A 111,187-nucleotide genomic window follows, 5' to 3' on the forward strand; every position below is an offset into this window, starting at 1 on the left:
GCGCTCTCGCCATCCGGTCGCGCTCCCCTCCTCATTCGCTCCGCGGCCCGCTCGTTCCTCGCGGGACACTCCACTCACTGCGTCGGCTCGCCGCTCTCGCCATCCGGTCGCGCTCCCCTCCTCATTCGCTCCGCGGCCCGCTCGTTCCTCGCGGGACACTCCACTCACTGCGTCGGCTCGCCGCTCCGTCATACCGAGACGCCCTCCTGCTCGCACAGCCAGCCGACGATGCCCTCGACCGCGTCGCGGCAGCCGCCGCAGCCGGTCGTGGCACGCGTGGCGGCGGCCACCGCCTCCACGTCCCGGGCGCCGGACTCCCAGCAGGCCCGGATCTGTCCCTTGGTCACGTTGTTGCACTGGCAGACCTTCGCCGCGTCCGGCATCCTGACCGGGCTCTCGGCGACCGTGCTGCCGGACAGGCCGGGGAACAGCAGCCCGGCCGGGTCCGCGGGGACCGGGGAGCCCCGGTCGAAGAGCTGGGTGACAGTGCCCACCGCGGCCGTCTCGCCGAGGAGGATCGCGCCGACCAGACGGCCGTCGCGGATGACGAGCTTGCGGTAGGTGCCCCGCGCCCGGTGACTGAAGCGCACCACCTCGGCTTCGTCCTCGGTCAACTGGGTCTCGCCCATCGCCGCCAGCTCCACGCTCTTGGCCTTCAACCGGGTCACCAGCCGCGACCCCCGGTACCGGGAGGTCTTGTCCGCCCCGGTGACCAGGTCGGCGACCACGGCGGCCTGCTCCCAGGCGGGAGCCACCAGGCCGTAGACCGTGCCGTCGTGCTCGGCGCACTCACCGATCGCGAAGATCGACGGGTCGTCGGTCCGCATCTCGTCGTCGACGACGATCCCGCGCCGCACCTCCAGCCCCGCGTCCCTGGCCAACCCCGTCACCGGCCGGACCCCACAGGCCAGCACCACCAGGTCCGCCTCGACCCGCTCGCCCGCGGCGAGCCGTACGCCGTCGTCGAGGATCTCCTCCACGACCACGCCGGTCCGCACCTCCACGCCCAGCTCCACGAGGGTCTCCCCCAGCAGCAGTCCCGCCTCGGCGTCGAGCTGCCGGTCCATCAGGTGCCCGGCCAGGTGGAGCAGCGTGACCGGCAGCCCGCGCCCGGCCAGGCCGCGGGCCGCCTCGATGCCGAGCAGACCGCCGCCGACCACCACGGCGCGCTGTGCCGCGCCGGCCGCGGCGAGGATCGCCCGGCAGTCGTCCATCGTCCGGAACGCCGTCGCCCGGTCCGCCCCGGGCACCGGCGGCACCACGGCGTCGCTACCGGTCGCCAGCACCAGCACGTCGTACGGCTCGCGCCTGCCGTCCGCGGTGAGCACGGCCTGGGTGTCCCGGTCGACCGCGGTCACCTCGACGCCGAGCAGGGCCGTCACCGAATGGTCGCCGTACCAGGCCGGGTCCAGCAGCCGCACCTGGTCCGGCAGCATCGTCCCGGCCACCACGTTCGACAGCAGCACCCGGTTGTAGGGCTGCCACGTCTCGGCGCCGAACACGGTCACCCTGACGTCCTTGTCCCGGGCGCGGACCTCGCTGACGAGGCGGGCCCCCGCCATCCCGTTCCCCACGATCACCAACCGGGTCATCCGACACGCTCCAGCTTCACGGCGCAGACCTTGAACTCCGGCATTCTCGACACAGGGTCGAGCGCGGGGTTGGTGAGCAGATTGGCCCCGGCCCAGTGGAAGGGCATGAACACGCTGTCCGGCCGGATCGCCGGGTTGACCCGGGCCACGCCCTCCGCCGTGCCCCGGCGGCCGACGACCCGCAGCCGCTCGCCCGGCGCCACCTCCAGATGCTCGGCGAGATCGGGGTGGAGCTCCACGAAGACCTCCGGGACCACCGCGTTCAGGGCGGGGATCCGCCGGGTCTGGGCGCCGCTCTGGTAGTGCGCGAGCACCCGGCCGGTCGTCAGGTAGAGGGGGTATTCGCGGTCGATGTCCTCCTCGGGCGGGCGGTGCTCGACGGGCACGAACCTGGCGCGGCCGTCGGGGGTGGCGAAACGGTCCAGGAAGGGCCGGGGGGTGCCGGGGTGGTCCTCGGCCGGGCAGGGCCAGAACACGCCGGTCTCGGCGGCGATCCGCTCGTAGGTGATGCCCGCGTAGTCGGCGACGCCCCCGGCGGAGGCCCGCCGCAGCTCGTCGAAGACCTCGCGCGGGTCGGTCGGGAACCCCTGCGCGCCGCGCAGCCGTACGGCCAGGCCCCGGAGGATCTCCAGGTCGCTGCGGACGCCCTCGGGCGGGTCGGTGGCCTGGCGGCGCAGCAGCACCCGGCCTTCGAGGTTGGTCATCGTGCCGCTCTCCTCGGCCCACTGGGTCGTGGGCAGCACGACGTCGGCCAGCGCGGCCGTCTCCGACATGACGAGGTCGGAGACCACGAGCAGGTCCAGCGAGCGCAGCCGCCCGGCGATGTGGCCGGCCCGGGGGGCGGAGACCACCGGGTTGGAGCCGAACAGCAGCAGCGCCCGCGGGCCGCCGCCGGCCCCGAGCGCGTCGAGCAGCTCGTAGGCGGAGCGGCCCGGCCCGGGCAGGTCCTCGGGCTCGATCCCCCACACGGCGGCCACGTGGGCGCGCGCGGCGGGGTCGTCGATCTTGCGGTATCCCGGGAGCTGGTCGGCCTTCTGGCCGTGCTCGCGGCCGCCCTGCCCGTTGCCCTGCCCGGTGACGCAGCCGTAGCCGGACCCCGCACGGCCCGGCAGCCCGAGGGCGAGCGCGAGGTTGATGAACGCGCTCACCGTGTCGGTGCCCTTGGCGTGCTGCTCGGCGCCGCGGCCGGTGAGGATCACCGCGCGGCCGGCGGCGGCGAGGATCTCCGCGGCCAGGCGCATCCGGGCGACCGGGACGCCGGTGATCCGCTCCACCCGCTCGGGCCACCAGGCGGCGACCGAGGTGCGGACCGCGTCGAACCCGCTGGTGCGGCCGGCCACGTAGTCCTCGTCCACGTGCCCCTCGGCGATCACGATGTGCAGCAGGCCCAGGGCGAGCGCCAGATCGGTGCCGGGGGTCGGCTGGAGGTGGAGGTCGGCCTGCCGCACGGTCGCGGTGGCCCTGGGGTCGATGACGATCAGCCGGCCGCCCCGGTCGCGCATCGCCTGCAGGTGGCGGACGAACGGCGGCATGGTCTCGGCCACGTTGCCGCCCGCGATCAGGATCGCGTCGGCCCCGGCGAGGTCGGTGATCGGGAAGGGCAGGCCGCGGTCCATGCCGAAGGCCCGGTTGGCGGCGGCGGCGGCCGAGGACATGCAGAACCGGCCGTTGTAGTCGATCTGGCTGGTCCGCAGCACCATCCGGGCGAACTTGCCGAGCTGGTAGGCCTTCTCGTTGGTGAGCCCGCCCCCTCCGAACACGGCCACGCCGTCGGGGCCGTGCTCTCCCTGGACGGCGCGGATCCGGGCGGCGACGAAGTCGAGCGCCTCGTCCCAGCCGACCGGCTCGCCGTACAGGAGCGGGGTGGTGAGCCGCTCGCCGCCGGTCAGCAGCTCACCGGCGGTCCAGCCCTTCTGGCACAGGCCGCCCGCGTTGGCGGGGATGTCCTCCCTCGGAGTGATCGTGACAGTCTCTCCGGCGGCCACGTTCATGCCGCACTGCAGGGCGCAGTAGGGGCAGTGGGTCGCCGCCCCCGCCTTCACAGGCGGCTGGGTGGGAAGTGAGATCGGCACATGTCCGATGGTGCTTTCGAGCGGTTTCACCGCTGGGTCCCCTCTGTTACCGGTGTGCTACAAGCCGCTAACGACGTTCACATTCGCGACGAGCCGGATGTGAGCCGTTCAGACGCGGGCGGCCGCCAGGCCCGGCACCGGGCCGGCGGTCCGCAGGTAGCAGACCCACGTCACCAGCGCGCACATCGCGTAGAAGCCGGCGAAGGCGGCCAGCGCGGCGCCCGCGCCCCCGGTGGCGGCGATGGAGCTGCCGAACCCCCGGTTGATGAAGAAGCCTCCGAACGCGCCGACGGCGGAGATGATCCCGACCGCGGCGGAGGCGTCGCGCTTGCCGGCGGCCAGGGCGCTGTCGTAGGCGGGCGTGCCGGGGGCGATCCCCGCGGTGGCCTTGGCCCGGAAGATGGCCGGGATCATCCGGTAGGTGGAGCCGTTGCCGACGCCGGTGGTGGCGATCAGGAGCATGTAGGCCCCGAAGAAGAGCCCGAAGCCGTGCTGGGCCACGCCCTGCCAGACCAGCGCCGCCGCGCCCGCCATGGCGGCGAAGTTGACGAGCGTCACCCGGGCCCCGCCGAGCTGGTCGGACAGCCAGCCTCCGACCGGGCGGATCAGCGAGCCGAGGAGCGGGCCGACGAAGGCCAGCCCGATCAGGGAGGTCTGCTCGGGGAACTGGCTCTTGATGAGCAGCGGGAAGGCGGTGGAGTAGCCGATGAAGGAGCCGAAGGTGCCGATGTAGAGGACCGACATGATCCAGGTCTGGGCCCGTCCGGCGATCTTCAGCTGGTCCCTCGGGCTGGCCTTGGCGGAGGTCAGGTTGTCCATGAAGAAGTAGGCGCCGGCCGCGGCGGCCACGATGAACGGGATCCAGAACAGCCCGGCGGCGGCCAGCCCGAAGGCGCCGATCACCAGTGGCATGACGAGCTGGACGGAGCTGACGCCGATGTTGCCGCCGGCCGCGTTGAGGCCGAGCGCCGCCCCCTGCCTGGACTGGGGGTAGAAGTAGGTGATGTTGGCCATGCTGGAGGCGAAGTTGCCGCCGCCCAGGCCGGCGGTGGCGGCGATCAGCAGGAACACCCAGTACGGCGTGCCCGGGTCGCTCACCGCCACGGCCAGCAGCACCGCGGGGACGAGCAGGAGCAGCGCGCTGATCACGGTGAAGTTCCGGCCGCCGAACCTGGCCGGGGCGAAGGTGTAGGGGATGCGCAGCGCCGAGCCGATCAGATTGGGCAGCGAGACGATCCAGAAGAGCTGGTCGGTGGAGAACTCGTAGGAGCCGAGCTGCACGGCCACGATGCTCCACACCGTCCAGAGGGTGAAGCCGAGATGCTCGGCGAAGACCGAGAAGATCAGGTTACGCCGGGCGATCTTCCGCCCTTCCCGGTCCCAGAATGCCGGGTCGTCGGGCCGCCACTCGCTGATCCAGCGCTTCGCCATCGTTCCTCCTGGGTCTTCAAAAAAGGAAGGTCTTCGAAAACCTAGAAGTGAGGCGTTACGCACATTCACGCTCTGTGATGGTGCACGGGTTACGTGTGACTAACCTCCGAAATATGCAATGCACAGGCCGCACATGCGTAACGTCCTGGAAACCTGCCGATCCCGCCGGTCACGGTTGAGGCAATGCGACAATGGGAATCGTGTGCGTGTCAGTCCGTCGCCTCGGGGAGTGCGTGTGGCCGTCCAGCCGATCCGACCCTTCGCAGATCCAGTGCTACGGACCGTAGCCGAACCCGTGACCGCCTTCGACCGCGAGCTGCGCGGCCTGGTCAAGTCCCTCCAGGCGACCATGCACGCCGGAGCCGGCCGCGCGGGGCTGGCCGCCCCGCAGATCGGCGTCCCGCTGCGCGTCCTCGTCTACGGGGTGGAGGGCAGGTCGGGCCATCTGATCAACCCGCGCCTGGAGCTCTCGGAGCGGACGGTCGTGGCCGACGAGGCCTGCCTGTCGGCGCCCGGCCTGTGGTGGCCGCTGGAACGCTCCTACATGGTCACCGCCCGCGGCCGCGACATGTTCGGCAGGCCCGTCACCATCCGCGCCCTGGGCATGCTCGCCCGGGTCCTCCAACATGAGGCCGACCACCTCGACGGAGTCCTGTTCGCCGACCGTCTCCCCGCCGACGAGCGCGAGCGATTCCTGCAGGCCGTCCCCTCCTGACCGGCGCCGCCGGCCCCGCGCGCCGACCCGCCGCCGAGACATTTGCCCATCATGCCGCTGACCTGTAGCCTTTGATAGTTGCAGTCGAAGTTCTCGATGGTGCCTGTCATCACAGGCGCTCACAGGAAGACCGCCGACAGCGGGCGTTACAGTTTCTCCGGATGGTTTCCGCGGATGCTTGGTAGGGTCCGCAACGCAGCCCCGGACCGTCGACCTGATGGTTCGGTGAGGCTCCCAATGAGGAGAAGTAGTTTTGTCTGAGGGCACTGTTAAGTGGTTCAACGCCGAAAAGGGCTTCGGGTTCATCGCGCCGGATGACGGCAGCGCCGATGTCTTCGTGCACTACTCGGCGATCAACTCCGGTGGTTACCGCACCCTGGAGGAGAACCAGCGTGTCAGTTTCACCACCACGCAGGGCCAGAAGGGCCCGCAGGCCGACCAGGTTCAGGTCATCTGACCTGTTCTAAAAGGCTTCCATCCGGGCCCGTACCGCTCCAGCGGTGCGGGCCCGGATTTTTTTACCGATCTTTTCCGCCCCGCCCCCGCCCTGGCCCGGGCAAGGCCGCCGGGCCGGGGGCTCCCGTCTCCGGGCGCCCTCCGTCGCCGGCGGGCGCCCGGCCGTCGCCGCGGGAGCGGCGTCAGAGCCTGACGCCGAGCAGCGCGTCCACGATGTCCGTCACGAGCGCGGGCGCCCCGGGCTCGGCGCCGCCCCCGGCCAGCGCCCGGTCGGCCCAGGCGTCGACGACCGCGAGCGCTCCGGGGGTGTCCAGGTCGTCGGTCATGCGGGCGCGGATCTCCGCGAGCACGGTCTCCGCCTCCGGGCCGGCCGGCAGGCCGGTGGCGGCGCGCCAGCGCGCCAGCCGTGCTTCGGCGGAGGCGAGCTGGTCGGCGGTCCACTCCCAGTCGCTGCGGTAGTGGTGCGCCAGCAGGGACAGCCGGATGGCCATCGGGTCGGTCTCCTGGCGGAGCCGGGAGACGAAGACCAGGTTGCCCTTGGACTTGGACATCTTCTCGCCGTCGAGGGCGACCATGCCCGCGTGCACGTAGGCCCTGGCGAAGGGCCACTCGTTGCAGGCGACGTGGCCCTCGTGGGCGCCGCACTCGTGGTGGGGGAAGATCAGGTCGGAGCCGCCGCCCGCGACGTCGAACCCGCTGCCCAGGTTGGCCAGCGCGATCGCGGTGCACTCGATGTGCCAGCCGGGCCTGCCCGGGCCGAACGGCGAGGGCCAGGACGGCTCACCGGGACGCTCGGCGCGCCAGAGCACCCAGTCGAGCGGGTGCTTCTTGCCGGGCCTGTCGGGGTCGCCGCCGCGCTGGCCGGCCAGGTCGATCATCCGCTCCTCGGAGTATCCCGAGACGGCGCCGAACTTCGGCGCCGCGGAGACGTCGAAGTAGACGTCTCCGTCGAGGACGTAGGTGGCCCCCTTCTCGCGCAGGAGCTCGATCAGCTCGGCGACCTGGTCGATCACCTCGGTGACGCCGACGTATTCGCGCGGGGGGAGGATCCGCAGCGCCTCCATGTCGGTGCGGAACAGCTCGATCTCCCGCTCGGCGAGATCCCGCCAGTCCTGCCCGGTCTGTTCGGCACGTTCCAGGAGCGGATCGTCCACGTCGGTGGTGTTCTGGGTGAAGTGGACGTCGTGACCGGCGTCCTGCCAGACCCGGTTGACCAGGTCGAAGGCGAGGTAGGTGTTGGCGTGCCCCAGATGGGTGGCGTCGTAGGGCGTGATGCCGCAGACGTACAGCCGCGCCGTGGGGCCGGGCTGGGTGGGGCCGACCTCTCCTGCGGCGGTGTCGAACAACCGCAGCGGAGCACCAACACCAGGGAGCCGAGGGACCTTCGGCGCAGACCACGATCTCATGTATTGAGCCTATCCAGCAGACGGACCGCCCCGATCAGCCCGGGGCGGTGGGGACACGGGGCACTCATGTCAACCGCCGGAGCTCGGCCCGTCATTCCGGCAGGACGCGACGGAAGGCCGCCGGATCGCGTGGATCATCGGTGAAGTCGTAGCGGACCCCGCCGGCGGCCAGCGCCAGCAGGGTGACCGACAGGGAGCCGTAGGCCCGCCCGTCGGGCAGCTCCTGATGAATGATCATGGTGCGGGGATCCTCGGGGGGCAGGCCCGCCCCGGTCGCGAGCTCCCGCCACTCCCCCCAGGGGGCGTCGAGGGCCGGGGGACGGCCGGCCTTGGCGAAGAGAGGGCGGAAGAACGCGACGCGCTCGTTGTCGTCGCCCTGCTCCCAGCCGCTGTTGACGATCATGTGGGTCCCGGCGGGGAGCTCGTCCATCCCCAGTGCCGTCCCGTTCCAGTGCCACACCCGGGCCCCACCGGGGTCGGCCAGGACCAGGTGGAAGGGGTCGTAGCGGGTCAGGTCCAGGTCCGGCAGGCGGCCTGCGGCCGCCGCCCGCAGCGGCAGCTCGCCCCGGGAACGGCGCGTGTCCTCCGGCGCGAGCAGGCCGCGGCCGTTGAGCAGCGCGCCCACCCGCCTGGCCGCGGGGTCGACGGCCAACCAGGTGCCTCCCGCCTGGAGGTCGCGCCCGCCGATCAGGCCCGGCCAGTGCTCGGCCGGAGGGAGCCAGGGCCGGGTGGTGAACTCATCGCGCACCCCGACGAGGATCAGGGGGATCTCGGCGCTCGGATCGATGCTGACGACAACCGTGCACATGCCCGGCAGGGTACGCCCCCGCCGGGGACCGCCTCAGATCGGGGGCCAGGGGATCGCGGGCCAGTCCTGGGAGGGCAGCGGGTGCAGGCCGGTGTCGAGCAGCCTGCGGACCCGGGACCAGGTGGCCTCGACCTCGGCCAGGGTGAGCAGCTCGCGGAGCCGGCGGCCCAGGCGCCCCTGCTCCAGGTCCCGCTCAAGGCGGGCCAGGACGTTCATGGCCTCCCGGGACAGGGGCTTGCCGCGCCACTGCCAGAGCACGGTGCGGAGCTTGTCGTCGGCGGAGAAGGAGACTCCGTGGTCGACTCCGTGGATGTGGCCGTCGACCAGCGGGAGCAGATGGCCGCCCTTGCGGTCGGCGTTGTTGACGACGGCGTCGAAGACGGCCATCCGGCGCAGCGCGGGCAGCCGGCTGCGGATGAGCGCCATCAGGTCGACCTCCGGGTCGGTGTCGATCCAGAGCTGGCACATGCCGGGGCCGAAGGGGCCGTCGCGGTAGACGGTCGGCGGGACGATCCGCCAGCCGGTCGCCGCCGAGACCTCGAAGGCGGCCACCTCCCGGGCGGCCAGGGTGCCGTCGGGGAAGTCCCAGAGCGGGCGCTCCCCGCGTACGGGTTTGTAGACGCAGGCCGCCACGTGCCCGCCGAGCCGTACGGAACAGTAGAGCGTCATGTTGCTCGCCTCGATCAGCCGGCCCTCGACCTCCAGCCGACCGTCGCGGAGCAGACGCAGAGCGGTCTCGTCGTCCAACCCCCTTGCGGGCGCCGCGCTCAGCGTGGGCTCGCTTTCGGCACTCATTCGCCTCCCTCAACCGATGAAGCGCTACTACCCCGGTAACCATTGAGACGCACGCAGATATGCCCGTCGGCATCGAGCGGCTGACCGCAGAGCGGACAGGGTGGACGGCCCGCCGCGACGAGGGCCATGGCGCGTTTGGTGAAGGCCCGGGCCGCGCCGGGACTGATGTGCACGCGCAGCACCGCGGGCTCGGCGGCCTCGGTGAGCCCGGCCAGCGAGGACTCCTCGAACTCCTCGTCCTCGGCGACGATCTCCTGGGCCTCGATCACCACCTGCGCGGTGTCGGCGTCCCAGGCCAGGGCCATCGTGCCGACTTTGAAGTCCTCGCTGATCGGCACGTCGAGCGGGCCGTTGTCGGTCAGCCCGGCCGGGGCGGCGGCCGGGACCTGGGCGGTCCCGCCGCTGCGCCGCAGGACCTCGTCGAGGAGCTCGTCCAGCCGGTCGGCCAGCGCGGCGACCTGGAACTTCTCCAGCCCCACGGTGGTCAACCGGCCCTGTCCCCGGGCCTGCAGGAAGAAGGCTCGTGATCCCGGTTGCCCAACGGCACCGGCCACAAACCTCTCGGGTGGGTCATAGTCGAAGACCGGCATAGCCCGACCTTACGTGGTCCCGGCTCCGCCGCCGACTGCGGCATCGCTCCCGGTGAGATTTTCTCCCCCGTCCCCATCCTCCGAACCCTCCGGGGGACGCAGTCCTGTCACATCTCCGCCGACGTCGTTGAGCCTGAGCACGAAGGGGCGCAAGGGGGTGTAGCGGATCGCGGTGAGCGAGGCGGGATCGGCCGCTATCCGCTGGAACTGGTCCAGATGGAGCCCCATCGCGTCGGCCACGATGGCCTTGATCACGTCTCCGTGGCTGCAGACGAGATAGACCGCCTCCGGGCCCAGGCGCTCGTTCCACTCCCTGACGGCGGTCACCGCCCGGTGCTGGACGGCGGGCAGGGATTCTCCCCCGGGGAAGGTCACGGCGCTCGGATGGGTCTGCACGACCTTCCAGAGGGGGTCCTTGGCGAGCTCGCCGAGCGGGCGGCCTGTCCACTCGCCGTAGCGGCACTCGCCGAACCGCTCGTCGGTCTGCACCCGCGCCGCCCGGCCGTCGGCGATCGCCTGGGCGGTCTCCTGGCAGCGCTCCAGCGGGCTGGAGACGATCGCGTCCAGCTCCAGCGTCGCCAGCCGCGCGGCCAGCGCCTCCGCCTGCGCCTGGCCCGCCGTGCTGAGATGGACATCCGGGGTCCAGCCGGCCAGCACCGGACCGGTCAGGTGGGTCAGGCCGTGTCTGGCCAGCAACAAGGTCGTCACGTGGCCAAGTCTTGCAGGCTTCACTCCACTACTTTTAACTGCCCGACCGGTAACCTGGCCGGATCATGGAGCAGCGCTATGTGGGCCGGAGCGGCCTGTCGGTATCCCGCCTCGGGCTGGGGACGATGACATGGGGACGTGACACCGGCGCCGAGGAGGCCGCGGCCCAGCTCCGCACGTTCGCCGAGGCCGGCGGCACCCTCATCGACACCGCGGACGTCTACACGGGCGGCGAGGCCGAGAGGCTGCTGGGCAGGCTGATCCGCGACGCGGTGCCGCGCTCGGAGCTGGTGCTGTCGACCAAGGCCGTGCTCACCCCCGCCGGGCGCCGGCCGCGCGACGCCTCCCGCAGGCACCTGATCGCCGCCATCGACGCCTCGCTGACCCGTCTCGGGGTCAACGAGGTGGAGCTGTGGCAGCTGCACGCCTTCGATCCGGACGTCCCCCTGGAGGAGACCCTGGCCGCGGTGGACGCCATCGTGTCCTCGGGCCGGGCGGCCTACGCCGGGGTGTGCGACTACACCGGCTGGCAGCTCGCGGCGGCCGCCGTCGGACAGCGGGCGGTCCCCGGCCGGGTGCCGATCGTCGCGGCCCAGGTCGAATACTCGCTGCTGGCCAGGGAGGCCGAGCGCGAGCTGGTCCCGGCCGCCGAGCACGTCGGCGCCGGGGTGCTCGCCTGGTCGCCGCTCGGCCGGGGGGTGCTGACCGGCAAATACCGTACGGGCATCCCCGCCGACTCGCGGGCCGCGACCCCGCACTTCGCCGACTTCGTCACGCCCTACCTGGACGAGAGGTGCCGGCGGGTCGTGGAGTCGGTGACGACCGCGGCCGAGGGGCTGGGCGTCTCACCTCTGTCGGTCGCCCTGTCCTGGGTCCGCGACCAGCCCGGGGTGACCTCGGCGATCGTCGGCGCCCGCACCCACGCCCAGCTCTCCGGCGTGCTCCAGGCCGAGGACCTCACCCTGCCGATGGAGATCAGGGAGGCGCTCGACGACGTCTCCGCGGACTGAGACCCGCGCGGACGTCCCGCGGTCGCGGCCCGCACAGGCGGAACGCGGCGGGAGACGGAGAGAATGAGAATCCGTCTCGCGTATCACTAGTCGATACCGAATCGCAACTTTACCTGGAAAACTCCGGCCTCCCCACAAAACTGTCAATGAGCGACGGGAGGGGGCGCCCGGATGTCGGCGAGATCCGATCGTTGATGGGCAAGGGGGGCAATTGCGAACTGCGATCTCTGCCGGTGCGCTGGCGCTGGCGCTGAGCGGCGGGATCTTCACGGCCGCGGCCGCGGCCGCGAGCGCCGCGCAACCGGACTGCGACAACGGCGGGCTGCTCGGCGGGGTGACGGGCGGTCTGTGCAAGGCCGTGGACACCGTCGGCGACGTCGTGGAGGGGGTGACGGACGCCGTGGCGCCCCCGGCCGCCAAGGCGGACGGCGCCGCCGAGCAGACGGAGGAGGCGTCCGTGAAGAACGCCGAGGCCCCGCCGCCCGCCTCCGCCCCGACCGCCTCCGCCTCCGCCCCCGGCACCCCGGCCGCGCCGGAGCGGCCCGCGGACGACAGCCTGCTGCCCAAGGCCCTCGACGACGTCTGCCTGCCGCTGGTGGCCTCTCCCGAGTGCACGAGCCCGTCGGCGATCTCCGCCCCGGAGAAGGCGGAGAAGACCGAGCAGCCGCCCGCGCGGCCGAGCCCCAGCCCCTCACCGAGCGGCAGGAGCGAGCCGGCCGAGCGGAAAGCGGTGCCGCTGCCGGTGGAGCCGCTGCGCCCGCCGCAGACCCGCACGCGTGTCCCCGACGTCGGCGACGTCGGCGAACCGGTGGTCCCCCGGCCCTCGCCCGTGGTCGACGCCGAGGCGCCCCGGGTCGAGCTGCTGTGGCCCCGCCCCGCCATGCAGGAGTTCCAGAGGCGCATGCAGGAGCTTCAGACGCGCAGGACCGACGGGCGGGCCCTGAGGCCCACCCGGTCGTCCGACACGCTGGGCACCGTGCTCACCACCGCCCTGCTGCTCGCGGCGATCCTCGCCGTCCGCCTGCTGTACGCCAGGCGGGCCGAGGAGGAGTCGATGCCGTTCGAGCCGCTCCGGATGGGCTGGCACCGGACGGCCTAGCCGTATCGGCCGGGCCGTCCGGGCACGTGCGCGTCCCTCAGGCGCCGATCGCGTGCACGCCGCCGTCGACGTGGACGATCTCACCGGTCGTGGCCGGGAACCAGTCGGACATCAGCGCGAGACAGGCCTTGGCCGCGGGCACGGTGTCGCCCAGGTCCCAGCCGAGCGGCGCCTTGTCCGGCCAGCTGTCCTCGAACTCCTTGAAGCCCGGGATGCTCTTGGCCGCCATCGTGCGCAGCGGCCCGGCCGCGACCAGGTTGACGCGGATGCCGTGCTTGCCCAGGTCGCGGGCCAGGTAGCGGGAGCACGACTCCAGGCCGGCCTTGGCCACGCCCATCCAGTCGTAGACGGGCCAGGCCTTGCTGGCGTCGAAGTCGAGGCCGACGACCGCGCCGCCCTCCTTCATCAGCGGCAGGCAGGCGACGGCCAGCGACTTGAACGAGTAGGTGGACACGTGCAGGGCGGTGGCCACGTCCTCCCACGAGGTGTTCAGGAAGTTTCCGCCCAGGCAGCTCTGCGGGGCGAAGCCGATGGAGTGCACCACGCCGTCGAGCCCGTCCAGGTGCTCGCCGACCCGGTCGGCCAGCGAGTCGAGGTGCTCGACGTTCTGCACGTCCAGCTCGATCACCGGCGGCGGCTCGGGGAGCCGCTTGGCGATGCGCTCGACCAGGCTGAGGCGGCCGAAACCGGTCAGCACGACCTGCGCGCCCTCCTCCTGGGCCAGCTTGGCGACGGAGAAGGCGATCGAGGCGTCGGTCAGGACGCCGGTGACCAGGATGCGCTTGCCTTCGAGGATTCCCATGTCAGTGCCCCATTCCCAGGCCGCCGTCCACGGGGATGACGGCCCCGGTGATGTAGGCGGCGTCCTCGCTCGCCAGGAACTTGACCACGCGCGCGACCTCGTCGGCGCTGGCGTAGCGGCCCAGCGGGATGTTCTTGCGGATCTGCTCCTGGTACGCCTCGTCGAGCGCGGCGGTCATGTCGGTCTCCACGAAGCCCGGGGAGACCACGTTGACCGTGATGCCGCGCGAGCCGAGCTCCCGGGCCACCGACCGGGCGAAGCCGATCATCCCGGCCTTGGAGGCGGCGTAGTTGCTCTGCCCGGCCGAGCCGAGCATCGCCACCACCGAGGAGACCAGCACGATCCGGCCGCGCTTGAGCCGCAGCATGCCGCGCGTGGCGCGCTTGGCCACCCGGTAGGCACCGGTCAGGTTGGCGTCGATGACGTCGGTGAAGGCGTCCTCCTTCATCATCGGCAGCAGCGTGTCCTTGGTGATGCCCGCGTTGGCGACGAGCACCTCGACCGGGCCGTGCTCGGCCTCGACCTTCTCGAACGCCGCGTCGACGTCGGCCGTGCTGGTCACATCGCACCGCACGCCGAACAGCCCCTCGGGGGGCTCTCCGGAGCGGTAGGTCACGGCGACGGCGTCACCGGCCTGGGCGAGCTGGCGGGCGATCGCGAGGCCGATGCCGCGGTTGCCGCCGGTTACGAGAACAGATCGAGCCATAGAGCTGACGCTATCGGCTACCCGGGGGTAAACCTCTTGTCCGTGGGGGACAAGATCACAGGGCTAGGATCGTTGACATGCGCCAGATCGATCCCGATTTCCTCGCTCTGCCCATGAGGCGGCTGGCGGACGCGGCCCTGCAACGCGCCCGCGACCTCGGCGCCGAGCACGCCGACTTCCGGCTCGAGCGCGTCCGCTCGGAGACCCTGCGCCTGTCCGACGCCTCGCTCGAAGGCTCCATCGACGCCGACGACCTCGGCTACGCCGTGCGGGTCGTCAAGAACGGCACCTGGGGGTTCGCCTCCGGCATCGAGCTCACCCCCGAGGCGGCCGTGCGGACCGCCGAGCAGGCGGTGGAGGTGGCGGTCATCTCCGCGGCGGTCAACCGCGAGCCCATCGAGCTGGCCCCCGAGCCGGTCCACTCCGACGTCACCTGGGTCTCGGCCTACGAGGTCGACCCGTTCGAGGTGCCGATGCGGGAGAAGGTCGCCCTGCTCGCCGGCTGGTCGGACGGCCTGCTGCGGGATCCGCGCGTGGACCACGTCCAGGCCTCGCTGAAGCAGGTCAAGGAGCAGAAGTTCTACGCCGACACCTCCGGCACCTCCACCACCCAGCAGCGGGTGCGGCTGCACCCGGAGCTGGAGGTGATGAAGGTCGACGGCGGGCGTTTCGAGTCGATGCGCACGCTGGCCCCGCCGGTCGGCCGGGGATACGAATACCTCACCGGCACCGCCTGGGACTTCCCCGACGAGCTCGCCCGCCTCCCCGAACTGCTGGAGGAGAAGCTGAAGGCGCCGTCGGTCGAGGCCGGACGCTACGACCTGGTCATCGACCCGTCCAACCTGTGGCTGACGATCCACGAGTCCATCGGGCACGCCACCGAGCTGGACCGGGCCCTCGGCTACGAGGCCGCCTACGCCGGCACCAGCTTCGCCACCTTCGACCAGCTCGGCAAGCTGGTCTACGGCTCGCAGGTGATGAACGTGGTGGGCGACCGCACCACCGAGCACGGCCTGTCCACGATCGGCTACGACGACGAGGGCGTGGCGGCCAAGCGCTTCGACATCGTCTCCGACGGCGTCCTGGTCGGCTACCAGCTCGACCGGCGGATGGCACGGCTGAAGGACCTCGGCGCCTCCAACGGCTGTGCCTTCGCCGACTCCCCCGGCAACATGCCGATCCAGCGCATGGCCAACGTCTCACTGCTGCCGGCGCCCGACGGCCCCTCCACCGAGGGGCTGATCTCCGGGGTGGACCGCGGCATCTACGTCGTGGGCGACAAGAGCTGGTCCATCGACATGCAGCGATACAATTTTCAATTCACCGGCCAGCGGTTCTACCGGATCGAGAACGGCAGGCTCGCCGGCCAGGTCCGCGACGTCGCCTACCAGGCCACCACCACCGACTTCTGGCGGTCGATGGCGGCCGTCGGCGGTCCGCAGACCTACGTGCTGGGCGGGGCGTTCAACTGCGGCAAGGGCCAGCCCGGCCAGGTCGCCCCGGTCAGCCACGGCTGCCCGTCGGCGCTCTTCCGCGACGTGCGCATCCTCAACACCCTGCAGGAGAGCGGCAAATGAGCGGGCGCGGCGAGCGGGCCGGCGTCCGCGGCGGGCTCCGGGCCCCGGGCGGGGAGATCGTATGAGCGAGCGGATCGAAGGAAACGACATCTCGGCGAGCGCCTCGGCCGGCCGCCGGGAAGGGAGCGGGATGAGCCCTCAGGAGATGATCGAAAAGGCCCTGGACCTCTCCACGGCCGACGACGTCGTCGTGATCGTGGAAGAGGGCTCCAGCGCCAACCTGCGGTTCGCGGGGAACACTCTCACCACCAACGGCGTGGGCCGTTCCTCGCAGCTCACCGTGATCTCGATCGTGGGCCGGGGGGTCGGCGTGGTGTCGCGGGCGGCGGTCCGCCCCGAGCAGCTCGCCGACGTCGTCGCCGCGGCCGATCACGCAGCGGAGGACGCGACGCCGTCGGAGGACGCCCGGCCGCTGGTCGAGGGCCCCCGCTCGGCGGACTGGGACCTGCCCGCCGAGCCCACCTCCATCGGGGTGTTCGGCGCCTTCGCCCCCGCCCTGGGCGAGGCCTTCGCCCGGGCCGAGGCGGGCGGGCGCAGGCTGTACGGCTTCGCCGAGCACATCGTCACCACCACCTTCGTGGGCACCTCGGCCGGGGCCCGGCTCCGGCACACCCAGCCCACCGGGCGCCTGGAGCTCAACGCCAAGTCGCCGGACATGAAGCGCTCGGCGTGGACGGGCGTGGCCACCCGCGACTTCTCCGACGTGGACGTGGCCGCGCTGGACGCCTCGCTGGCCCAGCGGCTGGAGTGGGCCAAGAACCGGATCGACCTGCCGGCCGGACGGTATGAGACGCTGCTGCCGCCGACGGCCGTGGCCGACCTGATGATCTACCTGTACTGGACGGCCGGCGCCCGGGACGCCCTGGAGGGCCGCACGGTCTTCTCCAGGCCCGGCGGCGGGACCCGCGTCGGGGAGGCCCTCTCCCCGCTGCCGATCCGCCTGTACAGCGATCCGGCCGCGCCGGGCATCGAGTGCGCGCCGGCTGTGGTCGCGCACGCCTCCAGCCGGCAGCAGTCGGTGTTCGACAACACCCTGCCGCTGACGCCCACCGACTGGATCGCCGACGGCGCCCTGGCGAGCCTGATCCAGACCCGGCACTCGGCCGAGCTGACCGGCCTGCCGGTGACCCCGGCGATCGACAACCTGATCCTGGAGGGGCCCGCGGGCGGCCGGTCGCTGGAGGAGATGATCGCCTCCACCGAGCGGGGCCTGCTGCTCACCTGCCTGTGGTACATCCGCGAGGTCGATCCGCAGAGCCTGCTGCTCACCGGGCTGACCCGGGACGGCGTCTATCTGGTGGAGAACGGCGAGGTCGTCGGCGAGGTGAACAACTTCCGCTTCAACGAGAGTCCGGTGGACCTGCTGGGCCGCCTCACCGAGGTCGGCGCCGCCGAGCAGACCCTGCCGCGCGAGTGGAACGACTACTTCACCCGCGCGGTCATGCCGCCGCTCCGGGTGCCCGACTTCAACATGTCGACGGTCAGCCAGGCCAGCTAGCGCTGGGTGAGCGCGATGGTGTGCACCCGCTCCCAGCGCTTGGCCGTCACCAGGCGGGCGGTGACCTCGGTGAGGTCGTAGACGACCGACCAGCGGGTGTGCCCCTGGGCCACCCGCTGGAGCAGGTCCATCCCGTCCTGCCAGGTCCTGGCCGCCGGGAGGCCGTCGGCGAGCTCGCCGTAGCGGGTGTCGGTCATGCGCCGCTCGCCGGTGGTGCCGGTCATGGTGAAGTTGGTCAGGATCCGGTCCTCGATGACGTTGAGCCTGCCGCCGGCGAACTCCACGACGGCCGACTTCCCGCCGGCGTCGGCGAGCAGGTAGTGGATCTGCGGGCTGCCGGTGAAGTCGATGTCGTAGCGGCGCATGATCGCCACCGCCTCGTCCACGGTCGCGGCCTTGTCCAGCATCAGCCGGATGATCCGCACGCTGCCGACGACCGGGCGGCCGGCGGTCCTGGGCGGCAGCTCACCGTCGGGCACCGCGGCCATGCCGATCGCCAGCCCCTTCTCGTTCACCCCGTCGAAGGGGGTGAGCACGGCGTGGGCGAGCCTGCGGCGGACCCCCGGGTCGGCCGTGTCCGGCGCGGCGGAGCTGCCGAGCACGTAGGACAGGTCCGCCGTGGACACCGAGGCGTAGCCGTCGGGCGGGTCGGCGTGCACGACCATCGCCGGGTTGGGGTCCCAGTCGAAGTTGCGGCCGAACAGCGGCCGCTCCCCCGCCAGGTGGAACAGGGAGCAGGCCCAGCCGTCGGCGCGCCCGGCGAGGTCCTCCTCGCTGACGGCGGCCTCCCGGTCGTACGAGCCGTGGAAGGTCATCTCGTACAGCGGCAGGTCGTCCAGCCGGCGCAGGCTGCCGAGCGTCCGCCGGACGTCGGCGGCGCTCTGGTCGAGCGCGCCGCCGCGCACGGGCCCGGCGGACGGGGATGCGGGTGGGGATGCGGCCGGAGGGGCCGCGGAGCCGCCCGCCGGGGCGGAGCATCCGGCGAGCAGCAGCGCCGCGGCCAGCGCGGCTCCCATGACGCGGTGGAGATCTCCCATCCTCGTAGTCTGCTCCGCCGGGGCCGCGCCGTACAAGATCAGGCGTCCGGGGTCAGGCGTCCTCCAGGCGGAATCCGACCTTCATGCCGACCTGGAAATGGCCGACCTCGCCGTCGACGATGTGCCCCCTGACCTCGGTCACCTCGAACCAGTCGAGGTGACGCAGGGTCTGCGAGGCACGGCGGACGCCGTTGCGAATGGCCGCCTCAAGACTCTCCTCCGAGGTGCCGACTATCTCGGTCACCCGATACGTGCGATCCGTCATGCCGTCATCCTTACCCGGCGGCCATGATCGCACGCCCTCCGGCGCCGTCCCGATCGGCGGTCCGGCCCGGCCCGAGGGCGGAGTTGGACCCGCCCCGTCCGAGGTCTAAATTGGAGTGGTGAAGGTATGGCACAAGCGCCGGGTGGTCCACCAGGTAACCGATGCCCGGCCGTCGCTGAGCGAGGACATCGGGAAACGGGAGAAGAACTATCTCATCAAGATGGGGATCCGGCTCGTCTGCCTCATTCTCGCCTTCACGGTGCCGGCTCCGCTGCCCGTCCGGCTCCTACTGTTCGCCGGGGCGATCTTTTTACCATACATTGCCGTCATCGGGGCCAACGCCCCGCAGCGCGGACCGATCAACACCCCTGACATGGCGGAAACCGGCCAGAACGAGATCCCGCTCCACCGACGCGAGATCGGGTCGTGACTAAGTCTTGACGCATCTCAGGGGTAGTAGGTGTACGCTTTAGCCAAGTGCCCTGGTCCCCCGTCGGGGCACTGGTGCCGGCGTTCCGGGCCCCCGTCGGAACGCCGATGAAGCGGCGCCGGGTGGTTTGCCCCCGTAACCACCCGGCGTCGCCCTTTTCCCAGGGCCTCCAGCTTCTCGCCAGGGCCTCCAGCTCCCCCGGATCGCCGGCCGCGCCTGTCCGCAGGACCCTAGCTGTCGCCCGCCGTCCGCTCCCACTCCCGTGCCAGCGCGGTCAGCCGCTCCACCGCGTCCGGTGGCGCCGTGCCCGCCCCCTGGGCCAGACCCAGCAGATAGGCCGTCAGCGGCGCGGCCGGGCGCGTCACCCCGTGAGCGACCTCCTTGGTCAGGTCCAGCAGCGCGTCACGGTCGACCTGCGCGGGGTCGACACCCAGCTCGCGGCAGACGATCGCGGTCCACTCCGTCAGCACGTTCAACTCTCACTCCTTGCAAGGGGGGCGCGCTCGCCCCGGGGACATCGCCGCTCCGGCGGCTCTCGCCGGGCGTTCAGACCTGTGCCGGCGGCTCCGGCTCGCCGCTCCGGGCCCGCCGCAGATCCGCCGGAGTGTCGCAATCGAACCACGGCTCCCCGGTGAGGTGAAGCGTCACCGGGGCCAGCGGGGCGAGGAGCCCGTGCAGCGACCGGCCCTCGTAGCGGGCCAGCGCCTCGCCGAGCTCCGCCGTACGCCAGACTCCGACGAGCCACTGTTCGCGCCCGCCGTCGTCGACGAGCACCGCCCCCGTCCGCGCCGCCGCCAGCAGCGCCGAGACGTGCCCGGCGGTCAGGAACGGCAGGTCGGCGGCGAGCAGTGCCACCCACGGCGCGCTCACCTCGGCCAGCCCGGCCCGTAGCGCCGGGACGGGCCCGGCGCCGGGCGGATCCTCCCGTACGAAGATCCCCCGCGCCAGTCCGGGGCGGTGCGGCCCGACGACGACGAGCCTGCCGGCGTCCGGCACGGCCGCCGCCACCGTTTCGATCAGCGGCCGTCCGGCGACGCGCAGACCCGGCTTGTCCTGCCCACCGAGCCTTCTCGCGTAGCCACCCGCCAGGATGCACGCGTCGTAGCGCGCGCTCATCCGCCGATGGCGGACATCGGGCGGGACGGCTGCAGGAAGGACGGGTCGTCGATGCCGTGCCCGGCCTTCTTGATCCGGACCGCGGCCAGCCAGCGCTCGGCTATCTCGTCGTCGCCGGCTCCCGAGCGCATGGCGGCGCGCAGGTCGGACTCGTCGGTGGCGAACAGGCAGTTGCGGATCTGGCCGTCGGCGGTGAGCCGTACGCGGTCGCAGCTGCCGCAGAACGGCCGGGTGACCGAGCCGATCACCCCGACCCTGGCCGGCCCGCCGTCGACGAGGAACAGCTCGGCCGGGGCGCTGCCGCGCTCCACCGAGTCGTCGTCGGTCAGGTCGTAGGACTCCTTCAGCCAGGCGAGGATCTCGTCGGCGGTGATCATGTTCTCCCGACGCCAGCCGTGCTGGGCGTCCAGCGGCATCTGCTCGATGAAGCGGAGCTCGTAGCCCCGTCCGAGGCAGTAGCCCAGCAGCCCGGCGGCCTCGTGGTCGTTGATCCCGCGCATCAGCACCGTGTTGACCTTGACCGGGCGGAGCCCGGCGGCGTCGGCCGCGGCCAGGCCGTCGAGCACGTCGGTCAGCCGGTCGCGGTGGGCGAGCTTGGCGAAGGTCTCCCTGTCGAGGGTGTCGAGGGAGACGTTGACCCGGTCCAGGCCGGCCTCGGCGAGCGGGGCGGCCAGCCGGGCGAGCCCGATGCCGTTGGTGGTCAGCGAGACCTGGGGCCGGGGCCGGAGGGCGGCGGTGCGGGCCACGATCTCCACCAGCTCGCGGCGGAGCAGGGGCTCGCCGCCGGTGTAGCGGACCTCGGTGATGCCCAGCCGCTCCACCCCGATGGTCACCAACCGAACGATCTCGTCGGCGGTCAGCAGGTCGGGCTTGGGCAGCCATTCGAGGCCCTCGGGGGGCATGCAGTAGGAACACCGCAGGTTGCAGCGGTCGGTGAGGGACACCCGCAGATCAGTCGCCACCCGGCCGAACGAGTCTCGCAGCATCGGGCGTCACCTCCTCACACTATTCATGCTCATCCAAGCAGGGGGCCAGCCTAAGGCCAGCCCCCTACTCACCCCAAAGCCAGGCCGTATCCGCGGCAACGTCACCGGCGGCCGGTTCATTCCTGGACGGCCTCCCGGCGGCGGCCGGATCCTCAGCCCTTGACGCAGATGAGCTGCCGGAGGTGGGCGACCACCTCGACGAGGTCGGTCTGCGCCGCCATGACCGACCGGATGTCCTTGTAGGCGCCGGGGATCTCGTCGATCACCCCGGTGTCCTTGCGGCACTCGACGCCGTCGGTCTGCGCCTTGAGGTCGGCCAGCGTGAAGGTCTTCCTCGCCTTCGTCCGGCTCATCCGGCGACCGGCACCATGTGAGGCCGAGTTGAACGCGGCGGCGTTCCCCAGGCCCTTCACGATGTAGGTGCCGGTCGCCATCGAGCCGGGGATGATGCCGAACTCGCCGGATCCCGCGCGGATCGCGCCCTTGCGGGTGACGAGCACGTCCACGCCGTCGTAACGCTCCTCCGCGACGTAGTTGTGGTGGCAGGAGATCGGCTCGTCGAAGGTGACGCCCTGGAGGTGGCGCCGGAGCACGTCGCAGACCAGGGCCATCATGACCGCCCGGTTGCGCCGCGCGTAGTCCTGCGCCCAGAACAGGTCGCGCCGGTAGGCGTCCATCTCCGGCGTGCCCCCGACGAACACCGCGAGGTCCCGGTCGGGCAGGTCCTGGTTGTGCGGCAGCTTCCGGGCCTGCCCGATGTGGAACTCGGCCAGCTCCTTGCCGATGTTGCGCGAACCCGAGTGCAGCACGATCCAGACCACGCCCTCGTCGTCGGCGCAGATCTCCAGGAAGTGGTTGCCGCCACCCAGGGTGCCCATCTGCACCTCGGCCCGCTCCCGCCGCGCGTGCACGGCCGGCGCCAGGGCGTCGAAGCCCTTCCAGAAGCCCGCCCAGTCGGCGGTCTTCAGGCCGTGCAGCCTCGTCGGATCGACCGGCCGCTTGTGGTGCCCGAACCCGACCGGGACCGCCTGCTCCAGCTTCGAACGCAGGTAGGCCAGGTTGTCGGGCAGGCCGGTGGCTTTGAAGGAGGTCCTCACCGCGGTCATCCCGCAGCCGATGTCCACTCCCACCGCCGCCGGGGAGACCGCGCCGCGCATCGCGACGACCGAGCCCACGGTCGCGCCCATCCCGTGGTGCACGTCGGGCATCACCGCGACCCCGTGCACCCACGGCAGGTCCGCCACGTTGCGCAGTTGCCGTATCACCTCGGGCTCGACCCCGGCCGGATCGGCCCACATGCGGATCGGCGCGCGGCCCCCCATCACCTCGTTGTACGTCATCCCCGCATCGCCTCCCTCCGGCCGATCAGTCGATGACGACAATGACGCCGGTGCCTCACCGTTCTGGCAACCGAATTAAAGGTTCATATCCTTGCTTACCAGCAAAAATGCTTTTAAAGCTTCAGGGTGGCGGGGCCGCCTTCAGCCAGGCGAGCGTGAACCGGGCGAAGACGATTCCGCCGGTGTCCCCGATCTCGGGGAGGACGCCGACCCGCCCGTCACCGAGCAAGGGGGCACGGGCCGATTCACTCCTTGGCCGGGGGATGGCCGGGCAGCCTGAACAGCCGCCCGAGGGCGGGTAACCGGTAGGTGTGACATCAGACGTCTTGTGATCGGACTTGCCCCCAGGATCCTGGTCCACTCCAGTCAATAGATCGTTCGGCGGCCCTCACGGAGGCGGCACGGGCCGTTCACGACCGCGGCGGACGGCACGGAGACCTCGTCCGGGGCTTTCACGCGTGGTCGGGTGTCTGGATCCTCCCCTGGCCGGCGGCCCCCCGCGAGCTCACCCGGACACGGCGATCCCGGTGCCCCGGGCGAGCAGGAGCACGACGGCGACCGCGGCGACGGCGACGGCCGCCGCGAAGGGAGCCTTCGGGGATCGCCCTCCGAGCAGCAGTCCGCCCAGGGCGAAGGCCCCGGCTCCGGCCAGCGCCGCCCAGCCCCCCGCGCCGGGAGGCCCCGGCGGGCCGAAGACCAGCAGGCCGGTGGCCAGCAGCAGCGGCACCGGGATCAGGGCGCGGACCCGGGCCGCGCCGAGCCGCTGCGGCCAGCCGCGGACTCCGGTGGCGAGATCGGCGGGGATGTCGGGCAGCACGTTGGCCAGGTGCGCGCCGCAGCCCAGGAGCGCCGCGGCGAGGACCGCCCACCACGCCGGCCACGGCCGGTCCGGCAGCCCGAGGGTCACGAACGGCGGCAGCGAGCCGAATCCCACCGCGTACGGCAGCCACGACAGCACGGTGGCCTTCAGCCTCAGGTCATAGGCCCAGGCGGCGGCGACACCGGCGAGGTGGACGGCCCCGGCCACCAGGCCGGAGGCCAGCGAGAGCGGCACGCACAGCGCCAGAGCGGCGGCCGCGGCGGTCCACACCGCCCGGACGCTCACCGTGCCGTCGGCGACCGGTTTGCCGGTACGGCCCGCCGCGACGTCCCGCCCGGCGTCCACCGCGTCGTTGCACCAGCCGATGGACAGCTGCCCGGCCAGCACTGCGGCGGCCACCAGCCCGCATCCCGCCGCGTCCCGCCCGGCCGCCGCGGCCAGCGCGGTGACCAGGACCGTGACCGCTGCGGTGGGCCCCGGATGGCAGGCCCGCGCCAGCCCCAGCACGGCCGCCAGGCCGGGCGGCCGCCCCGGGAGCCGGTCGCGGTCGCGGCGCGCATGCCCGCTCGTCGTCACGGACCGATCGTAGGCGGCTCCGGCGCCGCGCCGGCGTCTCGGGCGGCGAGGCATGCCGTACGCGCAGTTGGGCAAGATCCGGATGTCCGCTGTCGGCCGTCGGAAGGCATCCCATCAATGACGCGAATCGCGGCGGTGCGCGGCGCGCTCCCACCCAACCGCCACTCCCAGGCCGAGATCACCGACGCGTTCGCGCGGATGTGCCTGCCCGATGACGCCGACCGCCGGTTGCTGGAGCGCCTGCACGCCTCCGCACGGGTCGAGTTCCGCCATCTGGCGCTCCCCCTCGACCAGTATCCCAAGCTCGACGGCTTCGGGGCGGCCAACGACGTCTTCGTCGAGTCCGCCGTCGAGCTGGGGGTCGAGGCGGTCGGCGGCGCACTGGAGGAGGCCGGGTTCGCGCCGGAGGACGTGGACATGATCATGTTCACCTCGGTGACCGGCATCGCCGCGCCGTCCGTGGACGCCAGGCTGGCCGGCCGCCTCGGGCTGCGCCCCGACGTCAAGCGGGTCCCGGTGTTCGGGCTGGGCTGCGTGGCGGGGGCCGCCGGGATCTCCCGCCTCCACGACTACCTGCGCGGCTGGCCCGGCCACGTGGCCGTGCTGCTGTCGGTCGAGCTGTGCTCCCTGACCCTGCAACGCGGTGACGCCTCCCCCGCCAACCTGGTGGCCAGCGCGCTGTTCGGCGACGGGGCGACGGCGGTGGTGGCCTGCGGCGGCGAGCGGCGGCCCGAGCCCGGGGGGCCGGCGGTGCTGGCCACCCGGGGCCACCTGTATCCCGGCTCCGAGGGCGTGATGGGCTGGGACATCCGCGACACCGGCTTCCAGGTGGTGCTCGACGCGAGCGTCCCGGACGTGGTGCGGACCTACCTGGCCGACGACGTGCACGGCTTCCTCGCCGACCACGGCCTGACGGCGGGGGATGTGACGGCCTGGGTGTGCCACCCCGGCGGCCCGAAGGTCCTGGAGGCGGTCGCCGAGACGCTCGGGCTGCCGGACGGCGCGCTGGAGCTCACCTGGCGCTCGCTGGCCGAGGTGGGCAACCTGTCGTCCTCCTCGGTGCTGCACGTCCTGCGCGACACCCTCGCGCTGCGGCCACCGCCGGGCACGCCGGGACTGCTGCTCGCGATGGGGCCCGGCTTCTGTTCCGAACTCGTCCTGCTGCGCTGGTAGGGGCCGATGTCGGAGCATCTGTCGTCCTGGTACGTGCTGCTCGTGCTGCTCGTCGCGGCCGAGCGACTCGCCGAGCTGGTCGTCGCGCGCCGCAACACGCGCTGGAGCCTGGCCCGCGGCGGAGTGGTGTCCGGGCGCGGCCACTACCCGTGGATGGTCGCCCTGCACACCGGCCTGCTGGCCGGGTGCCTGCTGGAGGCGGGCCTGGCCGGCCGGCCCTCCGTTCCGGCGCTCGGCTGGCCCATGCTCGCCCTGGTGATCGCCGCGCAGGGGCTGCGCTGGTGGTGCATCGGCGCGCTGGGCCACCACTGGAACACCCAGGTGATCGTGGTGCCCGGCATGCCGCCGGTGACGCGCGGCCCCTACCGCCTGCGCTGGCTGCGCCACCCCAACTACGTGGCGGTGGCCGTGGAGGGCCTGGCGCTGCCGCTGGTGTACGGCGCCTGGGTCACCGCGGTGACGTTCACCGTGCTGAACGCCGCGCTGATGGTGGTGCGGATCCGGTGCGAGGAGACCGCCCTGGCCTCACTCGCCCCGGTGTCGCCGCCCGGACGGGCCACGGCGTGATCGACGTGCTGGTCGCCGGTGGCGGGCCGGCGGGCCTGGCCACCGCCGTCCACGCGGCGCTGGCCGGGATGGAGGCGGTCGTCGTCGAGCCCCGGCCCGCGCCGGTGGACAAGGCGTGCGGCGAGGGACTGATGCCCAGCGGGGCCGCCGCGCTGGGGGCGCTGGGCGTGGAGGTGGCCGGCCGGCCGCTGCGGGGGATCCGCTACCTGGACGGGCGCCACGGGGTGCAGGCCGAGTTCCGCGACGGCCACGGGCTGGGCGTGCGGCGCACCGCGCTGCACGCCGCGCTGTCGCGGCGGGCAGCCGAGCTGGGGGTGCGGACCGTCCCCGGCAAGGTGGCCGGGGTGCGGCAGGACGGCGACGGGGTGGAGGCGGCGGGGCTGAGGGCCCGCTGGCTGGTAGCCGCCGACGGCCTGCACTCCCCGCTGCGCGCCCTGCTCGGGCTGGAGCTGCCCGACCGCCGCCCGCGCCGCTACGGCCTACGGCGGCACTACAGGGTCGCGCCCTGGACGGACTTCGTCGAGGTCCACTGGGCCGCCGACGGCGAGGCGTACGTCACCCCGGTGGGCGACGATCTCGTCGGCGTGGCGGTGCTGAGCTCCCGGCGCCGCGGATACCGGGAGCACCTGGCGGATTTCCCGGACCTGCTGGCCCGGCTGGACGGGCCGGCCGCGACCCCGGTGCGCGGCGCCGGGCCGCTACGCCAGCGGGTGCGTGCCCGGGTCGCCGGGCGGGTGCTGCTGGTCGGCGACGCGGCGGGATACATCGACGCGCTCACCGGCGAGGGGGTGTCGCTGGCGCTGCTGTCGGCGCGTGCCCTGGTGCGCTGCCTGCGGGCCGGCGCCCCGCAGTCGTACGAGACGGCCTGGCTGAGGCTGTCACGGCGCCACCGGCTGCTCACCGGGGCCCTGCTGGAGACCCGCCGGCACCGGGCGTCCGCGCGGCTGATCGTCCCCGCGGCCCAGCGGCTGCCCGCCCTGTTCGGCGCGGCGGTGCACGCGCTGGCCTGAGCCCGAGGGCCCGGGGCCCGGAACCGGGGACCGGCCGCCGCGCGCCCAGCGGCGGATGGGGGGGCCGGGGCCCGCTCGTCCCAGCGGCGGATGGGGTCCGGCCGGGGCCGCTCGTCGTCGGCGGGATCATCCCGCGCCATGCCCGGTGCCTGCCCGGGCCGGACGGCGCCGGGTGGGAGGACCGGCGACCTAGCGATCCGGACCCCGCACCGACCTCAGGCCCTCGATCAGCGTGTCCAGAGCCTGCTCGAAGTCCGCCTCGGGATCCACGAGACCTTCGGTCGTCCAGGCCAGCAGCCTGCTGAAGTGCGGCAGGCGTGCCGGGTCGAGCCGGCGGATGTAGACCCCGATCTGTTCCTCGCCCGCGTGCACTCCGGGCGCGCCGGTGAATCCGCCCGTCGACAGCAGCAGCGCGCCGAACACCAGCCCGTTCACGGCCCCGAGCGCCCGCCAGGCGCCCAGTTCGTCGAACCCCGCCTCGAACAGCGCTCCCACCAGGCCGTCCATCGTCCTCATCGCATGAGGCGAGGTCGGATTGGACCGGTCGGTGGCCAGCGCCAGCGGCACCACCGGGTGGCGGCTGAAGACCCGGTACAGGGCCAGCGCCGACGTCCGCACCCGCTCCGGCCAGGGCAGCGCCGGGTCGGGGGGCTCGACCTGCTCGAACACGCGCTCCACGATGCCGTCGATGAGATCCGCCTTGTTGGAGACGTGGTTGTACAGCGACATCGCCTCGACGCCGAGCGTCTTCGCCAGGCGCCGCATGGACAGCCCCTCCAGGCCCTCCCTGTCGGCCAGCTCCAGGGCGGCGTCGAGAACCTTCTCCCTGTTCAACGGCTCACGCCGGGCCATCGAGTGATCCTTCCCCTCCGGATTGTCTGACGAAGCTTACGCTGTATGTGTTCTACTTACGGTGTAAGCATACGACGTAAGCAAGGAGAGTCGGATGACCGATGTGATCATCGTGGGCGGCGGGCCGGTCGGCCTGCTGCTGGCCTGCGAGCTGACCTTGGCCGGGGCCGACGCCCTGGTCCTGGAAGCGGCCTCGGGCGAGGACCGCAGGACCCGCAGCCTCGGCCTGCGCTCGCTCAACGCGCGCACCCTGCGGTCGCTGGCCCTGCGCGGCCTGACCAGGCCGCTGGCCGAGGCGCAGCAGGCGATGTTCGACGAGCTGAGCGGGTGCGGCGGATCGGGCGACGGCGTGGCGGGCGGCCCGTCCGCCCAGGCGGACATGGTCGCCCTCATGGTCGAGGTGGTCCAGAAGGGCATGATCAGGGGACACTTCGGCGGGCTGCCGCTGCTGGAGCCGGCCGGGGGCGCCGAATACCTCATGCTCAAGCAGCACCGGCTGGAAAGCGTGCTGGCCGCGCGAGCCGCCGAGCTCGGCGTCACGGTCCGTCAGGGCTGCGAGGTGACGGAAGTGACGCAGGACGGGACGGGCGTCGCCGCCACGCTCGCCGACGGGCGCGTGGTACGCGGGTCATACCTGGTCGGCTGCGACGGCGGGCGGAGCGTGGTGCGCAAGCGGTCCGAGTTCGCCTTCTCCGGCACGCCCGCGACCATGACCGGGCGGACCGCGGAGGCCGAGCTGGCCGACCCCGGCGCCATCACCTCGTCCTTGCGCGGCCCCGGCGGGCTGGTGAACCTGTCGCTGGTGCCGGGCGAGATCGCCACCATTGAGTTCGACGGCGGGCCGGATGATCGGGACACGCCGATGACGGCCCCGGAGCTGCAGGAGAGCCTGCGGCGCGTGACCGGCGTCGACGTGGTCGTCACCCGGCTGAAGACCGGCATCCGCTACAGCGACAACACCCGGCACGTCGACACCTACCGCAGGGGCAGGGTCCTGCTGGCCGGGGACGCGGCGCACGTCCACTCGCCCATCGGCGGGCAGGGGCTCAACCTCGGCCTGCAGGACGCACTCAACCTGGGCTGGAAACTCGCCCTGGTGGCACGCGGGCTGGCCCCCGACAGCCTCCTCGACACCTACACCGCCGAGCGGCACCCGGTGGCCGCCCGGGTGCTGCGCAACACCCGGGCGCAGGTGGCACTCATGCGGCCGGGAGCCCAGGTGGACGCGCTGCGGGAGGTGCTGGCCGAGGCGCTGGAGCTGCCCGACGCCCAGCGGCACTTCGCGGCGATGGTCGAGGGCACGGACGTGGACTACGCGCCCGGCGCCGCCGGGCCCCTGGTCGGCCGCTTCGTCCCGCCGTTGGGAGAGACGGCGCCGGTGGGACCGCCGGGCGGGCAGGCGCAGGACGCGGCCGTCCCGGCCGACGGGCTGCTGGCGGACGGCCGCGGGCTGCTCGTCGGGGCGCCCGGTGAGAGCTGGCCCGGCGAGGCCGTGGCGGGGCACCGGGACCGGGTGCGCGCGGCGGTCGCCCAGGCCGCGACGGGCACGGGCGCCCTGCTGGTGCGGCCCGACGGATACGTGGCCTGGGCGGGCGGGCGCGACAGCCTCGGCGAGACGCTGGCCGCCTGGTTCGGCCCCGCGAGGTGACCCGGCCCCCGGACACATCCCATTCGGAGGCAGACCACCCGCCGGCCGCGTCCCCAACCTCACGGGACGGTACGCCTAGCTCGGGGAGACTCCGTGGACGCGGCTCTGTCTGGCGGCGTAGTGTCCCGTCCCGGTGAACCTGGCCCGCCACTCGCCCTCGCGGTAGCCCGCCACGTTCTGGGCGAAGTGGCCCTGCAGGTCGGTCGTGGCCTCGGCCGTCCTGGTCCACCTCTCCTGCGGCGCCGCCCGGTGCAGGATCTCGACGCTCTGGCCGGGGAAGGGGGCGTAGTCCAGATATCCCTGCGGGTCGACCCGGTTCAGCACGCCCTTGACCTCCACCCGCGCCCCCTTCCTGACCGCCTGGACGGCGCTGAACTTCGTCTCGCGCCTCAACCGGAACTCGGCGTACTCGGTGACCGTCTCGCCGCCGGCTCCCTTGGCGGTCGCGGCGACGGTCCAGCGCCCGGCGGGATACCAGCGGCTCAGCCTCTTGTCCGGCCGGAACCGCCAGGTCTCCCACTCCGCCCCGGCCCGCCCGGCGGGCCCCGCCGCCGGCCCGGTCCGCCGTCCCCGGGCGGCGTGGCCCGGGACGACGCGACCGAGCACGACGGGCGCCGGTGCGGCCTCCTGCGGAGGGGGGAGGTACGGCGGGGTGTCCGGCACGGGGATCCGGACGGTCTGGGGTGCCGGACCGGTCTCGGCGTCGGCCGGGGCATCCGTCCCCGGCTCGGGCGGCGCGCCCGGTTCGACGCGGACCGTCACCCCGCCCGGGCCCGCGACCCCGCGGGCCACCACCTCGATCACCAGGCGCACCGTGCCGGACGGCCCGACCACGGGGGCCCCGGGGGTCAGGGTGATGGAGTGGATCGCCAGATCCCCGGCGGCGGGCGGCTCGGCCCACGCCGGCGGGGCGACGGCCCCCGACGGCACGGCGCCGGCCCCCGCCGCCAGGATTGGAAGAAGGACTCTCATGGTCATGGACAGGACGCTAGGAAAGGCCCGGTAATGACCGAGGGGACGACACACGGCTGATTGGGCAAAACGCCGTCCGCGCCGGGCGGGGGGCCCGCCCACCCGGCGGGCAGGGCGGGGGCGGACGCCCCCGCCGGCCGCGCCGCGGGGTCACTCCTCGTACATGTCGTCGATCACCTCGGCGTACTTGGCGTGGATGATCCGGCGCTTGAGTTTCAGGCTCGGGGTGAGCTCCTGGGTCTCGGCCGTCCACTCCACCGGCAACAGCCGCCAGCGCTTGACCTGCTGGACACGGGCGAGTTTCCCGTTGGCCGCGGCGACCGCGTCCTCGACGGTCTTGAGGACGTCGGGGTGCTCGGCGAGCTCGGCCAGGGTGCCGAACTCGATGCCGCGCCCCTGCGCCCAGCCGGGGGCGACCTCGCCGTCGAGGGTGAGGACCGCCACCGGGTACGGCCTGCCGTCGCCGTAGGCGAGGGCCTGCCCGATGAGGGGGTGCTCCTTGAGGTAGTTCTCGATGTTGGCCGGTGAGATGTTCTCGCCGCCGGAGGTGATGATGAGCTCCTTCTTCCGGTCGACGATGCGGACGAAGCCGTCCTCGTCGATCGAGCCCACGTCGCCGGTGTGCAGCCAGCCGTCCTCGTCCAGCAGCTCGGCGGTCGCCTCGGGCCTGTTCAGGTAGCCGTGGGCGTTGGCGGGGCTGCGGGTGACGATCTCCCCGTCCTCGGCGATGCGGACCTCGACGCCCGGGCCGGCCTGGCCGACCGTGCCGAGCTTGAAGCGGTCGGGGGCGTTGGCGGTGAAGGCGCCCGTCGTCTCGGTCATGCCGTACACGTCGATCACGCGCATGCCGAGGCCGGCGAAGAAGCGCTGGACCTCCAGCGGCATCGGCGCGGCGGCGCTGGCCAGCCAGGCCGCGTTGTCGAGGCCGATCATCGAGCGGATGATCGACAGCAGCGCGGCGTCGGCCTGTCCGTAGGCGGCCTGGACCTCGGGCGACGGCGTCCGCCCGTACTGGCTGGCCTCGACGTAGGCGAGACCGGCGGCCATGGCGGCGCGCACGCTCTCCTGCTGCTCCGGCGGCTGGGTGGCCAGCAGCGCCTGCAGGCGGGCCATCATCTTCTCCCACACGCGCGGCACCCCGAAGAACAGCACCGGCTTGACCTGTCCGAGGACGGCGCCGAGCTGGGTGATGTCGGTGCAGAAGTGGGTGTGGGAGATCTTGAACAGCGGCAGGTAGAGGCTGAGCACCCGCTCGGCGATGTGGGCGTAGGTGAGGTAGGAGATCTGGGTGCCCCTGTCGGGCAGCTCGACCATCCGGCTGGTGGCCACGACCTCGAAGAACACGTTGGCGTGGGTCAGCGGCACGCCCTTGGGGTTGCCGGTGGTGCCCGAGGTGTACAGGACCGTCAGGACGTCGTCGGCGGTCACGGCCTGCCAGCGGGCGTCGACCGAGGCGGGGTCCTCGGCGAGCCGCTCGCGCCCCAGGGAGAGGAAGTCGTCCCAGGCGAGGAAGCGGTCACCGGTCGGGGCGCCCTCCAGCATGATGACCTTGCCGATCTCGGGCAGCGCCTCCAGCACCGGCTCCCACCGGGCCAGCTCGGCCGGGCCGCCCAGCACCACGATCTTGGCGCCGACGTCTCCGGCGACGAAGGCCACCTGGTCGGGGGCGAAGGTGGAGTAGACCGAGCACGACATGCCGCCCGCGTGGACGGCGCCCAGGTCGGCCAGGACGTGCTCGCTGCGGTTGACCATCATCAGCGCGACCGCCTCACCCGGCCGCAGCCCGAGGGCGGCGAATCCGGCGGCGATCTCCAGGACCCGCTGCCGGGCCTCGGCGTAGGTCAGGGTGCTCCAGCCCTCACCGGCCGGATCGGAATAGGCCGGGGCATCGGGGTTGTGCTCCGCCGCCTCCCTCAACTGGGCACAGACGGTACGGCCCGCGATCTCCCGCTCGATCGCCGCACGCTCTTCAAGGACACCGGCCATGACGCGCCTCCTGAAAGTGCTCACTTGCATGAGTGGCATGCATCGCACCACACGGCGTTGCCCGGGACAAGACCCTGCCCGTGAGAAGAAAGACCGCAATGCACAACCTGCCTCACCGCCGCCGCGAGGGGCGTACGTAAAGTTAGAACCCGATCACATGTTGACACCGGGGGGTCGCATGACGTCGGGGACGCAGGCACGTGAGAAGACTTTCTTCGGGCAGCCGCGGGGCCTCGCCACGCTGTTCGGCACCGAGATGTGGGAGCGCTTCAGCTGGTACGGCCTACGGGCCATCCTGGCCACCTTCATGGCCGCCTCCCCCGCCGTGGGCGGTCTGGGCCTGACACAGCAGACCGCCACGGCGATCGTCGGCATCTACGGCGCCCTCATCTATCTCGTGGCGCTGCCCGGCGGCTGGGTGGCCGACCGCGTGCTGGGCGCCCGCAGGGCGGTGCTGTGGGGCGGCTTCATCATCATGTGCGGCCACATCAGCATGGCCGTCCCCGTCAGGACGGGCGTCTTCGTCGCGCTCGGCCTGCTGCTCATCATCATCGGCACCGGGCTGCTGAAGCCGAACATCTCGGCGATGGTCGGCAAGCTCTATCCGGAGGACGACGACGCGCGCAGGGACGCGGGTTTCTCCATCTTCTATCTCGGCATCAACCTCGGCGCCTTCATCGCCCCCGTCGTCGTCGGCTGGCTCGCCGCCGACGGCCGGTGGCACCTGGGCTTCGGCGCCGCGGCGGTCGGCATGGCGCTGGGCCTGGTCCAGTACGTGATGGGCCGCCCCCATCTCAGGGGCGTGGGCGAGGAGCCCGGCCACCGGCTGACCCCGCAGGAGCACCGGCACTTCGTCCTGGCCTCCCTGGCCGCCGCCGTCGTGGTCGCCGGCGCCCTGGCCGCCTGGGTGGCGACGGGCACCTTCGACCTCGACACCTTCGCACTCGTGATGACGGTGATCATCGTCGTGGTCCCGGTGGTCTACTTCGCCTACGTGCTGTTCGGCAGCCACAGCCTGACCGAGGACGAGCGGATCCGGCTGAAGGCCTACATCTGGCTGTTCATCGCCGCCGCCGTCTTCTGGATGATCTACGACCTGGCCCCGACCGTGCTGCTGTTCTTCGCCCAGGACAAGACCGACCTGTCGCTGTTCGGCATCCGGATCACGGCCGCGACCACGCAGTCGTTCAACCCGCTGTTCATCATGATCTTCGTGCCGGTCTTCGCCGCGCTCTGGATCAAGCTGGGCAACCGGGTGACCGCTCCGCAGAAGTTCGCCTTCGCGCTGTTCATGGTCGGCCTGAGCTTCGTGGTCATGGCCCTGGCCGCCAGATTCGCCGCGGGCGGGAGGATCTCGGTGTGGTGGCTGGTGCTGGTCTACCTCATCCAGGTCTTCGGCGAGCTGTCGCTGAGCCCGGTCGGGCTCTCGGTCACCGCCAAGCTCGCCCCCCAGGCGTTCAAGGGGCAGATGCTCGGGGTGTGGTTCATCGCCGTCTCGGTGGGCGACGCCGTGGGCGGGCAGACCGCCCGGCTGAAGAACTACCTGTCGGATCCCGCGTACTTCCTGACGCTCGCGGCGATCGCCGTCGTGGCGGGCCTGGCGCTGCTGGCGTCCGTCGGCAGGCTCCGCGTCATGATGCGCGAGCACCACGACGCCGCGGGGGCCGGCCCCCCGTCGCACTGAAGGTCAATCACATAGAGCCGGTCATGGGATGATTTACTCGTGAACCAGGTGCTCGACCTCGTCGGAATCTTCGTCTTCGCCCTCTCCGGCGCCCTCGTGGGCGTCCGCAAGCGGCTGGACGTGGTGGGCATGGCGGTGCTCGCCGAGATGACGGCGCTGGGCGGCGGGATCCTGCGCGACCTGATCCTCAACGTACGGCCGGCCGCCTTCTTCAGCACCGGCTACGTGCTCGTGCCGGTCGCCGCCACGGTGATCGTTTTCTTCTGGCATCCGCACGTGCAGCGGGTGATGCCCGCGGTGGACGTGCTCGACGCGGCGGGTCTGGGCCTGTTCTGCGCGGTCGGCACCGAGAAGGCGATGAACGTCGGGCTCAGCCCGCTGCACGGGGCCCTGCTCGGGGTCACCACGGCGGTCGGCGGCGGCGTCCTGCGCGACGTCCTCGCCGGCCAGATCCCGAGCCTGCTCTACGACCGCCAGCTCTACGCGGTGCCCGCCATGCTGGGCTCGGCGGTCATGGCCACGCTCTACACCCTCGACCTGCACGGCTGGCCCGCGACGCTGGCCGCCGCCGTGCTCGCCTTCGGGCTGCGCATCGCGGCCATGCGGCTGCGGCTGCGCGCCCCGCTGGCCAGAGGCGTCACCTCCGAGTAGACCTCACAGCGCGGGGGTGAGCGGCCGGGCGGGACGGGCGCCGAAGGGGCCTGTGACCCTGGCCTCGGCGATGCGGCTCACCGCTTCGGTGAGGATCTGCGGGGGCTGGGTGAAGGGCAGGCGGAGCCGGCTCTCCAGCGCGCCGTCCACGCCGAACCAGGTGCCGGGGGCGAGCCGTACCCCGTGACAGGCCGCCGCGTCGGCCAGCGAGGTGGCCGAGGGGCTCTCCAGCCGCACCCAGAGCGAGCCTCCGCCCTTGGGCACCGCGAAGCTCCACTCGGGCAGCTGCTCCGTCACCGCGGCCACCAGGGCCTCCCTGGAGGCGCGCAGGGCCCGGCGGCGCTCGGCCCGGGTCTCCTCGATGTCCTCGAACAGCCTCGTCACGACCAGCTGCTCGAAGATCGGGCTGGCGATGTCCACGCCCGCGCGGAGCACGGCCAGGCTGCGGACCATGGCGGCGGTGGCGCGGATCCAGCCGATGCGCAGCCCGCCCCACCACAGCTTGGAGGCCGACCCGATGGTGATCACCCGCCCGTCGGTGTCGAAGGCGGCCAGCGGCGGCGCCGCGGGCCCGTCGTCGATCGCCAGCTCGTGCCAGGTCTCGTCCACGATGAGCGTGGCGCCGTACTTCCTGGCCGCGCCGGCCAGACCGGCCCGCGTGGCGTCGTCCATCAGGTGGCCGGTCGGGTTCTGGAAGTCGGGGATCACGTAGGCGAGACGGGCGGCCGACTGGCGCATCGCGCAGGTCAGCAGGTCCAGGTGCCAGCCGTCGTCGGGGACGCCGACCGGGACGATCCGGGCGCCGCGCGCCCTGGCCACGTCCATCGCGTGCGGGTAGGTGGGCGACTCCATCAGGAACGCGTCACCGGCCGGCAGCAGCATCTCGGCCACCAGGTGGAGCGCGTGCTGGGCGCCCGAGGTGACCAGGATCTGCTCGGGCCGGGTGGCCAGCCCCCGCTCGGTGTAGCGGGCCGCGATGGCCTGGCGCAGCGGCGCGATCCCGAGCGGGCCGTAGCCGATGCCGAGCGCGTGGCTCCGGTAGTGCTCGGCGGCGAAGGCGATCGCCGCGGGGAGCGCCGCGGGCGCGAGCGGGGCGGCGGCGTGCAGCGGCAGCAGCCCGTCGTCGTTGGCGGCGATCCACGGGTTCTCCGCGCCCATCGAGCCCGGGTCGGGCAGCGCGGTCCAGCTCCCCGCCCCCTGTCTGCTCTCCAGATATCCCTGCTCGCGCAGCCGGTCGTAGGCCGCCGTCACGGTCGTGCGGCTGACGCCCAGGGCCTCGGCGAGGTGCCGCTCGGCCGGCATGCGCATCCGCACCGGCAGCCGCCCGTCGAGGATCAGCGACCGCACGGCCTGGGCCAGCGCGCTGTAGTAGGGCCTGGTGTCGGGGGCGATCGCCACCAGGCGGGCGAGCTGGGGTCCGCTCAGATACCGGTCCATGCCAACCACTATAAGACCACTTTTCATGATTGGCTCTTTTTCCGGCGGCCAATGGCCTGGACGATTAAGGCCATCATGAGCGAAATTTCCCTTCCCACCCTCGGCTCCATCCCCAACCGGCTCACGCGCCTGTACGCGGGCCTGGCGCTCTACGGCGTCGGAATCGGCCTGCAGATCGAGTCGCACCTCGGCGGCAGCCCCTGGGACGTCTTCCACCAGGGACTGTCCATCCACATGGGCCTGTCCATCGGCACCTGGATCATCCTGGTGGGAGCCATGGTCATGCTGCTGTGGATCCCGCTCAAGCAGAAGCCGGGGATCGGCACCATCAGCAACGTCGTCTTCCTCGGCCTGTTCGCCGACGCCGCCATGTGGCTGGCCCCGACCCCGGAGCCGCTGGCCCTGCGCTGGGCCTACCTGCTGCTCGGCGTCGTCGCCACCGCCGCCGCGACCGGCCTCTACATCGGCGCGGGCCTCGGCCCGGGCCCGCGCGACGGCCTGATGACCGGCCTCAACCGCCTCGGCCTGTCCATCCGCGCGGCCCGTACGCTCATCGAGGTCACGACGCTGGCCGTCGGCTGGCTGCTCGGCGGCACCGTGGGCGTCGGCACGGTGGTCTTCGCCCTCGCGATCGGGCCGCTGACCCAGTTCTTCATGCCCCGGATGCGGCCCAAAGGCTGATCGGCGGCCGGCGGAGGCATTGAGGTATTAGCGTCGAGCACATGCGGATCGAGGATTACGCTCTCATCGGAGACATGCAGTCAGCCGCCCTGATCGGACGCGACGGCGCGATCGACTGGCTCTGCCTGCCCCGTTTCGACTCGCCGGCGTGCTTCGCGGCGCTGCTCGGCGACAAGCAGAACGGGCAGTGGTGGCTCGGCCCGGCCGACGCCGGGCGGCCCGCCGCCACCCGGCGGCGCTACAGGGGCGAGTCCCTGGTGCTGGAGAGCGAATGGGACACCCCGGACGGCACCGTCCGGGTGACCGACTTCATGCCCGCGCGGCAGACCAACCCCGACCTGGTCAGGATCGTGGAAGGCGTGTCGGGCACGGTGGAGATGGCCACCGAGATCCGCATCCGCTTCGACTACGGCCGGATCGTGCCCTGGGTGCGCCGCAGCGACGGCCTGCTGCAGGCCATCGGCGGGCCCGACTCGGCGTGGCTGCGCTCCCCCGTCCCCCTGCAGGGCGGCGACTACGCGCACAGGGCGAGGTTCCGGGTCTCGGCCGGCGAGCGCCTGGCGTTCGTGTTCACCTGGCACCCCTCGCACGAGCCCAGGCCGGTCGAGATCGACCCCCTGGAGCAGCTGACCGAGACCGAGTCGCTGTGGGCCGAGTGGGTGGCGGAGTGCACCTACCAGGGCCCGTGGCGCGAGGCCGTGGTCCGCTCCCTCATCACGCTCAAGGCGCTCACCTACGAGCCCACCGGCGGCATCGTCGCCGCCCCCACCACCTCCGTGCCCGAGGACCTCGGCGGAGTGCGCAACTGGGACTACCGCTTCTGCTGGCTGCGCGACGCCACCATGACGCTTGAGGCCCTCATCGGCGGCGGGTTCCTGGGCGAGGCCCGCGCCTGGCGGGCGTGGCTGCTGCGGGCGATCGCGGGCCGCGCGCAGGACCTGCAGATCATGTACAGCGTGTCGGGTGAGCGCCGGCTGACGGAGCTGGAGCTCGACTGGCTGCCCGGCTACGAGGGCTCCAGGCCGGTCCGGATCGGCAACGGCGCGGTCAACCAGCTGCAGCTGGACGTCTACGGGGAGGTGATGAACGCCCTGTACCTGTCGCGCGTGTCGGGCATGGAGCCGGACGAGCGGGCCTGGACCATCCAGCGCGAGCTCGTCGGATACGTGGAAGAGCACTGGGACGAGCCCGACGAGGGACTGTGGGAGGTCCGCGGCCCGCGCCGCCACTTCACCCACTCCAAGGTGATGTGCTGGGTGGCCCTGGACCGGGCGGTCAAGCAGGTGGAGAGCTTCGACCGCACCGGCCCGGTGGAGCGCTGGAGGGAGCTGCGCGACCGGATCCACACCGAGGTCTGCGACAAGGGCTTCGACGGGGCGCGCAACACCTTCACCCAGTCGTACGGCTCGCCGGAGCTGGACGCCTCCCTGCTGCTGATCCCGATCGTCGGCTTCCTGCCGCCGGACGACCCGCGCGTGGTCGGCACGGTGGAGGCGGTCCAGCGCGAGCTGATGGTCGACGGCTTCCTGCTGCGCTACCCGGTGGCCGCCGACAACGACGTGGACGGCCTGCCCGGCGGTGAGGGCGCCTTCCTGGCGTGCAGCTTCTGGCTGGCCGAGGCGCTGGCGATGATCGGCCGCAAGGACGAGGCCGTGAAGCTGTTCGAGCGCCTGCTGGCCCTGCGCAACGACGTCGGCCTGCTCGCCGAGGAGTACGACCCCCGCTACGGCCGCATGGTCGGCAACTTCCCGCAGGCCTTCAGCCACGTGCCGCTGATCCACACCGCCCGCGCGCTGAGCTGAGGCGGCGCCGCGGGACCCGCCGGGCGCGGGCCCGGCGGGAAATCTCCGGTCCCGGTGTAACAATCCGTCGCGGCCGCCACTCTCCGCTGACGAACACCACTCGAAAGGATCGGACAATGAGCGATTTCGACGTGACCTCCACGGACCTGGTCGACTACGACGGCGACGGCGGCACCGACACCCAGCTGATCGACTACGACGGCGACGGCTACGCCGACGAGGAGCGTCACGACGTCGACGGTGACGGCGTGACCGACATCGTCTACCTCGACAACGACGGCGACGGATACGTCGACGAGGCCCGGGTCGACATCAACGGCGACGGGGTCTCCGACTACACCCAGACCCAGGGCCCCTTCCCGACCGCCTGATCACACGTACCGGCAGGGCCCGTGTGATCTCACCAGGAGGGGAACCCGGACTCGGGTCACACGGGCCGCCGACGAGGAAGGCGACCGATGACAGACCGACGCGCGCTCCTGCCCCTGCTGCTCCTGGCCTGCCTGACGGTGACAGGCTGCGGCCAGGTGGCGGGGTCCGGCGGGCAGCCGGCCGGCGCCGTGGCGCCGCCGCCGGCCCGGGACGGCGCGGACGGAGACGGTGGCCGGCTTCCGCGGACCGGAGATCAGCGGGTCGGCCCCGGCACAGCGGGGACCACAGGCGGCCTGGGCCCCGGCGGGGCATGGACGGTGGGCGGGCTCGGCCCGCTGCCGCTGGGGCTGGCGGCGGCGGGAGTCCTCGCCGCGACCGGCGCGGGACTCCTCCTGTGGCGGCGGAGCAGACGCCCCGGCCCCGCTCAGGGGCCGTGGCAGGGCGGGTCCGGCCTCCCGGAGCCTCCCGGCTCGGCGTTCCCGCCCGCCGTTGGCACTCCGCCGGCGCCCCGGGCACCCGTCATGCCGCCCGCCGTACCGCCGCCGCCCGCGGCCGCGCAGGCACCGGTCATGCCGCCCGCGGCACCGCAGGCACCCGCGCAGGCGCCGCCCGCCGTACCGTCGCCGCCCGTGGCGGCGCAGGCACCGGCCGCCGGAGCGCACCCGCCGCCCGGGTGGCCGGGGGCCTCCGGCGGGCCGCCGCGGGCCGCCCGGGCGCAGAGCGCCTCCGGCCCGCTGGCGGACGCGCTGGCCGAGGTCGCCGGGAGCGGGATCAGCCAGGCGCTCACCCAGCAGGTGGAGCGCCTGTCCGCCGGGGGCCCTCCGGGGCGTGCGGCCCTGGTGGAGGCGTGCATCGACTGCCGGGACCAGATCGCCGAGCGACATCCCCGGCTGGCCGGCACGCTGCTGGACGGGCTGAACCGGGCCGGCGTCCGGGAGATCGTCGCGGACGGGCAGCGCTTCGACCCGCGTGTCCACGAGGCGTTCGGCACCGAGCCGACCGAGCGGCCGGAGCTGCACGGCGTCGTCGCGGAGACCGTCAAGCGCGGGTACGCCGACGGCGACCGGGTGATCCGCGTGCCGCAGGTCGCCGTCTACCGTCACGGGCCGCCCAGTGCGGGGACGGCGCCGTGAGTGGCTCAGCCGGCGGCCAGCCCCGTCTGGAGCCGCCGCCTGGCCCGCAGGATCCAGACTCTCACCGTGTTGAGCGGCACCTCCATCGAGGCCGCCACCTGTTCGTAGGTGAGCCCGCCCGCCCACAGCAGCAGCGCCTCCCGGTGGGGGGCCGGCAGCGTGGCCAGCGCCCGGCGCAGGTCGGCCAGCTGGGCGACGACGTCCTCGAAGGGGGCGGCGACCAACGACTCCTCGGTCACCTCGGCGAAGAGCACCCCGGCGGGAGAGCGGCGCCGGACCACCGCGTGGGCGGCGTTGCGCGCGATGACGATGACCCAGGCCCGGAAGGACGCCCTGCCCTCGAAGGCGGCCAGCCCCCGCCACGCGGCGAGCTGTGTCTCCTGCAACGCGTCGAGCGCGTCGGCCCGGTTTCCGGTCAGGTGGTAACAGACGCCGAAGGCCTGGCGCCGCGCACTCGACCACAGCTCGGCGAAGGCGGGCTCGTCACCCGCCCGCGCCGCGGCGACGAGAAGATTTTCGTCCTCGACGGTACTGCTCAGCGACGCGCTCGTCATCGGTCACACATCCTCCCGGGGTGGAAATCAGCCAATGACACCACGTCGCACGATCACCCGGTATGAGGTAAGTCGTCATGATATTGGACCGTGACAATTCGGGGTCCGGGTCGCTCGGGGAGGAGTCAGACGACCTGACTGAGCTGCGTCGACTCCTCTTCGAGGCGGTCCCCGGCCCGACGGAGGAGGAACACCGGAACATGCTCGAACAGACGTTCTCGTCGGACAGGGCGGACCTCTCCCTGCTGCCCGGCCCGGGCGCCCTCGCCCACGGCGGATCCGGCCCGGACGGCGTGGACACGCCGCAGGACGCCCCGGATGGTCCGGCCGGCGCGTCCCGGCCGCAGGGCGGCCCGGCCGGCTCAGCCGGCCCGGTGGACGGCGCCGAGGACGGCCGGACCCCGCGCTCCGGCGGTGACGCGTGACGGCCGGCCCGGTGGAGCTGCTGCGCCGCCTGTGCGAGACCACCTCGGCCAGGCTGGCCGGGGCGGAGCTGCGCGGACGGGTCGAGCAGGTGCGCGCCGGCCTCGACGCGCCGCTGCGGGTGGCGGTGGCCGGCGCGGTGAGCGGCGGGAAGTCCACTCTGGTGAACGCGCTGCTGGGGCTGCCCGTCGCCCCGGTGGACGCCGGCGAGTGCACCTTCGTGGTCACCCAGTACGAGTACGGCGAGGACGACGGCCGCGTCACCGCCGAGCTCACCGACGGCGGGGTGGCCCACTCACGGCTGCTGCCCGGCCACCGGCTCCCCGCCGATCTCGGCGTGGAGGTGGCCCGGATCCGGCGCCTGCGCGTCACCCTGGACCTGCCGTCGCTGCGCACGGTCACCATCATCGACACCCCCGGCATGAACACGGTGACGGCCGCCAACGAGCAGGCCGCCCGGAGCATGCTGTTCGGCTCCGGCGAGGAGGACGACCGCGCGCAGGCGATGATCTACGTGCTGCGCTATGTCCAGAAATTTGATGACACCACCCTCTCGGAGTTCCGTGGCCTCACCGACGCGTGCGGCATGAGCTGCGTCAACACCCTCGCCGTACTGGGCCAGGTCGACCGGCGCGGCGACGAGGACGACCCCTGGCCGACCGCCCGGCGGCTGGCCGCGAAGGGGTACCAGGACCTGCGTACCTCCGTCTTCGACGTGGTCCCGGTGATCGGCCTGCTGGCCGAGACCGCACGCGCGTGCCCGCTGGAGGCCGACGAGTTCAAGGCGCTGTCGCAACTGGCCGAACTCGACGAGGACGACCTGGAGGACTACCTCCTCGACCTGAACGACTTCCGCTCGGCGCCCGACCTGCCGATCCCGGCCGGAGTACGGCACCGTCTGGTGGAGCGGCTGCACCGCTACGGCATCGCCACGGCGGTCGGCGCGCTGCGGCGGGGCGAGGCCGCCGACCCCGCGGCGCTCTCGGCCCACCTGCTGGAACGTTCGGGATACTCCGCGGCGGGACGGGCCGCGACCGGCTCCGTGGCGGCGGGCATCGCCCATTTCGCCCGCCGCGCCGACCAGCTGAAGGCGCTCGACGCCCTGACCCGGCTCCGCCGGATCGCCCGCTCGCCCGTGCTGGGCTCCGACCGCTCGGCCCTGGACGCGCTGGCGGCCCAGCTCGACGAGGACCGGCCGGTCGCGACCGCCCTCGGCGGCCTGCGGATCTTCAGCGCGGCGGAGGCCCTCGGCCGGGGGACGCTGGTGCTGGACGAGGAGATGACCGCCGAGCTCCTCCGCCTGGCCCGCCACGACGACCCCGCCGGGCAGCTCGGCCTGCCCGCCGGAGCCTCCGGGGAGGAGATCGCCGCCGCGGCCACGGCGGCGGCGATGCGCTGGCGCAGGCTCGCCATGATGAGCGAGGGGCGCACCGCCGGGCATCGGGCCAGGGACGTGCTGACCGTCCTGGAGGACCTCGTCTCGGCCGCCCTGGACGCGGCCCCGGACGGGGAGCGGGGCCCGGCCGGCGCGGCCGGCGACGGCCCGCTCCCCCCGGTCCACGTGGACCCCGCCGTGGTCGAGGTGTTGTGCTCCTCCCCGATGGTCCCGGCCGGCGACCGGCGGGCCATGGAGCTCCTGCTCACCGGCGCCGAGCTGGCGACCCAGCTCGGCGCGCCCCCGGGCACCCCGGGCGCCGAGATCGCCGGCTACGCCGCCGCCCTGGGCGCCCGGTTCCGCGTCCTCACCCACCGGCCGCTCTCCCTGCGGCAGCGCCGGGCGGCGGAGGCCCTCTGCGACGCCTGCGAGGCCGTCTGGGCGCACCACCACCGGGACGGCCCCTGACAGACACCTCACCGGCCCCTTCCCTCACTCATTCACCCCTTCGACCGGAGAGACGGCACATATCATGACGACCCCCGACCCGGACGGCCCGGTGGCCCGGCTGCTCCGCTACGCCAACGAGGTTCACGCGCTGGCCGGCCGGTGCGGCAGGCAGGACCTGGCGGAGGTGCTGGCCGCGTGCGCGGGCCGCTGGAAGGACGAGTGCACCGACATCGTGGTCGCCGGGGCGCAGAAGCGGGGCAAGAGCCGCCTGCTGAACACGCTGGTGGGCCACCCCGACCTGCTGCCCGTCGACGCCGACGTCGCCACCAACTGCTTCCTGTCCCTGCGCCGCGGCCCGGCGCTGACCGCCGTCGTGCACCGCAGCACCGACAAGGGGCCGGTCCAGCTCCCGATCACCGTCGAGTCGATCCCCGACTACGCCTCGATGCGCGGCGACGCCGGCAAACGCCGTGACGTCGTCAGCGTGGACATCACCCTCGACAACCCGCTCCTGGACGGCCTGCGGCTGCTCGACACCCCCGGGGTGGACAGCCTGACCGTGGGGCACCGGCAGGTCACCGTCGCCATGCTCCAGCGGGCCGACGCCCTGCTCTTCACGCTCAGCGCGCAGGACCAGCCGGTGCTCCGGCACGAGCTGGAGTTCCTCGCCGAGGCCGCCGAGCGGGTCCAGGCGATCGCGTTCGTGCTGACCAAGGTCGAGGACTCGGCCAACTGGCAGAGCCTGCAGGAGGAGAACAAGGCCCGGCTGAGGGCCTTCGTGACCCAGGCCGTGGCGGACGACCCGGCCCGGGCGGCGACGCTGGGCCCGCTGCTCTCGGCGCCCTGGATCCCGGTGAGCGCCAAACTCGCCGAGGCCGCCGCCGCCAAGCGGCGGGAGGGCCGGCCGGAGCGCGCGGACTCGCTGCGGGCGCGTAGCGGCATGGACGCGCTGGAACGGCACCTGCGGGGCTTCGCCGAGGGCAGGGAGTCGGCGCGGGGCGCCACCGTGGTCGCCGCCGCCCTGTCGGTGCTGGGCGCGCTGACCGCCGGGGCCAAGGACGACCTCGCCGCGGGATCGGACGACGAGGGCGACGTCGCCGCCCGGCTCGCCGGGGTGGACGCCGAGCTGACCGAGCTCGCCGAGCTGACCGGCCGCCGCAGGGCGGGCGCGGTGGCCAACACCTTCCTCGGACGCGAGGTGGCCGGGATCGTGGCGGCGCGGGTGGCCGAGATCCGCCAGCCGTACGAGAACGCGATCGCCACCCTGAAGACCCAGGCCCAGCTGGAGAAATACATGGCGGAGCTGCCCGAGAGCGTCCAGCGCTCGCTGGAGGCCGTCTGGTCGCAGATCGTCTACGACGTGGAGAACCTGGCGAAGGGCACGCTGAACGCCTTCGCCCGCGATCTCGGCCTCGACCCGGTGGAGCTCGCCGCCGACGGCCGGTCGATGCCCAGCCTGACGCAGGTCCAGGTCAAGGGGGACCAGGCGGCCGACGATCCGGGCCACGTGGACCTGGTGCGGGACGTGCTGCCGTCGGCGTCGATGGGACTGTCCTTCGGCGGCCTCGCCGCCGCCCTGCTCGGCCCCGTGGGCTTCATCCTCGTCGCCCCGGCCATCGGGGCGGCCATCTTCATGGGACGGCGCTCCCTGGAGAGGGTCCAGCGCAGCCAGGCGGCGATCCGGGGGGCGCTCCGCGACCAGTTCGCGGTGGTCTCGCGGGAGATGACACTCGACCTGGAGCGGATGGTGGCCGCCTGGCGGGTGAGCGTCGAGCAGACCGCGGACGAGAGCCTTCTGCGGCGGCGCAAGGAGCTGGAGGGCAGGCGCGCCGACCTGAAGGCCGCGTCCGCGCGCTCGGCGGCCGAGCGCCGCAAGTCCCGGCAGTCCGGCGAGGACCGGATGGCCGCGATCGGCTCCCTCACCGCGCGCGGCCACGAGCTGCGCGCGGAGCTCGCGGCCGCGGTGGCGGCCCTGGGGGCCGGTACGGCGACGCCCCCGGACGGGAGCTGACCGGTCCGCGGTTCACCCGCCGGGCGGGTGGGCTGACCGGGCCGTGGGTTCAGCCGCCGGGCGGTGAGCCGGCCGGGCCGCCCTCCGGCCCGCCAGGCGGTGGGCGGGGGCGAGCAGGTCAGGCAGGCGCAGCGCCCGCGCGCCCGCTTCCCGGAGCTCCTGCCCGCGGCCTGGCACAGGTCAGCACGGGGCATGCCTGACCTGTGCCCCTCCGGGGCCGGCCGACGGTCACGCCCGCGACGGGTCGGAGCGCGGACGTCGGCGGTCAGAGGGGCAGGTGCACCAGGGTGGCGGGCTGGTCGCGGGCGGTCCCGGTCGCGTCCGCGGGGCGGTGCAGGCAGAGCAGGCCCGTGGGGACCCGGACGACCGGCTCGAACATCCCCGGCGTGCGGTGCACCTCCCGCGCCCCGCCCGGGGTGACGTGCAGGAGCCTGCTGCGGCCGGCGTCCTGCATGGTCATCCACATCGAGTCGCCGTCGGCGACCAGCCGCGGGCGCTCCCACCGGTGCCGGGAGGTGAGATGACCGGCCAGGGTCGCCGACTGCTTGCCCATCAGGAACTCCAGCGTGTGGGAGCGCTGGTCGAAGATGCTCACCGACCAGCCCCGGGCGGGGCTCACCTGGTCGGTGCCGACGGCGTAGATCTGACTTCCCGCCGGGAACCAGCGCAGGGCGCCGGCCACGGGACGCGGCCTGACGAGTTTGGTCCGGCCGTCGGCGGTGTCCGCCTCAAGCCCCGCCGAGCTGGAGGTGAACCATCTGCCCCGGTGCAGGACCACCTGGTGGAGCCAGCCGCGTCCCGGCTCCCGCACCGTCGGGCGCACCACGCCGCCGGGATCGACCAGGCACAGCACCTGCCACGGCCGGAAATCCTGGTGCCGGCTCTGGAACAGCGGCTTGTTGCTGCTGAACTGGCCGAGCACCACCGTGCAGCCCGGCGCGCCCACGGAGGGCGACGGCTCGGTGCCGCTGGGCCCCTCCTGGTCGAGCAGGCGGCGGAGCCTGTTGTCCTCGTTCACGAACCATTGGGCGTACGGGCCCAGGTCGCGGGTCGGCGGGGCCTGGAAGACGAACCCCCCGCCCAGGTCGAGCTCGACCATCGCCAGGTGCCCGGTCTCCCCCCAGGGCAGGCCCACTGAGGTGTCGACCGGGACGGCCTGCCGGGGCTGGAAGAAGACCCACGCCGTACGGCCGTGCGCGATCACCGTCGGGTTGCCCCACATCTGCAGCGGGTGGGTGGCGCGGATGGCCAGGTCGGAGCTGAGCGTGCGGACCAGCACCTGCGCCGGTCCGACCTGCTCCACCGCCACGGCGCCCGCACCCGACACGGCCCACTCCACCAGCCTGCCGAAGCCGAGCTCGCGGTCGTGGCGCCCCTCGATCCCGTCGAGCCTGCGCAGCAGGTGGCCGCTGTCGAACGCCTGGTGCACGAAGACCCGGCCGGCCTCGGCGCGCGCCTCCAGCACCCCGTCCAGCACCTTCTCGATCCCCTTGACCGTGGGCCCCTCCGTGCCGGGGGCGCCCCTCCCGCCGGGGACGGCCGCGTGGCCTCCGGTGCGCGCGCCCGCCGGCCCCCCGGCGTTGACCGGGCCCGGGGCGTTGACCGGGCCCGGAGCGTTGACCGGGCCTGGGGCGTTCCCGGCGCCCCCGGGCCCGGTGGTCCCCGCCGGTCCCACGGCGGCACCGGGCCCCGTGAGGACCTGCTGCCCGCCGGCGGCACCCGCCGGCCCCGTGGAAGCCCGGTGGCCGCCGGTCGAGCCCGTCGGCTGACCCGAGACGCCCTGCTGCCCGACAGCGACCCCGGGCCCCGTGAATGCCTGCTGCCCGCCGGTCGGGCCCGTCCGGTGGCCGGACAGGCCCTGATGTCCCCCCGTCGGGCCCGTCCGGTGGTCCGGGAGGTCCTGGTGCCCTCCGGCCGGGCCCGCGTGGTGGAGCAGGGCGGCCTGCCCCGTCGCGGCCGGGACGCCCGGCCCCGGGACGCCCGGCCCCGGGACGGGGTCGCGGTGCTCGACCTTGAGCTTCCAGGCGAGCTGCGCGGCACCGTAGGCGACGACGATCTTCGGGTCGTCGTAGGTCCGCACCCGGTCCCCGAGCCGCTCGCGCACGACCTGCTGCACCAGCGGCATCCGGCTGGCCCCGCCGGTCATGAACACCGCGCCCAGGTCGTCTTCCCGGATCCCGGCTCCGCGGATCGTCTCGTCCAGGATGTCGACCGTCTTGACGATCTCCCCTCCGATGAGGTCCTCCAGGTCGGCCCTGCTGATGTGCACGTCCTCGTTGATGCCGACCACGTAGTGGGAGGAGGTGTCGAACTTCGACAGGGCCTCCTTGGCCTCCCGGGCCATCTTGAGCAGGTCGGCGCCGTAGCTGACGTAGCGCCGCTCCGGGTTGGTGGTCACCTGCTGCCACCACTCGGGGTCGAGGCGCTCGATCTGCGCGCCGAGGAAGGCGAACACCCGCTCGTCGAACCCCTCCCCGCCGATCTCGTCGCTACCGCCGGGCTCACCGAGGACCTTGAAGTCGCTGCCCTCCACCGTGAGCACGGCGGCGTCGAAGGTGCCGCCGCCGAGGTCGTAGACGGCCAGGTGCGACCCGCCGGCCGCCCGGCCGGCCGAGGCGAAGTAGCGCGCCGAGGCGACGGGCTCGTCGATGAGCACGATCCGCACGCCGCGCACGACCTGCCTGGCCGCCGCCAGGAGGACGGCCTTGCGCTCGGCGCCCCAGGCCACCGGGTGGGTCAGCGCGACGCAGTCGGGCGCCGCCCCGTCGAAGCGCCGCCGCCCCTCGCTGACGAACAGCTCCAGCAGCGCCGCCATGGCGTCGGTCACGTCCACCGGGACCCCGCCGAGCAGCATCCGGCCGCGGCCGACGTAGCGCTTGGGGTTGCGCTCGACACGCTCGGGACTGATCGCGATCCCCCGCTGGGCGATCCGGCCGGCCACCAGCGTCCCGCGCTCGTCGAGCATGACGGCGGAGGGAATGCGCCGCTCCCCTTCGACCTCCAGGATGTCGAAGCGCCCTTCGGCGGCTATCACCCCGGCGGAGAAGCTCGTCCCGAGATCGACACCGAGGCACCACTGTGCCATTTCCACTTCCTCTCAGATGCGGACCCGATCATCCCGCATCCACGGGCCGTCCCGGGCGCGGGCCGGCACACCGGGAACGGTCCAGGGACCGTACAGGAGGATCATCGGGGCGGATGCGGGGCGGGAGACCGCGCTCCCGCGGACCGCGGGGACCGCGTGATCTCTCCGTCGGCCGGCGGCCCGGCCGTCAGGTGTCGCCGGTCCCGCTGTCGGGGCGGACGGCCAGGGCGGCGAGGACGCGGGCGAACTCCGGCGGCGGGGCCACCACCAGCCGGGTCTGGCCGTCCTGGCTGACCAGGTCGGCCCGGATCAGGCTGAGCCGGCCGTCGTGCCACCAGTAGACCTGCGGGCTGAGCGCGCCCTCGCCCCGGTCGTACTCGCGCTGGGCGAACAGCCGCAGCCGTTCGATCGCGCGGACCACGCCGATGCCCTCGACCGCGTGGACGACCAGCGCGGACGGCTCGGGCAGCGCGACGAGCACGCCGTCGGCGGGGACGGGCAGGTAGTCGTCCAGGCGGCGCAGGTGGGCGGCGGCGTCCGTGACGGGACCGCTCAGCCGCCGGATCGCCACGCCGCCGAGGTCGGCCTCGGTGAGCGACAGCGGCTCGTCGCCGTAGACGTTGTCGGCCGCCAGGTCCAGCGCCTGGGCGGCGGTGATCGGCCAGCAGCCGACCTCCTCGGGACGGAGCGGACGGCCGGCGGCGCCGTGGCCGACGGTGAGCACCTCGACCAGGTCGGTGCTGATGTGACGGCCGACCACCCGGGCCGCGCCCAGATCGTCGTCGAGCCGGACGCGGGTGCGCAGCAGCGGGCGGACCTGGGCCAGGTCGCAGGCGTCGAACGGCTCGTCCACCGTGGCCAGGGCGTGGGACAGGTGCTCGGAGACGAGCATCGGCCAGTCCTCCCGCGAGCGCCGGCGCGCCTCCGCGTGCAAACCGGCCAGGCGCACCACGATCCGGCGGGGGCCCGACATCGTCAGCGCGCCGCCGTCGGGGGCGAAGGAGCAGGTGTAGCCGAGGGTGTCGGCGACCAGCGCGAGCAGGGAGTCGAGGTCCACCTCTTCGACCGGGCGCGGCGGCCTGTCCGCCTGCCGGTCACGGTGCCGGTTGGCCTGCCGGTCACGATGCCGCCGGAACAGCCTCACGCGTGCATCCCCTCTGCCGGTTTCCTCCTAGGTCCGCACCTAGACTGCCCTCACGGGCTCGATGGATGAGCCGGTCAGAGAGCACGATTGTGCATCAATAGCACCAAGTGCCCCTAGCAGCACACTGAGCTGTGGTGACCCGTGTCCTACCGGGAGCCCCGCTATCACCGGCACGCCGAGCGGCGCGAGCCGCTCCTCCAACGTCGGATAGGGGTCGCCGCAGCCTTCCCAGGAACCCAGGACGAACCCGGCGGCCCCGTCCAGTGAACCCGACTGGAGGAGCTGGGTGAGCATCCGGTCGATCCGGTAGGGCTGCTCGGCGACATCCTCCAACAGTACGATCTGCCCGCGTGCCCGCAGCTCGTAGGGGGTGCCGCAGAGCGCGGCCAGCAGGCTGAGGTTGCCGCCGGTGACCGGGGCGACGGCCCTGCCGGAGACGATCACCCGGTCGCCGGTGATCGGCCCCGGGGTGCCGAACAGGGCGTCGGTGAAGTGGGTGAAGCCGCTGGGCTCGGGGCCGGCGGGGTCGCTGATCGTGGCGCAGGCCGGCATGGGCCCGAACCAGGAGGCCACACCCAGCTCGACGGCGAACGCCCGGTGCAGCGCGGTGACGTCGCTGGAGCCGACCAGCGTCTTGGGGCCGGCCGCCCGCAGCGCGTCCCAGTCGAGCAGGCCGAGGATCCGGGTGGCGCCGTAGCCGCCCCGGGCGCAGACCACCGCGCTCACGGCCGGGTCGCACCAGGCCTCCTGCAGGTCGGCGGCCCGGGCGGCGTCGGACCCGGCCAGGTAGCGGTCGCGGTCGAGCACGTGGGCGCCGGTGACGACCTTCAGGCCGAGGTCTTCGAGAACGCGCACGCCGCGCGCCAGCCGTACCGGGTCGGGGGGGCCGCACGGAGTGACCACCGCCACCGTGTCGCCGGGGCGGAGCCGGGGCGGGACGACCATGCCCGCTGGCCGGACCGGGATCGAGGCGGCCGGTTCGTTCACTCCTCAAACGGTGCCACACTGGGCTCACATATGCGACCTCCGACCCACATCCTCGTGGTCAACGGGATCAAGGTCCGCCAGCCGGTGTTCGTGCTCGCCGCTCCTCACTCCGGCGCGGATCTGCTGGCCCGTGCCCTGAAGCGTTCTCCCGGCTTCCACGTCACGATGGGGCGCCCCTCGGTGGCCCACGTCGTGTACGCCTTCGCCCGGCGCCCGTCCATCGCCGGCCGGGGCATGGGCGCCACCCGCGTGCTCCGCGACGCCATGGCCGAGGCCTGGCAGATCGTCCCGGGCGCGTGCCGTGACTGCCCGGCGTCGTGCCGGGAGGCGGGCGGGGTGACCGGGGAGGGCCCGTGCGCGGCCCCCGGCGCGGTCGCCCGGTTCGGCGACGCCAGCCCCGACCTGATCTACAGCGCCTCGGTGCTGCTGCAGGCCTTCCCCGACGCCCGGTTCATCCAGCTCATCAGGGACGGCCGCGACGTGGCCGCCGACATGCTGGCCGACCCGGCGGCCCTGTCGTGGTTCAAGCCGGTCATGCTGAGCGACGAGACGGAGTTCCCCAACCCCTTCCTCGGTGTCAACTCCGCCGAGCACCGCGACCGCTGGAAGGCGATGCCCACGGCCGGCAAGTGCGCGCTGCGCTGGCGCAGCGCGGTCCGGCTGTCGGCCACGCTCCACCGGGAGCTCCCCCGTGGGCAGCTGCTGACCCTGCGCTACGAGGACCTGGTCTCCTCGCCGGCCGAGACGGTGGAGGGGCTCTCGGGCTTCCTGGAGACACGGGTCTCCAACGTCGCCCTGTACGGCAGGGGCGCGCCGAAGGTGGGCGCCTGGCGCACCCGGCTCCGGGGCGAGGACGCCGGGCTGGTGGAGAAGGTCGCCCGCGAGGAGCTCGGCCGCCTGGGCTACCGATGAGCCGCCCGGCTCACTCCGAGCTGAACTGCGTGCGGTAGAGCTCGGCGTAGACCGCGCCTCTGGCCAGCAGCTCGTCGTGGCGGCCCCGCTCCACGATGCGGCCGTCGTGGACCACCAGGATCTGGTCCGCCTCCCGGATCGTGGACAGCCGGTGCGCGATCACCAGCGAGGTCCGCCCGGCCAGCGCGGTCTTCAGCGCCTGCTGCACCGCGGCCTCGGACTCGGAGTCCAGGTGCGCGGTGGCCTCGTCGAGCACCACCACCCTGGGCGCCTTGAGCAGCAGCCTGGCCAGGGCCAGGCGCTGCTTCTCCCCGCCGGACAGCCGGTAGCCCCGGTCGCCCACCACGGTCTGGAGCCCCTCGGGCAGCCCCTCGACCAGGTCGGCGATCTGCGCGGCGCGCAGCGCCTCCCAGATCTCCTCGTCGGTGGCCCCGGGCCTGGCGTAGGCGAGGTTGGCGCCGATGGTGTCGTGGAACATGTGGGCGTCCTGCATGACCACGCCCACGGTGTCGCGCAGGGACTCGAGGGTGGCCTCGCGCACGTCCAGGCCGTTGATGCGGACCGCGCCCTCGTCGACGTCGTAGAGGCGGGAGACCAGGCTCGTGATGGTCGTCTTGCCCGCGCCGGAGTGGCCGACCAGCGCGACCATCTCGCCCGGGCGGGCGGTGAAGGTGATCCCGCGCAGCACCTCCTGGCCGGGCCCGGTGTCGGGCCGGGCCACCGCCTCCAGGGAGGCCAGCGACACCTCCGAGGCCGCAGGGTATCCGAACCGGACGTCGTCGAACTCGACGGAGGCCGCCCCGGACGGGACGGCGCGGGCGCCGGGCCGCTCGGCGACCATGGGCCGCAGGTCGAGCACCTCGAAGACCCGGTCGAAGCTGACCAGCGCGGTCATCACGTCGACGTGCACGTTGGACAGGCTCGTCAGCGGGCCGTACAGGCGCATCAGGAGGGCGGCGAGCGCGACGAGGGTGCCGAGCTCGAAGACGCCGTCGACGGCCAGCAGGCCGCCCGCGCCGTACACCAGGGCGGTGGCCAGCGCCGCGACCAGGCCGAGCGCGACCCGGAAGACCGTCCCGTACATGCCGACGGTGACGCCGACGTCGCGCACCCGCCCGGCCCGGCGGCCGAAGGCGGCGGCCTCCTCGTCCGGCCGGCCGTACAGCTTGGCGACCATCGCGCCGGCGACGTTGAAGCGCTCGGTCATCATGGAGCTCATCTCGGCGTCGAGCTCCATCTGCTCACGGGTGAGCCCGGACATCTTCCTGCCGACCCATTTGGCGGGGAAGATGAAGATCGGCAACAGCACCAGGGCGACGGCCGTGATCTGCCACGACAGCACCAGCATGGCGCCCAGCACCAGCACCAGCATGACCACGTTGGACACGACCGAGGACAGCGTGCTGGTCAGCGCCCGTTGCGCGCCGATCACGTCGGTGTTCAGCCGGGAGACCAGGGCGCCGGTCTGGGTCCGCATGAAGAAGGCCACGGGCATGCGCTGCACGTGGTCGAAGACCTCGGTGCGCAGGTTGTAGATCAGGCCCTCGCCGATCCGGGCCGAGAACCAGCGCTGGGCCAGGGTGAGCGCCGCGTCGGCCACCGCCAGGAGCGCGATGACCACCGCGAGGGCGACCACGACCCCGGGCCGCGCCGGGGTGATGCCGTTGTCGATGATCGCCTTCATCAGCAGCGGGTTGGCGATCACGATGCCCGAGCCGATCACGACCAGCGTCAGGAAGGCCGTGATGTGCCGGGAGAAGGGCCGCGCGTATCGCGCGATGCGCCTGACCGTGCCCGGCGCGAGGCGCTCCTTGGTCACCGAGCTGTCGCGCCGTAGCGAGCGCATCGCCTGCGGGCCGAACCCGCCACCCATCATCGCCATCTGGCCTCCTCTCCCGGTGCGAGCACCGGGAGAGGCACCTCCATTCCCCCGTCAGCTTCCGGCGAACAGCTCCTTGATCCGCACGACCTGCTCCTGCCGTTCGGCGGCGCACTGCTCCTCCAGTGTGCGCCCGGAGGCTCCCTGGAGCAGCCGCTTGGTGGCCGTCGCCGCGTCGCGGCCGGTGGCCAGCAGCGCGGCGGTCAGATCGCCTACGGCGCCCGCCAGGTCCTCCGGTGCGACCACCAGCTCCGCCAGCCCGATCCTGGCCGCCTCCTGTGCTCCCACGGTCCGGGCCGTGAGGCAGATCTCGACGGCACGGGACAGGCCCACGAGGTCGACCAACGGCTTGGTGCCGGTCAGGTCGGGGACCAGCCCGAGCGCGGGCTCTTTCATGCACAGTTTGGCATCGTCGGCCAGAACACGCAGGTCGCAGGCGAGAGCGAGCTGGAACCCGGCACCGATCGCGTGACCCTGGACGGCCGCGACGGAGACGATGTCGGGACGTCGCAGCCACAGGAAGCCCTGCTGCGCCTGCGCTATCCGCTGCTCGAAGGCCGAGCTGTCGAGTTTCGCGGAGGACGCGAACGAGCCCTGACCGGGAACCCCCTCGGGGGTGAACATCCGCAGGTCGATGCCTGCCGAGAAGGACGGCCCCTCACCTCTGACCACGACGACCCTGACCTGCTGCGGCAGGTTGTCACCGATCTGAGCCAGCGCCGACCAGGTCGCGAACGTCTGAGCGTTCCTCTTGTCCGGCCGGTCCAGCGTGATCGTCGCGATCTCACCGTCCACCTCGTAGCGCAGACCGACCTCCTCGAGGGAGATCTTCTCCGCACTCCCCCCGAACGCCACTTCCGCCATCGCTCGCTCTCCCACCTGTCGTCTTCCGTCTCGCCCGAGCCTATCGATTCTCTAGAATGAGGTTCTACAGGCCCGGGCGGGACGTCTCAGCGTAGGGACGAGCGGCTGCGGACGCGCGTTCCGAGGCGGGGTCAGCGCTTTGACTTACCTCGGGTGGCGCCGCCGCGCCCGCGCAGAGTCACACCGGACTCGCTCAGGATGCGGTGGATGAAGCCGTACGACCGGCCGGTCGAAGCGGCCAGCGCCCGGATGCTCTCACCGGCGCTGTAGCGCTTCTTTAGATCGGCGGCCAGTTTGTCGCGATCGGCCCCGGTGACCCGGGTGCCTTTCTTAAGAGTCTCGGCCACGAGTACCTCCTGTAGTGCCAGACTTCCGCAGCGTTACTCACGCCATGATCAGTCATTTCAGCGAGATCGGCTACCTACTCCATGGGAAAAGATCCGTACCCGCTCAAATTAAGATCAGGCAAGTGCCACAAGATCGGAAAATTCGTCGCTCCAAGCGTCTTCAACTCCGTCAGGCAGCAAGATCACCCTATCGGGTTGTAGAGCCTCGACAGCACCCTCATCGTGCGTGACGAGCACAATTGCCCCAGAATAGGACCTTAGCGCCGAAAGGACCTGCTCTCGACTGGCCGGATCGAGGTTGTTGGTGGGCTCGTCGAGGAGCAGGACGTTGGCCGCCGACAGCACCAGGGTGGCCAGGGCCAGCCGGGTCTTCTCGCCTCCGGACAGCACTCCGGCGGGCTTGTCGACGTCGTCGCCGGTGAACAGGAACGAGCCCAGGACCTTGCGGAGCTCCACGTCGGCGAGCATCCCCCCGGCCGAGCGCATGTTCTCCAGGACCGTCCGGTCCGGGTCGATCGTCTCGTGCTCCTGGGCGTAGTAGCCCAGCTTGAGCCCGTGGCCGGGCCGGACGGCGCCGGTGTCGGGCTCCTCGATGCCGCCCAGGATGCGCAGCAGGGTGGTCTTGCCCGCGCCGTTGAGGCCCAGGATGACGACCCTGGTCCCCTTGTCCACGGCCGCGTCCACGTCGGTGAAGACCTCCAGCGAGCCGTAGGACTTCGACAGGCCCTGGGCGGCGATGGGGGTCCGCCCGCAGGGCGCGGGCTCGGGGAAGCGCAGCTTGGCGACCCTGTCGCCGCGCCGCTCGACCTCCAGGCCCGACAGCAGCCGCTCGGCGCGGCGCTGCATGTCCTGGGCCGCCTTGGCCTTGGTGGCCTTGGCCCGCATCTTGTCGGCCTGCGACATCAGCGCCGAGGCCTGCTTCTCGGCGTTGGCGCGCTCGCGCTTGCGGCGCTTCTCGTCGGTCTCCCGCTGGGCCAGGTAGGTCTTCCAGCCGACGTTGTAGGTGTCGACCGTCGCACGGTTGGCGTCCAGGTGCAGAACCCTGTTTACCGTCGCTTCAAGAAGCCCGACATCATGGCTAATAATGATCAAGCCGCCCTGATGCGATCGTAAAAAATCACGAAGCCACCCGATTGAGTCTGCATCGAGGTGGTTTGTCGGCTCGTCAAGGAGGAGAGTCTCCGCCCCGCTGAAGAGGATCCGCGCCAGCTCCACCCGCCTGCGCTGCCCTCCCGACAGGGTCTCCAGCGGCTGGCCGAGCACCCGGTCGGGCAGTCCGAGACTGGAGGCGATGGAGGCCGCCTCCGACTCGGCGGCGTATCCCCCCAGGACGTGCAGCCGATCCTCCAGGCGCCCGTAGGCACGCACCGCGCGGTCCCGCCTGCGCTCGTCGGCGGAGGCCATGCCGAGCTCGGCCTCCCGCAGCTCGCGGAGCACCTCATCCAGCCCGCGCGCGGACAGGATGCGGTCGCGGGCGAGCACCTGCAGGTCGCCGGTGCGCGGGTCCTGCGGGAGATAGCCGACGGCCCCGCTGGTGGAGACCGTGCCCGCCGCGGGCACCCCCTCACCCGCGAGCACCCTGGTCAGGGTGGTCTTGCCGGCGCCGTTACGGCCGACGAGACCGATCTTGTCACCGGGGTTCACCCGGAACGACGCGCCCTCGATGAGCAGCCGGGCCCCGGCGCGCAATTCGATGTCAGAAGCTACGATCATGGTTGGAGAACACTCCCAGACTGGAAATCAACCGGCTCACCTCGCTGTGGCCGAACCGCCGCGCCCTGTCTCCCCCGGCTCCCGGTTCGGCTCTCTCGCCCCGTCAGGGCGGCGTCAATCGGAAGTGCGCATACCGATCAGTGTACGGCGCACACATGGCCGCTCACTCCTTGATTAACCGGGGTCGATCACCTTGATGCGGACGGCTCGGAACTGACCGGGGGTCTCACGCAGCACGGCCAGCCGGGGGTCGGGGACCGTCAGGAACGGCCCGGCCTCCAGTTCGAAGATCGGGGCGAGCCTGCGGTCGGGCCGCAACGCGTCGACCGCACGCCGGTCACCGCCCAGGATCACCGCCTCCAGCTCCGCCAGATGCGGACCGAGAACGCGCAGCGCCACCTCGGCCGCCGCGTCGTGCGCCCGGCCGGCCTGATTCTCCCGGCGCCGGGCGAAGCGCTGCTGCGACCAGCCCCCCGCCGCGCTGCGGCCGTGCACCGGCCGCGACCCCACCTTGGAGGAGACGAGTATGTCACCCTGGAATATTCCCGCCGCGTGACCGCCGAGCCGCACCAGCAGCACGCCGACCCGGCGCTCGCGGCGCGCATGGGTGATGAGACGTGCCAGCGGCCCCCCGCCGGAGGGGGTCAGCGGCGGGAACGGCACCTGGCACTCGGCCACCGCCCCGTCGGCGCCCAGCAGCCGCACGACCTCGCCGCCGGCCGTCACGCTCGGCGGCCCGTGCCGCTCGACGAAGCCGTCCACCCAGCGGCCGAGGCGCTCAGGACCGACCGAGACCCAGCGCCCCCCGCCCTTGGCGGGTCGTGACGTCATGGAAGGCGACACTACCGGGTGGCCGCCCCACGGCACGGATCCGCCGGCGGCCGGCTCCAACGAACAGCGAAATATCGGTGAACATCACCGAACGTGGCTTATGTGATTGCTGAGCGTGCCGCATTCTCGGTACGTGGCGAGTCGAACGCACCTCCTCACGGCCTCCGCAGCGGCCGCCGTGGACATCACCCCGATCGTCGACCTCGACACAGGGGGCGTCATCGCCCTCCAGGCGGTCGGCGACCATCACGGGAGCGTCGCATCCCTCGCTGGAACGCTCCTGGGCGCCGCCAGGAGCGAGCTCCTGCTCCCCCTGGTCCTCGGCCTGCCCGCCGAAGCGGTGATCGGCGGCTCGGCCGCGCTGGCGCCGCTCCACGAGGCGCTGCGCGTGTCCGGCCGGCGCCCCCGCGAAGTGATCCTCATGCTCCGGGGCGGCTTCTCCGAGACCGAGCGCCGGGCCCTGATCACCGGGCTGGACGGCCTCCGCGCCATCGGCTACCTGATCGCGGTGGGCGACCTGGGAGCCGGTCACATCCCGATGGACCTGCTCACCGACGCCGCGCCGTACCTGGTGGCGCTCTCCCCCGAGCTCATCGCGCGCGTCCCCGCCGATCCGCGCCGCACGGCGCTGGCCGAGGCCCTGGCCGGGCTCGCCCGGCAGGTGGGCGCCCACGTGCTGGCCCCGGGCGTGACCGAGGAGGCGCAGCTCGCCGCCGTCCGTGGCTGGGGCGTACGGCTGGCGCAGGGCCCGCTGCTGGTCCCGGGCCCCTCCGGCCGGATCCACGTGCCGCTGCCGGTCCCCACCCGGGAACCGGAACGGGCCCTGCTCGGCCCCCGGGTCCAGGAGTTCCTCCTGCCCGCGGTGACCCTCCCCCACGAGGCCACCGCCGAGGAGGTGGTCCGGGCCTTCGGCGGCGAGCCCTCCATCACCAGCGTGATCCTGGTCGACGAGTACCAGCGCCCGAAGGGCAGCCTCGACCGCAGCCGCTTCCTGCTGTCCATCGCCAGCCGCTTCGGCCACGCCCTGCACGGCAAGAAGCCCGCCGGGCGCCTGGCGGACTCCGTCCGCGCGGTCCCCAAGACCACCCCCGCCGTCGCCGCCATGCAGGTCGCCGGGCGCGACGCCGAGCGCGTCTACGACGACCTGGTCGTCGTGGACGAGGTCGGCCGGTGCATGGGGATCGTCCGGGTGGCCGACCTGATCCGCCAGATGGCCGTGGAGCGGTAGGGGATCCGCAGGTCCCGCGCGCCAGCCGGTCGTGCGGGACCTCCGGCTACGGCCTTTACGTTGTAGATTTCTCCGCGATCACCCGTCCAGCGCCGCCCTGGCGGCGAGCACCGCCAGGCGGCCCGCCGAGGCGGGCGGGGTACGGCCGGCGATCAGGTGCCTCCTGACGGCCGCGTACGGCACGTCCACCAGCGCGAAGGTGATCCGCTCCAGGTTCTCCGGGGTCTCCGCGCCGAAATAGCGTGCGCTCAGCGCCGAGAGCGCGGCGGCGAGGTCGGCGTTCAGGACGGCCAGGTCCCCCGCCAGCTCCGCGGGCCAGGCGGCCAGCAGGTCCTCGTGCCGGTGGAGCAGGAGCAGCCGCGCCTCCCGGAGGTTGTCCGCCGACCAGCCGACCACGTACGCGACGGCCGACTCCGCCGCCGCGTGCGGGTCGGCCCGCCCCGCCGCACGCAGGTAGCCCTCCTGGAAGCGGCGGGCGGCGCGCATCCACAGGTGCGCCACCAGCAGGTCCCGGGAGGCGTAGCGGTGGTAGATCGACCCGCTGGGCGCGCCCAGCCTCGCGGCGATCGCCGAGATCGTCACGGCCCCCTGCCCGCCCTCGGCCACGAGCTCCGCCGCGGCGTCGAGTATCTGGTCGTTGCTGAACTTCGCTGGTCGTCCCACCCGAGGCACGGTAGCGCCTGGCCGGGCGGCGCCGCCCCGCGAGCGCACCGGCGGGCGGCAGCGATCATCGGGCCCACCAGGAGAGATGCCTCCCCGAATGCCCGTATGCTACGACTTAGGGTTACCTAAGGTGAGTTGATCGGGAGTGGCATATGGCAGATGACAGGCCCGCGCGCAAGACGACTCGCGGCGAGGTGAAGCGGGTGGAGTGGCTCACCCCGCACATGATCCGGGTGGTCCTGGGCGGCGACGGGCTCGCGGGATTCGGCGCGGGCGAGTTCACCGACCACTACGTGAAACTGCTGTTCGCCCCGCACGGGGTGACCTACCCGACGCCGTTCGACCTGGCGGCCGTCCAGCGCGACCTGCCCCGCGAGCAGTGGCCGACCACCCGGACCTACACCGTCCGCGCCTGGGACCCGGAGGCGGTCGAGCTGACGCTCGACTTCGTCTACCACGGCGACAGCGGCCTCGCCGGCCCCTGGGCGGCCCGGACGCGGCCCGGCGACGAGATCCACTTCTTCGGTCCCGGCGGCGCCTACGCGCCCGACCCGGAGGCCGGCTGGCACCTGATGGCGGGCGACGAGAGCGCGCTGCCCGCCATCGCCGCCGCCCTGGAGCGCCTGCCCGCCGGAGCCCTGGCCCATGTGTTCCTGGAGGTGGCCGGGCCCGAGGAGGAGCAGCCGCTGGCCACCCCCGGCGACGCGAAGATCACCTGGCTGCACCGGGGCGGCGCGCCGGCCGGCGAGTCGCTGATCGCCGCCGTGCGCGGGCTCGACTTCCCCCCGGGCGCCCTGCACGCCTTCGTCCACGGGGAGGCCGGCTCCGTCCGGGAGCTCCGCCGCCACCTGCGGACCGAGCGCGGCATCCCGCTGTCGCAGCTGTCCATCTCCGGCTACTGGCGGCTCGGCCGCGACGACGAGGCCTGGCGCTCCGCCAAGAAGGAGTGGAACCGGCAGATCGAGGAGGAGGAGGCCGCGGCGCTGTCGGCCTGAGGCGCGGCGCCGCCGTCCCGGCCCGCGCCGCCGTGCCCCGACGGCCCCGCGGAGCCGGTCCGGGTCAGAGCCAGCCCTGGGCCTGGGCGTGCTGGACGGCCTCCATGCGGTTGCGGGCGCGGGTCTTCCGGATGGCCGAGGACAGGTAGTTGCGGACCGTCCCCTCCGACAGGTGCAGACGCGCGGCGATGTCGCCGATGGTGGAGCCGCCGGCCGAGGCGGCCAGGACGTCGCGCTCGCGGGGGGACAGCGGGTTGGGCCCCGCGCTGAGCGCCATGGCGGCCAGTCCGGGGTCGACGACCCGCTCCCCGGCGCGGACCCGGCGGACGGCGGCGGCGAGCTCGCGCGCGGGACTGTCCTTGACCAGGAAGGCCGCCGCGCCCGCCTCCATCGCCCGGCGCAGGTAGCCCGGCCGGCCGAAGGTGGTCAGGATAACGATGTGGCAGCCGGGCAGGGCCTCGCGGATCCGCGCCCCGGCGGTGATGCCGTCGCCCCCGGGCATCTCGATGTCGAGCAGCGCGACGTCCGGCCTGGTGCGGAGCGCCACGGTGAGCGCCTCCGGCCCGGAGGCGGCCTCTCCGACCACCTCGATGTCGGGCTCCAGGCCCAGCAGCGAGGCGAGCGCCCCGCGGACCATCGCCTGGTCCTCGGCCAGCAGGACCCGGATCACGTCCCCGCCTCCCCGGCCGCCGGGACGGCGACCCTGAGCGCGAAGCCGTTCTTCCGCGGCCCGGCCGACACCGTCCCGCCCACCGCCTCCACCCGCTCGGTCAGCCCGTTCAGCCCGCTGCCCGGGCCGTACGGCGCCGCCCCGCGTCCGTTGTCCACGATCTCCAAGGTAGTGGCCCGCCCGTCATGGGTGATCTCGATCTCGCAGTGGGTCGCCCGCGCGTGCCGCATGACGTTGGTGGTCCCCTCGCGCACCGCCCAGCCGAGCAGCCCGTCCAGGGCTCCAGGTGGCGGCGTCCCGGCCAGCCGGACCGTCACCTGCGTCCCCGCCGCCTCCAGCGCGGCGCGCGCCCCGTCCAGCTCCGCCGAGAGGTCCCGTTGCCGGTAGCCGCTGACGGCCTCGCGCACCTCGACCAGCGCCTGCCTGGCCACCGTCTCGATGTCGCGGATCTCCGTCACGGCGCGTCCGGAGCCGTTCTCGGCCAGCCGCCCGGCCAGCTCGCTCTTCAGCACGATCAGCGACAGGCTGTGGCCGAGCAGGTCGTGCAGGTCCCGGGCGATCCGCAGCCGTTCCTCGCCCGCGGCCAGCCGCGCCACCTCCTGCTGCGCCCGGCGGAGCCGGACCACCAGTATCCGGGTGCTGCGCACGCTCATGAACAGGACGCCGAGGGTGACGACCTGGAAGACGAGCACCAGGGTGCTGGCCGGGTCGTGCTCGTACAGCAGGCCGGCCAGCACGACGACGACGCCCATCGCAAGCATGGCGAGCGTCGCCGGCAGGGGAGCCAGCGCCATGCTGTAGACGACGGTCGTGTAGACCGGCAGGCTCAGCCAGCTCCCGCCGAACAGGAAGGGCAGGCAGACGGCCAGGACCGTGGTGGCGCCCATGAAGCCGTAGGTCAGCGGGGACAGCGCGCCGTACTCCCGCGGGGACAGCGCGGTGGTGAGGAAGCAGGCGACGTAGGCGACCAGCCCGAGGGCGCCCCAGAACGCCTCCGCTCCGGTCAGCTCGCCGCTGACGATGTCCAGCACCGGGAAGCACAGATACACCAGGCCGACGGACATCCCCGCCAGCCGCCGCCGGCGGGACGGGCGCTCGTCCATCCCCGTCCCGCCGAACGTGAAGACCGGGTCGATCCTCATCCCCGTACGGTGGCCCGGCGGTAGGCGACCAGCGCCACGGCGCCCAGCGCGACCGCCCAGGCGCCGACGGTCAGGGCGTCGGACAGCGGCACCCCGTGCCCGGCGATGACGCTCTGCCCCATGTCGGCGTAGCCGAAGGACGGCATCACGTGCGCGACGGCCCGCATCGTCGAGGGCAGGGTGTCCACCTGGAACCAGAGCCCGCCCAGGGCCGCCAGCCCGAACGTCCCGATTATCGCCACGGGCTGCCCGGTGTCGGGCGGCAGCAGCGATCCGATGGTCAGCCCCAGGGCGGCGAACGGGACGGCTCCCGCCCACATCACCAGGATCAGCGCGGCCCACCGCCCCGGCGGGAGCGAGACGCCCTGGGTGAGCACGGCGGCGGCGCAGACGAGCAGCATGGAGGGGAGCACCAGCAGCAGCGCGGTGACCAGCTTGGTCATGATGATCGTCCGGTTGGCGAGCGGGGTGACCTGCAGCTGGCGGAGCCAGCCGCTCCGCCGTTCCTGCGCCCACGGTACGGCGGTGCTCATCATCGAGGCGGCCAGCGCGCCGTAGGCGCTCATCGAGACCATGAGGGCGGCGCTCGCCCCCGCTCCCCCGGCTCCGTCCCCGCCGCCGTAGAGGCCGGCGGACATCAGGTAGAAGGCGACGGGGAAGGCCACCACGAAGATGACGTAGCGCTTGTTGCGCAGCATCCGCAGCGCCTCGATCTTGATGTAGCCGGGCATCACACCTCCTGGGTGAGCGTGAGGAAGGCGTCCTCGAGGTCGGCACCGGTGATCCGCAGGTCGCGGATGTCCAGCGAGGTGCCCCTGTAGAGGGCGGTCACGGTGGCGTCGGGGTCGGCGGTGCGCAGCGTGGCCAGACCCGCGTCGAGCTCCACGGCGGTGACCCCGGGCAGCGCGTCCAGCCCGGCGGCGGCCTGCCCGCCCAGGGCGAAGCGGACCGTCTGCCCGCCGGCCCCCGCCTTGATCTGCGCGGCGGTGCCGTCGGCCACGACCCGGCCCCGGGCGATCACGATGACCCGGTCGGAGTGCTCGTCGGCCTCCTCCAGGTAGTGGGTGGCGAACAGCACGGTCCGGCCCCCGGCCGCGTAGGCGCGCATGCCCTCCCAGAACCGCAGCCGCGACTCCACGTCCATGGCCGCGGTGGGCTCGTCCAGCACCAGCAGCCGGGGGGCTCCGGCGATGGACAGGGCGAACCTGACCCGCTGGGCCTGGCCGCCGGACAGCCTGTCGGCGCGCCGCCGCGCCAGGTCGGTGAGGTCGGCCGTCCGAAGGATCTCCTCGAGGCCGAGCGGCCGGGGGTAGAGCCGCCGGACGAAGTCCACCAGCTCGCGGACGGTGAGCTCGGGGATGAGCTCACCGCTCTGCAGCATGGCGCCGACCTCGCCCCGGGCCGCCGCCTCGTCCGGCGGGCTCCCGAGCACCTCGACCCGTCCCCGGGTCGGGCGGAGCAGGCCGAGCAGCATGCCGATCGAGGTGGACTTTCCGGCCCCGTTGGGGCCGAGCAGGGCGACGGTCCGGCCGGCCTCGACGGTGAGGTCGAGGCCGTCGACGGCGAGCACGTCCCCGTATCTCTTGCTCACGTCGGTGAAGGCGATGGCGTTCATGCGCTCAACGCTAGAAGCGCTCGGCTGCCGCCGTCAGTGTCTGTGATCCGGGTTCGGCGGTGACATTTGTCAGATCGGAGACGGGGCGCCGCTCAGAGGCGGCAGGCGAAGATCGCGGTGACCAGGATGGCCTTGGCGCCGATCTCCCAGAGCTGGTCCATCACCTGCTGGTGCCCCTTGCGCGGCACCATGGCGCGGACGGCGACCCAGCCCTCCCGGTGCAGGGGGGAGACCGTGGGGCCCTCCATGCCGGGGGTGAGGGCGATGGCCTCCTCGATCCGCTCGACCCTGATGTCGTAGTCCATCATCACGTAGTCGCGCGCCACCAGCACGCCCTGCAGGCGGCGGACGAGCTGCTGCAGCCCCGGGCTCTGCGGGCCGTCGACCTGCCTGATCAGCACGGCCTCGGAGCGGGCGATCGGCTCGCCGAACACCTCCAGGCCCATGTTGCGCAGCGTGGTGCCGGTCTCCACGACGTCGGCCACGGCGTCGGCCACGCCCAGCCGGACCGCGGTCTCGACCGCGCCGTCCAGCTTGATCACCCGGGCCTCGATGTCCTGCTCGACGAGGTAGGACTCCAGCAGGCCGGCGTAGGCGGTGGCGATGCGCTTGCCCTTGAGGTCGGCGACGGAGGAGAACCCGCCCGGGTCGGCGGCGAAGCGGAAGGTCGACTTGCCGAAGCCGAGCGGCAGGATCTCCTCGACCTGCGCGCCGGAGTCGCGGAGCATGTCACGGCCGGTGATCCCGGCGTCCAGGGTGCCCTCGCCGACGTAGACGGCGATGTCCTTGGGGCGCAGGAAGAACAGCTCGCAGGAGTTGTCGGGGTCGACGACCACGAGCTCCTTGGTGTCCTTGCGCGCGCGGTATCCGGCTTCTTTGAGTATCGTCTGGGCGGCCTCGGTGAGGGCGCCCTTGTTGGGGACGGCGAGACGCAGCATGGCGTGGAGATTCCTTACGTGGATGTTGGTTCCTACGAGGCTGGAGCCGGGCGCACCGGTTCACAGATGCTTGTAGACCTCGTCCAGCCCGATCCCTTTCGCAATCATGAGAACCTGCACGTGGTAGAGGAGCTGGGAGATCTCCTCGGCGGCCCGCTCGTTCGACTCGTGCTCGGCCGCCATCCAGCTCTCGGCGGCCTCCTCCACGACCTTCTTGCCGATGGCATGGACCCCGGCGTCCAGCGCGGCCACGGTCCCCGATCCCTCGGGACGGGTGCGCGCCTTGTCGGACAGCTCGGCGTACAGCTCTTCGAAGGTCTTCATGATCTCTCTCGGCATCGTCGGATGTGCCCTCCCAGACTAATGGGCCGCCGGGCCCGCGTGGATGCGCGTCCACGCTCTGGACATGGATTGGTGATCTACGGGTCATCCGTTGACGCAGTGGAGCACCGGGCCGGCGGCCCGCCGCACGAGCTCCGGCTTGCCCGTCCACGGCTCCGTGCTGTCGCTGACGACGGCCACGGCGCCGTCCTGGACCGTGAGCAGCCGGTCGGCGTAGGCGCGGCGCAGCGCGTACCTCAGCGGCTCGTGGCGGCCGTCGCCGGCGGGGGCGGCGAAGGGCTTGCCGTCGGCCCGGGTGACGCCCTTGCGGAGCTTGAGCTCGTAGGTCTTGTCGCCCGTCCAGGCGCCGCTCTCGGCCGGCCAGGGCGTGAACTTGTCCGTCTGGGGGTCGTACAGGAACAGCGTCTCGTATCCGCCCAAGAACCGGTACTACTACAAGCACAAGAACCACTGGGACTGCGTCGGCGAGCATCTCACCTGCTCCAAGGAGCAGCGCGGGGCCTACGGCTACTCGATGAACCACGCCCCGCACAGCCGCAAGCTCAGGTGCGTCTTCTGGACGGACGCCTACCGCTGGAAGCCGGTCCGGACGGGCTAGGCGGCCCGTCTGCCATCTCACGGAGAGCCGCATCGGTCTCCGGCGCTCACATGCCGACGCGCCGGCGGGGGTCACGGGGCGGGCGGGTGGCCCTCCCGGGGTGCGCTGTTCCAGACCGGGAGGGCGAGCGCCGCGTCCATGCGCCGCAGCTCGTCGCGGTGCAGCGCGCTCAGGCGCGCCAGGACCCGCTCCCCCTCCGCCGTCAGCAGCACCCGCACCGCCCTGCCGTCGCTCGGGTGCGCCTGCCGCGCCACGAGTCCCTGGCCCTGCGCCCGATCGACCAGCTCGACCACGCTGTGGTGGCGCAGCTGGAGCCGGTCGGCGAGCTCCCGCACGGTCGCCCACTCCCGGTCGGGAAACCCCTTCAGGACCAGCATCAGCTGATACTGCTGCGGAGTGAGGCCGTTCCTGCGCACCATCTCCTCGCCGAGACGCAGATAGCGGCGGATCCCGGAGCGGAAACGGGCCAGCGCCTCGAAATCCTGCTTCGTCAGGGGCTCGAACGCCGCACTCTCGCCCTCAACCGCCTCCGCGACATGCCGAGGCTGCCCGGGCTCTCGATTCACCACGGCACAAGCGTATCGTGACACGACATATCGGCGGCGCGGCGACGCCCCCGCCCACCCCTCCGGGACGCACTCCGCGACGTCGGCCCCATTCCATAAAATGGACATATCGGATATTTATATCGGGCTACGATAGAAAAGTCCGGATGGGCGGAGACGAGGAGACCCCGCCCGGCGGACGGACATCTCCGGGAGGTGTGTCGTTCATCGGCCCACGGCGCCTCCGGCCGCCGGGAGCGCCGGATCAGTGGGATCGGTGGCAGACATGGGAGGATGAAATGACCACTTTCGTCATCTCCACGCTGGCGGCGATCCTCGCGCTGGGCGCGGTAGGGCTCAGGGCGAGCGTACGGATCGTCAAGCAGTTCGAGCGGGGCGTCGTCTTCCGGTTCGGGCAGGTCCGCCCCGAGACCCGCGGCCCCGGGCTCGCCCTGATCGCGCCGATCGCCGACCGTCTGCACAAGGTCAACATGCAGATCGTCACCATGCCGGTGCCCGCACAGGACGGCATAACCCGTGACAACGTGACGGTTCACGTGGATGCCGTCATCTACTTCCGGGTCATCGACCCGATGCGTGTGACCGTCGACGTCCAGGACTACGAAGCCGCCATCCGTCAGGTCGCGATGGCCTCGCTCCGTTCGATCATCGGCAAGAGCGACCTGGACGACCTGCTGTCCAACCGGGAGCGGCTCAACCAGGGCCTGGAGCTGATGATCGACAGCCCGGCCGTGGGCTGGGGAGTGCACATCGACCGTGTCGAGATCAAGGACGTGGCGCTGCCCGACTCGATGAAGCGGTCCATGTCGCGGCAGGCCGAAGCGGAACGTGAACGGCGCTCCCGCATCATCACCGCCGAGGGCGAGCTGCAGGCCTCGGAGAAGCTGGCCCAGGCCGCCGAGACGATGGCCGCGCACCCCGCCGCGCTGCAACTGCGCCTGCTCCAGACCGTCGTCGAAGTCGCCGCCGAGAAGAACTCCACCCTCGTGCTGCCCTTCCCCGTCGAGCTGCTCCGCTTCCTGGAACGGGCGACACCCGCGGAGACCGGCCAGGCCGCCCCGGAGGTCGCTCCCGACTCCGCTGCGGACTCCGTCCCGGACCCCGCTCCGGCGCTGCCGGCCGGTCTGTCGGCACCGGCCGACCAGCAGTTCCTCGACCGGACCGCGCATGACGGCGTAGGAGCCGAGCGGTAGGTTCCGCCACGCCCTCGCCATCCGGACGCCGCCCGGGGCGCGGGTCCCCGGGCATGACGGAGGGGCCGGTACGGCTACTGCCGTACCGGCCCCTCCGTCGGTCAACCGGTGGATCGGCCGCCGTGGCGGCCCGCAGACGTGATCAGCGGCCGTGACCGCCCGTGCTGTGCCCACCCTGGCGCCCACCGCGGAAGCCGCCGCCGCGCGCGGCGCCGCGGCCGTCACCGCGGCCCTCGGAACGGCCCTCGGCGCGGAACGGCTCGCCGCTGCGGTAGCCGCCGCCCTGGCGCTCACCTGAGCGGTAACCGCCGGAACGGTCGCCGCGGAACGGCTCGCGGTCGCCCGCGGGACGGTCGGAGCGGTAACCGCCGCCGGAGCGGTCACCGCGGTAGCCGCCGCCGGAGCGGTACTGGCCGCGCAGGTCGCTCACGTTGCCGCTGCCACCGCGCTCGCCGCCGCGGCCCTCGTCGCCGTAGGAGCGCTCGCGGGGCTGGTGGCCCTCGCCGCCGTGGCCGGGACGGTCACGGAAGCGGCGCGGACCCCGGCCGCCGCCGTTGCCGCCGAACCCACGGCGCTCGCGCTGCTTGGCGGCCGGAGCCGAGGGCTCCCAGACCGGGATCGGCTCGCCACTGGGCTGGCGGGCGCCGGCGACCTCCTCCAGACGCGGGTGGCCCGGGGTGGCCTTGAGGCGGAAGGGCTTGATGCCCGCGCGGCGGGTCATCGCGTCGGTGGAGCGGCGCTCGTTGGGGAGCACCAGCGTCATGACGGTGCCCTTCTCCCCGGCGCGGGCGGTACGGCCGCCGCGGTGCAGGTAGCTCTTGTGGTCCTGCGGCGGGTCGACGTGCAGCACCAGGCTGATGTTGTCGACGTGGATGCCGCGGGCCGCGACGTCGGTGCAGACCAGGACGTTGATCGCACCTTCCTTGAACTCGGCCAGGATGCGGGTGCGCTGGTTCTGGCGCTTGCCGCCGTGCAGGCCGCCGGCCTTGATGCCGACCTGGGCCAGCTGCTTGCACAGGCGGTCCACTCCGTGCTGGGTGCGCACGAAGATGATGGTCCGGCCCTCACGGTTGGCGATCTCGGCGGTCACCGGGAACTTGTCGTCGCGGTGCACCTCCAGCACGTGGTGCTCCATGGTGTCGACCGAGGAGGCGGCCGGGGCCATGGAGTGGGTCACCGGGTCGGTGAGGAAGCGGCGGACGAGCTTGTCCACGTCACCGTCGAGGGTGGCGGAGAACAGCAGGCGCTGGCTGTCGGCCGGGGTCTGCTGCAGGATCGCGCTGACGACGGGGAAGAAGCCCAGGTCGCACATGTGGTCGGCCTCGTCCAGGATGGTCACCTGGACCTCGTCCAGCGTGCACTCGCCCTGCTGGATCAGGTCGGTCAGCCGGCCCGGAGTGGCCACGACGACCTCGACGCCGCGGCGCAGCGCCTCGATCTGCCGGCCCATGGACATGCCGCCGACGACGGTCTTCATCCGCAGGGACAGGCCGCGGCCGAGCGGCTCCAGCGCGTCGGTCACCTGCATGGCCAGCTCACGGGTGGGCACCAGGACGACGGCGAGGGGGCGGCCCGGACGGGCCTTGCCGCCGGCGATGCGGGCCATCATGGGCAGGCCGAAGGCCAGCGTCTTGCCCGAGCCGGTCTGGCCGCGGCCCAGGACGTCGCTGCCGGCGAGGATGTCGGGGATCGTCGCGCGCTGGATGGGGAAGGGGCTGTCGATGCCCTGGCGGGAGAGCCCGGTCACCAGCGGCTTCGGCAGGCCGAGGAGGGTGAACTCGGACGGCCCGGCGGGAACCTCGGGGATGTCGGTGATTTCGGGCAGGGCAGCGTCAAGCATGGTCACGAAGGTTCGTGCCTTTCGATAGAAGAACGGGGGCACGTCACTTCTGCGAAAGGACGAGCCTGGAACGCGCGGCCTGAGGCCGCGCTCGATCAACGCCCGATTTGGGGGCGGTGGTGCGGTGCAAGTCGAGGCGCACCGCACGGGGCGGGTCTAGCTTACCCGCACGCAGTCAAACCACGATCAAGCATACCCGGCCTTCGCAGCGCCAGGTGATCCGGGGCGTCCGACATGACGTGGACGCTTGTCCGTTGATGGAGGCAACACTCCGGGCCGGGCTTTTCTTCCCGGCTCCGGGCATCCTCTCACACAATTCAGCACGGCCCGCACCAGTCAGGTGCGAGCCGTACCGGAAAAAGGGGGTCAGACGTTGAAGCCGAGCATGCGCAGCTGCTCGCGCCCGTCGTCAGTGATCTTGTCCGGGCCCCACGGCGGGAGCCAGACCCAGTTGATCTTGACGTCGGAGACCATGCCGTCCAGGGCGGAGTGCGCCTGGTCCTCGATGACGTCGGTCAGCGGGCAGGCCGCGCTGGTCAGCGTCATGTCGATGGTGGCGATCGGCGGGGCGCCGGCCTCGGCGGCGTCGAGGTTGACCCCGTAGATCAGCCCGAGGTCGACGACGTTGATGCCGAGCTCGGGGTCGACCACGTCCTTGAGGGCCTCCATGACCTCGTCAAGGGTCGTCTCCCCGTCATACGCCGCGGTCGGCGTCTCAACAGGCTTGCTCATGTAGAACTCCTCACAACCGCGTCCTTGTAGGCCATCCAGGCCAGCAGCGCGCACTTGACCCGGGCCGGGAACTTGGCGACCCCAGCGAACGCCACCGCGTCCCCGAGGACCTCCTCGTCCGCCTCGATCTGGCCCCTGCTCTGCATGAGCCGGGTGAACTCCTCCACCACGGCGAGCGTCTCGTCCACGGTCGAGCCGGCGGTCAGCTCGTGCAGCACCGAAGCCGCGGCCTGGCTGATGGAGCAGCCCTGGCCGTCGTAGGAGACGTCCTCGACCTTGCCGCCGTCACCCAGCTTCACGCGCATGGTGATCTCGTCACCGCACGTCGGGTTCACGTGGTGGACCTCGGCGTCGTACGGGTCGCGCAGGCCCCGCCCCTGGGGGTGCTTGTAGTGCTCCAGGATCAACTCCTGGTACATGGACTCGGCGATCATCTCAACTGCTCCGGCATGGCTAGGCGAACACCTTCTGCACGTGGTGGAGGCCGCGGACCAGGGCGTCGATCTCGGCCGGGGTGTTGTAGAGATAGAAGGACGCCCGCGTGGTCGCGGGAATCCCGAACCTCAGGTGCAGCGGGCGGGCGCAGTGATGCCCCACGCGCACCGCCACGCCGAAGTTGTCATCCAGGATCTGCCCAACGTCGTGCGGGTGAATCCCCTCGAGAGTGAACGACACCGTGCCACCGCGCCGCTCCAGGCTCTCCGGGCCGATCACCTTCAGGCCGGGGATCTCACCCAGCGCGCCGAGCGCGTAACCGGTGAGCTCCCGCTCGTGCTGGACGACGGCGTCCATGCCGATCGCCGACAGGTAGTCCACCGCGGCGCCGAGCCCGATGGCCTCGACGATCGGCGGAGTGCCCGCCTCGAACTTGTGCGGCGCGGGGGCGTAGGTCGAGTGGTCCATCCAGACCGCCTCGATCATCTCCCCGCCGCCCATGAAGGGGGGCATGGCCTCGAGCAGCTCCCCGCGGCCCCACAGCACGCCGACCCCGGAGGGACCGACGACCTTGTGCCCGGTGAAGGCCAGGAAGTCCACGCCGAGCGCGGCGACGTCCACCTGCTGGTGGGGCACCGACTGCGAGGCGTCCAGCATCATCAGCGCCCCGACCTGGCGGGCCCTGGCGAGCACCTGGTCGACCGGGTTGACCGTGCCGAGCACGTTGGACTGGTGCACGATCGAAACGATCTTCGTGCGCTCGGTGACCAGCTCTTCGAGGTTCGACAGGTCCAGGCGGCCCTCGTCGGTGACCGAGAACCACTTCAGCGTGGCGCCGGTGCGCTGCGCGAGCAGCTGCCACGGCACGATGTTGGAGTGGTGCTCCATCTCCGAGATCACGATCTCGTCGCCGGGCCCCATGCGGAACCTGGGATCGTCGTTGCCGGGGTTGCCGAAGCCGTAGGCCACCAGGTTGAGCGCCTCGGAGGCGTTCTTGGTGAAGACGATCTCGTCGCGGCTCGGCGCGCCGATGAAGGCGGCGACCTTGTCGCGGGCGTTCTCGTACGCCTCGGTGGACTCGGCGCCCAGCGCGTGCATGGCACGGCCGACGTTGCTGTAGTGCATGGCCAGGTGCTCGCGCATGACCTCGATCACCTGGGTGGGCTTCTGCGCGGAGTTGCCCGAGTCGAGATAGACCAGCGGCCGTCCGCCGGGCAGCTCGCGGGAGAGGACCGGGAAGTCCTTCCTGATCCTCTCCACGTCAAAGCCGGTGTTCATCACACGGATGCCTTCGTGTATGCCTCGTAGCCCTCGGCCTCGAGCTTGTCGGCGAGCTCGTGCCCACCCTGCTCCACGATCCGGCCGCCCGCGAAGACGTGGACGAAGTCCGGCTTCACGTAGCGCAGGATGCGGGTGTAGTGGGTGATGAGCAGGACGCCGGTCTCGCCGGCGGCGCGGAAGCGGTTGATGCCCTCGGAGACCACGCGCAGCGCGTCGACGTCCAGACCGGAGTCGGTCTCGTCGAGCACGGCGATCTTCGGCTTGAGCAGCTCCAGCTGGAGGATCTCGTGGCGCTTCTTCTCACCGCCGGAGAAGCCCTCGTTCAGGTTGCGCTGGGCGAAGGCGGCGTCGATGGACAGGGCGTCCATGCCGGCCTTCAGGTCCTTGGCGAACTCGCGGAGCTTGGGGGCCTCGCCGCGCACGGAGGTGACCGCCGAGCGCAGGAAGTTGGAGACGCTGACGCCGGGGACCTCGACGGGGTACTGCATGGCGAGGAACAGGCCGGCGCGGGCGCGCTCGTCGACCGACAGCTCCAGCAGGTCGACGCCGTCCAGCAGGACCTGGCCGCCGGTGACGGTGTATTTCGGGTGACCGGCGATCGCGTAGGCGAGCGTGGACTTGCCCGAACCGTTGGGGCCCATGATGGCGTGGGTCTCGCCGGCCCTGACGGTCAGGTTGACGCCGCGCAGGATCTCCTTGTCCTCGACGGCGACGTGCAGGTCACGGATCTCAAGGGTGGATCCCGAGCGGACTCGGCTCGAATCAGACACTGTTATGACTCCTTCGAGAGCGAGACGAGGACGTCATCGCCGTCGATCTTGACGTGGTAGACGGGGACGGGCTTGGTGGCGGGCGGGCCGGTGGGCTTGCCGGAGCGCAGGTCGAAGCACGAGCCGTGCAGCCAGCACTCCAGGGTCTCGTCGTAGACCTCGCCCTCGCTGAGCCTCACCTCGGCGTGGGAGCAGACGTCGTGCAGGGCGAAGACCTCTGCGCCCCGGCGGACCAGGGCGACCGGGGTCTCCCCCACCTCGAGTCCGATCACGCCGTCATCGGGGATGTCGGTGACCTTGCAGACCTTCTCGAACGTCACTTCTCCAACTCCGCCTCAACCTTGCCGAGCACCCGCTCACGCAGCTCGGGAAGCTCGATCTTCTCCAGCAACTGCGCGAAGAAGCCGCGGATGACCAGGCGGCGCGCCTCCTCGAACGGGATGCCGCGGGCCTGGAGGTAGAAGATGTGCTCGTCGTCCAGGCGGCCCGAGGCGCTGGCGTGCCCGGCCCCGGCGACCTCACCGGTGAGGATCTCCAGGTTCGGCACCGAGTCGGCGCGGGCGCCGTCGGTGAGCAGGAGGTTGCGGTTGAGCTCGTAGGTGTCGGTGCCCTCGGCCTCGACCCGGATGATGACGTCGCCGATCCAGACGGCGTGCGCGGCGTCGCCCTGCAGCGCGCCCTTGTAGACGACGTTGCTCTTGCAGTGGGGCTGGGAGTGGTCCACCAGCAGGCGGTGCTCCATGTGCTGGCCGGCGTCCACGAAGTAGAGGCCGGTCAGGTCGGCGTCGCCGCCGGGGCCGCTGTAGGAGACCGACGGCGACAGCCGCACCAGGTCGCCGCCGAGGGTGACCACGAAGCTGCGGAAGGTCGCGTCCTTGCCGAGCAGGGCGTGGTGGTGGGAGACGTGCACGGCGTCGTCGGCCCAGTCCTGCAGGCTGATGACCTTGAGCGTGGCGCCCTCGCCCACGACGAACTCGACGTTGTCGGCGTAGACCGCGCTGCCCTGGTGGTCCAGGACGAAGACGGCCTCGGCCATCGGCTCCAGCCTGACCAGGATGTGCCCGTAGGCGGCGCCCTCGCCGGAGCCGGTGAGGGTGATCACGGTCGGCTTGGAGGTGACGGCCTCGCGGGGGACCGTGATGACGGTCGCCTTCTCGAAGGCGGCGAAAGCCTGGGCGCTGACCCGGTCGGCGGGCACGTAGGCCTTGCCGATCCGCTGGTCGTCGCGGCCCACGGTCTCCACGGTGACCTCCGGGGCCGCCTCGACGTGGACCAGCACGGAGCCGCCGGCGGCGGCGCCGGTGTGCAGGCCCTTCAGGCGCGACAGCGGCGTGAAACGCCACTCCTCCTCCCGGCCGGTGGGGACCGGGAAGTCCGCCACGTCGTAGGAGGCCTTCTCGTGGAGGGTCGACAGGGGCTTGGTTTCGAGACCCATCAGCCGACGGCCCCTTCCATCTGCAGCTCGATCAGGCGGTTCAGTTCGAGGGCGTACTCCATCGGGAGCTCGCGCGCGATCGGCTCGACGAAGCCTCGCACGATCATCGCCATCGCCTCGTCCTCGTTCAGACCACGGCTCATCAGGTAGAAGAGCTGGTCGTCGGAGACCTTGGAGACGGTGGCCTCGTGTCCCATGGAGACGTCGTCCTCGCGCACGTCCACGTAGGGGTAGGTGTCGGAGCGGCTGATCTGGTCCACCAGCAGCGCGTCGCACTTGACGGTGCTGGCGCTGCCGTGCGCGCCCTCCTCGATCTGGACCAGCCCGCGGTAGGAGGTGCGGCCGCCGCCCCGGGCGACGGACTTGGAGATCACGGTGGAGCTGGTGTTGGGCGCGAGGTGCACCATCTTGGCGCCGGCGTCCTGGTGCTGGCCCTCGCCGGCGAAGGCGACGCTCAGCGTCTCGCCCTTGGCGTGCTCGCCCATCAGGTAGACGGCCGGGTATTTCATGGTGACCTTGGAGCCGATGTTGCCGTCGATCCACTCCATGGTCGCGCCCTCGTAGGCCACGGCGCGCTTGGTGACCAGGTTGTAGACGTTGTTCGACCAGTTCTGGATGGTCGTGTAACGGCAGCGGGCGCCCTTCTTCACGACGATCTCCACGACCGCGCTGTGCAGCGAGTCGGAGGAGTAGATCGGCGCGGTGCAGCCCTCGACGTAGTGGACGTAGGAGTTCTCGTCCACGATGATCAGGGTCCGCTCGAACTGGCCCATGTTCTCGGTGTTGATCCGGAAGTAGGCCTGCAGCGGGATCTCGACGTTGACGTTCGGCGGCACGTAGATGAAGCTGCCGCCGCTCCACGTGGCCGTGTTCAGCGCGGCGAACTTGTTGTCGCCGACCGGGATCACCGTGCCGAAGTATTCCTTGAAGAGCTCCTCGTGCTCCTTGAGCGCGGTGTCGGTGTCGACGAAGACGACACCCTTCTCCTCGAGGTCCTCACGGATCTTGTGGTAGACGACCTCGGATTCGTACTGGGCGGCCACGCCGGCGATCAGGCGCTGCTTCTCCGCCTCGGGGATGCCGAGCTTGTCGTAGGTGGCCTTGATGTCCTCGGGCAGCTCGTCCCAGGAGGCGGCCTGCTTCTCGGTGGAGCGCACGAAGTACTTGATGTTGTCGAAGTCGATCCCGCTGAGGTCGGAACCCCAGTTCGGCATGGGCTTCTTGCCGAAAAGGCGCAGGCCCTTCAGGCGAAGGTCCAGCATCCACTCCGGCTCGTTCTTGAGCGCGGAGATATTACGGACGACTTCCTCGGACAGGCCGCGGCGGGCCGCCGATCCGGCAGCGTCCGAGTCGGCCCAGCCGAACTTGTAATTCCCGAGGCCTTCCAGCTCCGGGCGGTCGGTGACAGTCACCTTCCGGTCTCCTTGCTCGATGCGTCATCGATTGTTTCTTGGCGTATGGATGGTCGCGCTCGCTCGGGTGCCCGCGGGTCCGTGGCCCGCTCTCGCGCACCCGGCTCGGCCGCTCTGCGCGGACTCACATGAGTGGTGCACACCCCGTCGCCGTGGGCGATGGTCGCCAGCCGCTGCACCGGAGTGCCGAGGATCTGCGCGAAGGCCTCCGTCTCGGCCTCGCAGAGCTGCGGGAACTCCGCCGCCACGTGCGCCACCGGACAGTGGTGCTGGCACAGCTGCTCGCCACCGAGGCTGGCCTTGCTCGCCGAGGCGGCGTAGCCGTCGGCCGACAGGGCCTCGGCCAGGACGCGGACCCGCTGGTCGGCGGGGACCTCGCGCATCTCCGGCTGCAGCCGCCCGACGAGACCGGAGACCTGCGACCGGGCGAACTCGGCCACCGCGTCCTGGCCCATGCGCTCGGCGAGGAAACGCAGCGCGTTTCCGGCCAGGCCGTCATAGGCGTGCTCGAAGGCGCTGCGCCCGGCGTCGGTTATGGCGAACAACTTCGCCGGCCGCCCTCTTCCCCGCTGACCGCGGGGCCGGGCCGTACGGGGCTCGATCATCCCGTCGGCCAGCAACGCGTCCAGGTGGCGGCGGACGGCGGCCGGGGTGAGCCCGAGCCGTTCGCCGAGGGCCGCGGCGGTGATGGGGCCGTGTTCCAGGATGAGCCGGGCGACACGCGCGCGTGTGCTCCGCTCGGCGGACACGCCGGAGAGCCGCGCGACGGCGGTCTCCTCGGTGCCCGGCATCTGGTTCACGTATTTCACAACATCAGTGTGGCGTAATTCCTTCCCCGCATACAAACCGATGTCGGGTCCACCGAGATGTCATTTATCACGCAGGTAAGCCTTACCTAACCTGCGGAAACACCGCTCCGGGACTTCCGCAGGCCGGCGAAGACGGCGAAGGAGGCGAGGGTGAGCCCGGCCAGGACGACGGCCATCGGCAGCGCCGTGCCCTCGCCGCCCAGCCCGACCAGGGGGGCCGCGACCGCGCCGATGGCGAACTGCAGCACGCCGGTCAGCGCCGAGGCGCTCCCGGCCACCTGCTGGGGCTGGCCGGCCAGCGCGAGCGCGCCGGTGCCCGGCAGGACGAACCCGGCCCCGCACATCATCACGAACAGCGCGGTGACCAGTACCGCCAGGGGCAGGCCGAGGAGCACGGCGGCCAGCAGCAGCCCCGCCCCGGCCAGGGAGACGGCCAGGCCGATGAGGATCAGCCGCGCGGGGGCCACCGTGCGCCCGGCGAGGCGGCCGCCGATCTGCGCGGTGACGGTCAGGCCGATCGCGTTCAGCGCGAACACCAGCGAGAAGGTCTGCGGCGAGGCGCCGTACACCTGCTGGAGCACGAACGGCGAGCCGGAGATGTAGGCGAACATGCCGCCGAAGCCGAAGCCGCCGGCCAGCGCGCTGGCCATGAAGGAGCGGTCGCGGAGCAGGTGTCCGAAGGTGACGAGGGTGCGGCCGAGGCCGCCGCTCTCGCGCCGGTCGCGGGGGAGCGTCTCGCGCACCCCGAACAGCGCGGCGGCCAGCAGGAGGAGCCCGGCGACGCTCAGCGAGACGAACACACCGCGCCAGGAGGTGTGGGCGAGCAGCTGCGCGCCCGCGATCGGGGCCAGGATCGGCGCGAGGCCGCTGACGAGCATGAGCGTGGCGAAGATGCGGGCGATGGCCGCGCCCTCGTACAGGTCCCGGACGACCGCGCGGACGATCACCAGCGCGGCGCCGCCCGCGACGCCCTGGAGCAGGCGGAGACCGATCAGGCCGTAGACCGAGGGAGAGAACGCGCACAGCAGCGAGGCGGCGGCGTAGGCGGCGATGCCGATCAGCAGCGGCGTCCGCCGGCCGCGCACGTCGCTGAGCGGGCCGGCGACGACCTGCCCGACGGAGACGCCGATGAGACAGGCGGTCAGGGTGAGCTGCACCTGCGACTGGCCGGTGCCCATCTCCGCGGCGATGGCGGGGAAGGCGGGCAGGTACATGTCGATCGAGAGCGGTCCGATCGCTGACAGCGCGCCCAGGATGAGCAGCAGCAGTCCTCTGCGCCGCGCGACCGGCGCGACCTCCGGCTCGACGACCGCCGTGGTCATATCAGCTCCCCCTCACAGGCCACAATGGGCCCGTGCGGGCCAGGGGTTCCCAACCGCGATCAGGTCACTCAAATTCCCATATTTGGGGAGTCACATAAAAAAGATTTACCCCCGCCCGGGAGGGACGACGGCCGCGGATCGGACCGGTGGACCGGCGCCCCGGCCGGCCCGCCGCCGCACCCGGTCCCACACCGACGGACCCTCTGGCCGCCGCCGTACCCGGTCCCACACCGACGGACCGTCCGGCCGGTGGTGCGCCCGGTCCCACACCGACGGACCCGCTGGCCGGTGGTGCGCCGGACCCCACTCCGGCGGCTGCCCGGCCCGGCGGCCACAGGCCCGCCGGATCTCAGACCGGCGGGCCGCCCCGCCCGACGACCGCGAAGACGGCGGACTGCGGGTCGGCCAGCACGGCCGCTGCTCCCCCGGGGGCCGGCGCCAGGGGCACGAGCACGGTGGCGCCGAGTTCTTCGGCCCTCGCCACGGTGGCCTCTACGTCGGCGGTCGCGAAGCAGGCCAGCCGGCGCGACGGCGCGCCCGGCGGCGGCCATGGGCCCGCCTGCGCCGTCCCGGCGACGGAGTGACCGTCCGCCTGCCACTCGGTGTGGCGCCCGTCCACCGCCTGCCACTCGGCACGGTGCCCGCCTGCCACCTGCCACTCGGTGTGGCGCGCGCCCGCGGCGCCGCCGTCCCTGACCTCCCAGCCGAAGACGGCCGGGTGGAAGGACGCGCACGCGGCGGTGTCCTGGGTGAGCGGCCCGTCCCAGGCGAGGGCGCCGGGCTCGGTGGCGGGGTGGGTGCTCCAGGCCGAGAGCGCGCCGTCGCCGCGGCTCGGCCCGATCCCCGCGACGGCCTTCCCTCCCAGCGTGAACCGCCCGCGTCCGCCGGACTCCGGGCGGGGGTCGAACACCGCCTCCCAGCCGAAGATCTCCCGGTAGAACCTGACCGACAGGGTGACGTCTCCACTCGACAGTTCGGCCCAGCACGGGACGCCGGATCCGTAGCCGCTCCGTTCGGACACGCCGAACCTCCTCAAGTCGTGATTCGGTATGGACTCAGCGTTACATGGGCGGCATGAGGCACCTGGCGGCCGATCAGCGACCTTGGCGGGATCCGCCCGAAGCCTTTTACCGGGCATGGGGGGCTCCCAGGGGCCGGTCCGGGGACCTGACCGGCCGGTACAGTCCCTAAACTCGTGGCCATGGAATCCCCAGCCGTCGAGATCATCGATCTGGTCAAGAGATACGGCCGAACGACGGCGATCGACGGCCTCAGCCTCAGCGCGGCCCGTGGCGCGGTCACCGCGATCCTCGGGCCCAACGGCGCGGGCAAGACCTCGACCATCGAGATCTGCGAGGGGTTCCGCCGGGCCGACGACGGCACCGTGAACGTGCTCGGCCTGGCCCCCACCCACCCGGAGCTGCGGGCCAGGGTCGGGGTGATGCTCCAGGCCGGGGGCGTGCCCCCGGCGATGCGCTGCGGGGAGTGGCTGCGCCTGATGGCCCGCTTCCACGCCAACGCGCTGGACCCGGCGGCGCTGCTGGAGCGGCTCGGGCTGACCGAGCACGCCCGCACGCCCTACCGCAGGCTCTCCGGCGGCCAGCAGCAACGGGTGTCGCTGGCCGCGGCCGTCATCGGCCGGCCCGAGCTGGTCTTCCTCGACGAACCGACCGCGGGGCTGGACCCCCAGGCCCGGCACGCGTGCTGGGAGCTGGTCGGCGACCTGCGCGCCTGCGGGGTCGCGGTGGTGCTCACCACCCACCACATGGACGAGGCGGAGAAGCTCTCCGACCAGGTCGTGATCATCGACCACGGCAAGGTGGTGGCCGAGGGCACCCCGTCCTCCCTCACCGGCGCCGAGCGGCAGCTGCGCTTCCGCGCCCGGCCGGGGCTCACCCTCGACGAGCTGCTCACCGCCCTGCCCGCCGGCAGCGCGGCCAAGGAGTCGCCGTCCGGGCACTACATCATCGAGGGGCAGGTCGGCCCCGAGCTGCTGGCGACCGTGACGGCCTGGTGCGCCGCCGAGGGCGTCACCGCCGACGACCTCAGCATCGAGCGCCGCACTCTGGAGGACGTCTTCCTGGAGCTGACCGGCCGGGAGCTCCGATGACCCTTCGCCGAGCACGGCTCGCACCAGACCGCAGGAGAGCACAGTGACGACCCTGGACCTGACCCCCGCCCCGGGGGCCGCGCCGCTGCCCCGGATGGTGCTGGCGCAGACGGGGGCGGAGATCCGGGCGATGCTCCGCAACGGCGAGCAGCTCCTGCTCACGATGATCATCCCGGTGCTGCTGCTCGTGGGGTTCTCGGCCGCGCCGCTGGTGGACGTCGGCGGCGGCTCCCGAATCGACTTCGTCACCCCCGGCGTGCTCGCGCTGGCCGTGATGTCCACGGCCTTCACCGGACAGGCCATCGCGACCGGTTTCGAGCGCCGCTACGGCGTGCTGAAGCGGCTGGGCGCGACCCCGCTGTCGCGGACCGGGCTGATGCTGGCCAAGACACTCGCGGTGGTCGCCGTGGAGGTCATCCAGGTGGCCGTCATCAGCGGGGTGGCGCTCGCCCTGGGCTGGAGCCCCGCGGGTTCTCCCCTGGCCGCGCTCCTGCTGGTCCTGCTGGGCACCGCCGCCTTCAGCGGGCTCGGCCTGCTGATGGCGGGCACGCTCCGCGCCGAGGCGACCCTCGCCGGGGCCAACCTGGTCTTCCTGGTCCTGCTCGGCTGCGGCGGTGTGATCTTCCCCCTGTCGAAGTTCCCCGGCTCGGTGCAGCCGGTGCTCGAACTGCTGCCGATCTCCGCCCTGGCCGGCGGGCTCCGCTCGGTCCTGACCGGGGGCTCCGGTCTGCCGGTGGCCGCGGCGGCGATCCTGGCGGGGTGGGCCGCGATCTCGCTCCTCGTCACGTCGCGGACGTTCCGCTGGGAATGATCCGGGAACCTTTGGCATCTTCTGCGCAATCATTACCCGGACATCCCACCTGAAATGATCAATAGCCTCTAGCATCCTCCTAGTGATCATCACCGGAGTGCGGTCCTCGCGCGTGCCGGCGACACGACAGCGGGGGCGGATCTGGCCGGGCCTGGCCATGGGGCTCGCCGCGACGGTCGTCGCCGTCGCCGGCTCGTCGGCGGCCTCCCAGTCCTCCGACGAGCTGGCCACCCTCAGCGCGGCCCGGCGGAGCGCGGCGGGGCTGTGGGAGCTGGCCCAGCACATCGACGGGCACTTCCTGCCTTACTACGCCTTCATGCACCTGTGGCTGGAGTTCGGCCAGGCCGAGTGGTGGCTGCGGCTGCCCTCGGCGGCCGCGACGGGGGTGGCCGCGGCGCTCGTCACCGACCTGGGGCGGCGCCTGCACTCCCTGCCCGCCGGGGTGACGGCCGCCGCCGTCTACGGGTTGCTGCCGTCGGTCTCCTATCACGGGCAGAACATCCGCCCCTACGCCTTCGCGGCCGCCGCCGCGGTGCTGGCCGCCTGGGCGCTGCACCGCGCGGCCGGGGAGCCGGGGCGGCGCGGCGGCTGGCCGGGATACGCCGCGGCCGTCGCGCTGCTCGGCTGCACGCAGGTGCTCGCCCTCCTCGTGCTCGCCGCCCACCTGCTCGCCGTGGCGCTGTACGGCCGGGCCGTCCTGGCCAGGATGCTGGCCTGCACGGCCCTGGGATGCGTGCCGGGGGCCGTCTGGGTCGCGGTCGGCTTCGGTCAGCGGCACGCGATCAGCTGGATCGAACCACCCGGGCCGGCGGTCCTGCTGACCCTGCCCAGGGCGGCCGGGGGCACCGCGCTCGCGGGCCACGTCCTGCTGGCGCTGGCCTCGGCCGCGCTGCTCCTGCCACGCCGGCACCGCGTCCCCCGGCTCTGGGTCACGCTACTGGCCGGTTGGGCCCTGCTGCCGCCCGTCCTGCTGTTCGGCCTGTCCCACCTGCTCTCCCCCGTCTACGTCGAGCGCTACCTGTTCGCCACGGTGCCCGCCTACGCGCTGCTGGCCGGCCTCGCGCTCGCCTCGGCACCCCGCCCGCTCGCCGCGCTCGCCCTGGCGGGCGCCCTGGTCGCGGGGCTGCCGGGGCAGCTGAGGCTCCGCCAGGAGAACGGCCACCAGGAGAACTTCCCCCGGGCCGCGCGGATCGTCTCGGACAACGCCCGGCCCGGCGACGCGATCGTGTACGCGGGGTCATGGCTACGGGCGGGGATGCTCCGCTACGGTGGACGGGGCCTGCCCGACGACGTGCTGCTCGCGGGCGCCGCCCCCCTGCCGGAGTCCTTCAACTACCCCGAGCACGCCGACGTCACCGCCGCCCTCGGCGGGCGGGAGCGGGTCTGGGCGCTCTGGCGGGGCGCCGGCGCGGCGGTGGGCGCGGGCGGCGACAGGCTCGGCGCGCTGGCCCGGGAGGGGTTCACCCGGGGCCGGGCATGGCATGTGGGGCGGGTGCCCGGCATGACCGTGGCGCTCTACACCCGCCGGCCGATCTCGCATCGCGGACACCACTCGGAGAGACGACCTCCGACTAGGTAAGGTGTGAAAGACTATTTGGCACCTGTCGCGAGGGAGTCTCATGACCGCCGAAGCCCTGCACGGGCCGGCCGAGCCGTACAAGCCGGGCCTGCCCAGGCCGGGAGCGCTGCTGAGGGCCGCCTCCGACGCCATCCCGCCGTCCGGGCTGGTGCTGCTGGCCATCCTGTCAGTCCAGGTGGGTGCGGGATTCGCCAAGGACCTGTTCTCCCAGCTGCCGCCGAGCGCGGTGGTGTTCCTGCGGATCGCGATGGGCGCGCTCATCATGGGGGTGGTCGCCCGGCCCCGGCTGAAGGGGCTGACCCGCGTCGACATCGGGCTGGGAGTGGCGTTCGGCGTGACGCTGGGCGTGATGAACCTGTCGTTCTACGAGGCGCTGGCCCGGCTGCCCATGGGCATCGCGGTGGCGATCGAGTTCCTCGGCCCGCTCGGGGTGGCGGTGGCCGCCTCGCGCCGCCGGCTGGACCTGCTCTGGGTCGCGCTGGCCGGGTCGGGTGTGGTGCTGCTGGCCCCCTGGGGGACCGCGGCGTCGCGGATCAGCTGGGCCGGGATCGCCTTCGCACTGGTCGCGGCGGTCTGCTGGGCGGGCTACATCCTGCTGTCGGCCGCCGTCGGCCAGCGCTTCCCCGGCACGACCGGGCTCTCCTTCGCGATGATCGTGTCGTTCCTGCTGATCGCCCCCGTGGGGATCGGCACCGGCGGCGCCGACCTGCTCCGGCCCGAGCTGCTGCTGATCGGTCTGGGGGTGGGCCTGTTGTCCTCGGTCATCCCCTACTCGATCGAGCTGGAGGCCCTGCGCAGGATGCCCAAGCAGGTGTTCGGCATCCTGATGAGCCTGGAGCCGGCGGTGGCCGCGCTGGTCGGCCTGCTCGTCCTGGGCGAGGTGCTCCAGGTGCGCGAGTGGGCCGCCATCGGCTGCGTGGTCATCGCCAGCGTGGGCGCCACCCGCGGTTCCCGCTGAGGCGGCCCCGCTGAAGCAGGCCGGGCCCGCCGGAGCGCGGGCCGGCCGCCTGCGGGGACGGCGGGCGCCGGAGCGCGGGCGGACCTCCCGCGGAGACCGGCACGCGCCGAGACACGGGCGGCCCCGACGGGGACGGCGGGCACCGGAGCGGACGCCGGGAGCGGTCTACTCCGCCTTGCTGGCCCAGATCCCCCGCACGTGCTGGATGTGGCTGCGCATCAGCCGCTCGGAGCCGCCGGTGTCGCCCGCGGCGAGCAGGGCGAGCAGGTCGAGGTGCTCGCGGGCGGAGTCGACCAGGACGCCGCGCGCGTAGAGGGCCGACAGGCCGTACAGGCGGGCCCGGTTGCGCAGGTCGCGCACCACGTCCACCAGGTGGGCGTTGCCCGCCAGCGCCAGCAGCTCCACGTGGAAGCGGATGTCGGCGTCGACGTAGGCGAGCAGGTCGCCGCGCTCGGCCGCGTCGACGATCTGCTCGGCCAGCGGGCGGAGCGGCTCGAAGCTCTCGGCGCGGGCCCGGTCGGCCAGCCGCGCCACCGTGGGCACCTCGATGAGCTGGCGGATCTCGGTGAGCTCGTCCAGGTCGCGGTCGGACAGCTCGGTGACCCGGAAGCCCTTGTTGCGCACCGCCTCGACCAGGCCCTCCTTGGCCAGGTCGAGCATCGCCTCGCGCACCGGCGTCGCGGAGACCCCGAACTGGGCGGCCAGCACCGGCGCCGAGTAGACCACTCCCGGCCGCATCTCACCGGTGATCAGGGCGGCCCGCAGCGCGTGGGCCACCTGCTCCCGCAGGCTCTGCCGCTCGCCCACGACCGGCAGGTCGAGCCGGTCCTCCGCCGAAGGGACCATTCCCTCGCCTCTCATCTCACTCGCATCCACGCCTCGTAGGCGGCGGCCGCCACCACCAGGTCCTCCCACGCCATGCCGACGCTCTTGAACACCCGGGGCCCCGGGCCGCGGGGCACGTTGCCGGCGACGAGCTCCCCGAGGTTGCCGGCGAGGTGACCAATGGTGATCGTACCGTTCCGCAAGGGGATGATCAGGTCTCCCGCCTCGGCGAGGGCGGCGCTGCGGGCTTCGACGACCACTGTGGCACGCGCGACGAGATCATCGTCGATCTCCCGGGCGTCCGGCTCGTGGGAACCGACGGCGACCACGGTCGCGTCTTCCCGAATGAGCCTACCGTCGAAAAGGGGGGTCCTGGCGGTCGTACAGCAGGCGATCAGGTCGGCCTGGCCGGGATCGGCCACCGTGTCTGCCCGCAGGCCCTCGGCGGCGCACCGGGCGGCCAGGGCGCGCGCCTTCGCGGCGTCCCTGGCGATCACGCTCACCCGCCGCACCGGCCGGACCGCGCGGAAGGCCGCCACGTGCCCCCACGCCTGCGGCCCCGCGCCGAAGACCGTCATCTCCGAGGCGTCCGGCTCGGCCAGATGCCGTACGGCCAGCGCGGAGACCGCGGGGGTGCGCAGCGAGGTGAGCGCGACGCCGTCCAGCACGGCCAGCGGGGCCAGGCTCTCCCCGTCCATGAGCAGGTAGGTGCCCTGGATCCGCGGCAGCCCGCGCGAGGGGTTGTCGGGCACGACCCCGGCGATCTTGATCCCCGCGTAGCGGCCCCACGCCGCGGGCATCAGCAGCAACTGCCCGGCGGGGACCTCCACGACGGGCCGCCGCGGGGTCTCCTCGGGGTCGAGCCCGGCGCTCAGCGCGTCCTGGAGCACCTGCACGGCCCGCGCCATCGGCACCAGTCCGCGCAGGGTCTCCCCGTCCAGGTAGGGCGGCGCGCTCATCGGAGGGTGAACCCGGTGCCGACGGGGTCGCGCGGGTCCAGGCTGAAACTGTGCTCCCCGGTGCGGTAGGCCATGCCCTCCACCTCGGGGACGATCCCCTCCTCGGTCACCTCGGCCACCCAGGCTCGGAAGGAGGTCCCCACGATGCTGTCGTGGGTCAGGGTGCCGGTGAAGCCGTCGGCGTGCAGCAGGGCCAGCCGGGCGGCCGTGCCCGAGCCGCAGGGCGAGCGGTCCACCTCACCGTCGGCGAAGACCGTGACGTTGCGCTGGTGGCCGGGGCCCAGGTCGTCGTAGAAGATGACGCCGTAGATCCCGGAGAGCCGCTCGTCGGCGGGGTGCCGGGAGGAGGGGTGACCGGCCAGGGCGGCCTTCACCGCCCGGCCGAGCGCGATCAGCTCGGTGAGGTGCTCGGGCGCCACGCTCAGCCCGAACGCCGCGGCCGGGACCGAGGCGTAGATGGCTCCGCCGTAGGAGATGTCGGCCCTGACCCCGGCGAGCCGCTCCGGGCCGGTCCCGGCGTGCGGAGCGGGACCGGCGCCCTCGGAGGAGGGGCCGCTACGGCCCGGCGCGTCCGGGCCGGTGGCCGCCGGGGCCGGGCCGGTCCCGGACGGCGGGCCCAGCTCGACGTCCCGCGCGAGCACGTAGGACGGCACGTTCCGGAAGGTGACGGCCTCGATCCTGCCCGCCGCGCAGCGGACCCGGGCCGTCACCCGGCCGGAGGGGACGTCGACGACGACGTCGGTCTCCCCCTCCGGATCGGCCTTGACCAGGCCGCTGTCGACGGCGTAGACCCCGAGTGCGATGGTGCCGTGGCCGCAGGCGGTGGAGTAGCCGTCCTTGTGCCAGAACAGCACACCGAGGTCGGCCCCGGCGTCGTCCGGCGGGACGAGGAAGCAGCCGTACATGTCGGCGTGCCCGCGCGGCTCGTGGCAGAGCAGCCGCCGCACGCCGTCGATGTCCGGGGCGCCCGCCGCCTGGCGGCGCTCCAGTACCGTGCCTCCGGGGATGTCGGGCACCCCGGCGGTGACGATCCGGAACGGCTCGCCGCCGGTGTGGTAGTCGATCGTGTGAATCATCTCATCCGTCCTGTCAGACCCCGCCGAGATAGGCCTCGACCACCCGGGCGTCCTCGCGCAGTTCGGCCGCGGGGCCGTCCAGCACGCACTCGCCGTTCTCGATCACGTAGCCCCGGTGGGCGATCTTGAGCGCGGCGGTGGCGTTCTGCTCGACCAGCAGCACCGAGGTGCCCTCGGCGTTGATGTCGGCGATCAGCTCCATCACCGAGGCGACCACCAGCGGGGCCAGGCCCATGGAGGGCTCGTCCAGCAGCAGCAGCCTGGGCCCGGTGACCAGCGCCCGGCCGATGGCGAGCATCTGCTGCTCGCCGCCGGACAGCGTGCCGCCCTGCTGGGCGCGCCGCTCGGCCAGCCGGGGCAGCAGCCCGTAGACGCGCTCGATCCGCTTGCGGATCTCCGCCTGGTCGCGGACCAGGTAGCCGCCGAGCTGCAGGTTCTCGTGCACGGTGAGGGTGCTGAAGACCCTGCGGCCCTCGGGGACGTGCACCAGACCACTCGCGGCGATCTTGTGGGGCTTCTCCCGGGTGACGTCACGCCCGTCGAAGACGACCTTTCCGGCGGTGGGACGCACCAGGCCGGAGACCGCCGACAGCGTGGTGGTCTTGCCCGCGCCGTTGTTGCCCAGCAGGGCGACGATCTCTCCCGGCGAGATGGTCAGGGACAGGCCGCGCAGGGCGTGCACCCCGCCGTAGTGGACGTCCAGTCCGTTGATCTCAAGCATGGGCGTCACTCCCGAGATAGGCCTCGATGACGGCCGGGTCCCGGCGGACGTCCTCGGGGCGGCCGTCGGCGATCTCCTTGCCGAAGTTGAGCACGACCACGCGTTCGGAGACCTCCATGACCAGGCCCATGTCGTGTTCGATGAGCACGATGGCCACGCCCAGCGCCTGGATCCGGCGGATCAGGTCGAGCATCTCGGCCTTCTCGCCGTGGTTGAGCCCGGCGGCGGGCTCGTCCAGCAGGAGCAGGTCGGGGCGGCGGGCCAGGGCCCTGGCGATCTCCGCCAGCCGCTGCTCGCCGTAGGGCAGGTTGCGGGCCTCGCTGTAGCGGTCGCCGCGCAGGCCGACGAAGTCCAGCCAGTGGTGGGCCTGCTCGGTGCACTCGCGTTCGGAGCGACGGTAGCGGGGGGTGTGCAGCAGGGCGTCGAAGACGCTCTGCTTGAGCCACAGGTGGGATCCGGCGCGCACGTTGTCCAGGACCGACAGCTCGCCGAACAGTCGCAGGTTCTGGAACGTCCGCGCGATGCCGAGCCCCGCGATCGCCGACGGCTTCAGCCCTCGCAGGCTCTTGTCCCGCAGGGTGATCCGGCCCGAGGTGGGACGGTAGAAGCCGGTGACGCAGTTGAAGGCCGATGTCTTGCCCGCGCCGTTGGGCCCGATGACGGAGACGATCTCCGCCTCGCCCACCGAGAACGTGAGCCCGTCGATGGCCACCAGCCCGCCGAAGGACAGGCGCAGATCCTCCACGGTCAGCAGGCTCACGAGACCTCCTTGGAACGGGCGGGCCACAACCCCTGCGGGCGCAGGAGCATGACGATGATGAGGAGGACGCCGAACAGGAAGAACCGGTAGTCGGCGAGGTCGCGGAGGACTTCCGGCAGCAGGCTGATCACGATGGCGCCGATGACGACGCCGGGGATCGAGCCCATGCCGCCGAGGACGACGGCCATCAGGACCAGCGCGGAGGAAAGGAAGGTGAAGCTGTTGGGAGAGATCGCTGACAGCTGGGCGGCGGACAGGACCCCCGCCAGACCGCCCCAGACGGCTCCCGCGATGTAGGCGGCGAGCTTGACGCGGTAGGTGTTGACGCCCATGGCCTCGGCGGCGTCCTCGTCCTCGCGGACGAAGCGCCAGGCCCTGCCGATGCGGGAGCGGCCCAGCCGGGCCGCGCCGAGGACGGCCAGGGAGACGATCACCACGGTCACGTAGTAGAACGCCACCGGGCTGTCGGTCAGGGACGGGATGCCGTAGATGCCCGAGGGGCCGCCGGTGACGTCCAGGTTGTTGGCGGTGATCCGGATGATCTCACCGAAGCCGAGGGTCACGATGGCGAGGTAGTCACTGCGCAGCCGCAGGGTCGGCGCGCCGATGATGATCCCGGCGATGACCGTGACCACGATGACGGCGGGCACGGTGACCAGCAGCGGCAGGTCCAGGCGGGTGGACAGCACCCCGCTGGTGTAGGCGCCGACCGCGAAGAAGGCCACGTAGCCGAGGTCGAGCAGGCCGCAGTAGCCCACCACGATGTTGAGCCCGGAGGCGAGCATCACGAAGATGGCCGCGGTGGTCATGACCGACAGCGCGTACGGCGTGGCGTCGACGAACGGCGCGAGCAGCGCGATCAGCAGCCCGCCGAGCCCGGCCCACCGGTTCTGCAGCAGCTTCGACGCCCGGGTCGGGGGCTTGTCGGTGCCCAGCCGGCGGGTCTTCGTCGTCGTGCCGGTCATACGCGCTCCGTCACACGTTCGCCGAGCAGGCCGGTGGGCCGCACGGTCAGGAACAGGATCAGCACGCCGAAGGTGAACACGTCGCGCCACTCGCCGCCCAGCCAGAACGTGCCGAACGACTCCAGCAGCCCGAGCAGCAGGCCGCCGAGCATGGTGCCGGGGATGTTGCCGATCCCGCCGATGACCGCGGCGGTGAACGCCTTGAGCCCGATCAGGAAGCCCATCAGGAAGTCGATCTTCCCGTAGTAGGCGCCCGCCATCACCCCGGCGGCCCCGGCCAGGGCCGAGCCGAGGAAGAAGGTCCGGGAGATCACCGCGTTGACGTCGATGCCCATCAGCGAGCTGGTGCGCGGGTCGAGCGCGATGGCCCGCATGGCCCGGCCCTCGCGGGTCCGGGTGATCAGCAGGTTGAGCCCGATCATGAGGATCACGGCCACGCCGATCAGCACGAGCTGCTGGAGGGTCAGCCGGGCGCCCAGCACCTCGATCGAGGTGCCGCCCAGGCGGACCGGGTAGACCCGCGGGTCGGCTCCGGCTGCGGCACGCATGCCGTACTCCAGGGCGAAGGACGCGCCGACCGCGGTGATGAGCAGCGACAGCCGGGGCGCGCGGCGCAGCGGCCGGTAGGCGATCCGCTCGAGCGCCACCCCGGCCAGGCCGGTGAAGACCATGGTGGCCAGGAGCACCGCCAGCAGCAGGGGCAGCGCCATCGAGGAGGACACGCCACCGACCGCGCCGAGGACGGCGAAGCCGATGAACGCGCCGAGCATGTACAGGTCGCCGTGGGCGAAGTTGAGCAGTTTGATGATCCCGTAGACCATGCTGTAGCCCAGCGCGACCAGAGCGTAGAACGACCCGACGAACAGGCCGTTCCAGACGAGCTGTGTCATTTGAGGGAGTCCTGCAAGGCGAACTTGTCACCCTTGACGACGAGGACCTGGAAGCCGCCGCTGGACAGGGTGTGCTCGGGGGTGAACTTCAGCGGCCCGGAGAACATCGAGAACCCGTCCATCCCCTCCAGGGCGGCGATGACCTTGGCGCCGTCGGTGCCGCCCGCCTTGGTGACCGCCTCGGCGGCCAGCCGCACCGCGTCGTAGGCCTGGTTGGAGTAGGGGCCCGGGTCGGCGTTGTACTTCTTCTTGTAGGCCGAGATCCAGCCCTCGGCGCCTTCCAGCGTGTCGGGGGTCTGGGTCATCGTGGCGTAGACGCCCTCGGCGGCCTCGGCGCCGGCGATCTCGATCAGCTTGGGCGAGACCGAGCCGTCGCCGACCATGATGGAGCCCTTGTAGCCGGCCTGGCGGAGCTGGCGGGCGATCAGGCCGCCCTCCTGGAAGTAGCCGGTCCAGTAGACGAAGTCGGGCTTCTTGGCCAGCACGTTGGTGACGTTGGCGCTGTAGTCGCTCTCCTTGGGCGTCACCGTCTCCACGAGCACGGACTCGGCGCCGCCGGGGGCGTCGAGCAGCGACTTGGTGCGCAGCGCGATGTCCTTGGAGTAGCTGGTGTTGTCGTGCATCAGCACGACGCTCTTGGCGCCCTGCTTGGCGATCCACTTGTCGGCCGCACCGGCCTGCTGGGAACCGGTGCCGTTGATCAGGAAGACGTGCTTGAGCTTCTGGTCGACCAGTTCCTGGGAGTTGGCCGCCGGAATGATCATCGGGATGTTAGCCTTGCCGAAGATGGGCAGGGTAGGCAGGGTCGCGCCGGAGCAGTATCCTCCGACCGAGATGTCCACGCCCTCGGTGACCAGCTTGTTGGCTCCGGCCGCTGCGGACTGGGCGTCGCAGGCGTCGTCGGCGGTCTTCAGCTCCAGCTTGCGCCCGAGGACCCCGCCCTTGGCGTTGATCTCGTCGAGTGCGAGCTGGGCGGCGTTGCTCATATAGGGACCGATCGCGGCCTCGCTGCCCGACTGGGGGATCAGCATGCCGAGGACGATCGGGTCGTCTGCCTTGGCGGCCGTGTCGCCACCGTCACCGCCGCCGAGCAGTCCCTGGCCACATCCGGTGACCAGGAGGCCGACAACGGCCAGCGAAGTGAAGGACTTCAGGGGGATGGCACGCATCTGCGGCTCCTCACAGCTAATGATATGTGACATTGCATTAGGTGGTTAATGTCCACGTCAAGGGCCGAAATAAGACCGTTAACCTTCACACACCTTTTCTTTGCCTAAGGTGCGGATACGTCAAGGGGCACCCCCGGGCCGGGGGTGCCCCTTGACGTACGGCGGGCCTCAGCCCGCCGGGCTGATGGTGATCGTATGGGTCGAGGTGTAGAACTCCTGAGCCGCCTTGCCCTGCTCACGGCCGCCGTAGCTGGAGTCCTTCTCCCCGCCGAACGGCAGGTAGAAGTCCACGCCGCTGGTCGGGGCGTTCACCTTGACCAGGCCGGTGTCCAGCCGGGCGCTGAGGTCCAGGGCCCGGTCCAGGTCGCTGGTGTAGACGGCCGAGGCCAGGCCGTAGCGGACGCCGTTGGCCAGCGCCACCGCCTCGTCCACCGAGGCCGCGTCCTGGACCACGCAGATCGGCCCGAAGACCTCCTCGCAGGCGAGCCGGTGGTCGGCGGGCAGGCCGTCCACGACCGTCGGCTCCACGTACCAGCCGCCGAGCCCGCCCTCCTGGAGGCTGTGCACGGCCCGGCCACCGGTGAGGACACGGCCGCCGGCGGCGACCGCGTCCGCCGCCGCGTCCACGACCCGGTCGCGGGCCGCCTCGTCGATCAGCGGGCCGACGGCGGTGCCGGGGTCGGACGGGTCGCCGAACCCGAGCTTGGCCACGGCCGCGAGCACGGCCTCGCGGACCTCCTCGCCGTTGCCGACCGTGATGATCCGCTTGGTGGCCGTGCACTTCTGCCCGGCGAAGCCCATCGCCGCCGCCGCGATCTGGGCGGCCGCGGCCTCCAGGTTGGCGTCCGGCAGCACGATGCTGGCGTTCTGCCCGCCCATCTCGGCCTGGACCGGCACGCCGCGCCGTACGGCCGCCTGGCGGACCAGGGCGCCCACGGAGGCCGATCCGGTGAAGGAGACCACGTCGGCGGTCTCCACCAGCGCGGCGCCCTCCGCCGCGTCGCCGGGCACGACCTGGAACTCGTTGAGGTCCAGCAGCTCGGCCAGGCGCAGCGCGCACGCCAGCGCCTGCGGGGCGGGCTTGAGCACGACCGTGTTTCCGAACGCCAGCGCGGGCGCGGCCTTCCACAGCGGGATGGCCAGCGGGAAGTTCCACGGCGTGATCAGCCCGGCGACGCCGAGCGGTCGCCGCCGGGTGAACAGCAGCCCGGCGCCCGACGGCTCGTGGAGCGCGCCGACGGGGTCGAACACCTGCTGGGAGTAGTAGCGCAGGATCGACACCGAGCGGGCGACCTCGCCGCGCGCCTCGGTGATCGGCTTGCCGACCTCGCGGACCACCAGGGCGGCCAGCTCGTCGGCCGCCCCCTCCACCGCGTCGGCGGCCCTGGCCAGCGCCGCGGCCCGCGCGGCGGCGTTCCGGGAGGCCCAGTCGTGCTGTACGGCCTGCGCCAGCCGCACGGCGGCCTGGACGCCCGCCTCCCCCGCCGCGGGGAAGGACGCGACGATGTCGGCCGGGGTGTGCGGGGAACGGCTCTCGATCAGACTGATCACGTTTGTCACAGCAGGAAACCTTCGGGGAACGGGTCACGGGGGTCGAGGAAGTACTGAGCGGTGCCGGTGACCCATGCCCGCCCGGTGATGGTCGGAACCACCGCGGGCAGATCGGCGACCTCCGTCTCCTGGACGAGCCGCCCGACGAACCGGGTGCCGATGAACGACTCGTTCACGAAGTCGGCGCCGAGGGGCAGCTCGCCCCGGGCGTGGAGCTGGGCCATCCGGGCACTGGTGCCGGTGCCGCAGGGCGAGCGGTCGAACCAGCCGGGGTGGATGGCCATCGCGTGCCGCGAGTGCCGGGCGTCGGACCCGGGGGCGGTGAACTGCACGTGGTGGCAGCCCCGGATGCCCGCGTTCAGCGGGTGGACGGGCTCGTCCTGCTCGTTGATCGCGTCCATGACGGCCAGGCCCGCGTCGAGGATCTCCTGCTTGCGCGAGCGCTCGAAGGGCAGGCCGACCGCCTCGATCGGCAGGATCGCGTAGTAGTTGCCGCCGTAGGCAAGATCGTAGGTGACCTGGCCGATGCCGGGCACCTTGACCGTGCGGTCCAGGCCGACGCTGAAGGAGGGGACGTTGGTGATGGTCACCGCGGTGGCGGCGCCGTCCTCGACCCGCACCTCGGCGACGACCAGCCCGGCCGGGGTGTCCAGCCGGATGGTGGTGACCGGCTCGACGACCTCGACCATCCCGGTCTCCACCAGGACGGTGGCCACGCCGATGGTGCCGTGACCGCACATCGGCAGGCAGCCGGAGACCTCGATGTAGAGCACGCCGTAGTCGGCGTCGGGCCGGGTGGGCGGCTGCAGGATGGCCCCGCTCATCGCCGAGTGGCCGCGCGGCTCGTACATGAGCAGGGTCCGGATGTGGTCCATCTCGGCCAGGAAGTGTTCGCGGCGCTCGGCCATGGTCGAGCCGGGGATGACCCCGACCCCTCCGGTGATCACCCGGGTGGGCATGCCCTCGGTGTGGGAGTCCACCGCATGGAAGACCCGTTTAGTCCTCATTGATACTCCTTACGGGGAGTGCACTACCTTTCGAACCCGTGGCGGGGCGCACCCGATGGTGCGCCCCCTGCGGGATGAAGACGGCCGGCCGCCGGGCGCCTACCGCAGGCCCTCGGCCAGGACCTTCTCGGTGGCGGCGCGGACCGCGGCCTCCTCCTCCGGCACCAGCGGCAGCCGCGGCGGGCGGCACGGGCCGCCCCGGCGCCCGGCCAGGTCCATGGAGAGCTTGATGGCCTGCACGAACACGGTCTTGGAGTCCCAGCGCAGCAGCGGGTGCAGCGCGCGGTAGAGCGGGAGCGCGGTGGTCAGGTCCCCGGCCAGGGCCGCCCGGTACAGGGCCACGCACGACTCGGGCAGCGCGTTGGGGTAGCCGGCCACCCAGCCGACCGCGCCGGCCAGGGCCAGCTCCAGCAGCACGTCGTCGGAGCCGATCAGCAGGTCCAGGCCCGGGGCCAGCTCGGCGATCTCGTAGGCCCGGCGGACGTCGCCGGTGAACTCCTTGACCGCCACGATGAGGCCCTCGGCGTGCAGCCGGGCCAGCAGCTCGGGGGTGAGGTCGACCTTGGTGTCATAGGGGTTGTTGTAGGCCACCACCGGCACGCCCGCCTTGGCCACCTCGCGGTAGTGCTCCACCACGGTCCGTTCGTCGGCCCGGTAGGCATTCGGCGGGAGCAGCATCACCGCCTGGCATCCGGCGTCGCGGGCCTGCTCGGCCCAGCGGCGGGCCTCGGCCGCCCCGTAGGCGGCGATCCCCGGCATGACCCGGTCGCCGCCGACCGCGGCGACCGCGGTCTCCACGACCTTGGCCCGCTCCTCGGCCGTCAGCGTCTGGTACTCGCCCAGCGAGCCGTTGGGCACCACGCCGTCGCAGCCACTGGCGACCAGCCACCGGCAGTGCTCGGCGTAGCCGTCGAAGTCGGCCGAGAGGTCCTCGCCGAGGGGCAGCGCGGTGGCCACCATCACGCCGTGCCAGGGTTTCACGCGGGTCGTCATCACAGATCATCCTTCCAAGGGGGTTCGGGTCGGCGCGGCGAGGTCGCCGAGCCGGACGGGCTGGGCGATCGGGCGCCGGGGGGCCGTGGGCGCCTCGCCGGTGAGGCATGCCACGGCATAGCCGCACATGCGGCCCTGGCACCAGCCCATACCGGGGCGGGCCAGCAGTTTGACGGAGCGCGCGTCGGTGGCGCCCAGGTCCTGGGCCTGGCGCACGGCCGACAGGGGCACCTCCTCGCAGCGGCAGACCAGCGTGTCGTCGCGTAGCCACCCCTGCCAGCCGGGCCGTACCGGATACGCCTCCAGCAGTGCCCGCGCGAAGGCGGCCAGGCGGTCCCTGCGCCGGGACAGGCGAGGCTGGGGCGGGAGGCGGCGGCCCAGGTCCGCGGCGGCGCTGCGGCCCGCGATGCGCCCCTCGACCTCGGCCAGCACGGCGCCGCCGACACCGGTGGACTCCCCCGCCGCGTAGACGCCGGGCACGCTGGTGCGCAGGCCCCCGTCCACGGTCACGACGGGGCTGCCGTCCACGTCGGCGCGGGTCGCGCAGCCGAGCTGGACCGCCAGTTCGAGCTGGGGGACGAAGCCGTAGCCGTAGGCGAGGGTGTCGCACTCGACGGTCCTCGTCGAGACCGGCCGCCAGCCGGAGTCCAGTTTCGCCACGGTGACGTGGGTCAGCGCGTCCTCGCCGTGCGCCGCGATCACCGCCTGGCGGCCGTGGTAGGGCACCAGGTGGCGGGCCAGGCTGACGCCGTACCCGAGGGCCTCGCCGACCTTGCCCGCGGCCAGCAGCGGGTGCCGGGCCGGCCCGAGCCGGCCGTTGGCCTCGTAGACGCCGCGCACGTCCGCGCCGGCCTCGGCCAGACCGGCCGCGACCGGGAGCAGGAAGGGGCCGGTCCCGGCGACGACGACCTTCCGGCCCGCGACGACGAGGTTGCCCTTGAGCAGGGCCTGCGCCCCGCCCGCGGTCAGCACGCCGGGCAGGTCCCAGCCGGGGAAGGGCAGGGGCCGGTCGTGGGCGCCGGTGGCGATCAGCAGCCTGCGCGCGGTGACCGTGCGGGGCCGCTCCTCGCGGTCGCCCTCCAGGCACCGTACGGTGACCGTCGCGTCGGCGCGCTCCAGCGCCCAGACCCGGTGGCCGAGCAGCGTCTCGGCGCGTCCGCGGAGCGTCTCCCACTGCCGGGTGAACCTGTCCAGGCCGTGGTGGAGGGCCCCGGGCGCCCCGGCGTTGAAACCCTCCGGCAGGTGCCGGAAGTACTGGCCGCCCGGCCTGGGCGCCGCGTCGATCAGCACGACGTCCAGCCCGGCGAGGGAGGCGGTGAGCGCGCCGGCCACCCCGGCCGGGCCCGCGCCGATGACGGCGAGGTCGTGGACGTGGCTCACCGCTCCTCCACCGTCCCCGCGCCGTCGCCGGGACGCTCGCCCGGACCGGCGTCCGGACGGGTGCTCACCAGGTCTCCGGGCCGGGCCTCGGTCAGGCAGGCCCGCAGGGACGGGACGCCGTTGACCGTGACCAGGCAGTCGAAGCAGACGCCGATGCCGCAGAACAGCCCGCGGGGGCGGCCGCCGATCCTGGTGGTGCGCCAGGCCCGGATGCCGGCGCCGTGCAGGGCGGCGCCGATGGTCTGGCCGGGGACCACCGGGACGGGGGCGCCGTCCACGCTGATCTCGAACTCCGGCTCGGGCCGCGCCCGCACGAGACCGTACGGCTGCTTCATGCGCGTTCCTCCTTGAAGCGGTCCGGGCGGAAGGGGGTGAGGTCCAGGTCGGGGCGGAGGCCGGTCAGCGTCTGGGCGATCAGGTGGCCGGTGGCGGGGGCCAGGCCGATGCCCGCGCCCTCGTGGCCGCAGGCGTGGTGGAGCCCCGGGGCCCGGGGGTCCTCGCCGATCACCGGCAGGTGGTCGGGGCAGTAGGGCCGGAAGCCGCAGTAGGCCCGTATCGCCCTGCGCTCGGCCAGCGCCGGGAACAGCTCGACGGCCTGGCGGGCCAGGCGCTCCAGGACGGGCACGGAGACCGTGCGGTCGAAGCCGACCCGCTCGCGGCTGGCGCCGATGAGCACCGGCCCCGACGGAGTCCCCTCCACGACGGCGGAGGTCTCCAGGCCCTCGGAGTCGCTGGCCACGTTGGTGACGTAGGCGGCGGTGTAGACCTTGTGCCTGACCAGCGGCTTCTCGAGCGGCTCGGTGACCAGGATGAAGCCGCGCCGGGGCAGGACCGGGACGTGCACCCCGGCCAGCGCGGCCACCTCGCCGCCCCAGGTCCCGGCGGCGTTGACGACGGCCCCGGCGAGGATGTCGCCGTGGTCGGTCGTGACGCCGGTGATCCGGTCGCCCGCGCGCAGGAAGCCGGTGACCGTGACACCGGTGCGCAGCATCAGGGTGCCGCCGCCGAACAGCTCGGCACCCCGCCGGATCAGCCTGGCCGCCGCCAGCATGGGCTGGACCTGGGCGTCCTGCGGGTAGAAGACCCCTCCGGCGAAGCCCTCCGCCAGATGGGGCTCGTAGTCGTTGAGCGCCTCGGGGGCGACCACCGCGTGCTCGACCGCCTGCTTGGCCGCCAGGCCGGTCAGCGCCTCCAGCACCGCATCGGTCTCGGCGACCACCAGCCCGCCCTTGGGCTCGAACTCGAACCCGCCGGGCTCGGCCAGCTCGCGCCAGAGGCCGTTGGAGAGCAGGGCGAGGTCCAGCTCGGGGCCCGGCTCCTTGTCGGAGACCAGGACGTTGCCCTCCCCCGCGCCGGTCGTGCCGCCCGCCACCGGCCCGCGGTCGACGACGACCACGTCCAGCCCGGCCCGGGCCGCGTAGTACGCGCACGCGGCTCCGACGACTCCGGCGCCGATCACCACCACATCCGGCATGACTCACCTCGCTCCCCGCGACTTGATCCAGCAGTACTATGTCACATACTGTTAATCAGATCAATCGGACACCGCCCTCGTCCTTCCAGTTCAGCCCTCCCATACCCGGCGGCCTATGGGGCAAAGCCGGGCGTACGCTGACAGATCATCATGGGTCGGGCGGATGGGCCCGCGACGGGACCGCCGCCACCGCCGCCTAACATGTGAGCCGTGAAGCACCTCCTTGACCAGGCCCGTCGGCACGCCGTGAACCTGTCGCAGTCCGTGTGGTCCCCGACGCCCGCCACCCTGCGGCGCTGGGCGTGGGCCGCGGTGGCCGCCAACGCGGGCATCACCGTGACCGGCGCGGCGGTCCGGGTCTCCAAGTCGGGGCTGGGCTGCCCGACCTGGCCCAGGTGCACCCCCGACAGCCTGCTCCCGACCGCCCACGGCGAGATCTCGCCGATCAACATGGCCGTCGAGTTCGGCAACCGGCTGCTGACCTTCCTGGTCCTGGCCATCGGCCTGGCCTGCCTGGTCGCCGCGCTGAGGCTGCTGCCGCGCCGCCGTGACCTGGTCCGCCTGGCCTGGCTGCAGCCGATCGGCGTGGCCGCGCAGGCGCTCTGGGGCGGCCTGGTCGTGCGCACCATGCTCAACCCGGTCACCGTGAGCGTGCACTTCCTGATCTCCATCGGCCTGATCGCCGCCTCCTTCGCCCTCTACGCCCGCGCCAAGGAGGGTGACGCCGCGCCGGAGCGGGTGGTCCACCGCGACATCCGCACGCTCGGCTACGCGCTCATCGCCGCGGTGGCCGTGCTGCTCGTCGTGGGCGTGGTGGTGACCGGCACCGGACCGCACTCCGGGGACGAGATGGCCTCCCGCTTCCCCTTCGACATCGAGACCGTGGCCAGGATCCACGCCGACGTCGTCTACGTCGTGGTCGGGCTCACCTTCGCCCTGCTGTTCGCGCTGCACGTGACCGACGCGCCCGGCGCCGCGCGGCGGGCGGCGCTGACGCTGCTGGGCGTGGAACTGGCCCAGGGGGTCATCGGCTACGTCCAGTACTTCCTGGCCGTGCCCGCCTTCCTGGTCGGCCTGCACGTGTTCGGCGCGACCCTGGTGTGGATCGGCGCGCTGCGGGCGGTGTACGCCCTGCGGTCGCGGGGCCCGCTGGGCGCCCCGGCCGGCCGCCGGGACATCCGCGACTCCGTCGCCGCCTAGCCGTACCCCGCCCGCGCGGCCGGACGGGCTCGACCGCGCCCCGCGCAGCCGGGACAATGGCCCGATGCCGCTGTCACGTAGGGTCCTCCGGCGCTCCTACCAGGGAGCCGTGCTGCTGAGCGTGCTCGCGATCACCCCGCTGACGTGGGTCTGGCTGGCCAGTTCCGGGCACCGGGCGGTCGCCGACTCCTCCCCCGGCTGGGTGCGCGAGGTCCCCCCGGCACCGGTGGCGCTGGTCCTGGGGGCCGGGGCCTGGCAGAACACCCCCTCCCCCATGCTGGCCCGGCGGCTGGACATCGCCGCCGAGCTGTACCGGGCGGGCCGGGTGAAGGCGATCCTGCTGTCGGGTGACAACAGCCGGGCCGACTACGACGAGCCCACCGTGATGCGCGACTACCTGCTCGCCCGCCGCATCCCCGCCGGCGCGCTCGTCCTGGACTACGCCGGCTTCGACACCTGGGACTCGTGCGTACGGGCCCGCGACGTGTTCGGGGCCACCCGGCTGACCGTGGTCACCCAGGTCTTCCACCTGCCCAGGGCCGTCACGCTGTGCCGTACGGCGGGTCTGGACGCCTTCGGCGTCGGCGACGACTCGGCCAGGCGGTGGGCCTCCACCTACCTCTACGCCTCCCGTGAGTTCCTCACCTCGGTGAAGGGCCTCCTCGACTCGGTGGTCCTCGACTCCGCCCCCGTCTTCCCCGGACCACGCGAGACCACCCTCGACACCGCGCTCCGGCAGGGATGAGCCCCCGCGCGCTCCGGCGGGGATGAGCCACCGCCGCGCGGCGGACAGGTGAACGCCGCGGCGGCCCCGCCGACGCGCTACCGGTGGGGCGGGTAGGGGCCGGCGCCCGGCGGCGGCTGGGGGACGTGGCCGGGCGGGGCGTGGCCCCCGGCGGCCGGGGGCGCCTGCGGGGCCGGGACGGGGAAGTGGGCGCGGGCGGCCGCCATGCACTCCAGCAGCGCCTGCTGCTCCTCGTCGAACGTGCGCTCACCGATCATGCGGCGCCTGGCCCGCTCGTGGAGCAGGCCGAGCTCGGTGGCCGCGAGCTGGTAGTCGTTCATCGCCCGCAGCCCGGTCCGGCCGCCCTCCGTCCTGGCCCACTGCCTGGCCCCGCGGCGGCCCGGCAGCGAGGAGAGCATGGCCACGTCGTGGGGGCCCACCAGGCCGGTCGCCTGGTAGGCGGGCAGGTAGGTCTGGATGAGCCCGATGATGCGCTTGCGGTCCCGGAAGACGATCGCGATCAGGACGAACAGCACGGCCATCAGCAGCACGTAGGCGATGGCCAGGCCGCCGATGCCGACGTAGGAGGCGAAGCCGTTCCAGATGCCGTGCAGCAGCATCGCGCCGATCCAGCCCGCGGCGATCACGAAGATCCGCACCGGCCCCTGGCGCTGCGCGGCGTAGGCCACCGCGACACCGATCATCGAGGTGAACAGCGGATGCGCGAACGGCGACAGGATGCCCCGCAGCACGACGGTCACCGCCAGGCCCTGCGCGCCCATGTCGTCGAGCGCGGCCACGTAGTAGCTGACGTTCTCGCTCATCGCGAAGCCGAGCCCGACCATGCTGGCGTAGATGATGCCGTCGGTGGGCCCGTCGAGCTCGGCCCGCTTGAACCTGAGCAGGCCCAGCAGGACCAGCCCCTTCATCGTCTCCTCCACGACGGGCGCGCCGAAGGTCGCGGCGATGTTGCGGGAGCTGTCATAGCCCAGCCGGACGGTGTTCTCGATGTAGATCAGGTTGAAGGAGTTGATCAGGCCCGCGACCAGGACCGCCACGCCCGCCCCCCAGGCGAACGCGAAGATCAGATTGCTCCGCGGCTCCGGCTCCATGCGGTCCAGTGCGAGCACCGCGGCCAGCAGCACCGGGACCGGCGCCAGGGCCAGCGCGAGCGCGATGAAGAAGTAGACCGGATCGCCGTTCAGCACGTCGAAGGAGAACGACGCCAGCGCGCACAGCCCGGCCACGACAAGCCCGGCGATCAGCGCGACAGACGGGCGGTCCTTGAACACCCACCGGGGATCACGGCTTGCCATGTGGCAACCGTAACCGCTGAGGTCCTCGCCGTGCACGACGGCGGGGGATTCCCGGGATCACAGCACCCGCGCGCGGCCCGGCCGGGCGGCTCAGACGAGCATCGAGTCGACGGCGACGGCGAGGAACAGCAGCGCCAGGTAGGCGTTGGACCAGTGGAAGAAGCGCATCGGGCGCAGGTCCACACCGGTCTTGCCCGCGTTGACGCGGCCGAGGAGGCGGTAGACCTCCCACAGGCAGGCGGCGCCGAGGACGGCGGCCACGGCGGGGTAGAGCAGCGTGGTGTCGGCGATCGGCCACAGCAGCAGCGAGCACAGCACCGTCGCCCAGGTGTAGGCGATGCTCTCCAGCACCACGCGGCGCTCGGTGGCGACCACCGGGAGCATGGGGACCTTCGCGGCGGCGTAGTCCTCCTTGTAGCGCATGGCGAGGGTCCAGGTGTGCGGCGGGGTCCAGAAGAAGACCACTCCGAACAGCACCACCGGGGCCCAGTCGAGGCTGCCGGTGATGCCGGCCCAGCCGATCAGCACCGGCATGCACCCCGCCAGGCCCCCCCACACCACGTTCTGGGAGGTCCGCCGCTTCAGGATCATCGAGTAGACGAGGACGTAGAACAGGTTGGCCGCCAGCGACAGGCCGGCCGCGAGCCAATTAACCGTCAAGCCGAGGCCAAGAGTGGACAGCACGCCGAGGACGACCCCGAAAATCAGCGCGTTGCCCGGCGGGACCTGGTCGCGGGCCAGCGGCCGGCGCCGGGTGCGGCGCATCGCGGCGTCGATGTCACGGTCGATGTAGCAGTTCAGCGCGTTCGCGCTGCCCGCCGACAGGGTGCCGAACACCAGGGTGGACACGGCGATCCACAGCGGCGGCAGGCCACGGGCGGCCAGGAACATCACCGGCAGCGTCGTGATCAGCAGCAGCTCGATGATCCGCGGCTTGGTGAGGGCGACGTAGGCCTTCACGACGTCGCCGAGCGAACGCGACGCGACGGCGTCCGTCGCGCCCGTCGCCGACGGGGCCGTCGATTGCTTGTCGGTCAGCACCATCTAAGGCGCTTCCAGCACGTGCGGGGTCAACGCGTAACCTCTGATTAGAGCGAATCCGTGAATGCGGGCACCAGCCAGCCTTGAAGTCTCAACTGTAGTTGTTGGGGTGGCCGGTTCCGGCATGGGGTGCGGGGGCGGCACGACGGGATGCCCCGTGGGCGTTCCGTCCGCGCAGCTCACCACTCCTGTGGGCTCGCCCCGGTTCGGCCTACGCAACGGTAGCGAGGCCGAACCGTTAGGGTCCGGTGTGGGCGGGAAAAGCCAAACCGGCGCCACCATCACACGACAAGATCCGGAGATCGAGCACTTGAGCAGCGAACTCGTGCCAGCCCTTGAATGGAGCGACCTGGACCGTCAGGCGGTCGACGTCGTCCGGGCCCTGGCAATGGACGCGGTAGAGAAGGCGGGTTCGGGCCACCCGGGCACCGCGATGAGCCTCGCGCCCGCCGCGTACCTGCTTTTCCAGCAGACGTTGCGGCACGACCCTTCCGACCCCACCTGGGTGGGCCGGGACCGTTTTGTTCTTTCCGCTGGACACACCAGTCTGACGCTTTACATCCAGCTCTTCCTTTCGGGGTACGGCCTCTCCCTGGACGACCTGAAGGGGCTGCGCCAGTGGGGCAGCCTGACCCCGGGCCACCCGGAGCACGGGCACACCGTCGGCGTGGAGACCACCACCGGCCCGCTGGGCCAGGGGCTGGGCAACGCGGTGGGCATGGCCATGGCCGCCCGCCGCGAGCGCGGCCTCTTCGACCCCGACGCGGCCCCGGGCGCCAGCCCGTTCGACCACATGATCTGGTGCATCGCCTCCGAGGGTGACATCGAGGAGGGCGTCAGCCACGAGGTCAGCGCCATCGCCGGCCACCAGAAGCTGGGCAACCTGGTCGTCGTCTTCGACAGCAACCACATCTCGATCGAGGACGACACCCAGATCGCGCTGAGCGAGGACATCGCCAAGCGCTACGAGGCGTACGGCTGGCACGTCCAGACGGTCGACTGGACCAACGACGGCGAATACACCGAGGACGTCGAGGCGCTGCACCAGGCCCTGGAGGCCGCGCGCGCCGAGACCGACCGGCCGTCGTTCATCCGCCTGCGCACCGTCATCGGCTGGCCCGCTCCGAACAAGCAGAACACCGGCAAGGCCCACGGCTCGGCCCTGGGCGCCGAGGAGATCGCCGCCACCAAGACGGTCATGGGCCAGGACCCGGCCAAGAGCTTCGACGTCCCGGCCGAGGTGCTGGAGCACGCCCGCAAGGTCGTCGAGCGCGGCCGCGCGGCCCGCGCCGAGTGGGAGAAGGCCTACCAGAGCTGGCGTTCGGCCAACCCCGAGCGGGCGGCCGAGTTCGACCGGATCAGCGCGCGGCAGCTGCCGGCGGGCTGGGCCGAGGCGCTGCCGTCCTTCGAGCCCGGCGCCGCCGTCGCCACCCGCAAGGCCTCCGGCGAGGTGCTCAACAGCCTCGCGCCCGTGCTGCCCGAGCTGTGGGGTGGTTCGGCCGACCTGGCCGAGTCCAACAACACCACGATGAAGGGCGAGCCGTCCTTCATCCCGGAGGAATACCAGACCAAGGAGTTCCCGGGCAACCGCTACGGGCGCACCCTGCACTTCGGCATCCGCGAGCACGGCATGGGGTCGATCCTCAACGGCATCGCGCTGCACAACGGCACCCGCCCCTACGGCGGCACGTTCCTGGTCTTCAGCGACTACATGCGCCCCGCCGTACGGCTGGCGGCGCTGATGAAGCTGCCGGTCACCTACGTGTGGACGCACGACTCCATCGGCCTGGGCGAGGACGGCCCGACCCACCAGCCGGTCGAGCACCTGTGGGCGCTGCGCGCCATCCCCGGCCTGGACGTCGTCCGCCCGGCCGACGCCAACGAGACCGCCGCCGCCTGGCGGGTCGTGCTGGAGCACGGCGACCGTCCGGCCGCGCTGGCGCTGACCCGCCAGAACCTCCCGGTCTACGAGGGCACCGCCGACGCCGCGAAGGTCGCCCGCGGCGCCTACGTCCTGGAGGACGCCTCCAACGGCCAGCCCGAGGTGATCCTGATCGGCACCGGCTCGGAGGTCCAGCTCGCCGTGGAGGCCCGCGCGATGCTGGAGGCCGAGGGCATCCCGGCCCGGGTCGTGTCGATGCCCTGCGTCGAGTGGTTCCAGGCCCAGGACGCGGCCTACCAGCAGACGGTGCTGCCCTCGGCGGTCCGCGCGCGCGTCGCCGTCGAGGCGGGAATCGCGCTGGGCTGGCGGCAGTTCGTGGGAGATGAAGGGGAAGTGGTCAGCCTGGAGCACTTCGGTGCCTCGGCTCCCTACAAGACCCTTTTCGAGCAGTTCGGCCTGACCGCCGAGCGCGTGGCCGCCGCCGCCAAGGGGAGCCTCGCACGGACCGGGGCCGACAAGGGCGAGACGACGGGAAACTGATCATGAGTGAGATCCTTAAGAAGCTCTCCGAGCAGGGTGTCTCCATCTGGCTGGACGACATCAGCCGTGAGCGCCTGCGCACCGGCAACCTGGAGTCGCTGATCCGCGACAAGCACGTGGTCGGTGTCACCTCCAACCCGACGATCTTCGCCTCGGCGCTGAGCAAGGGTGACGCCTACGACAGCCAGCTCCACGACCTGTCGGTGCGCGGGGTGGACGTCGAGGAGGCGGTGCGCGCCATCACCACCTACGACATCCGCTGGGCCGCCGACGTGCTCAGGCCGGTCTACGACGCCACCGGCGGCGTGGACGGCCGGGTCTCCATCGAGGTGGACCCCCGCCTGGCCAGGGAGACCGACAGGACCGTCGCCGAGGCGCGCGCGCTGTGGTGGATGGTCGACCGTCCCAACCTGTTCATCAAGATCCCGGCCACGGTCGAGGGTCTGCCCGCGATCACCCAGGCGATCTCCGAGGGCATCAGCGTCAACGTCACGCTGATCTTCTCCCTGGAGCGCTACCGCGCCGTGATGGACGCCTGGCTGACGGGCCTGGAGCGCGCGCAGGCCAACGGCCTGGACCTGGCCGGCATCGAGTCGGTGGCCTCGTTCTTCGTCAGCCGCGTGGACAGCGAGATCGACAAGCGCCTGGAGAAGACCGGCACGCCCGAGGCCAAGGCGCTCAAGGGCAAGGCGGCCATCGCCAACGCCCGCCTCGCCTTCGCCGCCTTCGAGGATGTCGTCAACTCTCCGCGCTGGCAGGCGCTGGCCGCCGCCGGAGCCCGTGCGCAGCGCCCGCTGTGGGCCTCCACCGGCACCAAGGACCCGAGCTACCCCGACACCCTCTACGTCGACGAGCTCGTCACCTCGGGCACGGTCAACACGATGCCGGAGAAGACCCTCGACGCCGTGGCCGGCCACGGCCGGATCGACGGCGACACCATCCGCCCCTTCTACGAGGACGCCTGGAACACCATGGCCGCTCTCAAGGAGGTGGGCATCGACTATGACGACGTGGTGAGGGTGCTGGAGGAGGAGGGCGTGGAGAAGTTCGAAGCGTCCTGGAAAGAGCTCCTGGCCACCGTCTCCGCCGAGCTGCGGAAGGCGTGAACCGTATGTCAGTGTCCGTGACGTTCAGCGAGGAGCGCCTGGCCGAACAGGCCGCTGAGACGGCCCGGCGGCTGGCCGCCGAAGGGGTGCCCGCGGCCCTGGCCGCCGGCGACCCCGCCCTGTGGGGTCCGGAGGCCCAGCCCGAGGCGGCGATCCGCCTGGGCTGGCTCAGCCTCCCGCAGACCAGCCGGGAGCTGCTGCCGGAGATCGGCAAGCTCGTCGAGCGGGTCCGCGCGGAGGGCCTGGACCACGTGGTCCTGGCGGGCATGGGCGGCTCCTCGCTCGCCCCGGAGGTCATCTGCGCCACCGCCGACGTGCCGCTGACCGTGCTCGACACCACCGACCCCGGTCAGGTGCGCAGGGCGCTGGAGGACCGCCTGGAGCGCACGGTCGTGGTGGTCGCCAGCAAGAGCGGCGGCACGGTCGAGACCGACAGCCACCGGCGGATCTACGAGAAGGCCTTCCGCGACGCGGGGATCGACCCGGCCGAGCGGATCGTCGTGGTCACCGACCCGGGCTCGCCGCTGGAGCAGGCCGCCGCGGAGGCGGGCTACCGGGTCTTCCTGGCCGACCCCGACGTGGGCGGCCGCTACAGCGCCCTGTCGGCCTTCGGCCTGGTGCCCAGCGCGCTGGCCGGAGCCGACGTCCAGCGGTTGCTGGACGACGCGGCCGCGGTGCAGCCGCTGCTCGCGCAGGCCGAGGGCAACCCCGGCCTGGACCTCGGCGCCGCCCTGGGCGCCGCCGCGGTCGCCGGCCGCGACAAGCTCGTGCTGGAGGACAGCCTCTCGGAGATCAACGGTCTGCCCGACTGGATCGAGCAGCTGGTCGCCGAGTCCACCGGCAAGAACGGCAAGGGCATCCTGCCGATCGTCGGCGCCGATCCGGGCGATGCCGAGGACGAGCTGGTCGCCGGGATCGACTCCGACGGCGCCCTGACCGTCAGCGGTCCGCTGGGCGCGCAGTTCCTCGTCTGGGAGTACGCCACCGCCGTCGCCGGCCGGGTCCTGGGCATCAACCCGTTCGACCAGCCGAACGTGGCCGAGTCCAAGGAGAACACCGGCGAGCTGCTGGACCGCACGGAGCTGCCGGTCGGCGCCCCGATCCTGGTCGACGGCCCGGTCGAGGTCTACGGCGAGCTGCCCGGCTCGGAGGCCCCCAAGGACCTGTCCGAGGTGTTCACCCAGCTGCTGGAGGCCGTCCCCGGCGACGGCTATCTCGCGATCATGGCCTACCTCGACCGGGAGGCGGCCTTCGACGCCCCCCACGCCGAGGGCGCCTCGTTCGAGGAGATGACCGACGCGTGGAGCGCGGCCGACCCGGCCACGCTGCGCGCGCAGCTCGCGGTCCGGACCGAGCGGCCGATCACCTTCGGCTGGGGTCCCCGGTTCCTGCACTCCACCGGCCAGTACCACAAGGGCGGTCCGCAGAACGGCGTGTTCCTGCAGATCACCGGGGCCGTGGAGGAGGACGTCGAGGTGCCCGGCAGGCCCTACACCCTGGGCCGCCTCCAGCTCGCGCAGGCTCTGGGAGACCAGGGCGCGCTGGCCAAGCGCGGGCGTCCCACCGTACGGCTGCACCTGACCGATCGCGCGGCCGGCGTCGCGCGCCTGCTCGCGGCAGCGCGGGAGGTCTGAATGGCCAAGGAACGCTCGACGGCGCAGGCAGACACGGCCGAGCCCGAGACCACCCCGCCGGACGCCGCGCAGGCCGACGGCCTGCCGGCGGCCGGGGCGCACGCCGAGGAGTCGGTGACCGTCGCCTCGGCGGCCGCGACCGCCGCCACCACCGAGGAGGTGGTGCGGGCCAACCCGCTGCGCGACCCGCGCGACAAGCGGCTGCCGCGGGTGGCGGGACCGTGCGTGCTGGTGCTGTTCGGCGTGACGGGCGACCTGGCGCGCAAGAAGCTGCTGCCGGCGATCTACGACCTGGCGAACCGGGGGCTGCTGCCCCCGGGCTTCTCCCTGGTCGGCTTCGCCCGCCGCGACTGGAAGGACCAGGACTTCGCGCAGCTCACCCATGACGCCGTCAAGGAGCACGCGCGCACGCCCTTCCGCGAGGAGGTCTGGAAGCAGCTGTCGGAGGGCATCTTCTTCTGCCCGGGCGAGTTCACCGACGACGGCGCGTTCGACGCGCTGGCCATGATGCTCAAGGAGATCGACCAGACCCGGGGCACCGGCGGCAACTACGGTTTCTACCTGTCGGTCCCGCCGAAGTTCTTCCCGGTCGTGGTCGAGCAGCTCAAGCGGACCGGGCTGGCGCACGGCCCCGAGGGGTCCTGGCGCCGGGTGGTGATCGAGAAGCCCTTCGGGCACGACCTGAAGAGCGCCCAGGAGCTCAACGCGATCACCAGCGCGGTCTTCCCGGAGAGCTCGGTGTTCCGCATCGACCACTATCTGGGCAAGGAGACCGTCCAGAACATCCTGGCGCTGCGCTTCGCCAACAACCTGTTCGAGCCGATCTGGAACCGGAGCTACGTCGACCACGTCCAGATCACGATGGCCGAGGACATCGGCATCGGCGGCCGGGCGGGTTACTACGACGGCATCGGCGCGGCCCGGGACGTGATCCAGAACCACCTGCTCCAGCTGCTGGCCCTGGTGGCGATGGAGGACCCGACGTCGTTCGAGGCCAACTCGCTGCGCCGGGAGAAGGAGAAGGTCCTCAAGGCCGTGCGGCTGCCGCACGACCTGGCGGAGGCCACCGCGCGCGGCCGCTACGCGGCGGGCTGGCAGGGTGGCGAACCGGTCGTCGGCTACACGCAGGAGGAGGGCATCTCGCCGGACTCCATCACCGAGACCTACGCCGCCATCAAGCTGGAGATCGCCAACCGGCGCTGGGCCGGGGTGCCCTTCTACCTGCGCACCGGCAAGCGGCTGAGCCGCCGGGTGACGGAGGTAGCCGTGGTGTTCCAGCGCGCGCCGCACCTGCCCTTCAGCAAGGACGACACCGAGATCCTGGGGCAGAACGCCCTGGTCATCCGGGTCCAGCCGGATGAGGGCATCACGGTGCGGTTCGGCTCCAAGGTGCCCGGCACCGCCATGGAGGTCCGGGACGTCTCGATGGACTTCGCCTACGGCGAGTCGTTCATGGAGTCCTCCCCCGAGGCCTACGAGCGGCTGCTGCTGGACGTGCTGATCGGCGACCCGCCGCTCTTCCCGCACCAGCGCGAGGTCGAGCTGTCGTGGAAGATCCTCGACCCGATCGAGGAGTTCTGGGCCTCCCAGGGACCGCCGGAGGAGTATCCGGCGGGCACCTGGGGTCCCAAGTCGGCCGACGAGATGATGGCCCGCGACGGACACGCGTGGAGGAGGTTGTAAATGGCGAGCTTCATGCTCAGCGACACGACCGCGTCGAAGATCTCCTCACAGCTCACCCAGCTGCGCCACCAGATGGGCACCCCCGCGGTCGGCATGGTGCTGACCCTGGTGGTGATCAGCGACGAGAGCAACCAGTACGACGCGGTCCGGGCCGCGACCGAGGCGGCCAGGGAGCATCCCTCCCGGATACTGGTCGTCATCCCCCGCGACCCGCAGGAGCCCAACCGGCTCGACGCCGAGCTGCGTTTCGGCGAGTCCACCCCGGGCGAGGTGATCCTGCTGCGCCTGTACGGCGAGCTCACCGAGCACGCCGAATCGGTGGTCGGGCCGCTGCTGCTCACCGACACCCCGGTGGTGGCCTGGTGGCCGGGCGACTGCCCGGAGGTGCCCGCCAAGGACCCGATCGGCATGCTCGCCCAGCGCCGCATCGTCGACGCCCGGTCGGCGGCCGACTCGGTGCAGGCGATCACCAGCCGGGCCCGGGGCTACGTCCCCGGCGACACCGACCTGGCCTGGACCCGGCTGACGTCGTGGCGGAGCCTGCTGGCCGCCGCGTTCGACCAGACGGTGGGCAAGGTCAAGAAGGGCGAGGTGGAGGCGGTGCCCGGCCACGCCAGCGCCCTTCTGCTGGGGGCCTGGCTCAGCGAGCGCCTGGGCGCCCAGGTGAAGGTCTCCGAGTCGGCGGGTCCCGGCCTGACCGCGGTCAAGCTGGTCACCCCCGACGGCGACATCTCCATCAACCGGGGCGACGGCCGCCTGGCCACCCTGTCCCGGCCGGGCCAGCCGGACCGGCGGGTCGCCCTGATCCGCCGCCCGACGTCGGAGCTGCTCGCCGAGGAGCTCCGACGGCTGGACCCCGACGAGATCTACGAGGCCGCGATCCGGCGGCTCGCCCGGACGCACAGGTCCTGACCTGTGAGCGCCCCGCGGTCGTCCGCGGGGCGCTCCTTTTCATCGAAAGCCCCTTGAGAGAGAAGTCCCCGTGAGCGTTCCCACCGTGATCATCCACCGTGACGCCGACATGCTCGCCAAGGCCGCCGCCGCCCGAGTGATCACCCGCACCGTCGACGTGCAGTCGGGCAAGGGCTCGGCCTCGCTGGTGCTGACCGGCGGCACCATCGGCATCGCCACGTTGGCCGAGATCGCCGCCAGCCCCGCCCGCGACGCCATCGACTGGCGCAACCTGGACATCTGGTGGGGCGACGAGCGCTTCCTGCCCTCCGGCCACCCCGAGCGCAACGAGACCGGCGCCCGCAAGGCCCTCCTCGACCACGTCGACGTCGACCCCGCCCGCGTCCACGTGATGCGCGGCCCCGATTCGGGCATGACCGCCGAGGAGTCCGCCGAGGCCTACGCCGAGGAGCTGCGCCAGGCCGCACGCCCGGAAGACCACGGCCCGGCGCCGTCGTTCGACGTCATGATGCTGGGCATGGGCCCGGACAGCCACGTGGCCTCGCTGTTCCCGGGTATGCCGGCCCTGTACGAGACGCGCCCGGTGGTGGCGGTGCACGGCGCTCCCAAGCCTCCGCCCACCCGCATCTCGCTCACGCTGCCGGTCATCCAGGGGGCACGTGAGGTGTGGGTGATCGCCGCCGGCGAGGAGAAGGCGGGAGCCGTACGGCTGGCGCTGTCGGACTCGGGTCCGGTGCAGGTCCCGGCGGCGGGTGCGCGCGGCCGGCAGGGGACGCTGTTCCTGCTGGACAGGGCGTCCGCCTCGAAGATCCCCTCGTCCCTGGGACGGCTCTCCTCCCCCTGAGCCCTCCCTGTCTCCTCCCCCTGAGCCCTCCCTGGCCCACGACCGGATTCGGATACCGGCCTCCCCCGGCGTCGCGTGGCGCCAGGAGGGCGCCGGAAATGATCCCTGCCTCCTCGGAGCCGTCGATGCTCGAAGCAGGCCGGGAGCTGTGAGAAGAGAGCTCTTCCGATAGCGGAGGTTTTTGAGGACCGGCAGAGCTGGATCCGCTTGGCGGCTCACTCCCGCAGGCAGCTCAGCGCCTGCATGGCCTCGCGCTCTATGCGTGAAAGATCACACAGGACGGTGCCCGCCTGTGCGAGATACCGCGCATCGCCTGATTCACCGGCTTCTGCGATCAACGCTGCGGCTCCCGTCCACAGGGTGGCTGCCTCGGCGTACAGCCCGTGGCCGGTGCGCAGGTGGCCGCTGTCGAGCAGTTGGGTGCAGTCGGCGAGGAAGTCGCGGTAGAGATTACGGAACAGGGCGCCGCCGGTGCCGGCCTTCTCCATCAAGAGGGCGGCCTGAGGCAGGTCCCGTTGCGGGTTGTCGGTCCGCTGCAGCCATGTGCGTACCAGCTTCCCGGCCTTCTCGATGCCACGGTGACCCAGGTTGGCGATGGGCGGGTTGAGGAAAGCGTCGGCGCAGGCGGTGATGGCGGGAATGATCCGGTCCTGCGGGGCGGGCAGGTTCCCCGGAACGGTGAGGGTGAAGGACCGGTGCTTGGCGGTCATCGGGCCGCGCGCGGCCCTGGCCTGGGCGAGGCTGGTCAGGCTGGTGGACACCGCTCCGCCTTGCTGGGCGGTGTCCACCAGGTAGGCGTCGTGGTCGTCATAGCCGTACATGGCGACGACATGACCGCCGAAGCGCACCTTCGACCCGAAGTAATCCAGGTGGTAGCTGTCGAGCTGCAGCCCGACGGGGCGGCCGGCGTCGATGGGGGCTGCCGCGTTCTCCCATGCCCTGCGAGGGGAAGTGGTCTCCTGGACCAGGAGCTCCAGCCCGAGTCTGGTGGCCAGGTTTCTGGTGAGGTCGAAAGGCTTGACCCGTCCCCCGAGGAAGGGGAAGCCCATGTTCTTGCCGTCCCAGTAGATGAAGGACAGACCGGAGCCGAGGCCGAAGAGCATGGGCTCGGACAGATCGAGCCCTTGGTGCCGCAGCAGCACCCCCAGAGCCGTCGTCTCGCAGTGCTGCATACCGCGGGCGTCGATGTCTTTCACCGTGGTCATGCCGTGCTCTCCTGGACGGGGACGATCAGCCGGTTCATCAGTTCTGCTTGCGGCGCCGCTGCCGGCCCGACGGCGCAGGCCCCACGTACGGGCGCCTGCGGGCGCAGTCCGCGCTCGTGGATGGCGGCGAAGATCGCGTTGCAGGCCAGGGGCAACTGGGCGTAGGGCCCGGTGGTGAGAAGTCCGTCTTGCACGTCATCATGATGGACTCTCCCACGGTGGGAGAGTCCACCGCTGTGCCCATTGATCACCTTTGGCGGGCGTGGACGGGTCCGGTGCCCGCCGATCAGGCCGCGCCGCAGGATCCGGCTCGGCACCGTCGACGCCGAATGATGACGGCCGTGGTTGTGATCGTCTCGGTGCCGGCGCTTGGCCGCCGGGCTGGTGGGCTTCCTGCTCCCGGCCCCAGGCCCGGCCGTCCTGGTCACCTGGGTGTCCGGCCGTCGGCGTTCTGTCGTCGCCGTCCTCTATGCTCCGATCCCGTTGATCAATGGACGGCGGCAGGAAGGCGGGGCCGATGGCGCGGTTGCTACGCGGTCGCGATGACGAGACCTGGGTGGAGTTCGGGGAGCTGGCGGTCTTCTTCGAAGGCAACGACGGCGATCTCCTGCTGGAAAGCCCCGACGGCGAAGACCACCCCGCAGCCATCCGGCTGGAGGCGTGGGATAGGCGGCCGTCCGATCCCGGGGCTCCGTGGTTGCTGGTTGAGGACACCGCCATCGAGGGCGGCACCGGGTCCGTGACCGTGGGGTCGTTGGCCGATGAGGCGACCGGGCAACTGATCATCGGCCCGCCCCACTTCCTGTACGGCGTCACCGCGCACACCCAGAAGGGTGGGGAGGTGCCGGAGTTCATCTCCGAGGAACAGTTCGAGCGGGCGTGGGACGAGCGCGCGCCCGAGCGGTGGTTGATCAGGTTCTGGCCGATCCGAGACGTCTTCGACCCGGCCCGGCACACGCGTCCCGACAGGGCGGACGGCCGACAGGCGCGCCCGGTCGAAGTGCCGGTCTCCACGGCCGAGCACTGGCCCGCGGCGCGGATCGGCCGGCGGCAGGCGGCCCTGAACGAGCACCTCGTCCGCCAGGGGACAACCATGGCCGACTTCCTGGTGGCCCAGGGTTTGCCGCCGGACACGCCCTTCGACCGGTGGCAGGCGACCATGGCGGAGCGGGAGGTGACCGCCATCGCCGAACGCGAGGGCTGGCCGAACTGGCTGACCGAGCTCGTCAGGAAATACCCGCAGATCGTCGGCCACTGGCACCGTCTGCCGGAAACGGTCGAGCAGTGGGCTCCCGAATGGCGTGAGGAGCGGGCCCGGGACCTTGCCGCGCGCTTGCACGCCGCCGAGATTCTGAACCCGGACGACGTCACCTTCACCGCTGACATCCAGGCGTACGAGCCGCAGCTGGGCGGCACCTACCGGGGCTGGCGCTGGGACTACGCCGATCGGCCTGCCCGCGAAACCTTCGGTGTCGACCGACGCGTCGTCTGCCACGACACCATGAGCG

At 72.4% G+C, this 111,187-nt stretch carries 106 protein-coding genes (1 of these 106 only partly in view); 38 read left to right on the top strand and 68 right to left on the bottom strand.

Annotated features, from left to right (window positions below; translation table 11 throughout):
* Positions 1 to 188: 188 nt before the first annotated feature.
* The 3 genes from ACZ6R6_RS10675 to ACZ6R6_RS10685 all read right to left on the bottom strand — a co-directional run bounded on the left by ACZ6R6_RS10675 (position 189) and on the right by ACZ6R6_RS10685 (position 5,095).
* Positions 189 to 1,592 carry an FAD-dependent oxidoreductase gene (locus ACZ6R6_RS10675; protein WP_470092100.1) on the bottom strand — a complete coding sequence of 468 codons (1,404 nt, stop codon included), beginning with the start codon at positions 1,590 to 1,592 and terminating at the stop codon, positions 189 to 191.
* Positions 1,589 to 3,664: a molybdopterin oxidoreductase family protein gene (locus tag ACZ6R6_RS10680; protein ID WP_470092102.1), complete on the bottom strand. Its 2,076-nt coding sequence runs from the start codon at positions 3,662 to 3,664 to the stop codon at positions 1,589 to 1,591. The genes ACZ6R6_RS10675 and ACZ6R6_RS10680 overlap by 4 nt, the downstream gene beginning before the upstream one ends.
* A 108-nt stretch (positions 3,665 to 3,772) precedes the next feature.
* On the bottom strand, positions 3,773 to 5,095 hold the full coding sequence (locus ACZ6R6_RS10685; RefSeq protein ID WP_470092104.1) for an MFS transporter: 1,323 nt from the start codon (positions 5,093 to 5,095) through the stop codon (positions 3,773 to 3,775).
* 235 nt (positions 5,096 to 5,330) lie between these two features.
* Here ACZ6R6_RS10685 and def point away from each other — a divergent pair, with 235 nt between their 5' ends.
* Together def and ACZ6R6_RS10695 are read left to right on the top strand one after the other, a co-directional pair.
* A complete protein-coding gene (gene def / locus ACZ6R6_RS10690) occupies positions 5,331 to 5,810 on the top strand; it encodes a peptide deformylase (RefSeq protein WP_470092106.1) in 480 nt (159 codons plus the stop codon).
* Positions 5,811 to 6,063: 253 nt separating this feature from the next.
* Positions 6,064 to 6,267, top strand: coding sequence for a cold-shock protein (locus tag ACZ6R6_RS10695; protein ID WP_306869021.1), 204 nt, complete (start codon positions 6,064 to 6,066; stop codon positions 6,265 to 6,267).
* 181 nt (positions 6,268 to 6,448) lie between these two features.
* Here ACZ6R6_RS10695 and mshC read toward each other — a convergent pair whose 3' ends face one another.
* The 5 genes from mshC to ACZ6R6_RS10720 all read right to left on the bottom strand — a co-directional run bounded on the left by mshC (position 6,449) and on the right by ACZ6R6_RS10720 (position 10,573).
* Positions 6,449 to 7,672 (bottom strand): cysteine--1-D-myo-inosityl 2-amino-2-deoxy-alpha-D-glucopyranoside ligase, encoded by a 1,224-nt coding sequence (mshC, locus tag ACZ6R6_RS10700; RefSeq protein WP_470092108.1) that lies wholly within the window; start codon positions 7,670 to 7,672, stop codon positions 6,449 to 6,451.
* Positions 7,673 to 7,763: 91 nt separating this feature from the next.
* Entirely contained in the window at positions 7,764 to 8,480 is a 717-nt protein-coding gene (locus ACZ6R6_RS10705; RefSeq protein WP_470092110.1) for an NRDE family protein, read from the bottom strand.
* A 33-nt stretch (positions 8,481 to 8,513) separates the two neighbouring features.
* A complete protein-coding gene (locus tag ACZ6R6_RS10710; RefSeq protein WP_306869005.1) occupies positions 8,514 to 9,275 on the bottom strand; it encodes an SCO1664 family protein in 762 nt (253 codons plus the stop codon).
* On the bottom strand, positions 9,272 to 9,865 hold the full coding sequence (locus ACZ6R6_RS10715) for a DUF3090 domain-containing protein (protein WP_470092112.1): 594 nt from the start codon (positions 9,863 to 9,865) through the stop codon (positions 9,272 to 9,274). The genes ACZ6R6_RS10710 and ACZ6R6_RS10715 overlap by 4 nt, the downstream gene beginning before the upstream one ends.
* A gap of 9 nt (positions 9,866 to 9,874) precedes the next feature.
* Positions 9,875 to 10,573 carry a histidine phosphatase family protein gene (locus tag ACZ6R6_RS10720; RefSeq protein WP_451931943.1) on the bottom strand — a complete coding sequence of 233 codons (699 nt, stop codon included), beginning with the start codon at positions 10,571 to 10,573 and terminating at the stop codon, positions 9,875 to 9,877.
* Between the two features lie 65 nt (positions 10,574 to 10,638).
* Between ACZ6R6_RS10720 and ACZ6R6_RS10725 the strand changes: the two genes are divergently transcribed.
* Together ACZ6R6_RS10725 and ACZ6R6_RS10730 are read left to right on the top strand one after the other, a co-directional pair.
* Complete coding sequence (locus tag ACZ6R6_RS10725) at positions 10,639 to 11,583, top strand: aldo/keto reductase (RefSeq protein ID WP_306868997.1); 945 nt, start codon at positions 10,639 to 10,641, stop codon at positions 11,581 to 11,583.
* A 211-nt stretch (positions 11,584 to 11,794) separates the two neighbouring features.
* The gene (locus ACZ6R6_RS10730) at positions 11,795 to 12,682 is read left to right on the top strand and encodes a hypothetical protein (RefSeq protein WP_470092115.1); all 888 of its coding nucleotides are present in this window, start codon (positions 11,795 to 11,797) and stop codon (positions 12,680 to 12,682) included.
* A 37-nt stretch (positions 12,683 to 12,719) separates the two neighbouring features.
* On the opposite strand, the gene fabI is transcribed toward ACZ6R6_RS10730, so the two are convergent.
* Both fabI and ACZ6R6_RS10740 read right to left on the bottom strand, forming a co-directional pair.
* The gene (gene fabI, locus ACZ6R6_RS10735; protein ID WP_470092117.1) at positions 12,720 to 13,484 is read right to left on the bottom strand and encodes an enoyl-ACP reductase FabI; all 765 of its coding nucleotides are present in this window, start codon (positions 13,482 to 13,484) and stop codon (positions 12,720 to 12,722) included.
* A 1-nt stretch (position 13,485) separates the two neighbouring features.
* Positions 13,486 to 14,190: a beta-ketoacyl-ACP reductase gene (locus ACZ6R6_RS10740; RefSeq protein ID WP_306868987.1), complete on the bottom strand. Its 705-nt coding sequence runs from the start codon at positions 14,188 to 14,190 to the stop codon at positions 13,486 to 13,488.
* Between the two features lie 77 nt (positions 14,191 to 14,267).
* On the opposite strand from ACZ6R6_RS10740, the gene ACZ6R6_RS10745 reads away from it, so the two are divergent.
* Both ACZ6R6_RS10745 and ACZ6R6_RS10750 read left to right on the top strand, forming a co-directional pair.
* Positions 14,268 to 15,767, top strand: a complete 1,500-nt coding sequence (locus tag ACZ6R6_RS10745; protein ID WP_470092119.1) for a TldD/PmbA family protein — start codon at positions 14,268 to 14,270, stop codon at positions 15,765 to 15,767.
* Positions 15,768 to 15,897: 130 nt separating this feature from the next.
* A complete protein-coding gene (locus ACZ6R6_RS10750) occupies positions 15,898 to 17,265 on the top strand; it encodes a metallopeptidase TldD-related protein (RefSeq protein ID WP_470092347.1) in 1,368 nt (455 codons plus the stop codon).
* Here the strand turns inward: ACZ6R6_RS10750 and ACZ6R6_RS10755 are convergent.
* The gene (locus ACZ6R6_RS10755; RefSeq protein ID WP_470092121.1) at positions 17,262 to 18,302 is read right to left on the bottom strand and encodes a carcinine hydrolase/isopenicillin-N N-acyltransferase family protein; all 1,041 of its coding nucleotides are present in this window, start codon (positions 18,300 to 18,302) and stop codon (positions 17,262 to 17,264) included. The genes ACZ6R6_RS10750 and ACZ6R6_RS10755 overlap by 4 nt on opposite strands.
* Before the next feature lie 52 nt (positions 18,303 to 18,354).
* On the bottom strand, positions 18,355 to 18,567 hold the full coding sequence (locus ACZ6R6_RS10760) for a dodecin (RefSeq protein ID WP_470092123.1): 213 nt from the start codon (positions 18,565 to 18,567) through the stop codon (positions 18,355 to 18,357).
* A 118-nt stretch (positions 18,568 to 18,685) separates the two neighbouring features.
* Between ACZ6R6_RS10760 and ACZ6R6_RS10765 the strand changes: the two genes are divergently transcribed.
* Entirely contained in the window at positions 18,686 to 18,997 is a 312-nt protein-coding gene (locus ACZ6R6_RS10765) for a DUF3099 domain-containing protein (protein WP_470092125.1), read from the top strand.
* Between the two features lie 230 nt (positions 18,998 to 19,227).
* On the opposite strand, the gene ACZ6R6_RS10770 is transcribed toward ACZ6R6_RS10765, so the two are convergent.
* The 5 genes from ACZ6R6_RS10770 to ACZ6R6_RS10790 all read right to left on the bottom strand — a co-directional run bounded on the left by ACZ6R6_RS10770 (position 19,228) and on the right by ACZ6R6_RS10790 (position 23,835).
* On the bottom strand, positions 19,228 to 19,467 hold the full coding sequence (locus ACZ6R6_RS10770; RefSeq protein ID WP_470092349.1) for a DUF6457 domain-containing protein: 240 nt from the start codon (positions 19,465 to 19,467) through the stop codon (positions 19,228 to 19,230).
* 76 nt (positions 19,468 to 19,543) lie between these two features.
* A complete protein-coding gene (gene mobA, locus ACZ6R6_RS10775) occupies positions 19,544 to 20,113 on the bottom strand; it encodes a molybdenum cofactor guanylyltransferase (protein ID WP_470092127.1) in 570 nt (189 codons plus the stop codon).
* Positions 20,110 to 21,099, bottom strand: coding sequence for a GTP 3',8-cyclase MoaA (gene moaA / locus ACZ6R6_RS10780; protein WP_470092129.1), 990 nt, complete (start codon positions 21,097 to 21,099; stop codon positions 20,110 to 20,112). Before moaA ends, mobA begins: the two co-directional genes overlap by 4 nt.
* Before the next feature lie 152 nt (positions 21,100 to 21,251).
* Positions 21,252 to 22,439, bottom strand: coding sequence for an RtcB family protein (locus tag ACZ6R6_RS10785; protein WP_470092131.1), 1,188 nt, complete (start codon positions 22,437 to 22,439; stop codon positions 21,252 to 21,254).
* Between the two features lie 505 nt (positions 22,440 to 22,944).
* Complete coding sequence (locus tag ACZ6R6_RS10790) at positions 22,945 to 23,835, bottom strand: UbiA family prenyltransferase (RefSeq protein ID WP_470092133.1); 891 nt, start codon at positions 23,833 to 23,835, stop codon at positions 22,945 to 22,947.
* A gap of 117 nt (positions 23,836 to 23,952) precedes the next feature.
* Between ACZ6R6_RS10790 and ACZ6R6_RS10795 the strand changes: the two genes are divergently transcribed.
* From ACZ6R6_RS10795 to ACZ6R6_RS10805, 3 genes are read left to right on the top strand one after another with little or no spacing between them, the layout of a single operon-like run.
* Entirely contained in the window at positions 23,953 to 25,008 is a 1,056-nt protein-coding gene (locus ACZ6R6_RS10795) for a type III polyketide synthase (RefSeq protein WP_470092134.1), read from the top strand.
* 6 nt (positions 25,009 to 25,014) lie between these two features.
* Entirely contained in the window at positions 25,015 to 25,575 is a 561-nt protein-coding gene (locus tag ACZ6R6_RS10800; protein ID WP_470092136.1) for an isoprenylcysteine carboxyl methyltransferase family protein, read from the top strand.
* Positions 25,572 to 26,585 carry an NAD(P)/FAD-dependent oxidoreductase gene (locus ACZ6R6_RS10805; RefSeq protein ID WP_470092138.1) on the top strand — a complete coding sequence of 338 codons (1,014 nt, stop codon included), beginning with the start codon at positions 25,572 to 25,574 and terminating at the stop codon, positions 26,583 to 26,585. The genes ACZ6R6_RS10800 and ACZ6R6_RS10805 overlap by 4 nt, the downstream gene beginning before the upstream one ends.
* Positions 26,586 to 26,774: 189 nt before the next feature.
* Here ACZ6R6_RS10805 and ACZ6R6_RS10810 read toward each other — a convergent pair whose 3' ends face one another.
* Positions 26,775 to 27,437 carry a TetR/AcrR family transcriptional regulator gene (locus ACZ6R6_RS10810; RefSeq protein WP_470092140.1) on the bottom strand — a complete coding sequence of 221 codons (663 nt, stop codon included), beginning with the start codon at positions 27,435 to 27,437 and terminating at the stop codon, positions 26,775 to 26,777.
* Positions 27,438 to 27,531: 94 nt separating this feature from the next.
* Between ACZ6R6_RS10810 and ACZ6R6_RS10815 the strand changes: the two genes are divergently transcribed.
* Positions 27,532 to 29,085 carry an FAD-dependent monooxygenase gene (locus ACZ6R6_RS10815; protein WP_470092141.1) on the top strand — a complete coding sequence of 518 codons (1,554 nt, stop codon included), beginning with the start codon at positions 27,532 to 27,534 and terminating at the stop codon, positions 29,083 to 29,085.
* Between the two features lie 75 nt (positions 29,086 to 29,160).
* On the opposite strand, the gene ACZ6R6_RS10820 is transcribed toward ACZ6R6_RS10815, so the two are convergent.
* Positions 29,161 to 30,063 carry a hypothetical protein gene (locus ACZ6R6_RS10820; protein WP_470092143.1) on the bottom strand — a complete coding sequence of 301 codons (903 nt, stop codon included), beginning with the start codon at positions 30,061 to 30,063 and terminating at the stop codon, positions 29,161 to 29,163.
* A gap of 144 nt (positions 30,064 to 30,207) precedes the next feature.
* A complete protein-coding gene (locus tag ACZ6R6_RS10825; RefSeq protein WP_470092145.1) occupies positions 30,208 to 32,043 on the bottom strand; it encodes an AMP-dependent synthetase/ligase in 1,836 nt (611 codons plus the stop codon).
* A 178-nt stretch (positions 32,044 to 32,221) separates the two neighbouring features.
* On the opposite strand from ACZ6R6_RS10825, the gene ACZ6R6_RS10830 reads away from it, so the two are divergent.
* A complete protein-coding gene (locus ACZ6R6_RS10830; protein ID WP_470092147.1) occupies positions 32,222 to 33,727 on the top strand; it encodes a peptide MFS transporter in 1,506 nt (501 codons plus the stop codon).
* 39 nt (positions 33,728 to 33,766) lie between these two features.
* The gene (locus tag ACZ6R6_RS10835; protein ID WP_470092149.1) at positions 33,767 to 34,378 is read left to right on the top strand and encodes a trimeric intracellular cation channel family protein; all 612 of its coding nucleotides are present in this window, start codon (positions 33,767 to 33,769) and stop codon (positions 34,376 to 34,378) included.
* Between the two features lie 3 nt (positions 34,379 to 34,381).
* Here the strand turns inward: ACZ6R6_RS10835 and yczR are convergent, their stop codons facing one another.
* Positions 34,382 to 35,815 carry a MocR-like transcription factor YczR gene (gene yczR / locus ACZ6R6_RS10840; protein WP_470092151.1) on the bottom strand — a complete coding sequence of 478 codons (1,434 nt, stop codon included), beginning with the start codon at positions 35,813 to 35,815 and terminating at the stop codon, positions 34,382 to 34,384.
* Between the two features lie 75 nt (positions 35,816 to 35,890).
* Here yczR and yczE point away from each other — a divergent pair, with 75 nt between their 5' ends.
* From yczE to grpE, 4 genes are all read left to right on the top strand, one after another.
* Positions 35,891 to 36,496, top strand: coding sequence for a membrane protein YczE (gene yczE, locus ACZ6R6_RS10845; RefSeq protein ID WP_470092153.1), 606 nt, complete (start codon positions 35,891 to 35,893; stop codon positions 36,494 to 36,496).
* 41 nt (positions 36,497 to 36,537) lie between these two features.
* Positions 36,538 to 38,298, top strand: coding sequence for a glycoside hydrolase family 15 protein (locus ACZ6R6_RS10850; protein ID WP_470092155.1), 1,761 nt, complete (start codon positions 36,538 to 36,540; stop codon positions 38,296 to 38,298).
* 116 nt (positions 38,299 to 38,414) lie between these two features.
* On the top strand, positions 38,415 to 38,669 hold the full coding sequence (locus ACZ6R6_RS10855) for a hypothetical protein (RefSeq protein WP_470092157.1): 255 nt from the start codon (positions 38,415 to 38,417) through the stop codon (positions 38,667 to 38,669).
* An 87-nt stretch (positions 38,670 to 38,756) separates the two neighbouring features.
* Entirely contained in the window at positions 38,757 to 39,803 is a 1,047-nt protein-coding gene (grpE, locus tag ACZ6R6_RS10860; protein WP_470092159.1) for a nucleotide exchange factor GrpE, read from the top strand.
* A gap of 5 nt (positions 39,804 to 39,808) precedes the next feature.
* On the opposite strand, the gene ACZ6R6_RS10865 is transcribed toward grpE, so the two are convergent.
* Positions 39,809 to 40,357, bottom strand: coding sequence for an RNA polymerase sigma factor (locus tag ACZ6R6_RS10865; RefSeq protein WP_470092161.1), 549 nt, complete (start codon positions 40,355 to 40,357; stop codon positions 39,809 to 39,811).
* Positions 40,358 to 40,557: 200 nt separating this feature from the next.
* Here ACZ6R6_RS10865 and ACZ6R6_RS10870 point away from each other — a divergent pair, with 200 nt between their 5' ends.
* The 3 genes from ACZ6R6_RS10870 (at position 40,558) to ACZ6R6_RS10880 (ending at position 44,616) form a co-directional block, all read left to right on the top strand.
* Complete coding sequence (locus tag ACZ6R6_RS10870; protein ID WP_470092163.1) at positions 40,558 to 40,782, top strand: hypothetical protein; 225 nt, start codon at positions 40,558 to 40,560, stop codon at positions 40,780 to 40,782.
* Positions 40,779 to 42,623: a dynamin family protein gene (locus tag ACZ6R6_RS10875; protein ID WP_470092165.1), complete on the top strand. Its 1,845-nt coding sequence runs from the start codon at positions 40,779 to 40,781 to the stop codon at positions 42,621 to 42,623. Before ACZ6R6_RS10870 ends, ACZ6R6_RS10875 begins: the two co-directional genes overlap by 4 nt.
* A gap of 64 nt (positions 42,624 to 42,687) precedes the next feature.
* Positions 42,688 to 44,616, top strand: a complete 1,929-nt coding sequence (locus tag ACZ6R6_RS10880; protein ID WP_470092167.1) for a dynamin family protein — start codon at positions 42,688 to 42,690, stop codon at positions 44,614 to 44,616.
* 265 nt (positions 44,617 to 44,881) lie between these two features.
* On the opposite strand, the gene ACZ6R6_RS10885 is transcribed toward ACZ6R6_RS10880, so the two are convergent.
* The 3 genes from ACZ6R6_RS10885 to ACZ6R6_RS10895 all read right to left on the bottom strand — a co-directional run bounded on the left by ACZ6R6_RS10885 (position 44,882) and on the right by ACZ6R6_RS10895 (position 49,832).
* Positions 44,882 to 47,701, bottom strand: a complete 2,820-nt coding sequence (locus tag ACZ6R6_RS10885; protein WP_470092169.1) for an Hsp70 family protein — start codon at positions 47,699 to 47,701, stop codon at positions 44,882 to 44,884.
* Positions 47,702 to 47,888: 187 nt separating this feature from the next.
* A complete protein-coding gene (locus ACZ6R6_RS10890) occupies positions 47,889 to 48,845 on the bottom strand; it encodes a hypothetical protein (RefSeq protein WP_470092171.1) in 957 nt (318 codons plus the stop codon).
* A gap of 39 nt (positions 48,846 to 48,884) precedes the next feature.
* Positions 48,885 to 49,832 (bottom strand): S66 peptidase family protein, encoded by a 948-nt coding sequence (locus ACZ6R6_RS10895; protein ID WP_470092173.1) that lies wholly within the window; start codon positions 49,830 to 49,832, stop codon positions 48,885 to 48,887.
* Positions 49,833 to 49,862: 30 nt separating this feature from the next.
* Between ACZ6R6_RS10895 and ACZ6R6_RS10900 the strand changes: the two genes are divergently transcribed.
* Positions 49,863 to 50,744 carry a sulfotransferase family protein gene (locus ACZ6R6_RS10900; RefSeq protein ID WP_470092175.1) on the top strand — a complete coding sequence of 294 codons (882 nt, stop codon included), beginning with the start codon at positions 49,863 to 49,865 and terminating at the stop codon, positions 50,742 to 50,744.
* A gap of 10 nt (positions 50,745 to 50,754) precedes the next feature.
* Here the strand turns inward: ACZ6R6_RS10900 and ACZ6R6_RS10905 are convergent, their stop codons facing one another.
* From ACZ6R6_RS10905 to ACZ6R6_RS10925, 5 genes are all read right to left on the bottom strand, one after another.
* Positions 50,755 to 52,626: an ABC transporter ATP-binding protein gene (locus tag ACZ6R6_RS10905; protein ID WP_470092176.1), complete on the bottom strand. Its 1,872-nt coding sequence runs from the start codon at positions 52,624 to 52,626 to the stop codon at positions 50,755 to 50,757.
* A 51-nt stretch (positions 52,627 to 52,677) separates the two neighbouring features.
* Positions 52,678 to 53,487 carry an enoyl-CoA hydratase/isomerase family protein gene (locus ACZ6R6_RS10910; protein ID WP_470092178.1) on the bottom strand — a complete coding sequence of 270 codons (810 nt, stop codon included), beginning with the start codon at positions 53,485 to 53,487 and terminating at the stop codon, positions 52,678 to 52,680.
* A 131-nt stretch (positions 53,488 to 53,618) separates the two neighbouring features.
* On the bottom strand, positions 53,619 to 53,834 hold the full coding sequence (locus tag ACZ6R6_RS10915; RefSeq protein ID WP_012892441.1) for a helix-turn-helix domain-containing protein: 216 nt from the start codon (positions 53,832 to 53,834) through the stop codon (positions 53,619 to 53,621).
* 114 nt (positions 53,835 to 53,948) lie between these two features.
* Positions 53,949 to 55,547: an ABC-F family ATP-binding cassette domain-containing protein gene (locus ACZ6R6_RS10920; RefSeq protein ID WP_470092181.1), complete on the bottom strand. Its 1,599-nt coding sequence runs from the start codon at positions 55,545 to 55,547 to the stop codon at positions 53,949 to 53,951.
* 174 nt (positions 55,548 to 55,721) lie between these two features.
* Positions 55,722 to 56,378 carry an acVLRF1 family peptidyl-tRNA hydrolase gene (locus ACZ6R6_RS10925; RefSeq protein WP_470092183.1) on the bottom strand — a complete coding sequence of 219 codons (657 nt, stop codon included), beginning with the start codon at positions 56,376 to 56,378 and terminating at the stop codon, positions 55,722 to 55,724.
* A 133-nt stretch (positions 56,379 to 56,511) separates the two neighbouring features.
* Here ACZ6R6_RS10925 and ACZ6R6_RS10930 point away from each other — a divergent pair, with 133 nt between their 5' ends.
* Complete coding sequence (locus ACZ6R6_RS10930) at positions 56,512 to 57,606, top strand: EAL domain-containing protein (RefSeq protein WP_470092185.1); 1,095 nt, start codon at positions 56,512 to 56,514, stop codon at positions 57,604 to 57,606.
* A gap of 78 nt (positions 57,607 to 57,684) precedes the next feature.
* On the opposite strand, the gene ACZ6R6_RS10935 is transcribed toward ACZ6R6_RS10930, so the two are convergent.
* Positions 57,685 to 58,269: a TetR/AcrR family transcriptional regulator gene (locus ACZ6R6_RS10935; protein ID WP_470092187.1), complete on the bottom strand. Its 585-nt coding sequence runs from the start codon at positions 58,267 to 58,269 to the stop codon at positions 57,685 to 57,687.
* 152 nt (positions 58,270 to 58,421) lie between these two features.
* Between ACZ6R6_RS10935 and ACZ6R6_RS10940 the strand changes: the two genes are divergently transcribed.
* A complete protein-coding gene (locus ACZ6R6_RS10940) occupies positions 58,422 to 59,264 on the top strand; it encodes a siderophore-interacting protein (protein WP_470092189.1) in 843 nt (280 codons plus the stop codon).
* A 64-nt stretch (positions 59,265 to 59,328) separates the two neighbouring features.
* Here the strand turns inward: ACZ6R6_RS10940 and ACZ6R6_RS10945 are convergent, their stop codons facing one another.
* From ACZ6R6_RS10945 to ACZ6R6_RS10975, 7 genes are all read right to left on the bottom strand, one after another.
* Positions 59,329 to 59,934 carry a response regulator gene (locus tag ACZ6R6_RS10945; RefSeq protein WP_470092191.1) on the bottom strand — a complete coding sequence of 202 codons (606 nt, stop codon included), beginning with the start codon at positions 59,932 to 59,934 and terminating at the stop codon, positions 59,329 to 59,331.
* Positions 59,931 to 61,076 (bottom strand): sensor histidine kinase, encoded by a 1,146-nt coding sequence (locus ACZ6R6_RS10950; RefSeq protein ID WP_470092193.1) that lies wholly within the window; start codon positions 61,074 to 61,076, stop codon positions 59,931 to 59,933. Before ACZ6R6_RS10950 ends, ACZ6R6_RS10945 begins: the two co-directional genes overlap by 4 nt.
* Positions 61,073 to 61,807: an ABC transporter permease gene (locus ACZ6R6_RS10955; protein WP_470092195.1), complete on the bottom strand. Its 735-nt coding sequence runs from the start codon at positions 61,805 to 61,807 to the stop codon at positions 61,073 to 61,075. Before ACZ6R6_RS10955 ends, ACZ6R6_RS10950 begins: the two co-directional genes overlap by 4 nt.
* On the bottom strand, positions 61,807 to 62,691 hold the full coding sequence (locus tag ACZ6R6_RS10960) for an ABC transporter ATP-binding protein (RefSeq protein ID WP_470092196.1): 885 nt from the start codon (positions 62,689 to 62,691) through the stop codon (positions 61,807 to 61,809). Before ACZ6R6_RS10960 ends, ACZ6R6_RS10955 begins: the two co-directional genes overlap by 1 nt.
* Before the next feature lie 92 nt (positions 62,692 to 62,783).
* Positions 62,784 to 63,629 (bottom strand): ATP phosphoribosyltransferase, encoded by an 846-nt coding sequence (gene hisG / locus ACZ6R6_RS10965; RefSeq protein WP_306868900.1) that lies wholly within the window; start codon positions 63,627 to 63,629, stop codon positions 62,784 to 62,786.
* A 60-nt stretch (positions 63,630 to 63,689) separates the two neighbouring features.
* Entirely contained in the window at positions 63,690 to 63,953 is a 264-nt protein-coding gene (locus ACZ6R6_RS10970) for a phosphoribosyl-ATP diphosphatase (protein ID WP_012892448.1), read from the bottom strand.
* Between the two features lie 102 nt (positions 63,954 to 64,055).
* Positions 64,056 to 64,391 (bottom strand): hypothetical protein, encoded by a 336-nt coding sequence (locus ACZ6R6_RS10975; protein ID WP_470092198.1) that lies wholly within the window; start codon positions 64,389 to 64,391, stop codon positions 64,056 to 64,058.
* Here ACZ6R6_RS10975 and ACZ6R6_RS10980 point away from each other — a divergent pair.
* Positions 64,345 to 64,569, top strand: coding sequence for a hypothetical protein (locus ACZ6R6_RS10980; protein WP_470092200.1), 225 nt, complete (start codon positions 64,345 to 64,347; stop codon positions 64,567 to 64,569). The two genes, ACZ6R6_RS10975 and ACZ6R6_RS10980, sit on opposite strands and share 47 nt — an antisense overlap.
* 71 nt (positions 64,570 to 64,640) lie before the next feature.
* Here the strand turns inward: ACZ6R6_RS10980 and ACZ6R6_RS10985 are convergent, their stop codons facing one another.
* A complete protein-coding gene (locus ACZ6R6_RS10985) occupies positions 64,641 to 65,138 on the bottom strand; it encodes a MarR family winged helix-turn-helix transcriptional regulator (protein WP_470092202.1) in 498 nt (165 codons plus the stop codon).
* A 275-nt stretch (positions 65,139 to 65,413) separates the two neighbouring features.
* Between ACZ6R6_RS10985 and ACZ6R6_RS10990 the strand changes: the two genes are divergently transcribed.
* A complete protein-coding gene (locus ACZ6R6_RS10990) occupies positions 65,414 to 66,328 on the top strand; it encodes a slipin family protein (RefSeq protein ID WP_470092204.1) in 915 nt (304 codons plus the stop codon).
* Between the two features lie 142 nt (positions 66,329 to 66,470).
* Here the strand turns inward: ACZ6R6_RS10990 and ACZ6R6_RS10995 are convergent, their stop codons facing one another.
* The 11 genes from ACZ6R6_RS10995 to ACZ6R6_RS11045 all read right to left on the bottom strand — a co-directional run bounded on the left by ACZ6R6_RS10995 (position 66,471) and on the right by ACZ6R6_RS11045 (position 77,385).
* Complete coding sequence (locus ACZ6R6_RS10995) at positions 66,471 to 68,168, bottom strand: DEAD/DEAH box helicase (RefSeq protein ID WP_470092206.1); 1,698 nt, start codon at positions 68,166 to 68,168, stop codon at positions 66,471 to 66,473.
* A gap of 366 nt (positions 68,169 to 68,534) precedes the next feature.
* Positions 68,535 to 68,900, bottom strand: a complete 366-nt coding sequence (locus ACZ6R6_RS11000; protein ID WP_306868891.1) for a metal-sulfur cluster assembly factor — start codon at positions 68,898 to 68,900, stop codon at positions 68,535 to 68,537.
* Positions 68,897 to 69,334, bottom strand: coding sequence for a Fe-S cluster assembly sulfur transfer protein SufU (gene sufU, locus ACZ6R6_RS11005; protein WP_470092208.1), 438 nt, complete (start codon positions 69,332 to 69,334; stop codon positions 68,897 to 68,899). Before sufU ends, ACZ6R6_RS11000 begins: the two co-directional genes overlap by 4 nt.
* 19 nt (positions 69,335 to 69,353) lie before the next feature.
* A complete protein-coding gene (locus tag ACZ6R6_RS11010; protein WP_470092210.1) occupies positions 69,354 to 70,613 on the bottom strand; it encodes a cysteine desulfurase in 1,260 nt (419 codons plus the stop codon).
* Positions 70,613 to 71,344, bottom strand: a complete 732-nt coding sequence (gene sufC, locus ACZ6R6_RS11015) for a Fe-S cluster assembly ATPase SufC (protein WP_306875674.1) — start codon at positions 71,342 to 71,344, stop codon at positions 70,613 to 70,615. The genes ACZ6R6_RS11010 and sufC overlap by 1 nt, the downstream gene beginning before the upstream one ends.
* A 44-nt stretch (positions 71,345 to 71,388) precedes the next feature.
* On the bottom strand, positions 71,389 to 71,706 hold the full coding sequence (locus ACZ6R6_RS11020) for a non-heme iron oxygenase ferredoxin subunit (RefSeq protein WP_306868887.1): 318 nt from the start codon (positions 71,704 to 71,706) through the stop codon (positions 71,389 to 71,391).
* Positions 71,703 to 72,821: a Fe-S cluster assembly protein SufD gene (sufD, locus tag ACZ6R6_RS11025; protein ID WP_470092211.1), complete on the bottom strand. Its 1,119-nt coding sequence runs from the start codon at positions 72,819 to 72,821 to the stop codon at positions 71,703 to 71,705. The genes ACZ6R6_RS11020 and sufD overlap by 4 nt, the downstream gene beginning before the upstream one ends.
* Positions 72,821 to 74,233 carry a Fe-S cluster assembly protein SufB gene (gene sufB, locus ACZ6R6_RS11030; RefSeq protein WP_470092212.1) on the bottom strand — a complete coding sequence of 471 codons (1,413 nt, stop codon included), beginning with the start codon at positions 74,231 to 74,233 and terminating at the stop codon, positions 72,821 to 72,823. Before sufB ends, sufD begins: the two co-directional genes overlap by 1 nt.
* Positions 74,230 to 75,024 (bottom strand): helix-turn-helix transcriptional regulator, encoded by a 795-nt coding sequence (locus ACZ6R6_RS11035; protein ID WP_470092351.1) that lies wholly within the window; start codon positions 75,022 to 75,024, stop codon positions 74,230 to 74,232. The genes sufB and ACZ6R6_RS11035 overlap by 4 nt, the downstream gene beginning before the upstream one ends.
* A 104-nt stretch (positions 75,025 to 75,128) precedes the next feature.
* On the bottom strand, positions 75,129 to 76,364 hold the full coding sequence (locus ACZ6R6_RS11040) for a multidrug effflux MFS transporter (RefSeq protein WP_470092214.1): 1,236 nt from the start codon (positions 76,362 to 76,364) through the stop codon (positions 75,129 to 75,131).
* A gap of 349 nt (positions 76,365 to 76,713) precedes the next feature.
* The gene (locus ACZ6R6_RS11045) at positions 76,714 to 77,385 is read right to left on the bottom strand and encodes a VOC family protein (RefSeq protein WP_470092216.1); all 672 of its coding nucleotides are present in this window, start codon (positions 77,383 to 77,385) and stop codon (positions 76,714 to 76,716) included.
* Between the two features lie 180 nt (positions 77,386 to 77,565).
* Here ACZ6R6_RS11045 and ACZ6R6_RS11050 point away from each other — a divergent pair, with 180 nt between their 5' ends.
* From ACZ6R6_RS11050 to ACZ6R6_RS11065, 4 genes are all read left to right on the top strand, one after another.
* Positions 77,566 to 78,474, top strand: a complete 909-nt coding sequence (locus ACZ6R6_RS11050; RefSeq protein WP_470092218.1) for an ABC transporter ATP-binding protein — start codon at positions 77,566 to 77,568, stop codon at positions 78,472 to 78,474.
* 94 nt (positions 78,475 to 78,568) lie between these two features.
* On the top strand, positions 78,569 to 79,285 hold the full coding sequence (locus tag ACZ6R6_RS11055; RefSeq protein ID WP_470092353.1) for an ABC transporter permease: 717 nt from the start codon (positions 78,569 to 78,571) through the stop codon (positions 79,283 to 79,285).
* Positions 79,286 to 79,367: 82 nt separating this feature from the next.
* A complete protein-coding gene (locus ACZ6R6_RS11060) occupies positions 79,368 to 80,864 on the top strand; it encodes a glycosyltransferase family 39 protein (protein WP_470092219.1) in 1,497 nt (498 codons plus the stop codon).
* A gap of 40 nt (positions 80,865 to 80,904) precedes the next feature.
* Positions 80,905 to 81,822, top strand: coding sequence for an EamA family transporter (locus tag ACZ6R6_RS11065; protein WP_306868877.1), 918 nt, complete (start codon positions 80,905 to 80,907; stop codon positions 81,820 to 81,822).
* Between the two features lie 165 nt (positions 81,823 to 81,987).
* Here ACZ6R6_RS11065 and ACZ6R6_RS11070 read toward each other — a convergent pair whose 3' ends face one another.
* From ACZ6R6_RS11070 to ACZ6R6_RS11135, 14 genes are all read right to left on the bottom strand, one after another.
* Positions 81,988 to 82,683: a GntR family transcriptional regulator gene (locus ACZ6R6_RS11070; protein ID WP_470092220.1), complete on the bottom strand. Its 696-nt coding sequence runs from the start codon at positions 82,681 to 82,683 to the stop codon at positions 81,988 to 81,990.
* Entirely contained in the window at positions 82,680 to 83,606 is a 927-nt protein-coding gene (locus ACZ6R6_RS11075) for an ornithine cyclodeaminase family protein (RefSeq protein ID WP_470092222.1), read from the bottom strand. Before ACZ6R6_RS11075 ends, ACZ6R6_RS11070 begins: the two co-directional genes overlap by 4 nt.
* Positions 83,603 to 84,682 carry a proline racemase family protein gene (locus tag ACZ6R6_RS11080; protein WP_470092223.1) on the bottom strand — a complete coding sequence of 360 codons (1,080 nt, stop codon included), beginning with the start codon at positions 84,680 to 84,682 and terminating at the stop codon, positions 83,603 to 83,605. The genes ACZ6R6_RS11075 and ACZ6R6_RS11080 overlap by 4 nt, the downstream gene beginning before the upstream one ends.
* Before the next feature lie 13 nt (positions 84,683 to 84,695).
* A complete protein-coding gene (locus ACZ6R6_RS11085) occupies positions 84,696 to 85,403 on the bottom strand; it encodes an ABC transporter ATP-binding protein (protein WP_470092225.1) in 708 nt (235 codons plus the stop codon).
* Positions 85,396 to 86,163: an ABC transporter ATP-binding protein gene (locus ACZ6R6_RS11090; RefSeq protein ID WP_306868872.1), complete on the bottom strand. Its 768-nt coding sequence runs from the start codon at positions 86,161 to 86,163 to the stop codon at positions 85,396 to 85,398. The genes ACZ6R6_RS11085 and ACZ6R6_RS11090 overlap by 8 nt, the downstream gene beginning before the upstream one ends.
* Positions 86,160 to 87,128, bottom strand: coding sequence for a branched-chain amino acid ABC transporter permease (locus tag ACZ6R6_RS11095; protein WP_470092228.1), 969 nt, complete (start codon positions 87,126 to 87,128; stop codon positions 86,160 to 86,162). The genes ACZ6R6_RS11090 and ACZ6R6_RS11095 overlap by 4 nt, the downstream gene beginning before the upstream one ends.
* Complete coding sequence (locus ACZ6R6_RS11100) at positions 87,125 to 88,018, bottom strand: branched-chain amino acid ABC transporter permease (RefSeq protein WP_470092230.1); 894 nt, start codon at positions 88,016 to 88,018, stop codon at positions 87,125 to 87,127. Before ACZ6R6_RS11100 ends, ACZ6R6_RS11095 begins: the two co-directional genes overlap by 4 nt.
* The gene (locus ACZ6R6_RS11105) at positions 88,015 to 89,187 is read right to left on the bottom strand and encodes a branched-chain amino acid ABC transporter substrate-binding protein (RefSeq protein ID WP_470092231.1); all 1,173 of its coding nucleotides are present in this window, start codon (positions 89,185 to 89,187) and stop codon (positions 88,015 to 88,017) included. The genes ACZ6R6_RS11100 and ACZ6R6_RS11105 overlap by 4 nt, the downstream gene beginning before the upstream one ends.
* A gap of 168 nt (positions 89,188 to 89,355) precedes the next feature.
* Entirely contained in the window at positions 89,356 to 90,747 is a 1,392-nt protein-coding gene (locus ACZ6R6_RS11110) for an aldehyde dehydrogenase family protein (protein ID WP_470092233.1), read from the bottom strand.
* Positions 90,744 to 91,745, bottom strand: coding sequence for a proline racemase family protein (locus ACZ6R6_RS11115; RefSeq protein WP_470092234.1), 1,002 nt, complete (start codon positions 91,743 to 91,745; stop codon positions 90,744 to 90,746). The genes ACZ6R6_RS11110 and ACZ6R6_RS11115 overlap by 4 nt, the downstream gene beginning before the upstream one ends.
* A 99-nt stretch (positions 91,746 to 91,844) precedes the next feature.
* Entirely contained in the window at positions 91,845 to 92,738 is an 894-nt protein-coding gene (locus ACZ6R6_RS11120) for a dihydrodipicolinate synthase family protein (protein ID WP_470092236.1), read from the bottom strand.
* Between the two features lie 6 nt (positions 92,739 to 92,744).
* On the bottom strand, positions 92,745 to 94,118 hold the full coding sequence (locus ACZ6R6_RS11125) for an FAD/NAD(P)-dependent oxidoreductase (protein ID WP_470092237.1): 1,374 nt from the start codon (positions 94,116 to 94,118) through the stop codon (positions 92,745 to 92,747).
* A complete protein-coding gene (locus ACZ6R6_RS11130) occupies positions 94,115 to 94,453 on the bottom strand; it encodes a (2Fe-2S)-binding protein (RefSeq protein ID WP_470092238.1) in 339 nt (112 codons plus the stop codon). The genes ACZ6R6_RS11125 and ACZ6R6_RS11130 overlap by 4 nt, the downstream gene beginning before the upstream one ends.
* The gene (locus tag ACZ6R6_RS11135) at positions 94,450 to 95,592 is read right to left on the bottom strand and encodes an NAD(P)/FAD-dependent oxidoreductase (protein WP_470092239.1); all 1,143 of its coding nucleotides are present in this window, start codon (positions 95,590 to 95,592) and stop codon (positions 94,450 to 94,452) included. Before ACZ6R6_RS11135 ends, ACZ6R6_RS11130 begins: the two co-directional genes overlap by 4 nt.
* Before the next feature lie 210 nt (positions 95,593 to 95,802).
* Here ACZ6R6_RS11135 and ACZ6R6_RS11140 point away from each other — a divergent pair, with 210 nt between their 5' ends.
* Both ACZ6R6_RS11140 and ACZ6R6_RS11145 read left to right on the top strand, forming a co-directional pair.
* Complete coding sequence (locus tag ACZ6R6_RS11140) at positions 95,803 to 96,792, top strand: COX15/CtaA family protein (protein WP_470092241.1); 990 nt, start codon at positions 95,803 to 95,805, stop codon at positions 96,790 to 96,792.
* A gap of 64 nt (positions 96,793 to 96,856) precedes the next feature.
* Entirely contained in the window at positions 96,857 to 97,537 is a 681-nt protein-coding gene (locus ACZ6R6_RS11145) for a SanA/YdcF family protein (RefSeq protein WP_470092243.1), read from the top strand.
* A gap of 77 nt (positions 97,538 to 97,614) precedes the next feature.
* On the opposite strand, the gene ACZ6R6_RS11150 is transcribed toward ACZ6R6_RS11145, so the two are convergent.
* Positions 97,615 to 98,832, bottom strand: a complete 1,218-nt coding sequence (locus tag ACZ6R6_RS11150; RefSeq protein WP_470092245.1) for a PrsW family intramembrane metalloprotease — start codon at positions 98,830 to 98,832, stop codon at positions 97,615 to 97,617.
* A 90-nt stretch (positions 98,833 to 98,922) separates the two neighbouring features.
* On the bottom strand, positions 98,923 to 99,876 hold the full coding sequence (locus ACZ6R6_RS11155; RefSeq protein ID WP_470092246.1) for a heme o synthase: 954 nt from the start codon (positions 99,874 to 99,876) through the stop codon (positions 98,923 to 98,925).
* A 322-nt stretch (positions 99,877 to 100,198) separates the two neighbouring features.
* Here ACZ6R6_RS11155 and tkt point away from each other — a divergent pair, with 322 nt between their 5' ends.
* The 6 genes from tkt to pgl all read left to right on the top strand — a co-directional run bounded on the left by tkt (position 100,199) and on the right by pgl (position 108,474).
* On the top strand, positions 100,199 to 102,295 hold the full coding sequence (tkt, locus tag ACZ6R6_RS11160) for a transketolase (RefSeq protein ID WP_470092248.1): 2,097 nt from the start codon (positions 100,199 to 100,201) through the stop codon (positions 102,293 to 102,295).
* 2 nt (positions 102,296 to 102,297) lie between these two features.
* The gene (gene tal / locus ACZ6R6_RS11165; RefSeq protein WP_470092250.1) at positions 102,298 to 103,401 is read left to right on the top strand and encodes a transaldolase; all 1,104 of its coding nucleotides are present in this window, start codon (positions 102,298 to 102,300) and stop codon (positions 103,399 to 103,401) included.
* A gap of 5 nt (positions 103,402 to 103,406) precedes the next feature.
* The gene (locus ACZ6R6_RS11170) at positions 103,407 to 105,035 is read left to right on the top strand and encodes a glucose-6-phosphate isomerase (RefSeq protein ID WP_470092252.1); all 1,629 of its coding nucleotides are present in this window, start codon (positions 103,407 to 103,409) and stop codon (positions 105,033 to 105,035) included.
* Complete coding sequence (gene zwf / locus ACZ6R6_RS11175) at positions 105,036 to 106,718, top strand: glucose-6-phosphate dehydrogenase (RefSeq protein WP_470092254.1); 1,683 nt, start codon at positions 105,036 to 105,038, stop codon at positions 106,716 to 106,718. It abuts the gene before it with no gap.
* Complete coding sequence (locus tag ACZ6R6_RS11180; RefSeq protein ID WP_470092256.1) at positions 106,719 to 107,630, top strand: glucose-6-phosphate dehydrogenase assembly protein OpcA; 912 nt, start codon at positions 106,719 to 106,721, stop codon at positions 107,628 to 107,630. It abuts the gene before it with no gap.
* Between the two features lie 70 nt (positions 107,631 to 107,700).
* Positions 107,701 to 108,474 (top strand): 6-phosphogluconolactonase, encoded by a 774-nt coding sequence (gene pgl, locus ACZ6R6_RS11185; RefSeq protein ID WP_470092258.1) that lies wholly within the window; start codon positions 107,701 to 107,703, stop codon positions 108,472 to 108,474.
* Between the two features lie 215 nt (positions 108,475 to 108,689).
* Here pgl and ACZ6R6_RS11190 read toward each other — a convergent pair whose 3' ends face one another.
* Both ACZ6R6_RS11190 and ACZ6R6_RS11195 read right to left on the bottom strand, forming a co-directional pair.
* Positions 108,690 to 109,679 (bottom strand): BtrH N-terminal domain-containing protein, encoded by a 990-nt coding sequence (locus ACZ6R6_RS11190; protein ID WP_470092259.1) that lies wholly within the window; start codon positions 109,677 to 109,679, stop codon positions 108,690 to 108,692.
* On the bottom strand, positions 109,676 to 109,873 hold the full coding sequence (locus ACZ6R6_RS11195; protein WP_470092261.1) for a hypothetical protein: 198 nt from the start codon (positions 109,871 to 109,873) through the stop codon (positions 109,676 to 109,678). The genes ACZ6R6_RS11190 and ACZ6R6_RS11195 overlap by 4 nt, the downstream gene beginning before the upstream one ends.
* A gap of 296 nt (positions 109,874 to 110,169) precedes the next feature.
* On the opposite strand from ACZ6R6_RS11195, the gene ACZ6R6_RS11200 reads away from it, so the two are divergent.
* Positions 110,170 to 111,187, top strand: partial view of a hypothetical protein gene (locus ACZ6R6_RS11200; protein ID WP_470092263.1) — the 5' portion only. 146 nt of this gene lie beyond the right edge of the window; the window shows 1,018 of its 1,164 coding nt (coding positions 1–1,018); it begins with the start codon at positions 110,170 to 110,172; the stop codon falls past the right edge of the window.

The sequence above is a fragment of the Streptosporangium sp. NPDC048886 genome (assembly GCF_055586905.1).

Excerpts from the sequence above, each read along its gene's own strand:
- grpE (WP_470092159.1), top strand. The coding sequence starts at position 38,757 with ATGACAGACCGACGCGCGCTCCTGCCCCTGCTGCTCCTGGCCTGCCTG.
- ACZ6R6_RS10745 (WP_470092119.1), top strand. The coding sequence starts at position 14,268 with ATGCGCCAGATCGATCCCGATTTCCTCGCTCTGCCCATGAGGCGGCTG.
- ACZ6R6_RS10880 (WP_470092167.1), top strand. The coding sequence starts at position 42,688 with ATGACGACCCCCGACCCGGACGGCCCGGTGGCCCGGCTGCTCCGCTAC.
- ACZ6R6_RS10925 (WP_470092183.1), bottom strand. The coding sequence starts at position 56,378 with ATGACGTCACGACCCGCCAAGGGCGGGGGGCGCTGGGTCTCGGTCGGT.
- ACZ6R6_RS11145 (WP_470092243.1), top strand. The coding sequence starts at position 96,857 with ATGCCGCTGTCACGTAGGGTCCTCCGGCGCTCCTACCAGGGAGCCGTG.
- zwf (WP_470092254.1), top strand. The coding sequence starts at position 105,036 with ATGGCCAAGGAACGCTCGACGGCGCAGGCAGACACGGCCGAGCCCGAG.
- ACZ6R6_RS10675 (WP_470092100.1), bottom strand. The coding sequence starts at position 1,592 with ATGACCCGGTTGGTGATCGTGGGGAACGGGATGGCGGGGGCCCGCCTC.
- ACZ6R6_RS11055 (WP_470092353.1), top strand. The coding sequence starts at position 78,569 with ATGGTGCTGGCGCAGACGGGGGCGGAGATCCGGGCGATGCTCCGCAAC.
- fabI (WP_470092117.1), bottom strand. The coding sequence starts at position 13,484 with ATGGGAATCCTCGAAGGCAAGCGCATCCTGGTCACCGGCGTCCTGACC.
- ACZ6R6_RS10810 (WP_470092140.1), bottom strand. The coding sequence starts at position 27,437 with ATGGCCCGGCGTGAGCCGTTGAACAGGGAGAAGGTTCTCGACGCCGCC.
- ACZ6R6_RS10940 (WP_470092189.1), top strand. The coding sequence starts at position 58,422 with ATGGCAGATGACAGGCCCGCGCGCAAGACGACTCGCGGCGAGGTGAAG.
- ACZ6R6_RS10750 (WP_470092347.1), top strand. The coding sequence starts at position 15,898 with ATGAGCCCTCAGGAGATGATCGAAAAGGCCCTGGACCTCTCCACGGCC.
- ACZ6R6_RS10800 (WP_470092136.1), top strand. The coding sequence starts at position 25,015 with ATGTCGGAGCATCTGTCGTCCTGGTACGTGCTGCTCGTGCTGCTCGTC.
- ACZ6R6_RS10995 (WP_470092206.1), bottom strand. The coding sequence starts at position 68,168 with ATGCTTGACGCTGCCCTGCCCGAAATCACCGACATCCCCGAGGTTCCC.
- ACZ6R6_RS10900 (WP_470092175.1), top strand. The coding sequence starts at position 49,863 with ATGCGACCTCCGACCCACATCCTCGTGGTCAACGGGATCAAGGTCCGC.
- tal (WP_470092250.1), top strand. The coding sequence starts at position 102,298 with ATGAGTGAGATCCTTAAGAAGCTCTCCGAGCAGGGTGTCTCCATCTGG.
- ACZ6R6_RS10815 (WP_470092141.1), top strand. The coding sequence starts at position 27,532 with ATGACCGATGTGATCATCGTGGGCGGCGGGCCGGTCGGCCTGCTGCTG.
- ACZ6R6_RS11105 (WP_470092231.1), bottom strand. The coding sequence starts at position 89,187 with ATGCGTGCCATCCCCCTGAAGTCCTTCACTTCGCTGGCCGTTGTCGGC.
- ACZ6R6_RS10905 (WP_470092176.1), bottom strand. The coding sequence starts at position 52,626 with ATGGCGATGATGGGTGGCGGGTTCGGCCCGCAGGCGATGCGCTCGCTA.
- ACZ6R6_RS10950 (WP_470092193.1), bottom strand. The coding sequence starts at position 61,076 with ATGAGGATCGACCCGGTCTTCACGTTCGGCGGGACGGGGATGGACGAG.
- ACZ6R6_RS10970 (WP_012892448.1), bottom strand. The coding sequence starts at position 63,953 with ATGAAGACCTTCGAAGAGCTGTACGCCGAGCTGTCCGACAAGGCGCGC.
- ACZ6R6_RS10830 (WP_470092147.1), top strand. The coding sequence starts at position 32,222 with ATGACGTCGGGGACGCAGGCACGTGAGAAGACTTTCTTCGGGCAGCCG.
- ACZ6R6_RS10910 (WP_470092178.1), bottom strand. The coding sequence starts at position 53,487 with ATGGCGGAAGTGGCGTTCGGGGGGAGTGCGGAGAAGATCTCCCTCGAG.
- ACZ6R6_RS11085 (WP_470092225.1), bottom strand. The coding sequence starts at position 85,403 with ATGCTTGAGATCAACGGACTGGACGTCCACTACGGCGGGGTGCACGCC.
- ACZ6R6_RS11120 (WP_470092236.1), bottom strand. The coding sequence starts at position 92,738 with ATGACGACCCGCGTGAAACCCTGGCACGGCGTGATGGTGGCCACCGCG.
- ACZ6R6_RS11115 (WP_470092234.1), bottom strand. The coding sequence starts at position 91,745 with ATGAGGACTAAACGGGTCTTCCATGCGGTGGACTCCCACACCGAGGGC.
- ACZ6R6_RS10850 (WP_470092155.1), top strand. The coding sequence starts at position 36,538 with ATGCGGATCGAGGATTACGCTCTCATCGGAGACATGCAGTCAGCCGCC.
- ACZ6R6_RS11180 (WP_470092256.1), top strand. The coding sequence starts at position 106,719 with ATGGCGAGCTTCATGCTCAGCGACACGACCGCGTCGAAGATCTCCTCA.
- ACZ6R6_RS10710 (WP_306869005.1), bottom strand. The coding sequence starts at position 9,275 with ATGAGTGCCGAAAGCGAGCCCACGCTGAGCGCGGCGCCCGCAAGGGGG.
- ACZ6R6_RS11075 (WP_470092222.1), bottom strand. The coding sequence starts at position 83,606 with ATGAGCGCGCCGCCCTACCTGGACGGGGAGACCCTGCGCGGACTGGTG.
- ACZ6R6_RS10885 (WP_470092169.1), bottom strand. The coding sequence starts at position 47,701 with ATGGCACAGTGGTGCCTCGGTGTCGATCTCGGGACGAGCTTCTCCGCC.
- mshC (WP_470092108.1), bottom strand. The coding sequence starts at position 7,672 with ATGAGATCGTGGTCTGCGCCGAAGGTCCCTCGGCTCCCTGGTGTTGGT.
- ACZ6R6_RS10990 (WP_470092204.1), top strand. The coding sequence starts at position 65,414 with ATGACCACTTTCGTCATCTCCACGCTGGCGGCGATCCTCGCGCTGGGC.
- ACZ6R6_RS11050 (WP_470092218.1), top strand. The coding sequence starts at position 77,566 with ATGGAATCCCCAGCCGTCGAGATCATCGATCTGGTCAAGAGATACGGC.
- ACZ6R6_RS11095 (WP_470092228.1), bottom strand. The coding sequence starts at position 87,128 with ATGACCGGCACGACGACGAAGACCCGCCGGCTGGGCACCGACAAGCCC.
- ACZ6R6_RS11130 (WP_470092238.1), bottom strand. The coding sequence starts at position 94,453 with ATGAAGCAGCCGTACGGTCTCGTGCGGGCGCGGCCCGAGCCGGAGTTC.
- ACZ6R6_RS11155 (WP_470092246.1), bottom strand. The coding sequence starts at position 99,876 with ATGGTGCTGACCGACAAGCAATCGACGGCCCCGTCGGCGACGGGCGCG.
- mobA (WP_470092127.1), bottom strand. The coding sequence starts at position 20,113 with ATGAGCGCGCGCTACGACGCGTGCATCCTGGCGGGTGGCTACGCGAGA.
- ACZ6R6_RS11000 (WP_306868891.1), bottom strand. The coding sequence starts at position 68,900 with ATGAGCAAGCCTGTTGAGACGCCGACCGCGGCGTATGACGGGGAGACG.
- sufU (WP_470092208.1), bottom strand. The coding sequence starts at position 69,334 with ATGATCGCCGAGTCCATGTACCAGGAGTTGATCCTGGAGCACTACAAG.
- ACZ6R6_RS11150 (WP_470092245.1), bottom strand. The coding sequence starts at position 98,832 with ATGGCAAGCCGTGATCCCCGGTGGGTGTTCAAGGACCGCCCGTCTGTC.
- ACZ6R6_RS10785 (WP_470092131.1), bottom strand. The coding sequence starts at position 22,439 with ATGACGTACAACGAGGTGATGGGGGGCCGCGCGCCGATCCGCATGTGG.
- ACZ6R6_RS11170 (WP_470092252.1), top strand. The coding sequence starts at position 103,407 with ATGTCAGTGTCCGTGACGTTCAGCGAGGAGCGCCTGGCCGAACAGGCC.
- hisG (WP_306868900.1), bottom strand. The coding sequence starts at position 63,629 with ATGCTGCGTCTCGCCGTCCCCAACAAGGGCGCCCTCACCGAGGCCGCC.
- ACZ6R6_RS10825 (WP_470092145.1), bottom strand. The coding sequence starts at position 32,043 with ATGGCCGGTGTCCTTGAAGAGCGTGCGGCGATCGAGCGGGAGATCGCG.
- ACZ6R6_RS10740 (WP_306868987.1), bottom strand. The coding sequence starts at position 14,190 with ATGGCTCGATCTGTTCTCGTAACCGGCGGCAACCGCGGCATCGGCCTC.
- ACZ6R6_RS11190 (WP_470092259.1), bottom strand. The coding sequence starts at position 109,679 with ATGACCACGGTGAAAGACATCGACGCCCGCGGTATGCAGCACTGCGAG.
- yczE (WP_470092153.1), top strand. The coding sequence starts at position 35,891 with ATGAGCGAAATTTCCCTTCCCACCCTCGGCTCCATCCCCAACCGGCTC.
- ACZ6R6_RS10855 (WP_470092157.1), top strand. The coding sequence starts at position 38,415 with ATGAGCGATTTCGACGTGACCTCCACGGACCTGGTCGACTACGACGGC.
- ACZ6R6_RS10920 (WP_470092181.1), bottom strand. The coding sequence starts at position 55,547 with ATGATCGTAGCTTCTGACATCGAATTGCGCGCCGGGGCCCGGCTGCTC.
- ACZ6R6_RS10685 (WP_470092104.1), bottom strand. The coding sequence starts at position 5,095 with ATGGCGAAGCGCTGGATCAGCGAGTGGCGGCCCGACGACCCGGCATTC.
- ACZ6R6_RS11010 (WP_470092210.1), bottom strand. The coding sequence starts at position 70,613 with ATGAACACCGGCTTTGACGTGGAGAGGATCAGGAAGGACTTCCCGGTC.
- ACZ6R6_RS11100 (WP_470092230.1), bottom strand. The coding sequence starts at position 88,018 with ATGACACAGCTCGTCTGGAACGGCCTGTTCGTCGGGTCGTTCTACGCT.
- ACZ6R6_RS10715 (WP_470092112.1), bottom strand. The coding sequence starts at position 9,865 with ATGCCGGTCTTCGACTATGACCCACCCGAGAGGTTTGTGGCCGGTGCC.
- ACZ6R6_RS10870 (WP_470092163.1), top strand. The coding sequence starts at position 40,558 with ATGCTCGAACAGACGTTCTCGTCGGACAGGGCGGACCTCTCCCTGCTG.
- ACZ6R6_RS11040 (WP_470092214.1), bottom strand. The coding sequence starts at position 76,364 with ATGACCACGGCGGTCGTCGAGCCGGAGGTCGCGCCGGTCGCGCGGCGC.
- ACZ6R6_RS10705 (WP_470092110.1), bottom strand. The coding sequence starts at position 8,480 with ATGTGCACGGTTGTCGTCAGCATCGATCCGAGCGCCGAGATCCCCCTG.
- ACZ6R6_RS10960 (WP_470092196.1), bottom strand. The coding sequence starts at position 62,691 with ATGAACGCCATCGCCTTCACCGACGTGAGCAAGAGATACGGGGACGTG.
- ACZ6R6_RS10755 (WP_470092121.1), bottom strand. The coding sequence starts at position 18,302 with ATGGGAGATCTCCACCGCGTCATGGGAGCCGCGCTGGCCGCGGCGCTG.
- ACZ6R6_RS10865 (WP_470092161.1), bottom strand. The coding sequence starts at position 40,357 with ATGACGAGCGCGTCGCTGAGCAGTACCGTCGAGGACGAAAATCTTCTC.
- ACZ6R6_RS11065 (WP_306868877.1), top strand. The coding sequence starts at position 80,905 with ATGACCGCCGAAGCCCTGCACGGGCCGGCCGAGCCGTACAAGCCGGGC.
- ACZ6R6_RS10795 (WP_470092134.1), top strand. The coding sequence starts at position 23,953 with ATGACGCGAATCGCGGCGGTGCGCGGCGCGCTCCCACCCAACCGCCAC.
- moaA (WP_470092129.1), bottom strand. The coding sequence starts at position 21,099 with ATGCTGCGAGACTCGTTCGGCCGGGTGGCGACTGATCTGCGGGTGTCC.
- ACZ6R6_RS10820 (WP_470092143.1), bottom strand. The coding sequence starts at position 30,063 with ATGACCATGAGAGTCCTTCTTCCAATCCTGGCGGCGGGGGCCGGCGCC.
- yczR (WP_470092151.1), bottom strand. The coding sequence starts at position 35,815 with ATGGACCGGTATCTGAGCGGACCCCAGCTCGCCCGCCTGGTGGCGATC.
- ACZ6R6_RS10725 (WP_306868997.1), top strand. The coding sequence starts at position 10,639 with ATGGAGCAGCGCTATGTGGGCCGGAGCGGCCTGTCGGTATCCCGCCTC.
- sufD (WP_470092211.1), bottom strand. The coding sequence starts at position 72,821 with ATGGGTCTCGAAACCAAGCCCCTGTCGACCCTCCACGAGAAGGCCTCC.
- ACZ6R6_RS11080 (WP_470092223.1), bottom strand. The coding sequence starts at position 84,682 with ATGATTCACACGATCGACTACCACACCGGCGGCGAGCCGTTCCGGATC.
- ACZ6R6_RS11035 (WP_470092351.1), bottom strand. The coding sequence starts at position 75,024 with ATGCCGGGCACCGAGGAGACCGCCGTCGCGCGGCTCTCCGGCGTGTCC.
- ACZ6R6_RS10955 (WP_470092195.1), bottom strand. The coding sequence starts at position 61,807 with ATGCCCGGCTACATCAAGATCGAGGCGCTGCGGATGCTGCGCAACAAG.
- ACZ6R6_RS11070 (WP_470092220.1), bottom strand. The coding sequence starts at position 82,683 with ATGAGAGGCGAGGGAATGGTCCCTTCGGCGGAGGACCGGCTCGACCTG.
- ACZ6R6_RS10760 (WP_470092123.1), bottom strand. The coding sequence starts at position 18,567 with ATGACGGATCGCACGTATCGGGTGACCGAGATAGTCGGCACCTCGGAG.
- ACZ6R6_RS11135 (WP_470092239.1), bottom strand. The coding sequence starts at position 95,592 with ATGCCGGATGTGGTGGTGATCGGCGCCGGAGTCGTCGGAGCCGCGTGC.